Source organism: Acidovorax sp. NN32, assembly GCF_057597245.1.
The window spans coordinates 4680834-4792058 of sequence record NZ_CP199679.1; the positions used below are offsets into that span (position 1 = coordinate 4680834).

Here is a 111225-nt window from a genome sequence, read left to right on the forward strand (position 1 = left end):
CGGCGCTCGACGGGCGCACCGTGCAAGTGCGCGCACCGCTGGACCCCGGCGCCCGCGTGGGCTTCATCGCCGACCTGGAAGAACTGCCCCTGGAGGCGTCCACCCCCTCGGCCAAGGTCGTCATCAATGCACGCACCGGCTCGGTGGTGCTGAACCAGGCCGTGACGCTGGGCCCCTGCGCCATTGCACACGGCAACCTGTCGATCACCATCAGCTCCACGCCCGTCATCAGCCAGCCCGCTCCACTCTCGCAAGGGCAGACCGTGGTGGCGCAGCAAAGCGACATCCGCATCAACCAGGAACCGGGCAACATCATCCAGATGCCGGCTTCACCCCAGCTGGCAGACGTGGTCAAGGCGCTCAACACGCTAGGGGCCACGCCGGGCGACCTGCTGGCCATCCTGCAGGCCATCAAGGCCGCCGGCGCCCTCAACGCCGAGCTGGAAGTGATCTGACCCCGGGGAGCAACCATGGCCCTCACCCTGCCCTCGTCCAGCACCACCAGCAGCACGTCCAATGCGCTGGCGGTGGACATCCGCTCGCTCAATTCGCTCAAGTACGACGCGGGCACGGCCAACAACGCCCAGACCACGCGCGAGGTCGCCAAGCAGTTCGAGTCGCTGTTCATGCGCGAGCTGATCAAGAGCATGCGCGACGCCACGATGAAATCCGGCCTCATGGAAGGCGAGCAGGCCAACCTGGGCCAGGACATGCTGGACCAGCAGCTGTCGATCAGCATGTCGGGCCAGCAGGGTGGGCTGTCTGAAGCGATTGCACGCCAGCTCTCGCGCCAGATGGGCGGGGCCGACGCGAATTTCTCCGTGCCTTCCACACTGAGCCTGCCGCAGGCGCTGCCCCGCGCAGCGTCCTCGGCCACCGGCACACCTGCCGAGGCCACTGGACCCGCGCCCAAGGGCCGCGATGGTTTTGTGCAGCACCTCTCGGGCACCGCCGAGCGCGTGGCCCAGGAGAGCGGCATTCCCGCCAGCTTCATGCTGGGCCAGGCTGGCCACGAAACCGGCTGGGGCAAGAGCGAGATCAAGCACAAGGACGGCTCCAACTCGTTCAACCTGTTCGGCATCAAGGCCGGCAAGGGCTGGACGGGCAAGGTGGCCGAGATCACCACCACCGAATACATCAACGGCAAGGCCCAGAAGGTGACGGCGAAGTTCCGCGCCTACGACTCGTACGAGGATTCGTTCCGGGACTACGCAAAGCTCATCAAGGACAGCCCGCGCTACGAGAAGGCCGAATCCGTCGCCCAGTCCGGCTCGGCCATGGCCTATGCCTCGGCGCTGCAAAAGGCGGGCTACGCCACCGACCCCGAGTACGCCAAAAAGCTCGGCGGTGCCATCAATAGCGTGCTGCGCACGCTGCGCGCGCAGGCTTGACCATGCAAACACCCCCTGAGTCGCTTCGCGCCTTCCCCCTCTCTCGCTTCGCGGGAGGGGGACGCCCCCAGCGCGGCGGGGCGGCCCTTGCGCGGGGGCACTGGCTAGGGCCGCGCCAGTCACACGCGCTGGGGGTGCAGGCAGCGCTGGGGATCACTGAAATGCGAGGTGAGTCATGAGCTTGCTCAACGTCGGCGCCCGCGCCCTGTTGGCCAACCAGGTGGCGCTGCAGACGGCGGGCCACAACATTGCCAACGTCAACACGCCCGGCTATTCGCGCCAGACCGTGGTGCTGCAGACCGTGCAGGGCCAGTTCACGGGCGGCGGCTACATCGGCCAGGGCGTGGATGTACAGACCATCCTGCGCAACCAGAGCGAGCTGCTCACGCGCCAGTCGGCCACGGCGGGCTCGGTGCAGTCGTCCGACATCGTGCGGGCCGAGCGCCTGCGCCAACTGCAGGAGGTCTTCAGCGGCGGCACGGCGGGCCTGGGTGCAGCCATCAATGACATGATGAATGCGTTCTCGGACGTGGTGAGCGCCCCCACGGACATCACTGCGCGCACCGTGGTGCTCACGCGCATGGACGAAACCGCCTCGCGCATGCGTGCGGCCGCCGACCGCATCAACGAAATCCAGTACACCGTGACCGAACAGCTGCAAAGCAGCATCACCGCCGTCAACAGCCTGGCCGGGCAGATGGCCAGCGTGAACGAGCAGATCGCGCGCGCCAAGGGCAATGGCCAGACTCCGAACGACCTGCTGGACCAGCGCGACCAGATCATCCGCGACATCAACCAGTACGTGCAGACCACGCAGATCCCAGCTGACGATGGCACCGTGGGCCTGTTTGTGGCGGGCAGCCAGCCGCTGGTGCTGGGCACCACGGCCACCAGCCTGTCCATCGATGACGCGACGGCCTTCCCCGGCAGCGGCCAGATCAAGCTGTTCTTCAACCGGCCCGGTGCGCCAGCCGTGGAGATGGACGAGAACGTGCTCGGCGGGGGCTCGATGTCGGGCCTGCTGCGCTTTAACAACAACGATCTGGCCGAAGGGCGCAACCTGCTGGGCCGCATGGCCATGGCCATCGGCATGACGATGAACGACCAGCACAACCTGGGCCTGACGCTGGACGGTGCGCTGGGCAAGGACCTGTTCGCGCTGCCCGCCAGCATGCCGGGCCACACCAACGGCGCGGGCGTGGGCACGGTGTCCTTCACCGGCCCCACGGAGTTCGCGGCGTCGGACTACGAAATCCGCTTTACCACCGGCACGGCCGGGCAGGTGGTGCGCTTGTCGGACGGCACGTCCACCCCGTTCACCGACGCGGCCAACCTGGCCACGCTGCAGATCGACGGCCTGAACTTCAACCTGACCACGCCCGGCAACCCCGGCGAGCGCATGTTGTTCAAGCCGTTCAGCACCGCGGCGGCCAACATCCAGTCGCTGGTGTACTCACCGCGTGATCTGGCTGCGGCCAACCCCATCAACGCGGCCATGGGCACCTCCAACGGCGGCACGCTGCAGCTGGCGGGCCTCAAAGCCACGGGCCTGCCCAACCCGCCAGGGCTGGTGCTGCCGCCCAACGCCAACCCGGCGGCGTTGCCCCCCATCCTGGGCGGTATCCAGCTGCAGTTCACGGCCGGCCCGCCCACCACATACGACGTGCTGGACCGGGGCACTGCGCCACCCACCACCATTGCCGCCGCGCAGCCCTACACGCCGGGTGCACCCATCTCGATCAACGGTTGGGAGATCAAGCTGCAGGGCAGCCCCAACACGGGCGACACCGTCGTGATCGGCAATGCATCGGACCCGCAGTACGGCGACATCTTCACGCGCAACGCGGGCAACGCGAGTGCGCTCATGGGCCTGCGGGACGTGAAGATGTTCGACGAGTCCACACTCTCCGACGGCTACGCTGGGGCCATGGCCCAGGTGGGCACCCGCACCCAGAGCGCGCTGTTCGCGGCCGAGCTGTCCACCACCATAGCGGCCAACCTGGAACGGGACCGTACGGCGATTTCGGGCGTGAACCTGGACGAGGAGGCTGCAAGGCTGATCCAATACCAGCAGGCGTACCAGGCATCGTCCAAAATGATCCAGATTGCGCAAAACATCTTTGACTCGCTGCTGCAGGGCCTCGGCCGCTGACCGCGGGACAGGAGTTAGGAGTTCGACATGAGTAACAGCATCTACCGCCTTGGCACGGCAAACATGTATGACAACGCGCTGCGCAACCTGGGCACGCGCCAGACCAACCTGTCGAACCTGCAGGAGAACCTGACCTCGGGCAAACGCGTGGTGCGGGCCAGCGATGACCCCGTGTCGGCCGCGCAGGCCGAACGCGCCATCAACCGGCTGGCGCGCATCCAGACCGAGCAGCGCGCACTGGAAACGCAGCGCAACGCCATCGCGCAGGCCGAGTCCGCCCTGGGCGACGCAGTGGACCTGGTGCAGAACTTCCGCGAACTGGTGGTGAACGCCGGCAGTGCGGCCCTGACCCCCAACGACCGCAACACCATCGCCAACCAGCTGCAAGGCCTGCGCGAGCAGCTGCTGGAAGTAGCCAACCGCAAGGACACAAACGGCGTTCCCCTGCTCAGCGCCCTGGGCAGCGCGCTCGCGCCGTTCCTCGGCCCCCTGAGCACCAGCCCCGACTACAGCTTTGAAGGACTGCCTGGCCAGACAGCCAGCAGTGGCGTGTCGATTCCCAACACCCTGGATGGCGAAGCCGCCTTCATGTTCGACCCGCAGCGCGATGGTGTCTACACCGCAGGTGTCAGCGCCATTCCCTCCAGCCGCTTCCTCAACACCACGGCGGTCACCCCCGTGGACCCGAGCCTGGTAACGGGCGACAACTACACCATCACCTTCAGCGCGGTCGGCCCGGGTGCCACACCCGGCACCACCACCGCCACCTACACGCTCACCAACACCACCACAGGCGCCGTGTCACCGGCCGTTGTGGTGCCCGACTATCCCACCGACAAGCCAGTGACCATCGCCATCACCAGCATCCCGGGCCTGAGCTTCGACATCAAGGGCAACCCTGCCACCGGGGACACCATTACCCTGCAGCCCAGCCCGAGCATGTTCAGCACCCTGGACAACGCGATCCGCGACATCCGCAGCGCCCCCGACAGCAATGCAGCGGCGCAGGCAGTGGGGCAGGCCCTGGGCAACATGGACATTGGCCTGGAACGCCTGCACAACATGCGCGGCTACGCAGGCGAGCTGCTCAACCGAGCGGACCGCATCACAGGTGACCAGGAAAAGCGCTCCATCCAGCTCGAAGGCGACCGCTCGCGGGCCGAGGATCTCGATATGATCCAGGGAATTTCAGACTTCCAGAACCAGCAGGTGGGCTACGAGGCAGCACTCAAGTCTTATGCGCAGGTTCAGAAGCTGTCCCTGTTCAATTTCATCAGTTAAAGCGGGCCTGCCCACGCTGCACAGCCCCGGGCGGGGACAGGCCCCAACGACGAGACAACCGCCTAAGAGCACATGGTCCAATCTGTCCTTGGCAGCCTGATTCTGGGTTACCGCCCTTTGTGGAACCGCGCCCGCAAGCTCGCGGCCATCCAGCTTTATGTGCACAGCGAGGCCTCGGCCCTGGTCGATACCGCCCACCTGCTGCGCACGCTGCAGGAGTTGTGGTCTGCCAGTTCTCCCCCGATTCTGCTGTCCCCCCAAAGCCACCAGCTGTTGTCCAACATGCTGGAGCACGCGCCACGTGGCGCGCCCTGGATCGAGGTGCGCGGCAACTGGCTGTCCGACTCCACCATCTACGCTCTGGTCAAGGCCGCCCACCAGCGGGGCCTGAAGCTCGTGTGGCGCGGTGAGCTGGGTCGGCTGCCCGAGCCCGACATTGCCCAGTGCTTTGACAACAGCCTGCTCACCCTGCGCCCCGAAGACGCCGTGGCGGCCCTGAAGGCGGCCCCCGCCGCACGCCCTGGCGGCACCCCCACGCAGCCCGCGCGCACCACCAGCCCGGTGCTGGCCGGGCAGATGTACGAGAACATTGCCAGCCGCGCGCTCATGGAGCATTGCCTGGATCAGCACAACGCCCTGGCACTGGCCGGCTGGCCCACCGAAGACGTGCTCTACAGCCTGCGCCACCATCCCCAGCAGCCATCGCACGCGGTGATCTTCAAGCTCATGAAGGCCATCGACGCAGAGCAGTCGCTGGAAACCTTTGAAGACATCATGGGTCAGGACCCGATCCTGGCGTACCGCTTTATGGTGTACACCAACTCTGCGGCCCTGGGCCTGCGCACCGGCATCGATTCGCTGCGCCGGGGCCTGGTGATGATGGGCTACGGCTCCATCAAGCGCTGGCTGTCCGACCAGCTGCCCCATGCCAGCACCGACCCCAACATGCAGCCGGTGCGCGAGGCCATGGTGATGCGTGCCCAACTCACCGCACAGCTGCTCGACGCGGGCGTGGAGAACGATCTACGCCGCGAGATCTACCTGTGTGGTCTGCTATCGCAGATCGACGACCTGCTGGGGGAGCCGCTTGGCACCATCCTGCGCCGTCTGCCCTTGTCCGAGCGCATCTATGACGCCACGGTGCTGCGCACCGGCCCCTACACCGGTGGCCTGCAGATGGCATGCGCGCTGGAGACGGACGACGCCAGTGCCATTCGCAACCTCTGCGAGACGTTCGAGCTGGACCTGGAAGAGGTCAACCGCGCGCTGCTGCGGGTGCTGGCCGACCTGGAAGTAGAGCGAAGATAACCCCCCTGAGCTGCTGCGCGTCTTCCCCCAAGGGGGACGCCACCGGTGGCCCGGCAAAGCCGGTTCCACGGTGGCACTGGCTGGGGCCGCGCCAGTATTTGCCGACAGCGCCAGTCTGGGACATGGGCTCAAAGGCAGTGGGTCGGCTCACCGTGCCTGCTCATCGCGCACCCGCGCAAAAGTCTTCCAGAACTCCGCCTCCTGCGTGGTCGCAAAGTTGATGCGCATGAGGGTGCTGGGTTTGCGCTCTGCATGGAACAGCGCGCCGGGCGCCAGCAGGTAGCCCTCGTCGAGCATGCGCTGCGACAGCGCGTCGGTGTCCACCCCCGTCTCCACCCAGCCAAACAGGCCCACGGGCTCGGCTGCAAAGGTGCAGCCCGCGCCCAGCGCCAGCTTCACGCTGCGTGCACGCGCAGCGTCGAGCCGCGTGCGGATGCGCTCGGCGTGGCGGCGCAGTTGGCCCTGTTCGATGCACAGGGCCAGGGCTTTTTCCAGCAGCGCGGGCGTGGTCAGCGTGGCCAGCAGTTTGGTGTCCAGCAATTGCTCCACCAGCGCGGGGGGTGCGGCCATGAAACCGATGCGCCAGTTGGGCGCGAGGATCTTGGCAAAGCCGCTCACGTAGATGGTGCGCTGCAGCCCATCGAGCGCCGTGAGGCGCGTGGCGTGCTCGGGCGCGATGTGGCTGTAGGTATCGTCCTCCACCACATGGAAGTTGTACTGGTTGGCCAGCTGCAGGATGCGATGCGCGCTGCCCGGAGACAGGCAGTAGCCCGTGGGGTTGTGGAACACGCTCACGCTCACGTAAAGCTTGGGCTGGTGCACCTCGCAGTACTTCGCCATCACCTCCAGATCCGGCCCATCGGCACGGCGCGGCACTGGCAGGATGTGCATGCCCAAAGCAGACAAGCGCGCAAACTCCACCGCCCAGCCAGGCTCCTCCACCATCACCGGGTCGCCCGGGCGCAGCAGCGTGCGGCTCACGATGTCGAGCGCGTGGGTGGCACCCACGGTGGTGATGATGTTTTCGGGGGCCGCATGCACATTCAGCGTGGCCAGCTTCTTGGACAGCACCCGGCGCAGCCCCGTGTCGCCCAGAGGCTCGCCGTACTGCAGCGAAAAATCATTCAACGCGCGTGTGCTGGTTACCTTGCGCACAGCGGCGGGCATGAAGGTGGACTCCAGCCAGGCAGGCGGAAACACGCCCATGCCGGGCTGCGGCTTGTCGCTGATCTTGTGGAACATGCCCCGGATCAATGCCGTGGCGTTGACGGGCGGCGCCCCCCGCGCTGCACCGCGCCCGGCGCCCCGCGCGGCAAACCAGTGCGCGGTGCTCCAGTTGCCCATGGCACGCTCGACTTCCTGGGCGCCCGCGTCGTCGTCCTCAGCGCCCCTGTCCAGCAACCCGTTGGCCATCTCGCGCACAAAAAAACCCCGGTTCTTGCGCGCCTCCACCAGCCCCTGCGCCAGCAATTGGTCGTACGCTGCCACCACAGTGGAAGGGCTCACGCCATGCTGCTGCGCGCACTGCCGCACCGAAGGCAGGCGCGCGCCGGGCGCCAGCAGCCGGTTGCGGATGCGCTCGCCAAAACGCGCCGACAGCTGCTCGGTCAGCGACTGGGTGGTGGTTTTCATCAGCATGGCGGTGTCCTTGTGTACTGTTATCGCAGCCAATACAGATCACGAACTGCCCTGCTTAACTGTACTGGTTGTGTACTGACATCGAAGATTACATTGAAGCCCAGGCGCTGACAAGCCGCCCGCCATAAAGCCCGGACCCACCTGCCCATGACCGCCCCCGAACTGACTGCCCTGCTGCTGTTCTGCACCGCGATGAGTTTTTCGCCGGGGCCCAACACCACCTTGTCCACTGCGCTGGCCGCGAACCTGGGCCTCAAGCGCGCTCTGCGCTTTTGCTTTGCGGTGCCCACAGGCTGGACGCTGCTCATGCTGGGCAGCGGCCTGGGCCTGGGCGCCCTGATTACCGGAGTGCCCGCGCTGCGCTGGGCCGTAACGCTGCTGGGCGTGGCCTACATGCTCTGGCTGGCCTGGAAGCTCAGCCGCGCAGGCAAGATGACCGAGATCGACACCACGCGCCTGAACGTGACCTTCTGGCAGGGCGTGGGTCTGCAGTTTGTGAACATCAAGGCCTGGATGCTGGCGCTCACGCTCAGCGCAGGCTGGGTGGTCAACGCCGCAGGCCAGCCCTCGACCAACCCGGGCGAGCGCCTGGCCATCATCTGCGGGGTGATGATGGTGTTTGCGTTCACCAGCAACTTTGCCTACGCGCTCATCGGCTCGCTGCTGCGCCAGTGGCTGGCGCAGGGCCAGCGCCTGCTCTGGTTCAACCGCGCACTGGCCCTGGTGCTCGTTGCCACTGCCCTTTGGATGCTCGCGCTATGAACAACGCACAAGAACGCGAGGCGCTGGTCTGGGGGCTGGTGGGCGTCACCCTGTTTGCGGCCACCCTGCCGATGACCCGCCTCGCCGTGGGGCCCACCGACGCGCCGCAGCTGTCGCCCTGGTTCGTCACATTCGGCCGCGCCGCCGTGGCAGGGCTGCTGTCCATCGCCTACCTGTGGCTGCAGCACGCGCGCGGGCGCCTCAACCTGCCGCAGAAAGCAGAATGGCCGCTGCTGGCCATCACGGCCTTTGGCGTAATCGTGGGGTTTCCGCTGTTTCTGGCTCTGGCGCTGCGCCATGTGCCCAGCACACACGGGGCCGTGGTCACCGCCTTGCTGCCACTGTCCACCGCCTTGCTCGGCGCGCTGTGGTATCGGCAAAGGCCCTCCGCCGGATTCTGGGCCTGTGCGGTGCTGGGCAGCAGCCTGGTGCTGGGCTTCATGGTGTGGCGGGCCGGTGGCATCTACCTGGGTGCAGCCAACATCTATCTGCTCATAGCCATGACCACGGGCGCGTTCGGCTACATCGGCGGCGCCCGCCTCACGCCACGCCTGGGGGCCGAGCAGGTCATCTGCTGGGTACTGGTGTGCTCCCTGCCGCTGACCATTCCCATCGCCTGGTGGTTTGCACCGGCCGTGCCCTCGGCCATTGGCGGCATGAGCTGGCTGGGCTTTATCTACGTGGCGCTGTTCTCGATGTGGATCGGCTTCTTCGCCTGGTACCGGGCGCTGGCACTGGGCGCCGTGCGCGTGAGCCAGATCCAGCTGATCCAGCCGTTCCTGAGCCTGCTCTTCGCCGTGCCGCTGCTGGGAGAGCGGCTGGATACCGTCACGGTGGTGTTTGCGCTGGCCGTGATTGCCACCGTGTTTGTGGGCAAGAAGATGCCCGTTCACCAAGGAGCCGCCACATGACCTCCATCGACCCGGAAAAACGCCTGCAGCAGCTGGGCCTAGTGTTGCCCACCGTGACCGCACCCCGTGGCAACTTCGACGCCTATGTGCTCGACGGCAACACGCTGTACCTGTCGGGCAAGGGCGCTCCCGCCCGCGAAGACATGGCCACCGTGCCCAAGGTAGGGCGCGAAATCAGCGCCGCAGAAGCCAGGGACCATGCCCGCGAGGTGGGACTGCATCTGATCGCGACGATGAAGGCTGCACTGGGCGACCTTTCGCGCGTGCGCCGGGTCGTGAGGGTCCTGGGCATGGTCAACGCCACCCCCGACTTCATGCAGCACACCGAGGTCATCAACGGCTGCTCGGACCTGCTGGTCGAGGTGTTCGGCGACGCGGGGCGGCATGCGCGCTCTGCCGTGGGCGTAGGCTCCCTGCCGCGTGGCTTCGCGGTGGAGATTGAAGCGGTGGTTTCCGTGAAAGACTGACAGCCATGCAGATACACAACATCCCGTTTGCCACCACCGACTGGTCCAACATTCCCCGCGAAGAAAAAAGCGCACAGGCAGGCCAGGCCTTCTGGCGCACGCAGCAGTTCGGCGACATGCGCGTGCGCATGGTGGAGTACACCGCCGGATACGTTTCGGACCACTGGTGTGTCAAGGGCCATGTGCTGCTGTGCCTCAGCGGAGAATTGCACACCGAACTGGCCGACGGCCGCCGCTTCACGCTGACGCCGGGCATGAGCTACCAGGTGGCGGACAACGCCGAGCCCCACCGTTCCAGCTCACCCCAAGGGGCAACCTTGTTCATCGTGGACTGACCAGGAAGATGGGAACGCCTGTGAAATACTCCGTGGAACACGCATTGCAGCAGCTACCTGGCCCGGCCGGTGAGCGGTTCGTGGAGCTCTTGCGCCACGGCAGCATGCGCACGGAGCTGTATGCGCCACGCGGCCACGACCCGCAGCAGCCGCACGCGCAGGACGAGTTGTATTTCGTCCAGCGTGGGAGCGGAGAATTCGTGCAAGGTGAAGCCCGCCACCACTTTGCAGCCGGAGACGCCTTTTTTGTACCTGCGGGACAGCACCACCGCTTTGAGAATTTTTCTGACGACTTTGCAACATGGGTAGTCTTTTGGGGACCGCCCGGAGGAGAACGAGAGTGAAACTGAACGACCTTCCACAGACCAGCACCTGGACCCTGGCGCGCCGCGCCGAGCGCATGAACCCTTCGGTCATCCGCGAAATCCTCAAGGTCACTGAAAAGCCCGGCATCATCAGCCTGGCGGGCGGCCTGCCCTCGCCCAAGACTTTCCCGGTGTCGGCCTTTGCCGAAGCCTCGGCCGCCGTGCTGGCCAATGACGGCCCCGCCGCCCTGCAATACGCCGCCAGCGAAGGGTACGCCCCGCTGCGCCAGGCCATCGCGGACTTCCTGCCCTGGGATGTGGATGCCGACCAGGTGCTCATCACCACCGGCTCGCAGCAGGCGCTGGACCTGATCGCCAAGGTGCTGATCGACACCGACAGCCGCGTGCTGGTCGAAACCCCCACCTACCTGGGCGCGCTGCAGGCCTTCACGCCCATGGAGCCTGCCGTGGTGTCCGTGGCCAGCGATGACGAAGGTGTGCTCATCGACGACCTGAAGGCCAAGGTGGGCACGGGTGCCAACAAGGCGCGCTTTTTGTACGTGCTGCCCAACTTCCAGAACCCCACGGGCCGCACCATGAGCGAAGCACGTCGCGCCGCCCTGGTGCAGGCTGCCGCTGAACTGAACCTGCCGCTGGTAGAAGACAACCCCTACGGCGACCTGTGGTTTGACAACCCGCCACCCGCGCCGCTGACGGCCCGCAACCCTGAAGGCTGCATCTACATGGGCTCGTTCTCCAAGGTGCTGGCACCCGGCCTGCGCCTGGGTTTTGTGGTGGCGCCCAAGGCGGTTTACCCCAAGCTGCTGCAGGCCAAGCAGGCTGCCGACCTGCACACGCCCGGCTACAACCAGCGCCTGGTGGCCGAGGTGATGAAGGGCAATTTCCTGGACCGCCATGTGCCCACCATCCGCGCGCTGTACAAGCAGCAGTGCGAGGCCATGCTGGCCGCGCTCGACAAGGAAATGCAGGGCCTCGGTGTGCAGTGGAACCGCCCCGATGGCGGCATGTTCCTGTGGGTGCGCCTGCCCGAAGGCATGAGTGCCGTCGAACTGCTGCCCAAGGCGGTGGAGCGCAACGTGGCCTTCGTGCCCGGCGCGGCGTTTTATGCCGACAACGCCGACCCGCGCACACTGCGCCTGTCGTTCGTCACATCGACGGTAGAGCAGATTGCCACCGGCATTGCTGCGCTGGCAGCGGCCATCCGCGATAACAAGTGAACAACCCCCTGTGGCGCTGCGCGCCTTCCCCCTTCTCTGACATCGCTGCGCGATGCGGAAGGGGGACGCCGCCAGCGCGGCGGGGCTGCCCTTGCGCGGCGGCCGCTGGCCGGGCCACGCCCGCTTCATACATCACAGTTCGTTCAACGCACATGAAAGTTGATTCAACATGCTGAGGCTCTGGGGGCGCCTGTCGTCCATCAACGTGCGCAAGGTGGTGTGGGCTGCGCAAGAACTCGGCATCACGGTGCAGCGCACCGACGCGGGCGGCCAGTTCGGGCTGGTGCGCGAGGCCGACTATCTGCAGCGCAATCCCAATGGCCTGGTGCCGCTGATGGAAGACGACGAGACCAGCACCGTGTTGTGGGAATCCAACCCCATCGTGCGCTACTTGTGCGCGCGGCACTCGCCGGGCGAGCTGTACCCTGAAACCTTGCGTGAGCGCTTTGTGGCCGAGCAGTGGATGGACTGGCAGCAGACCACACTGAACCCGGCCGGGCGCGATGCCTTTGTGCAGTGGATACGCACCCCAGCGGCCCAGCGGGACGACGGGCTGATTGCAGCATCCGTGGCGGCCACGGAGCCTCTGATGGGACTGCTGGATGCGCATCTGGCGCGCCAGCCCTTCATGGCGGGCGACCGGTTCACCATGGCGGACATCCCTGTGGCCTGCGAGATCCACCGATGGTGGGGCCTGCCACAAGAACGTGTGGCGCGCCCTCACCTGGAGCGGTGGTACAACACGGTCAGCACCCGGCCCGGCGCACGCGGGGTGCTGGACCAGCCCCTGTCGTGATCCCGGAGCCCCCCATGCACCAGCGTCCCTTCAAGCAAATCGATGTGTTCAGCGATCGCCCGGGTTTTGGCAACCCGGTCGCCGTGGTGCTGGATGCCGAGGGCCTGAGCGACAGCGACATGCGCCGCTTTGCGGCGTGGACCAACCTGTCGGAAACCACCTTTCTGCTGCCCGCCACCGAGGCCGCGCGCGCCGCGGGTGCCGACTACCGCCTGCGCATCTTCAGCCCCAATGGCGAACTTCCCTTTGCGGGGCACCCCACGCTGGGCACCTGCCATGCGTGGCTGCAGGCGGGCAACACGCCACGCCAGCAGGGCATGGTGATCCAGGAGTGCGCGCTGGGTTTGGTGCGTATCGCGCAGGCCGATGGCACCCTGGCCTTTGCCGCCCCGCCCCTGAAGCGCAGCGCGCCCAGCCCGGCCCTGGTGCCGCTGATTGCGAGCGCGTTGGGCCTGCGCCCCCCGCAGATCCTGGGGGCACAACTGCTGGACAATGGCCCGGTGTGGCTGGGCCTGCTGCTCGACAGCGCGGACACCGTGCTGGGCCTGCGGCCGGACCACGCGCGCCTGAAAGACCTGGGCCAGGACGTGGGCGTGATCCATGTCGGCCCCACCGCCCGCGACACCGCCCAGCCCGGCGTGGTGGTGCGCGCCTTTGCCGCCCCCATGGGCAACCCCGAAGACCCGGTCACCGGCACCTTGAACGCCAGCTTGGCCGAGTGGCTGATTGCCGATGGCCTGGCGCCACGCAGCTATCTGGTCGCCCAGGGTGAATGCCTGGGCCGCGCCGGCCGCGTGCACATCCGCCAGGACGACGATCACCAGATCTGGGTGGGCGGGCGTGCAGTCACCTGCATCGAGGGCACGGTGCTGCTATGAATTTGATGGTTTCCGTGCCGCGCCCCAGCGGCTGAATTTCACGCCTGCGGGCTCCTGACGGGGCCTACCGAATCCACACCAAAAACACCGGGCAACACACCCGGTAAGCCCCCGGCGTGCCTCCACCGTCACCTCACTGGCCGCATCACCGATTTTTCTACCAAGGACCACCATGCAACAGCGCCCCTTCCAACAAGTCGATGTTTTCACCGCCCAGGCCTACCGGGGCAACCCGCTGGCCGTGGTGCTGGATGGCACGGGCCTGTCCACCGAGACCATGCAGGAGTTCACGAACTGGACCAACCTGTCCGAAGCCACCTTCTTGTTGCCACCCACTCCAGAAGGCCGCGCCGCCGGTGCCGACTACCGCGTGCGCATCTTCTGCCCGGGGCGCGAGCTACCGTTTGCTGGCCACCCCACGCTGGGCAGCTGCCACGCTTGGCTGAGAGCTGGCGGCAAGCCCCAGGTAGCAGGCAAGGTGGTGCAGGAATGTGGCGTGGGCCTGGTCACGCTGCGCCAGGATGGCGACCGCCTGGCTTTTGCCGCGCCTGCGTTGATCAAAAGCGGACCGCTGGCGGAAGACGACGTGGCCTTGATTGCCAGGGGCTTGGGGGTGGACCGCAGCGACATCCTGCACCACGCCTGGTGCGACAACGGCCCCAACTGGCGCGGGGTGATGCTGCGCTCGGCTGAGCAGGTGCTGGCGCTCAAGCCCGACGCCAGCATCCTCGGCCAGCTCGATGTGGGCGTGGTGGGACCACGCGGAAAAGTGGGTGTCATCGGCAGCACGGACGCAGAAGGCATCGCCTTCGAGGTGCGCGCTTTTTTCCCCGGCAACAACGGCCTGGCCGAAGACCCCGTCACCGGCAGCCTGAATGCCGCGCTGGCGCAGTGGCTCATCGGCGCCGGGCTGGCCCCCACGCAGTATGTGGCCGCCCAAGGCACCTGCCTGGGCCGCGCGGGGCGCGTATTGGTGGAGCAGGACGGCGACACCATCTGGGTGGGCGGCAGCTCGGTCACCTGCGTGTCGGGCGAGGTGCTGCTGTGACCACGGCCATCCCCCAGCACCCACCCTGCGTGGACCACCTGGTTGTGTTGGCTACGGACCTTGCCAGCGGCGTGGCGTGGTGCGAGCGCACGCTGGGCATCACCCCCACGGCGGGCGGTGAACACCCGCTGATGGGCACACACAACCGCATCATCAACGTCTCCAGCCCGGCGCATTCGCGCGTCTATCTGGAGATCATTGCTATCAGCACAGGAGCAACTCCCGCAATACCAGCGGGCGCAAGGCGCTGGTTTGACATGGACGATGCAGCTCTGCAGCAGCAGGTGGCAGCGCACGGCCCGCAGCTCATCCACTGGGTGGCCTCCGTGCCCGACGTGGCCGAGCGGTGTGCCGCGCTGGGGGCGCTCGACATCGAGCGCGGCGCCATCGTCACCGCCAGCCGGCCCACGCCAAACGGCCTGCTGCAATGGCAGATCACCGTGCGCGACGACGGCCTGCGCCTCATGGACGGCTGCCTGCCCACCCTCATCCAGTGGGGCGCGGTGCACCCGTGCGACAACCTGCCCGGCAGCGGCGTGCAACTGCAGCGGCTAACGCTGCAGCATCCGCAGGCCGCCACACTGCAGGCCGCGTGCGAAGCGGTGGGGGTAGCAAACTGCGTCGCCATCACACCCGGCGACACGCCCCGGCTCACCGCTCAGCTCAGCACGCCACGGGGTCCGGTCACCCTCTCGTCGTTCACCCCTCAGGAGTAACCGCCATGCTTTTCTCTGTACAGGAACTGCTGCTCTTCACACTCGCCGCGCTGGTACTGGTGCTCACGCCGGGCCCCAACATGGTGTATTGCGTTTCGCGCAGCCTCACCCAGGGGCCGCGCGCCGGGCTTGTCTCGCTGACCGGGGTGGTGCTGGGTTTTGTCGTGCACCTGCTGGCAGCGGCGCTGGGCCTCACCGCGCTGCTCGCCGCCGTGCCACTGGCGTTTGACGCCATCCGCTACGCCGGTGCCGCCTACCTGCTGTGGATGGCCTGGCAGGCCGTCAAACCCGGCGGCGCTGCTCCTTTCGAGGCGCGCAACCTGCCGCACGACAGCCCGCGCACGCTGTTCCTCATGGGCTTCATGACCAACCTCCTGAACCCCAAGGTGGCCATGTTCTACCTGTCGTTCTTCCCGCAGTTCCTGCACCCCGAGCGCGGCCAGCTGCTGCAACAAAGCCTGACGCTGGGCGCGGTGCAGATCAGCACCAGTGCCGCCGTGAACGCACTGCTGGTGCTGGGTGCAGCCCGCGTGGCGCTGCTCCTCAACCGCAATGCTGCATGGATGCGCGCCCAGCGCTATTTCATGGGCACCGTCCTGGGTCTGCTGGCCCTCAAACTGTTGACTGAAAAGAAAGCCGCCGCATGAACACCCGCCTCGACCCCACCGCCCTGCTGCCCACCCTGGCCGACATCGAAGCCGCTGCCGAGGTGGTGTACCGCGACTTCGCCGCCACGCCCCAGTACCGCTGGGGCCTGCTCAGCCAGCGCCTGGGCACCGACTGCTGGCTCAAGCACGAGAACCACACGCCGGTGGGCGCGTTCAAGATTCGCGGTGGCTTGACTTACTTCGACCAGCTCGCCCAGCGCGGCGCGCTGCCCTCTGAGGTCATCAGCGCCACACGCGGCAACCACGGCCAGAGCATGGGCTGGGCCGCGCGCCGCCACGGCGTGGCCTGCACCATCGTCGTGCCACGCGGCAATTCGGTCGAGAAAAACGCTGCCATGCGCGCACTGGGCGTCACGCTCATCGAACACGGCGACGACTTTCAGGAAGCGCGCGAACACGCCATCCAGCTCGCGGCCCAGCGCGGCGCCCACATGGTGCCCAGCTTCCACCCCGACCTGCTGCGCGGCGTGAGCACGTATTGGTGGGAGTTCTTGCGGGCCGTGCCGCAGCTCGACGTGGTGTATGTGCCCATCGGCCAAGGCTCGGGTGCGTGCTCGGCCATCGCGGCCAAGCTGGCCCTGCAGCACTCGGTGCGCGTGGTCGGAGTGGTCAGCAGCCACGCCACCACCTATGCCGATTCGCTGGCCGCCGGCCGCGTGATCGAGGCGCCCGTCAGCACCCATCTGGCCGACGGCATGGCCTGCCGCGTGGCCGACCCCGAAGCCTTGGCCGTGATGGCCCCGCACATCGACCATATCGTGCAGGTGAGCGATACCGAAGTGGCCGCCGCCATGCGCGCCTTGTTCACCGACACGCACAACGTGGCCGAGGGTGCAGGCGCTGCGGCGCTGGCGGCAGCGCTGCAGGAACGCGACCAGCTCCAGGGCTTGCATGTGGGCCTGGCGTTGACAGGCGGCAACGTGGACGCGCCGATGTTCAGCAGCGTTCTGGCGGGCTGATCCCGTTGCACACACAAGCTACCACGCTATTCATTCAGTAGCATTGGTCGCTTGTGTGACAAGCGCCAGGGCCCTGTTCTGGCCACAATCCGCCGCATGGGAACCCTCTACCTCGTGCGCCACGGCCAGGCCTCGTTTGGCGCAGATGACTATGACGTGCTCAGCGCGCGCGGGCGCGAACAGGCCGTGCGCCTGGGCGAATACTGGCGAGCGCGGGGGATGGCGTTCGACGCCGTCATCACCGGCACGCTGCGCCGCCACACGCAAACGCTGGAAGGCATTGCCGAAGGCTTGCAGGCCATGCCCCAAGTGCTTCAATTGCCGGGCCTCAACGAATACGACAGCCATGCACTCATCGCGGCCATCCACCCGCAGCCGCTGGGCAAAGCCGATACGCCCGAGTTGTACCGCGCGCACTTTCGCATCCTGTGCGACGCGCTGGCGCAGTGGATGGCGGGCGTCATCAGCCCGCAGGGCATGCCGACGTGGAACGAATTTTCTGCTGGCGTGCGCGCTGCGCTCGACCATGTGCGCCACCACCACGCGGGCCACAACGTGCTGCTGGTAAGCAGTGGCGGCCCCATTTCCACGGCCGTGGGCGAGGTGCTGGGCACCGCACCCGAGGTGACCATTGCGCTGAACATGCGCATCCGCAACAGCGCGGTGACGGAGTTCTCGATCTCGCCAAAGCGGTTGATGCTGCAGACGTTCAACACGCTGCCGCACCTGAACGAGCTGGAGCATGCGGGATGGGTAACGCATGCTTGACGCCTGCGGTCGGAATTTTGGGTATTTTTGGCTTCTAGCGCCTACTGGACAAGCGCTAAAAGCTATGCAATTTATAGCAAACTGACATTCCTGGCCCCCACTGCGCCCGGCAGCAGCACCGCGACTCCAGGCCGCTCCCACACCGGAATCCGTGTTGGGGGACCTTACCGCCCCTCTACAAATCCAGCGCCAGAAACCGGGTTCCCGGCACCGGGTTGAAGCTCACGGGCTCAGCCGTGACAAAGCCCAAGGATTCATAGAGCCTTTGGGCCGCGACAAATTCGGGAAGCACGTCCAGGCACATGCGCCGGTAGCCGACCTCCCTCGCGACGCGCAGCATCTCCTCGACCAGCTTCCGCCCCAGATCCATCCCCCGGGCCACAGGCCGCACATACACGCGCTTCAACTCGCAGGTGCCGTCCTCCACACGGCGCAGGGCCGCACAGCCCACCACACGGCCCTCGACGACGGCCAGCAGAACACCGCCATCGGGCTCCGCGTACTTGCCGGGCAGCTCCGCGAACTCCTGCTCATAGTCCTGAAAATCGAGATTGGCGGTCGGACTCTGGACGTACTCGCGAAAGATCGCGGTGACTGCGGGGAGATCGTCGGGGAAGATGGCGCGCCGGATCGTGGTCATGCGGGGACGGACGGGAGGGGTTGCGCAAATGCGCTCATTCGGTCTCGGGGCGCACAGTCTGCAACGGCAGGTGCACCAGCTCCTCCAGCAGCGCCACCAATTGCCCTGCCGCAGCGTCCACCACCGCCTGCCCTTTGTCGGCCGTGGCTCCAGCCGCATTGCCCACCGCACCGGCCGGGTGGTAGTCCTGCATCTGCCAGCCCAGCTTGGCGCTTTTGCCGTTGCCCAGAATGGCGTAGCGCTCCGACCGGTCTTGCGACGTGGATCGGAAATCCCGCGCATGCTCCATGTGCACCGTGCCGGGTGCCAAGTGCAGCATCATCGAGGTCTCGATCTCGCCCGCGTGGATGCCAAAGCGGTGCTCCTGGGCGCTGAACTGGCCCGCCACCGCCTCGGGCAGCGGCAGGCTGAACCAGCTGGCGCTGTAGACGATCAGGTCGCAGCGCGTGCGCAGCTCGCGCGCCACGATGTCCATCACGCTCACCTGGCCACCGTGCCCGTTGAACAGCAGCAGCTTCTTGACGCCTGCACGGGCCACACATTCCCCGATCTCGGTCCACAGCGCAATCACCGTGGCTGGAGACAGCGTGAGCGTGCCCGGAAAGCGAATGTGCTCCGGGCTCAGGCCCACGTTCTGTGACGGTAAAAACAGCACGGGCAGGTCGGCAGGCAGTTGCGGCAATGCAGCGTCGATCACGCCCTGCAGTAGCGTGGCGTCCACCGACAGCGGCAGGTGCGGGCCATGCTGCTCGACGGCGGCCACGGGCAACACCGCCACGACCTGATCGGCCTGGCCGCTGTGCTGCAGCGCGGCAAAGTCGCGGGTGGACAGGTCGGCCCAAAAGTGCGAGGGCAAGGAGAGTGGTGCAGATTGGGGCGCGGCGGCAGCGGTCATGCCGCGATGTTAGGGCCTGTTCCGGGGCGCGTCACTTCAGCGCCATCTTGCCCAGCCACACCAGCAGGTGTGCCACGCCCATCACCAGCAGAGCGGTGGATGCCAGCCCACTGGCCCAGCAGCCCAGGCCACGGCGGCGCTGCCAGGCGCGTACCACCAGAGCCACCACCCAGCCCACCGCTGCCAGCCCGGCCCACAGCATCCACAACAGCCCCACGCCCAGGCAGCCAAAGCTCTCGCAGTACAGCGTGAAGGTGTAGTAGGACAGCCCTCCCAATGCCACGCACAGCCCCAGCAACAGCACGTCCAGCGTGCGCGAGACCCACACTGCCATACGCGAAATCGGGGCCGAAGAAGACGACTGTGGCGATGAGGGCAAGGGCGTGTTCATGAAAAACCGAAGGTGGAGCGGCGCGGAATGATGCGTGGCAGAAACCCCTGCAGCCCAGCATAGCGCCTGCCCCACCGCCGCGCGCCGCCGCCCATCCCGCTACCATCACCGCATGACCCAAGACCTCTTCCGCCAAGACGCCTACCTGCGCGAATGCAGCGCCCACATCACCGCCGTCACCGATACCGGCATCGTGCTGGACCAGACCGTGTTCTACCCCCTGGGCGGCGGCCAGGCCGGTGACAGCGGCGTGCTGGTGCTGGCCGACGGCACCGAGATCGCCATCGCCGACACCCGCAAGGGCAAGGACGCCGAAGGCAACCCCACCAGCGACATCGTGCACATCCCCGCCCCCGGGCAGGAAGACCGCGTGGCGCAGCTCGCGCCCGGCACCGCTGTCACGGCCCGCATCGACTGGGAGCGCCGCCACCGCATGATGCGGCTGCACACCACCAGCCACCTGCTGTGCCATGTGGTGCCGCAGCTGGTCAACGGCTGCTCCATCACGCCCGACTACGCTCGGCTGGACTTTGCGATGACCGACCCGCTGGACAAGGAGCAGCTGACCGCCGCCATCGCCACCCTGGTGGCCGCTGCGCACCCGCTCACCGTGGCCTCGATCAGCGACGAAGAACTGGACGCCAACCCCGCGCTGGTCAAAAGCATGAGCGTGCAGCCCCCGCGCGGCACCGGGCGCATCCGCACCATCCGCATCGGTGGCGAAGACAACGCGCCGCTGATCGACCTGCAGCCCTGTGGCGGCACGCATGTGGCCAACACGTCGGAGATCGGCGCCATCGTGGTGACCAAGATTGAAAAGAAAAGCGCCGCCACCCGCAGGGTGGTGCTGGGCTTTGCCCAGTGAGCGAAGCGAAGAGCGCTTTTCTTTGGGACGGAATCATTTGCACGCAGTGCAAGTGAGGCCGCGCCAAAAGTCCCAGCCATAAACCCACCACCCGCAGGGTGGTGCTGGGTTTTGCCCAGTGAGCGCAGCGACGAGCACGCTCCTCAAATGTCAACAATCTTGAGCCGCCGCAGCCCCCGGTTGCAATGGCTTACCCCGCCAGACCCACAACGGGGACAATAGCGGCCCGCGCGCGCGGCCTTTTTTGGACTTCTTGCACCCGGCTTCCTGGGGCTGCGGCGCTCACTTTTGCCTGCCGCCATGCCGATCTCCCTGCGCTCCGTCTCGTTTGCCTCACTGCGCCAGCACCGCTGGTTCCGCCCTGCCGTCCGCGCGCTGGCGGGTTTGATCGTCCTGTGGCTGGTCACCTGGCTGGCCATTCCGCCGCTGGTCAAGGGGCCGCTGGAGCGCATTGCGTCCGAACAACTGGGCCGCACCGTCACCGTGGGGGGCATCGACTTTGAGCCCTGGAGCCTGGAATTCGCGCTGCGTGACGTGGCCGTGGCGGGAGCCAACGGCGCGCCCCCACAGCTGACCATTGGCCGCGTCTATGCCGATGGCGAGTTGCAGTCGCTGCTGCGCCTGGCGCCCGTGGTGGACGCCTTCACCATCGAAAACCCGGTGCTGCGCATCACCCACCTGGGCGACGGCCGCTATGACGTGGACGACATCATCGCCAAGGTCACCGCGCCCACCAGCGAACCCGAGCCCGACAAAGGCCCCGCACGGGTGGCGCTGTACAACCTGGCACTGACGGGTGGCAGCATCGACTTCTCGGACACCGCCGTGGATAAAACCCACGAGGTGCGCGACCTGGCCCTCAAGGTGCCTTTCATCAGCACCTTGCCGTCGCAACGCGAGGTGAAGGTCGAGCCCCACCTGGCGTTCACGCTCAATGGCAGCCGGTTTGACTCGTCCGCCCAGGGCACGCCGTTTGCGCAGACCGGCCAGGCTGACGCGCAGATTCGGCTGGACGGGCTGGACCTCGCACCCTACCTGGGCTATTTGCCAGCCAACCTGCCCGTCAAGGTGTTGGGCGCCACGCTGGATGCGGATGTGAAGGTGGCCTTTGAGCAGCACCCGCGCATGGCCGTGAAGCTGACCGGCACCGTGCAAGCCAGCGGCGTACGCATCGCAGACCGCCAGGGCGCCGACCTGCTGAGCTATGAGCGCCTGAAAGTCGACATGGCCGATGTGCGCCCTCTGGACCAGGTGGTGCGACTGCAGCATGTGGAGCTGACCGCGCCCGTGGTCACCGCCACGCGCGATGCAGCAGGCCAGATCAACCTGGCGCAACTGGCACCGCCTGCACCGCCGCCATCGGCGGTCAAGGGCAAGACCCCCGCACCTGCGGCACCTGCATCTGCTGAACCGGCGTCTTCGCCACTGGCCAGCGCCAGCGCAGCATCGGCCTCTGCCTCGCCCGCTTCCTCCAGCAAAGCCAAGGCCAAGGCCGCACCCGCCTGGGTCGTGGAAGTCGCCACCGCCGCAGTGCGCGGCGGCACCCTGCGCTGGGCCGACCAGACCACGCGCCCCGCAGCGGCCCTGCAGGCCACAGAGGTCACGCTGGATGCGGCCGACGTCGCCGTCCCCTTCGCCAAACCCTTTACCTTCAAGGGCGGGCTCAACCTGCAGGGCAGCACACTCAGCTTCACCGGCGAAGCCACGGACCAGAAGGCCCAGGTCAACGCCACCCTGAACGCCCTGGCCCTGCAACTGGCCGCGCCCTACCTGGCCCAGACGCTGGAGCCCACGGTGACCGGCCAGCTCAGCGGCGATGTGGGCGTGCTGTGGCAAGCGCCCACGCCACAGGCCGCGCAGGCAGGCGCCACCGGCGTCACCCTCAAGGCAGGCCCCTTGGCGCTGGAGCAACTGGCCGTCAAGCAGGGCAAGACCACCTTGGCCAGCCTGGGCAAGCTCGACATTGCCGGGGCCGAAGTGCCCCTGGACGCACGCGCCGCCACGCTGGAGCGCCTGGCCATCAGCCAGCCGCAACTGGCGGTGGAACGGGGCGCGGACGGGCGCTGGATGTTCGAGCGCTGGCTCAAGGCAGCGCCCTCCGTGCAAGGCAGCGCAACGACCGACCCAGCCCCCGCCAGCAACGCCGCGCCCTGGAAGCTGCGCGTGGCCGATTTCTCGGTGCAGGGCGGCACCGTCTCGCTGGCCGACAACGCCCAGCCGCGCCCCGTGGCGCTGGACGTGACGGCCCTGGGCATCACCGCCCGCAACCTGGCCAGCGACGGCAGCAAGCCCGAAGCCTTCACGCTCACCGCCCGCGCCGCCGCACCGGGCAAGAGCAGCAAGGCCGCGCCGGGCAAGCTCGACTACCAGGGCACGCTGGCCCTGCAGCCGCTGACCACCCAGGGCAAGCTCGACGCCACCCGCCTGCCGCTGCACGCACTCGACGGCTACCTGGCCAGCCAGCTGTCGGTAGAACTGCTGCGCGCCGATGTGGGCTACCGGGGCCAGGTGGCCCTGGCGCAGACCGACAAAGGAGTCAGCCTGCGTCTGAGCGGTGATGCCGTGGTGGAAGACCTGCAGGCCAACAGCACCGCCGCCTTCACCCCCAAGACCGAGGCCCAGGTGGGTGAGGAACTGCTGGCCTGGAAGAGCCTGAACCTGCGCGGCCTGGCCGTGGCCACCGCCCCCGGCACCGCGCCGCGCGTGGAGGTCAAAGAAACCAGCCTGGTGGACTTTTTTGCCCGGGTCACCATCAACGAGGCCGGCCGCATCAACCTGAGCGACATTGCCAAGACCCCGGCCGAGGCACGTGCGGCCAATGCGGCCAGCGCTGCGGCCAGCACGGCCGCCCCCACGGCATCGGCCCCCGCCTCAGCCGCATCGGCAGTGCCCACAGCCCCTGCCCCTGCTGCGGTGGCCCAGGCCGACCCGCTGGCCCCTGTGGTGGTCTTTGGCCCCGTGAGCCTGGTCAACGGCAAGGTGCTGTTCTCGGACTTTTTCATCAAGCCCAACTACTCGGCCGACCTGTCGGAGCTGACTGGCAAGCTCAGCGCGTTCTCGTCCGAAGCCTCGGGTGGCGAGCCCGTGCTGGCCGAACTGGAGCTGCGCGGCCGCGCCGAGGGCTCGGCATCGCTCGAAGTCACCGGCAAACTCAACCCGCTGGCCAAACCGCTAGCCCTCGACATCGTGGGCAAGGTGCGCGACCTGGAGCTGCCCCCGCTCACGCCCTATTCCGTCAAATACGCGGGCCATGGCATCGAGCGCGGCAAGCTCAGCGTGGACGTGAACTACAAGGTGCTGCCCAATGGCCAGCTCACCGCCAGCAACCGGCTGGTGCTCAACCAGCTGACCTTTGGCGAGCCCGTGGAGGGCGCGCCCAACAGCCTGCCCGTGAAGCTGGCCGTGGCCCTGCTGGCTGACCGCCAGGGCGTGATCGACCTGGACCTGCCCATCAGCGGCTCGCTCAACGACCCGCAGTTCCGCATTGGCCCGGTGATCTTCAAGATCATCGTCAACCTCATCGGCAAGGCGCTGACCTCGCCGTTCAGCCTGCTGGCCAGCGCCTTCGGCGGTGGCGACGAGATGAGCCACGTGCCCTTTGCCCCTGGCAGCGCCACCCTCACACCCGAGGCGCAGCAGAACCTGGACAAGGTGGCCAAGGCCCTGGCCGACCGCCCCGCGCTCAAGATCACTGTGACCGGCACGGCCAGCCTGCAGGACGAGCGCGAAGGCCTGCGGCGCGAGAGCCTGCAACAACGGGTGCTGGCCGAAAAACGCCGCGCCAATCCGGGCGATACCGCCCCCGTATCGGCCGCCGAATACCCCGCCCTGCTCAAGGAGGTGTACCGCCGCGCCGACATCCCCAAGCCGCGCAACCTGGTCGGCCTGACCAAGGAGCTCACGGTGCCCGAGATGGAAGCCCTGCTGCTGGCCAACCAGCCCGCCACCGAGGCCATGGCCGCCGAACTGGCCACGCAGCGCGGCCAGGCGATCCGCGCCTATCTGGTGGCGCAGAAGCTGCCAGTAGAGCGGTTGTTCGTAGCGGCCCCCAAGGCTGGCAAACAGCCCGAAAAGTGGACCCCGCGTGCGGATTTGAGCCTGGCGACACAATAGGCGCCTGGCTGGCGGAAGGTTCCGGGGAATCCCCCTCCGCCAGTCTGATCGCCCCGCAGGCAGAGCACAGGGGCGCCGGAACCAAACCCGCCCTGCCAGCTCCCACACTGCACCATGCCTTCACGCCCGCTTTACCGCCTCGCAGTTACTCTGTTTTTGATAGCTGCAAGCGCTTTATGGACGGGCGCAAACGCCCAATTTAGCCCCAAAACCAGCGGACAGGGCACCAGCGTGGTCACCACGCCCTATGTGCGGGCCGAGTTGCTGGCCCATGCGCCCCAGGGCGTGGCGCCCGGCCAGCCGCTGTGGCTGGGCCTCTCGATCACCCACCAGCCCGAGTGGCACACCTACTGGAAGAACCCTGGCGATTCTGGCCTGCCCACCGACCTGGCCTGGACGCTGCCAGCCGGTCTGGACGCGGGCGAGATCGCCTGGCCCCTGCCCAAGAAGATCCCCATCGGCACGCTGGCCAACTATGGCTACGAAGGCACGGTGCTGCTGCCCGTACCCGTCACCGTGGCCAGCAGTTTTGCCCCCAGCCCGTTGGCCAAGGACGCAACGATCAAGCTGCGCGCCTCCTGGCTGGTGTGCCGCAAGGAGTGCATTCCCGAAGAAGGCGAATTCACGCTGCAGTTGCCCATCCAGAGCACCACGGCGCTCAACGGCGCCGCCTTTGAGGCGGCCGCCAAGGCCCTGCCCCAACCCGTGCTGGCAGGCACCAACGGCATCGTGCCGGACAGCCAGGCGCAGATTGCCGACGGCAACCTGCTGAACGTCAGCGTGCAGGGCCTGCCCGTGGCGCTGCGTGGCAAGACACTGGACCTGTTCCCCGAAACCGCCGAAGTCATCGACAACGCCGCGCAGTGGAAGCAGGCCTGGAACGGCAGCGTGTGGACCGCGCAGATTCCCCTGTCTGCCCAGCGCAGCGCCAGCCCCAGCCTGATGCCCGTGGTGCTGGCCGAGCAGTCGCCCGCACATGCCACTGGCCCCGACACGCGCACCGGCTACCGCGCAGAGCTGAAGGTGCTGGGCACCTGGCCGCAGGTGGCGTCGGTTGCCAGCGTGTCGCCCGCGCTGGAGGCCGCGCTCAAGGCCAATGCTGCGCAGGCAAGCGGCGCTGCCGCGCCAGCCATGGGCTCCGGAGCCTCGTCCCTCACCCTCACGGCCGCGCTGCTGGGCGCCTTGCTTGGCGGGCTCATCCTCAACCTCATGCCCTGCGTGTTCCCGGTGCTGGCGATCAAGGTGGTGGGCTTTACCCAGCATGCGCAAGACCGGCGCGCGCACCGCGTGAGCGGCATCGCCTACACAGCGGGTGTGGTGCTGTCGTTCATCGCCCTGGGCGCCCTCATGCTGGGCCTGCGCGCAGCAGGCGAGGCGGTGGGCTGGGGCTTTCAGCTGCAGTCGCCCGCCGTGGTGGCATCGCTGGCGGCGCTGTTCACGCTGATCGCGCTGAACCTGGCGGGCGTGTTCGAGTTCGGGCATTTTCTGCCGTCCTCGGTGGCCAGCCTGCAGGCCCGCCACCCTGTGGCCGACAGCTTCCTCACCGGTGTGCTCGCCGTGGCCGTGGCATCGCCCTGCACTGCGCCGTTCATGGGCGCATCCCTGGGCCTGACCGCCACGCTGCCCGCGCCCCAGGCGCTGGCCGTGTTTGCGGCGCTGGGGCTGGGGCTGGCGCTGCCGTACCTGGCAGCCAGCTTTGTGCCCTCCGTGGCGCGCGCCCTGCCACGCCCCGGCGCGTGGATGGACACCTTCCGCAAGCTCATGGCCTTCCCCATGCTGGCCACTGTCGTCTGGCTGGTGTGGGTGCTGGGCCAGCAAAGCGGCATCGATGGCGCCGGTGCGCTGCTGATCCTGCTGGTGGGCCTGTCGCTGGTGGTGTGGGCCCTGTCGCTGGCCGGGCGTGCGCGCGTGTGGATGGCCACGGTGTCCATCGCGGCCATGGCCTTGCTGGTCTGGGCCTTTGCGCCCCACATCACGCACATTCCTACCGCGCAGGCCGCCACACCGTCCACGCAGGCTTCGGCCACCGGCTGGCAGCCCTGGGCACCCGGCGCGGCCGAGCAGATCGTGGCCACTGGTCGCCCCGTGTTTGTGGACTTCACCGCCGCCTGGTGCGTGACCTGCCAATACAACAAGAAGACCACGCTGGCCAACGCCGATGTGCTGGCCGACCTGCAGACCAAGAACGTGGCCCTGCTGCGTGCTGACTGGACGCGCCGCGACCCCGCCATTACTGCGGCGCTGACCCAGCTTGGACGCAGCGGCGTGCCGGTGTACGTGTTCTACCGCCCCGGCAAGCCGCCGGTGGTACTGACCGAGGTGCTCAGCGTGGACGAGGTGCGTGCCACCATCGCCCAGCTATAGCCCTCCCTGCTTTCGACCACCCGCCAACCCTTCAGGAGACCCCGCCATGAAGCTGCTTCGCCGTACGTTGATCGCCACTGCTGCCCTGGTCGCACTGGGCGCCCAGGCCACTGCCACCGTGGGCCAGCCCGCGCCCGACTTCACGCTCAAGGACACGTCGGGCAAAACCGTGCGCCTGTCGGACTTCAAAGGCAAACACGTGGTGCTGGAGTGGACCAACCCCGGCTGCCCCTTCGTGCGCAAGCACTACGACAGCGGCAACATGCCCGCCACGCAGAAAGACGCCACCGGCCAAGGCGTGGTGTGGCTGTCCATCAACTCCACCGAAAGAGCCAGCAGCGACTACCTGGAGCCCGCCAAGCTGATGGCCTGGAAGCAGGAGCGCAAGGCCACCCCCACCGCCGTGCTGATGGACGAGGAAGGCACCGTGGGCAAGAGCTACGGCGCCCGCACCACGCCACACCTGTACATCGTCAACCCGCAGGGCGTGCTGGTGTATGCAGGCGGTATCGACAGCATCCCTTCGGCGCGCCCGGCTGACATCGAGAAGGCCACCAACTATGTGAAGGTGGGGCTGGCAGAAACGCTGGCTGGCAAGCCGATTTCGGCGGCCACGACGCAGCCTTACGGCTGCAGCATCAAGTACAAATCGGCCAGCTGAAAAAGAACTTCAGCGCGCCACGCAGTTCACCCGCAGAGCACGCGGAGTGTGGAAGTACATGGTGTTGCCCTTGCCACGGATGTAGGTGCCGCCATCACCGTATCCAAAACCCGATGCCACGCGCTCAGGCTGCAGCGGCACGGTGCGACCATTCATTTCCAGCAGCGCAGGGCCATCGGGCTGGGCGGGCCAGTGCACCACCATCATGGGGCCACGGTCACAGGCGTAGGTCGTGACGCGCTGGACCTTGGGCACATCGGGGGCACGGGGCGGGGTGCAGGCGCTCAGGGCAAAGGTGGACAAGACAACAGCCGTGGCGACAAGGCCAGTGGTGCGGCGGGCGCGTGGTGGGTTCTGCACGGGATCTCCTCGGATTCTGGGTCGGTGCCACCGTGTTGATGGCAGTGTGGGTGGACAACGCGGGGGTCTGGCGCCGCAGCGGTTCGCCCCCATACACTGCCATGTATGAAACGCACGCCCGACACCATCAGCACCCTGCGCGATATTCTGACGCACTGCCGCACCCTTGCGGTGGTGGGACTGTCGCCCCAATGGCACAGACCCAGCTATTTCGCGGCCAAGTACATGCAGGCACATGGCTACCGCATCGTGCCGGTGAATCCGCTCGTCGCGCGCGAGGGCGGGCAGATCCTGGGCGAAACCGCCTACGCCAGCGTGACCGAAGCCGCTGCCGCGCTGGCGGCGCAGGGGCAGAAGATCGACATGGTGGACTGCTTTCGCAAAAGTGAGGACATCCCGCCGCTGGCCGATGAAGCCATCGCCATCGGCGCAAAGTACCTGTGGCTGCAACTGGGGGTGTTCAACGAAGCGGCCAGGCAACGCGCCGAGGCCGCCGGGCTGCAGGTGATCGAAAACCGCTGCGTGAAGATCGAACACGCGCGGCTGTTTGGCGGCCTGGGCTGGATGGGCGTGAACACACGGGTCATCAGCGCCAAGCGCCTGCGGCAGCTGCCTTACTAGTCAATTCGCAGCCAAGCTCAAAGCTATCAAATTCATAGCTATTAGCGCTTATCCATAAAGCGCTAGCAGCCAATTTCCTCAAAATCCCATGTCCTCAGCCCCCTCCAATGGCGCCGACCGCGAGTTCGGCTTTGGCACCCGCGCCATCCACGCCGGCGCCCAGCCCGACCCCGTGACTGGCGCACGCGCCACGCCCATCCACCAGACGACGAGCTTTGTGTTCGACAACGCCGAGCACGCCAGCAGCCTGTTCAACCTGCAGACCTTTGGCAACGTCTACAGCCGCATCAGCAACCCCACGGTGGCGGTGTTCGAGGAGCGCATTGCGAGCCTCGAAAGCGGCCGTGCCGCACTGGCCTGTGCCAGCGGCATGGCCGCGCAGATGGCGGCGCTGCTGGCCATCCTGAAGACCGGGGACCACATCGTGGCGGCCAGCACGCTGTATGGCGGCACGGTGGGGCAGCTGGGCGTGGGCTTCGCGCGCTTAGGGATAGAGACCACCTTTGTGGACCCGGCTGACCCCGAGAACTTTGCCCGTGCCATGCGCCCCAACACCCGCGCCGTGTATGGCGAAACCATCGGCAACCCGCTGGTCAACGTGCTTGACATCGCCGCCGTGGCCGAGGTGGCGCATGCCCACGGCGTGCCGCTCATCATCGACAACACGGTGGCCAGCCCCTACCTGTGCAACCCGCTGGCGCTGGGCGCCGACATCGTGGTGCACAGCGCCACCAAGTACATCGGCGGCCACGGCACCACCATGGGCGGCGTGGTGGTGGAGGGGGGCAAGTTCCCGTGGGACAACGGTAACTTCCCCGAGATGGTGGAGCCCAGCCGGGCCTACCACGGCGTGAAGTTCTACGAGACCTTTGGCGACTTCGGCTACACCATGAAGGCGCGCATGGAGGTCAACCGCACCTTTGGCGGCGTGCTTTCGCCCATGAACGCGTGGCAACTGTTGCAGGGCGCCGAGACGCTGCACCTGCGCATGCGCGAGCACTGCCGCAATGCGTTGGCGGTGGCGAAGTTTCTGCAAAGCCATCCGCAGGTGGCGTGGGTCAACTACCCGGGTCTGGCGGATTCGCCGTACTACGATCTGGCGCAAAAGCAGTTTCGTGCTGTGGACGGGGCGCCAGGCGCCTCGGGCATCCTCACGTTCGGCGTGAAGGGGGGCGCTGCGGCGGGCGAGAAGTTCATCGACGCCTGCGAGTTCCTGAGCCACCTCGCCAACATCGGCGACGCCAAGACGCTGGTGATCCACCCCGCATCGACCACCCACCGCCAACTGAGCGAAGAAGAGCTGGCCCGCGCTGGCGTGAGCGCGGACATGGTTCGGCTGTCGGTGGGGATTGAAGACCTGGACGACATCCTGTGGGACGTGGACCAGGCGCTGGGGCGCGCAGCGGGCTGATCACCCAACAACCTACACGGGGCCGACCGGCGCGCCCAACCGCTGCGACAAGCTCCGCGCCGCCTCGCGCAGGTGCTGCGCCGCCGGGCTGGCCGGCCCGGTCTGCAGCGTGGCGCTGGGGCCGATCACGGCGATGCACAGCACCAGCTGCCCAAACCCATCAAACACCGGCGTGGCCAGCGCGCTGATGCCGGGCAGGAGCTGGTCGGTCACCTCGCTGATCTGGTGCTGGCGCACAGCCTCCAGCTCGGCCGCAAACGCAGGCTCGTCCAGTGCTCCCGCAAACCCTTCGGCCGCCAGCGCAGCCGCTGCCCGCTCTCGCGGGCCGAAGGCCGCAAACACCTTGCCCGTGGCCGTGTGCCGCACCGAGGCCGTGGTGCCGTGGCGCATGGCTACATACACGGCGGTGGGGCCTTCTTCCACACGGATGATGGTCGGGCCGTTGTCGCCCCAGACCGAGGCCGACACGGTGTAGCCGATGCGCTGGGCCAGCGCGGGCAGCTCGGCAATGGCCAGGCGCACCGGGTCCACCTGCTGCAGGCTGATCAGGCCCAGCTGCATGGCCAAGGGGCCCAGGCCGTAGTGGCCGCTCACGGCGTCCTGCTCGATCAGGCCCAGCTTGCCGAAGCTCACCAGGTAGGGGTGGGCCTTGGCGGCCGTCATGTCCGCCGCGCGGGCCAGGTCCTTGAGCGCCATGCGCCGGCCGGTGCGCGCCAGCACCTTCAGCAGCTGGCCGCCCACCTCCACGCTCTGAATGCCGCGCGGGCTGCGAGGCGTGTCTTCGTCGTCGGCGGGGGGCAGGTCGGGGGTCGTGGTGGGCATGGGGCGATTGTCCACGCAGCGCAGCATCCACCACCCGTTCGGGTTTACACCTAAACAAATGCGTTAGACATGAACGAATTTCTTGCCTAACATCAACACATTCCGTTTAGATAAACGCATTCACCATTAACAAATCACCACCATGAGCACCGTCAAAACCTTTGCCTCCGCCGCCGACCTCGAAGTGAAGAAGGTGAGCTTCGACAAGCTCTCCGACCACGCCTATGCCTACACGGCCGAGGGCGACCCCAACACCGGCATCATCATTGGCGACGACGCAGTGATGGTCATCGACACCCAGGCCACGCCTGTGATGGCGCAGGACGTGATCCGCCGCATCCGCGAGGTGACGGACAAGCCCATCCAATACGTGCTGCTCTCCCACTACCACGCGGTGCGCGTGCTGGGCGCAAGCGCTTACGGCGCCGAGCACATCATTGCCAGCGAAGACACGCGCGACCTGATCGTGGAGCGCGGCCAGTTCGACAAGGACAGCGAGATCGGCCGCTTCCCGCGCCTGTTCCAGAACGTGGAGAGCGTGCCGGACGGCCTGACGTGGCCGACCATGACCTTCAACAAAAAGATGACCCTGTGGCTGGGCAAGCTGGAGGTGCAGATCCTGCAACTGGGCCGGGGCCACACCAAGGGCGACACGGTCGCCTGGCTGCCGCAGGAAAAGATCCTGTTCAGCGGCGACCTGGTGGAGTTCGACGCCACGCCGTATGCGGGCGACGCGTACTTCCAGGACTGGCCGCAGACCCTGGACAACATCGCTGCGCTGAAGCCCGAAAAGCTGGTGCCCGGCCGGGGCGCCGCGCTGCAGACGCCCGAGCAGGTGCAGGCGGGCCTGGCCGGCACACGCGCCTTCATCAGCGACCTGTACGAGAGCGTGAAGGCCAGTGCCGCCAAGGGCGAAGACCTGCGCAAGGTGTACGAGGCCACGTTTGCCAAGCTGCAGCCCAAGTACGGCCACTGGGTCATCTTCAACCACTGCATGCCGTTTGACGTGACCCGTGCGTACGACGAGGCCACGCAATACCCCGACCCACGCATCTGGACCGCTGAACGCGACATTCAGATGTGGAAATCGCTGGAAGGCTAGGCAGAGAACAACCCCCTGAGGCGCTGCGCGCCTTCCCCCTTCTCTCGAACCGCTGCGCGATTCGGGAAGGGGGACGACGCCCTCGCTGCGGGGCGGCCCTTGCTCGGCGTCCCTCGCTCAGGGCGCGCCAGTTGCAAAGGTCAGCTCTCTACATCAGGCAATCGATCAAACACGAAGGTCGTAGAACATGAATCCCAGAGACATTCCCCGCGAGGCTTTTCACGCCAGTGGCGCCGAGGTGCAGGCCATCGACTTCGGCTACGTGCGCTCGCCCGACCAGGACCGCACCACGCCCGCACAGCAACCCATCGTGGTCATCGGCGCGGGCCCCGTGGGCCTGTCGCTCGCCATTGACCTGGCCCAGCGCGGGCAGCGTGTAGTGGTGCTGGACAACGACCACAAGCTCTCCATCGGCTCGCGCGCCATCTGCTTTGCCAAGCGCACGCTCGAAATCTGGGACCGCCTGGGCGTGGGCCAGCGCATGGTGGACAAGGGCGTGTCGTGGAACCTGGGCAAGGTGTTTTTGAAGGACGAGCAGCTGTACGAATTCAATCTGCTGCCCGAAGAAGGCCACGAGCGTCCCGCCTTCATCAACCTGCAGCAGTACTACGCCGAGGCCTACTTGGTGGAGCGTGCGCTGCAGTTGCCAGGCATCGACATCCGCTGGCACAACAAGGTCACGGCGGTGCAAAGCCGCGCCGACGGCGCGCTGCTGAGCATCGACACGCCCGAGGGCCCCTACCAGATTGATGCGCAATGGCTGGTGGCCTGCGACGGTGCGCGCTCGCCCACGCGGCAGATGCTGGGGCTGGAGAGCAAGGGGCGCATTTTTCAGGACCGCTTCCTGATCGCAGACGTTAAGCTGGCGGATAAGGCGAACTTCCCCACCGAGCGCTGGTTCTGGTTCGACCCACCCTTTCATCCCAACCAAAGCGTGCTGCTGCACCGCCAGCCCGACAACGTCTGGCGCATCGACTTCCAGCTGGGCTGGGACGCCGACCCCGAAGAAGAGAAAAAGCCCGAGAACATCATCCCGCGCGTGAAGGCGCTGCTGGGTGCGGATGCACAGTTTGAGCTGGACTGGGCCAGCGTCTACACCTTTGCCTGCCTGCGCATGGACCAGTTCGTGCACGGCCGCGTCATCTTCGCGGGCGACAGCGCCCACGGCGTCTCGCCCTTTGGCGCACGCGGCGCCAACAGCGGTGTGCAGGACGCGGAGAACCTGGCCTGGAAGCTGGACTGGGTGCTCCAGGGTCGCGCCAGCACCGCACTGGTGGGCACGTATGGCCCCGAGCGCGAATACGCGGCCGACGAAAACCTGTGCAACTCCACGCGCGCCACCGACTTCATCACGCCCAAGAGCGAGGTGAGCCGCCTGTTCCGCGACGCGGCACTGCACCTGGCGCGTGAACACGCCTTTGCAAGGCGCATCGTCAACAGCGGCCGCCTGTCGGTGCCCGCCACGCTGCACCAGTCGCCCCTGAACACGCCGGATACCGATCACTTCGCAGGCACCCAGGTGCCCGGTGCCGTGCTGCTGGACGCGCCCTTGACGAAGCAGGGCCAGCCCACTTGGCTGCTGCGCGAGCTGGGGCCGGACTTCACGCTGCTGGTGTTTGGCCCGGCCCCGGCATGGGCCCATGACCTGCCCGGCGTGAAGGTGCTGCAGATCGGCATTGACGTGATCGACCACCAGGCGCTGGCCGCCCAGCGGCTGGATGCGCTGCCGCGCACCGTGTACCTGGTGCGGCCCGACCAGCATGTGTGCGCACGCTGGCGCACGCCCACCGAAGCGCCTGTGCACAGCGCACTGGCCCGTGCCACGGCCGCAGCCGTCTGACCAGGAAGACGACAAGGAACATGCCCATGCTGAACACACAACCGAACCTGCAGGCCTGCGACGACTTCTATGAAGCGCTGATTTCCGCGCACCAGGGCCTGTCCACGCCCGAGAGCCACGCCATGAACGCACGCCTGGTGCTGCTGCTGGCCAACCACATCGGCGAGCAGGCCACGCTGCAGCACGCGCTGCAACTGGCGCGCGGCAGTGCCGTGCCCACGGCCGACCGGCGCACCACCCCGGCCATCACACCTGTGGTGCCCACCCACGCGGTGGTGGCCTAGCCTCACCTTTTTTACCCCACAGCTCCAGCACCGCGCAGACGGTGCGGGGCCCAGGCTTTGCCTTCATTTTTTGACAACACCACGGAGACAACACATGCAGCGCAAACACTTCCTCGCCACCCTTGCCGGGTTGGCCCTGGCCACCACCCTCCCCCTGGCCCACGCCCAGGACACCAAACCGCTCGAATGGGTGGTGGGCTACGCGGCGGGCGGCGGCTCGGACATCGTCGCGCGCACGATTGCCGAATCGATGTCGGCCACGCTGGGCCGCCCCATCGTCATTAACAACAAGCCCGGCGCGGGCACCAACATTGCCGCCGAATACAGCGCGCGCAACAGGGACTACGGCAACCTGATGTTCTCGGCCGACTTCGCCACGCTGGCGGCCAACCCGTTCTTGTTCAGCAAGCTCGCCTACAACGCCGAAAAGGACTTCCAACCCGTGGGCCTGCTGGTGCGCTTCCCGATGTTCCTGGTGGTGTCCAACAACGTGCCCGCCAAGAACCTCAAGGAATTCATGGCCTGGGCCAAGGGGCAGGCCGATGGCGTGAACTGGGCATCCGCCGGACCGGGCAGCCCGCACCACCTGGTAGGCGAGCTGTTCCGCGAGCAGAGCGGACTCAAGCTCACGCATGTGCCGTATCGCGGCGCAGCACCGGCCATCCAGGATGTGATCGGCGGCCAGGTGCCCGCGATGTGGATCGACAGCGCCACGGTGTACCCGTTTCTCAACGGCGGCAAGGTCAAGGCCATTGGTGTGGCCAGCCCGCAGCGCGTGACGACCATGCCCGATGTGCCCACGATGTCCGAACAGGGCCTTCAAGGGTTTGAAGGTTTTGCATGGCAGGGCCTGGTGGTACCCACGGGCGCATCGGCCGATGTGGTGGCCAACTTCAGCAAGGCATTGCAGACAGCCCTGGCCGACACGCGCACCAAGGCCCGCCTGCAGGCCCTGGGTGTGGAGCCCATGCCCGGCACGGCCGCCCAGATGGGCAGCTTTGCGCGCACCGAGCGCGAAAAGTGGGGCCGAGTCATTACGAAGGTGGGCGTGAAACTCGATTAACTCCCTGAACGGCTGCGCCGGTTTCCCCCGGAGGGGACGCCATCCGTGGCCTGGCAGCGCCAGTTCCACGGTGGCGCAGGCAAATGCCACGCTCCTGTCGCAGGGCACTCAGCGGCTGCGTGCCAGCCGCCGCTTGCGCTGCAGGGCGGGCGCCAGCCACAGCAATTGCACGGTGGCATAACCCAGCGCCGCCATCACCAGGCCCAGCGTGGGCAGGCCCACCAGCAGCGGTGTGCCCAGGGCCTGCATCCAGGCGCCCAGCGCCTGCACCGAGAAGTCTCCGCCCGGCACCACGCTGCTCCACGCAGGCAAAGTCTGGGTGCCCGGCATCACCAACGCGCCCAGATAGAAGGCCAGCGCATACAGCGGCACGGTGGTGAGCGGATTGGTATAGAACGTGGCCACCCCGCCCGCCACGATGTTGCCGCGCAGCCAGGCGCAGACCAGCAGCGTGCCCGGAATCTGCAGCGGCCCGGGGATCAGCCCACAGAACAGGCCCGCCGCCACCCCGCGCGCCAGGGGCTGGCGCTGAAAGCGAAACAGCTCGCGCCGCTCCAGCCAGGGGCGCAGACGGATGAGCCAGTCCCGGTCCAGGTGTGCGCGGGCGCGTGGCTCCAGGGCGCGCAGCCAGCGGCGCAATGAACAAAGCATCTGGCTTACCACTGCACTCAGTCCTTGCGCGGCAGGGCCGGAGCGCCATGGGCGCTTTCGCCCGAGCTGCGCAGCGACAGGAAGATCGAGCCAGTAATCAGCGACGCCGTCACCAGCAGCGCATAGCCGATCGGGATCTTCACAAAGTCGATGAGCAGCATCTTGCCGCCAATGAACACCAGCACCAGCGCCAGGCCATAGGCCAGCAGGTGGAAGCGGTTGGCCAGGTCAGCCAGCAGGAAGTACAGCGCACGCAGGCCCAGGATGGCGAAGATGTTGGCCGTGAGCACAATGAACGGATCGCTGGTGATTGCGAAGATCGCAGGAATGCTGTCCACCGCGAAGATGATGTCGGTGGTGCCGATGAGCACCAGCACCACAAACAGTGGCGTGAAGTGCTTGACGCCGTTGATCATGGTCGAGAGCTTTTCGCCATCGAACTGGTCGGTGATGCGGATGCGCTTCTTCAGGAACTTGAGCACCGGGTTGGTGGCGATGTCGGGCTCCTGGCCCGCAGCAAACCACATCTTCACGCCCGTGATGACCAGGAACGCGCCGAACACATACAGCAGCCAGTGGAAGGTGGCCAGCAGCCAGGCACCAGCCAGGATCAGCAGCGTGCGCAGCACGATGGCGCCGATGATGCCGATGATGAGCGCGCGCTTCTGGTATTGCGGCGGCACGGCAAAGTAGCTGAACAGCATCAGGAAGACGAAGATGTTGTCCACCGACAGGCTCTTTTCGACCAGGTAGCCGGTGATGAACTGCATCGACACCGTGTTGGCTACCTCGCGGCCCTGGCTGCCGTCCAGGTACCACCACAGGATGGCGACGAACACAAAAGCCAGCGAGAACCACAGCACGCTCCAGCGCAGCGCCTCCTTCATCGTGACCTTGTGCGCGCCCTGGCGCTCCATCACCAACAGGTCGATGGCAATGGCCACCACCACAAAGACGGCAAAACCCGTCCACATCCACCAGGTGCCTATTGTTTCCATGATCTTTCTCCAAATGGGGAATGCTTGGCCGGGCGCCCACCCGGCAACAGACCCGCACTGTAGGGATGCATTGGATTCTTAAAAACCTGTCATATTGGTAGCATTGGTTCGGTTTTTACGAACCAAACCCCACACCCTTCGGAAGAACCCATGAGCCAGAGCTTCAACTACCGCCATCTTTTCTACTTCTGGGTGGTGGCCAAGGAGGGCGGCATCGCCCGCGCCGCCGAGCGGCTGGACATGGCCGTGCAGACCATCAGCGCCCAGGTGCGCGAGCTGGAAAAGTCGCTGGGCGTGAGCCTGCTGCGCACCGAGGGCCGCAACCTGGTGCTGACCGACGCGGGCGTGGCCGCGCTGCACGAGGCCGACCACATCTTTGCGCTGGGCGAGCTGCTGCCCGTGCGCGTGCGCGAGGCCGCCACGGGCCAGACGCTGCGGCTGAACCTGGGCATCTCCGACGGCATTGCCAAACTGGCCGTGCACCGGCTGCTGACGCCCGTGCTGGACGAGCCCCATCTGCGCCTGCTGTGCCACGAGGGCGAGTTCCAGCCTCTCTTGGGCGAGCTGGCCCTGCACAAACTCGACGCCGTGCTGGCCGACCGCGCCGCGCCGCCCAACCCGGCCCTGCGCACCACCAGCCAGTTGCTGGGCACAAGCGCGATTGCCTGGTACGCCCCCCCGCTGTGGGCCGAGGCGGCGGCCAACAACTTTCCGCACAGCCTGGCCGTGGTGCCCGTGCTGCTGCCCACCGACCACGCCGCCATGCGCGCGCGCATCGACCACTGGCTGGAGCGCGAACGCATCCGCCCGCGCATCGCGGGCGAGTTTGAAGACAGTGCGCTGCTGAGCACCTTTGCCGCCACCGGCATGGGCGTGATGCCCGCGCCGGTCTCGCTGGGCGAGCACCTGGCCACCACACACGGCCTGGTGCAGGTGGGCACCACGCCCGACGTGCAGGAGCAGTTCCACCTGATCTACAGCGCCCGCAAGGTGATGCACCCGCTGCTCACCCGGCTGCTGGAGGCAGGGAGCAGCGGATCACTCCTGAATTGATAGCTATCAGCGCTTATCCATCAGGCGCAAGAGGCCAAAAAAATCTAAAACTCAGCGCACACAGAACCCTGCGGCCCGTCAGTCGCGCCCGGCCCGCTCGATGTGCAGCGCCGCCGCTGCCGGGTCGGAAAAGCACAGCTCGTGGCTGCCCGGGCACTCCACCAGGCGGAACAGGCCGAGCCGCTCCGACAGGCGCGGGTGCCAGGGCAGGCTGTGGGGCAGCGCGGTGTCCTGCTGTGCGTTCAGGTAGCTCTTGCCTACCTCCAGCGCGGCCAGCGGCACGGGCAGTTGTGCGGGCTCGGTGAAAGTGCGGTAGGGGTGGGGGCTGAGCAGCGCGTAGGTGCTTTGCGCCAGGGCCTCGTCGGCGTCGTTGATGAAGGCCTCGCGCCAGATGGGGTACGGCAGCATCACGGCATTGCCATTGCTGGCCGCCACCTGATCGAACAGCGCGCGGTAGTGCGGCGGCACCAGGTCGTTCAGGCACTCGCCCGGCTGCGGCACAAAGGCGTTCCAGTAAACCAGACGGCGGATGCGCCCGGGCAAGCGCGCAGGCATGTGGCTGATGACCATGCCGCCGTAGCTGTGGCCCACCAGGCGCACGTCGGTCAGGCCTTGGCCTTCGATGAAGGCCGCCAGCGAATCCACCGCGTCGGCGAGACCCGTGGCCGCGCGGTCGTCGCCGGGGTTGTTGCCCGCGAGCGTGGGGCAGTGCACCGTGTGGCCCCGCGCGCGCAGGTGAGTGGCGGTGGCTTCCATCTCGGCACCGGTGTGCCAGGCGCCATGGACCAGGACGTAGGTATCTGGCATGCGTGTGTCTCCTTGGGGTTGTGTTGCAGGACCGGGCTATCCGCCCTGCCGCTACCTTAGAAACACTGGGTGGTGCTGAATGGACTGTGCGTGCCAGTCGGCTGTGCTGGATGTGCCAGAGCGCTCACCCACAGGCCAGCGCGGCCGTCTCAACGCTTGGCCTCATTCCGTTTCCAAATCATTCGTGTCTAGGCGCGAAGCCGCAGACAGTGCTGTAGCACGGCAAGGCGAAGCAACAACGACACGGATGATGTGGAAACGGAATCAGCCGCCGCGCCGCCACTGCGCGGGGGACACGCCCATGGCGCGCTGAAAGGCGCGTGCGAAGTGCGAAGGGTCCGCAAAGCCGCAGCGCCGCCCAATTTCGCCCACGGCCACATGGGCCAGCTGGGGGCGGCGCAGCAGATCGCCCGCCCGCGCCAGGCGCAGTTCGCGCAAAGTGCCCGCAAAGGTGTGGCCCTGGGCCGCAAACGCCCGGTGCAGGGTGCGCAGCGACACGCCCGCCTCCTGCGCCAGCGCCGGGGCCGAGAGGCTGGGCTGGTCGATGCGCGCCCGCAGCAGCGCGCACAGGTGGGCGTGCAGGCTGCCTGCCGCCGTGGGGGCGGGTGGCTGGGGCGGCTCCAGCGCCGCGCACAGCAGCGCGCCCAGGTGGTCGGACAGCAACGCGGGTGGCAGGGCCTGCGCCGAGGCCGGGTCACGCGCCAACTGCACGGCCAGCGCTCCCAGGCTCTGGCCCCAGCCCTGGTCGCGCCAGGCCACGCGCGGCCCGGGCGCCTCGGCCTGCTGCAGCCACTGCCCCACCCAGGCGCGCGGCAGCTGCAGCGACACACAGTGCACACCTTCTGGGAAATGCAGTTCGTACGGCCGGGCCGAATCCAGCAGCACCACATCGCCCGGGCGCAGGTGGGCCACATGCCCATCCTGGCGCACATGCCACGCGGTCTCGGCCTGGCCGATCAGGTAGAAGGGCAGTTGGCGGCTGCGGGCAATGCCAGCAGGCGTGCGAAACACGTCCTGGGTGGAGGCCCGCACGCGGTTGATGGACAACGTCTCCACCGGCAGGCTTTGCAGCTCGCCGCCAAACAGCGGTGCCTCGCGGGAGCTGCAGTCCATCTCCAGAAACGCCTCGCAGATCGCGCCCACCCAGTAGTCCAGGCGCGCGGGCGGCGCCACCACGTCGGTGGTCCACTGGCGCAGAGCAGCGGGGGACGAGGGCGCGGGAGCGACGGCGGGCATGGCGCCCAATCTACCGGCAAGGGTGCCGGGCGGGCAACAGGGCAAGCCCTGTCGTTCGCCCGCTAATTTGCATGCCCGCCGGGTTCAGCGCTGCGGCATGTCCTTGACCGAATACCCCAGGCTCACGGTCGCATCGTCGGGGATGGCGGGCATGGACGCATTCCACGCCTCCCACGCGGCGCGCATGGCCTGCAGGCGGTCGGGCTCCACGGGCGCACGGTTGGCGCGCTCGCGTTCGTCGTCGGCCAGGTTGAACAGGTAATCGTTGCCATCCACCCGCAGGTACTTCCACACGCCCTGGCGCATGGCGCGCTGGCCCCGGTGGTTCATGCGCCAGAACAGTGGGGGCTCGTCGCGCAGGCTGGCATCGCGCAGCAGCGGCATCAGCGAGCGGCCGTCCAACGGGTAGTCCGCATGTGCAGCGGCCCCGGCAGCATCGAGCATGGTGGCGGACCAGTCCATGGTCATGCAGGTCTGCGCGCTCACGCCGCCCGGCGCAATCACCGCAGGCCAGTGGGCGATCCAGGGCACGCGGATGCCGCCTTCGGTCAGGTCCATCTTGCCGCCCACCAGGGGCCAGTTGTCCGAGAAGCGCTCGCCACCGTTGTCGCTGGTGAACACCACCAAGGTGTCGCGCGCCAGGCCCTTTGCCTCCAGCAGCGCCATGATGCGGCCAATGCCCTCGTCCATGTGGTGGATCATGCGGCGGTAGGTCTCGATGTTGCCGCCGTGCAGGTGGAACAGGTTCGTCTTCACCTCCTGCGCCAGCGCCTCGTCGTCGCGGGTCTCCCACGGCCAGTGGGGCGCGGTGTAGTGCAGGCTCAGGAAGAACGGCGTGCCGGCCTGTGCGCCCGGCGCCATGCGCTCCACAAAGTCGAGCGCGTGGTCGGTGATGAGGTCGGTGAGATAGCCGTCCTGCTGCTTTTCTTCCTCGCCCAGGTACAGGTCGTGCGTGCCGTTGGAACTGCAGTGCGTGAAGTAGTCCACCCCGCCCGACATGGGCCCGAAGAACTCTTCGTAGCCCGAGCGCAGCGGCCCGAACGCGGGCGGGTAGCCCAGATGCCACTTGCCCATCAGCGCCGTGCGGTAGCCCGCTGCGCGCAGCAGCGAGGGCAGCGTGGGGTGATCGGGCGGCAGGCCGAGGGTGGTGCTGCCCCGGCTTTTGCTGTTGATGGGCTCCTCGGCCGCGCCGCGCAGGCGGTACTGGTAGCGCGCCGTCATCAGCGCAAAGCGCGTGGGCGAGCAGACGGGCGAATTGGAATAGCCCTGCGTGAGCTTGAGACCGTTGGCCGCCAGCTGGTCGAGCACCGGCGACACAGGGCCAAAGGCTGCATCGCGGCCGCCATAGCAGCCCAGGTCGGCATAGCCGAGGTCGTCGGCAACGATGAAGATGATGTTGGGGCGGGTGGTCATGGCTTGAAGCCCGAACGCTGTACGACTGGCGCCCATTGCGCGCGGTAGGCCTTGAGCATGGCTTCGGTCTGCGCCATGGTCGCCACCACGGGCTCCATCTTGGCGGTTGCGAACTTGCGCTGGGTGTCGGGGTCCTTCATCACTTCATGGATCAGCCCAGCCAGGCGCTCGGCCTGCGCCTTGGGCATGCCCATGGGCGCAAAGAACGTGTTCCAGCCGGTGGCGGCCAGGTCCAGGCCGCTTTCCTTGAAGGTGGGGATCTTTCCATCCAGCGCGCTGCGCTTGGCACCCGACACCGCCAGGATGCGGATCTTGCCCGCCTCGTGCTGGGGCAGCAGGGTGTCAAACGTGTCGAACGCCACGGGCACCTGGCCGCCGAGCAGGTCGTTGAGCAGCGGCGCGGAGCCCCGGTAGCCCACCACCTCGGCGCGCACCTTGGCCGCGTCGCCCACCATCAGGCCAAAAAAGTGCGGCAGGCTCCCGGTGGCGGGCACGCCGAAGTTGGCCTTGTCGGGGTTGGCGCGCAGCCAGGCCATGAGGTGTGGCAGTTCTTTCACCGGCACGGCGCTGCCCACGGCCACGCCGAATTCGTAGCTGTTGACATGGCTCACGGGGCGGAAGTCGCGCTCGGGGTCGTAGCCTGCATCGGGGAACACCAGCGGTGCCACCAGCATCACGGCGGGGTTGGCCAACAGCAGCGTGGGCTGGTTGGCAGGGGCGGCTTTGACGGCCTGGGCCGACAGGCGGCCACCCGCGCCGGTCTTGTTCTCCACAATCACAGGCGTGCCGAGCTTGCTACCCAGCTTGTCAGCCACGATGCGGGCCACGCGGTCGGTAGAGCCACCGGGGGCGTAGCCCACCACGATGCGCAACGGGGCTTCCTGCGCTTGCGTGATGGAGGCGGCCAGGGCCAGCGCTATGGCCAGTACCGATGAAAGGGGTTTGCGCATCGTCGAAAAGTCTCCAGGGACAATTGCAGGGCCCTGCACCATCGCGCAGGTTGATGGGCGCACTGTATTGGCCACACAATCGATTGATCTAATCAACTATTGCACGGAAATACCCTGATGTCCGCGCCCACCCCGGCACCCCCAGGCCCCGCCGAGCCGGGCCACCGCCTGACCCATCCGGAAGCGGCCAACGACCTGTTGATGTACCGCCTGAACCGACTGCTGGCCGTCGCGGGCAGCCTGGTGGTGCGGCTGTGCGAAGGGGGCTACGGCATCACGCGGCGCGAGTGGGGGCTGCTGATGATGCTGGCGCAGCACCCGGGCATGCCCCCGGCCGAGCTGGCCCAGAGACTGGGGCTGGACCGGTCGCGCACGTCACGCGCCATCACGTCGCTACTGGCCAAAAAGCTGCTCACCCGCGATGCAATGCCGGGCGACCGGCGCCAGGCGGTGCTATCGCTCACCCCGGCAGGGCAGGCGCTGCACGATCAGCTGTTCCCCCAAGTGAAGGCGCTTAACCAGGAACTGCTGGCGGGCCTGAACACGGGCACGGTTCAGGCCCTGGACCTCGCGCTGGCCGATATGCAAAAACGGGCGGAAGCTCTGGTGGCAAGCCGCACCGATGTGCCGCGCACTTACCGGTTGCGCGGAGGCCGGAAAACCTCGCGAACAGACCAAGACTGGTGACGGCAGCGCCACCAGCGGTACTTCCCAAACCCCCTGGAGTCGCTGATTCCTATTTTTCAGTATTTGCCTGAATGTCCATGAGCTGGTTCAAGTCAGCTCGCAGCATTCCATTTGGATCCACAGCGGCATCGTTTGCTGAAGATCGGATTCCTGCCGCCGTAATGGCCGCCGTGACGTCGGTAAAAGAAATTTGAACCTGATAAAGGTTTCCATCATTTGCATACTCCTTGGTGAAAGCACAAACAGCCTCCCCGGGGTCTGCAAAATAAATGACTGCCGCGTCAGTAGCCCGATTAGGAATCCGCATAAAGCTGGAATACAAGGATGCCGGCACAGGGGTTCGTGCTGAACCGTTGACGTAGTACTCCTCCTCCCAGTCGTCGTTTTGCATCACATAGTTGTATTTCAGCGAGCTGACTCTGAGCATCGGATCACGCCCATTACCCGTCGATTCGGCAAATATATACAGCACTTTGGTCCCACGGTACGACGGCCCATCGTATCCAGCTATAGTGCAAGCGATGGCTTCCAGATTGGTTGCAGAATGAACTCCGGTCGCGCTGATATTTTTAAGATCTGCGTGTGCAAATCCAGCCGCACAAATAAACCCCAAAGAAATAATGCTTTTTTTCAACATACCCTCTCCTCCGTCGGTGAATTGACCTAGGCTTGCCACTGTTTTATACAAATAGCTACAACACGCACAAATACTAACAAACGCCCACCTCAGCGTCATCCCCCGTTTTGGGGATTGACTGCACAGGGCCGCACCCAACGGCGGGACGCGTTGGCAAAGGTCGCATCGGTGGGCGTGGCTGCTCCAGTGCATTCCTTCTGGTCCGCCTTTTTTTTTGCCCACCCGCCATGTCATCACCCCCGACCTCTTTGTGGAGCCCCCTGCGCCAACCCGCTTTCCGAGGCCTGTGGATCTGCGGTGGCATCTTTTTTGTGGGCAGCGGCATGCAGACCATGGCCGCTGCGTGGCTCATGGTGGAACTTACGGGCTCGTCGTTCCTGGCGGCGCTGGTACAGACGGCCGTGTTTTTGCCCATGTTTTTGCTGGCCCTGCCTGCCGGTGTACTTGCCGACACCACCGACCGGCGCAGGCTGATATCGGGCGCGCTGATGGCACAGGTGGGCGCCTGTGCACTGCTCACGCTGCTGGTGCTGGGCGGCTGGGGCGGTCCTGCGTCGGTGCTGTTTCTGGTGTTTGTGTGTGGCTGCTGCACGGCGGTGCTGACGCCTGCGTGGAACTCATCCGTCATCGACCCGGTTCCGCGCGACGAGTGGCCCCAGGCCATCACCGCCGTGAGCATCGCCTACAACGCCGCACGCGCCGTGGGGCCTACGCTGGCCGGGCTGGTGTTTGCGCAGCTGGGTGCGGGCTGGGTGTTTGCCGTCACGGTGACCACAACGCTGGTGATGTGGGAGTCCATCCGCCGCTGGCCGCCCAAGGCACACCCGCCGTCCAAGCTGCCCGCCGAGCGCCTGTGGGGCGGCACGCTCAGTGGCCTGCGTTTTGCTTGGCACTCGCGCATCATCCTGGCGCAGCTGGTGCGCGTGATGGCGTTCAGCGCGGCAGGCTCGGCCCTGTGGGCGCTGCTGCCGGTGATCGCGCAGCGCCAGCTGGGCACCGGTGCGCAGGGCTTCGGGCTGCTGATGGGTTGTCTGGGTACGGGTGCCGTGGCCGTGGGCCTGGTGCTGGGGCGGCTGCGCGCGCGCTTTGGCATGGAGGTCATCGTAGGCGTGGGCGGCGTGGTGTTCGCTGCCGCCATGCTGGTGGCAGCGCTGACCAAGGTGGCGTGGGTGGTTTACGTCGCCATGCTGTTTGCGGGCGCGGCGTGGATGTCGGCGATGTCCACCTTCAACACCGCCACGCAGGCCAGTGCCCCACAGTGGGTGCGATCCCGCGCCGTGGCCATGCACATGGTGGCCGCGCTGGGCGCGTTTGCCATGGGCTCGGCATTCTGGGGCGCCGCATCCGACATCGTGGGCCTGGCTCCCACGCTGTACGTGGCCGCTTCGCTCATGGGTGTGGGGCTGCTGCTGGCACGCCCCATGCCGCTGCGCATGGGTGGGCTGCACGAAGTGACACAGGCCACACCGTGGGATGAACTCTTCATCGAGGCCGAGCCCCTGCCCGAGGCCGGCCCCGTGGCCGTGGAGGTGGGCTACCGCATTGCGCCCGGCACCGATGCAGCGTTCCTCGACACCGTCAGCCGCATGAAGGCCCCGCGCAGGCGCGACGGCGCCACCTTCTGGCGCGTGTACAAGGACCTGGGTGAACCCTCGCGGTACGTGGAGCGCTTCATCGTTGAATCCTGGGCCGACTACCTGCACCAGCGCGCCCGTGCCACGATGGCCGACCAGGCGCTGGAAACCGAAGTGCGGGCGTTTTTGGCGCCCGGCGAAACCGTCCGCATGTCGCATTACATCGCAGAACGGTGAAGCCCCCCTGAGCGGCTGCGCCGGTTCCCCCGGGAGGGGGACGCCACCCCTGGACCGGCGAAGCCGGTTCCGCGTGCGCCCTGGCTTGATGCGCATCAATTTCTGCCGCCAGGCCGGGTGCCGAGGCTGGCGGTCGGCCTGCGACAATCGCAGGATGACCTTCGCCCCCCTTGCCAACGACACCTTCCTGCGTGCCTGCCGCCGCCAGGCCACCGACTACACGCCCCTGTGGCTCATGCGCCAGGCGGGGCGCTATCTGCCGGAGTACAAGGCCACGCGCGCCCAGGCCGGCAGCTTCATGGGCCTGGCCACCAATGTGGACTACGCCACTGAAGTGACCCTGCAGCCGCTGGAGCGCTTTCCGCTCGATGCGGCCATCCTGTTCAGCGACATCCTCACCGTGCCTGACGCCATGGGTCTGGGCCTGTCGTTTGCCGAGGGCGAAGGCCCGCGCTTTGCCAAAGTGGTGCGCGACGAAGCAGCCGTGGCCGAGCTGGCGGTGCCCGACATGGACAAGCTGCGCTACGTGTTCGACGCGGTCACCAGCATCCGCAAGGCCCTGAACGGCCGCGTGCCGTTGATCGGTTTTTCGGGCAGCCCCTGGACACTGGCCTGTTACATGGTCGAAGGCAAGGGCAGCGATGACTACCGCCTCGTCAAGAGCCTGATGTACAGCCGCTCCGACCTGATGCACCGCATCCTGGCCATCAACGCCGACAGCGTGGCCGAGTACCTGAACGCCCAGATCGACGCCGGAGCCCAGGCCGTGATGATTTTTGACAGCTGGGGCGGCGTGCTGGCCGACGGCGCGTTCCAGGAGTTCAGCCTGGCCTACACCACGCGCGTGCTGGCGCAATTGAAGCGCACCGGCGTGGACGGCACCGACGTGCCGCGCATCGTCTTCACCAAGGGCGGCGGCATCTGGCTGGAAGACATGAAGGACATCGACTGCGAGGTGCTGGGCCTGGACTGGACGGCCAACCTGGGCAAGGCCCGCGCCATCGTGGGCGGCCAGCCAGGAGGCCCGGGCAAGGCGCTGCAGGGCAACATCGACCCCAACGTGCTGTTTGCGCCGCCCGCGCAGATCGTGCAACAGGTGCACAAAGTGCTCGACAGCTTCGGCAAACCCCACACCAACCGCAACACCACCGGCCCCACCCACATCTTCAACCTGGGCCACGGCATCAGCCAGTTCACCCCACCCGAGCATGTGGCGGCGCTGGTAGAGGCGGTGCACAGCCACTCGCGCGCGCAGCGCCAAGGCTGATCCTCCGGGCGAGGGCTCCAGACCGCGCGGCGCACCCGGCAGGGACCAGGTGATGGCAATGGAACAGCCCGTACCGCCGCCAGCGGAGCCACCCACCGGCCCACAGGCGCTGCCCGCCTCGGCCCTGCAAGCCCCACCCGGCGCGCTCGCGGACTGCGTGCGCGCCTTTTTCTGGCGCGACCTGGGCCGCCAGCCGCCCCACACCCTGGCGGACACGCGCGTGCCGCCCAGCCCCTACCCGGGCATCATCTGGCTAACGCGGGGCACGGCCCAGCTCGTGGAATGTGCGGGTACGGCCACGGCAGCGGCCATGCCCACCATCACGCTGTCGGGCGCCCACCGCCATCCTTACCACTCGGTCTCTTCCCGCGATGGCGATTCGTTCTGCCTGGCGTTCCAGCCCGGCGCGCTGGGGCTGCTGACCGGGCAGGACCTGGCGCCGCTGACCGACCGCATCACGGACGCGGTGACCTGGTTGCCCGAGGAGTGGCACCAGTTCCTGACAGCCGTCCACGCGGCACCCGACCATGGTGCGCGCAAGGCGCTGTGTGTGGCCTTCCTCACCCCGCGCTGGGGCGCCGTGGCAGACCGGCACGCCGCCTGGCTGCAGGTGTTGCAGCAGGACTGGCAGCGCGGCGCACGCCAGGCCCTGGCCACCACGCTCGGCTGGACGCCCCGGCACCTGCAGCGCCGCACACGGCAACTGGTGGGCCTGCGGCCTGGCGAGATCGAGCGCATGCTGCGGGCCGAACATGCCCTGCTGACCATGCGCGACGGCGATGCGGGTGCGCTGGATGCCGCGCTGCTCCACGGCTACGCCGACCAGGCACACTTCAGCCGCGAGGCGCGCAGCCTTTTCGAACGCCCTCCTGCTGCACTCAAGGCCCACACCCAGCAGCCGGGTGACGATGCCGACTGGCTGCTGCGGCGCAGTTGAAGGGGCAGCCGCGCTTTGCGACCGCTTTACCGCTGGATCACACGGGGGCGCTTGATCTTGGCCTGCAGCTGCAGGATGCCGTAGAGCAGCGCCTCGGCCGTGGGCGGGCAACCGGGCACATAGACATCCACCGGCACGATGCGGTCGCAGCCGCGCACCACCGAATAGCTGTAGTGGTAGTACCCGCCGCCGTTGGCGCACGACCCCATCGAGACCACATAGCGCGGCTCGGGCATCTGGTCATACACCTTGCGGATGGCGGGCGCCATCTTGTTCGTCAGCGTGCCGGCCACGATCATCAGGTCGCTATGGCGTGGGCTGGAGCGCGGAATGATGCCGAACTGGTCCAGGTCGTAGCGCGCCATGGCGGCGTGCATCATCTCGACGGCACAGCAGGCCAGGCCAAAGGTCATGAACCACAGGCTGTTGGCGCGTGCGGCCTGCACCACATCGTCCAGCCGGGCAAGCACAAAACCATCGCGCTCCATGGAGGGAGCTATTGCAAGGGAAGGAGAAGAGTTGTTAGCCATGGCCGCATCGTCGCCACGCGGACCCACGCCGTATTGAAGCAAAGCGACATCGGCCGCCATCACCGCGGACCTGCGACGACGCCAGCCCCACCGTACAGCGCCCCGGCAGGCCCTGCGACAATCCTTAGAACCTGTTCAAAATCTTTTCGGGGATCGCATTGGAGTGCAATCGGGAGCAATGGATGCTTCGGATGCACCGCATGGGCTCATGCCCATGCAAGCAGCCGGGGCGCCAAACACTTCCAAGTTCGTCGGCCCGATTTCACTCCAACCCATCGGGCAAGCGCCTTGCCGGGCGGTCTGCGACGTTGCAGCGCTTGTGGATAGCCGGGCTATCCACTGCGCACCGCACCTTGCATCCCATCCCGGCAAGGTACTTGTGCGACCCCGAAAAGAGCTTGAACAGGTTCTAAGACCTTCAGGTGCGGGCGAGCCCGCTTCCAAGGCGCACTTATGCACAAAATTGGAGCATTCACCGGCCCCGCGTCACCGCAGGTGGTAACTTGTAAAAAAACTTTGCGCAACCGCTAAGTCGTTGATTTATATGGATTTAAATCCCCTGCTTTTTTGACAGGCAATCCAGCCAAAGCACGGATTTTCAAGGGCTTGCAGGCCAAACCCAAGGGATATCAACAAAGTTATCCACAGAAATTTGGGATTTCTTACAAATACCCTGTGAAATCAAGCACTTGCAGGCTATATCGAAGAAATGCGTGAACATGACACCACACTGCTAGCACAAAAAGGGGGCCATCTGTCCTCTTGACGAAGCCCTCGTGTCCGACTTATGCACACCAACCGTGATGCGGCGCAACATACGTCCGTCACAACGGCTTAGCACAAAAATTCGTGGGGAATTTCTTCAGATGCTTGATTCATAACGATTTTTTTGGTGTGCCGCATTTCCGGGCAATCTGTTCGCAGCCAGCATTCATGCGGGCTGGCAGGGTGTCCGGACAGGATGTCAACAAAGTTATCCACAGAAAGTCGGGATTACTTGGGCCCCCTCATCAAATCAAGCACTTAGCACCCAAACCTCCACGCGACCTCCACAAGCTGCTGTAACCCGCCCTCTGCCGTGCCTACCCCCTCCACCATCGTCCAGGTTGCCCTGCACACCCCGTCGCACAGCGGCGTGGGCGATCTGCTGAGCTACGCCAGTGAGCACCCGCTCGCGCCCGGCACGCTGGTGCGCGTGCCGCTGGGCACCCGCGAGGTGCTGGGCGTGGTGTGGGATACCGACGAGGCCACCGGCGAGTTGCCTGACGGCGCCACGCTGCGGCCGATTGCCGGTGTGCTCGACGGTGTGGCGCCGCTGGACCTGCCTTGGCGCCGCCTGGTGGCATTCGCCGCGCGCTACTACCAGCGCGCCCTGGGCGAAGTCGCTACGGGCGCCTTGCCCCCCCAGCTGCGCGACCTGCGCCCCGAACAACTCGCCCGCCGCCTGCGCCGCCCGGCCAAGGCAGGGGGCGACACTTCAAATGCTATTGAAAACATAGCACTTACCCCAGAACAGGAGAGCGCTAAGGCCCGAATTTCTGCTGAAAAAGGCCCTTTCCTGCTGTTTGGCAGCACGGGCAGCGGCAAGACCGAGGTGTATTTGCGCTGTGTGCAGGAGATGCTGGAGGCCGACCCCACCGCGCAAGCCCTGGTGATGGTGCCCGAGATCAACCTGACCCCCCAGCTCGAAGAGCGCTTTGTGGGCCGCTTTGCCCCGCGCTTCGGCCCCGGTGCCGTGGTGTCGCTGCACAGCGGTATGACGAACCCACAGCGCCTCAAGAGCTGGCTGGCCGCCCATAGCGGCAGCGCACGCATCGTGCTGGGCACGCGCATGGCGGTGTTTGCCAGCCTGCCGGGACTGAAACTCATCGTGGTCGATGAAGAGCACGACCCCAGCTACAAGCAACAAGAGGGCGCGCGCTACTCGGCCCGTGATCTGGCCATCTGGCGTGGACGCGAGCAGGGCGCCAAGGTCATTCTGGGCTCGGCCACACCGTCGCTGGAGAGCTGGTACGCCAGCCGCCCCCCCACGGCCGACGACCCCGAAGGCGGCCGCTATGTGCGGCTGCACATGCCCAGCCGCATTGGTGCCGGCGCCCTGGCGCGTGTGCGCCGGGTGGACATGAACCAGCAGCCTCGGCGCACGGTGTTCAGCGCGCCGCTGCTGCAGGCCATCACCGAACGCGTGGCGCGCGGCGAACAAAGCATGGTGCTGCTGAACCGCCGGGGCTACGCCCCCGTGCTGCACTGCGTGGACTGCGGCTGGAAAAGCGACTGCCCGCACTGCAGCGCGCACCAGGTCTTCCACAAGACCGACCGCACCCTGCGCTGCCACCACTGCGGCTACACCGTGCGCGTGCCCTACCACTGCCCCACCTGTGGCAGCCCCGACATCCACCCCATGGGCCGGGGCACCGAGCAGCTCGAAGAGCAACTGGGCGCCCTGCTGTCCGAAGTGCTGCGGCCCGACCGCACGCCGGCCCGCATCGCCCGCATCGACGCCGACACCACCAAGGCCAAGGGTGCGCTGGAGGCGCAGCTGGCGCAGGTGCATTCTGGTGAGGTGGATGTGCTGGTGGGCACGCAGATGATCGCCAAGGGGCACGACTTTCGGCGCATCACGCTGGTGGCCGCGGTGCAGCCCGATGGCGCGCTGTTCAGCAGCGACTTCCGCGCGGCCGAGCGGCTGTTTGCACTGCTCATGCAGGCCGCAGGCCGGGCTGGGCGCGATGCGGCCTACATGGCCGCGCAAGCGGTGCATGGCACGCAGCCCGAGATGTGGGTGCAGAGCTTTCACCCCAAACACGCCGTGTTCGAAGCGCTGCGCACGCACGACTACGAGGCTTTTGCCGCCCAGCAGCTCAAGGAGCGCGAGGAGGCCGCCATGCCGCCGTTCTCGTACCAGGCGCTGGTGCGGGCCGATGCCCGCACGCAGGAGGTGGCGCAGGGTTTTCTGTCAGCCGCCACCGCCGCCGCCCACGCCGCGCAGCTGCCAGGGCTGCCCGATGGCACGGTCATCCTGTTCCCGCCCGTGCCGCTGACCATCCAGCGTGTGGCCAATGTGGAACGCGCCCAGATGCTCATGGAAAGCAGCAGCCGCGCCACCCTGCAGCGCTTTCTGGCCGCGTGGCAGCCAGTGCTGCAAACCACCCGCAGTCAGCCCGAGCACAAGGGGCTGATACGGTGGCTGGTGGATGTGGACCCGCTCGCGATATGACGCCGGTCAACCGGGCAGATTGTCGTTGTAGACCTTGATGTAACAGACTTCGTTGGGCTGCAGCACCAAGCCCACAGTACATTCTGGCGTGAAGCCCGTGGGAGGAAGCACAACCAGTCCGGATATGACGCTGACGCCGGTCACCCGCTGCGCGCGGTCCGTCAGGTTCTGGGCGGTATAGATATGAAAGAAATCCCCGAAGAAGAGTTCGGTGCTGTGGGGAATGTTGGCCACGCCGCCTGTGGCCTGGTCAAAGGCGATCTCGACCGGTGGGGGAGTTGCGATGGCGGGGTGATTCCAGAGGCTCGCTGAGAGCACTCCGCAAACCAGCAGACCCGTTGTCCAGGCCTTCAGCGCACGGCCGCCCTGGGCACGCATCGCGTGATAGGCCGCCAGGGCCACCAAAACCGCCATTCCGATCAGCCCCCATTCAGACACCGTGGGCACGTTCGAGGCCGCCAGGGGCGCGTAGGACACGCTACCCATGGATTGCGCGGCTGCGCCCTGCGCCACGAGCAATCCCACCATCGCGACGACACTAGCCCGCGCACCCAACATCACTTGCTTCATTCTGGAATCCCTTTTTTGCGTAAAACAGAAAGTGTTACAAGGGATTACTGAATCGGCAAGCAAGTTATTGCCATGCGCAGACCATCAGCGCTTGCGCAATACTTTCGGCCTCTGGAAACGATCATGACCCCCGACCACTTCACCCACGTTCTTGCCCAGGAAGGCTTTGCCGAGCCAGTACGCGTTGAGCGTGAACCTCATGGCCTTTGGGACAACCATACCCACCCGTTCGAAGCCAAGGCACTGGTGCTGGCGGGCGATATCCGCATCGTCACCGCAACCTCTGAGCGGGTGTATCGGCAAGGTGAGGTGTTTCACCTGCAGGCGAACGAGCCGCATTCGGAGTTTTATGGGCCGATGGGTGTGAGCTACCTGGTGGGGCGCAAGCCGGCGCCCTGAGTGCTGCGGGTGCGCCAATGGAGTGCCGCACACCGTCCGGTGCGCACTGCGATATCGCACTGCGCTACTGCGGGTAGCCGCACGCGGGCCGAGCGCTGAAATCCCGCGCCATCGACGGCACTGCTGGACACATTCCATGGCACGGCCACGGTTCATACTCCACACACTCGCAATCCCAACCCCGATGCGTTCCTACTACAACCTGCTGCCCCCGCTGTGGCAGACCATTGCTGTCACCGTGGCCACCCTCGCGACCAACTGGATCTGGGGTTCGTGGTTCATCAAAACCAAGGGCACGGGCCTCGCCGCACTGATGATCTACAGCATCTTCGGGTGGCCGCTGATGTTGGCCGTCACTTACCTCATCCTGGGTTATGCCCTCAAGTTCTGCGGCGGCCTAACCTTGCGCATGGCCATCGTGCTGGGCGTGGTCGGGTTGGGCTTCGCTGTATATGGGGTGCCGGGCCCGTGGAACCTGCTTCTCTGCGCCGCCGTCGCCATCCCCGTTGCGTTTCAGGCCTGGCGCACGGCACAGGACGATGCCGACCTGGAGAAGCTGTAAATGGCCGTCAAAGAGAAGCCGCCCAGCGGGCTGCTCGACAGTTTTTCGGCACCGCTGTGGGTGCGGCTGGGCCTGACAGCCCCTCGGCCCGTGTGGATCGTCAAGAGCCAGCACCGGGGCTATGACTGGATGGCCATCGAGCTCGATCACGGCGGTACGGGCTTCCAGCAAACGCGTGCCACCACCACTGTCTTTGTCGTGTGGCTACCGCACAAGTCCCAGGACTGGTACCTGCCAGGCCACCGCATCACGCCCGAGCAGCAGGTGTGCGTGGACGACACCTGCGTTTACGCTGCGGCACTAGGCCAGCAACCCCGCGTGCGCACCTGGACCCACTGGCTGGACCTGGCCGTGGACGCGGTCGAGGAGGTGATCAGCACCGAAGGCATGCGCCGCGATGAAAGCCCGCAGCAGAAAGCGGAGCGGGCAGACGAAGCCAGCTGGAACCCTACCGACGTCAACCTGGTTTTGCTCTGCCTGGTGTCGATGGCAGTATTCAGCTTTCTGAACGTCATGATGCTGGTCGAGGCGTACGGCGAATGGCAACGGCACGGTGCCATCCTCGTGTGCCATCCGAAGACCTCCATCGGGACCTATCTGCAAGGCTGGAAGGCGGTGGCCTATGCCGTTTCGTTATCGGCACCCCTGCTGATAGCACTCAAGGCGCTGCACACCATGGTCACGCGCGTTCACAGGCCAAATTTTTTCTTTCGACTCTGTTTCGAAGGGCTGATCTGGGTGGGCGCCATGTATGGGCTTCACCACGCCCGGCAGGCTCTGATTGAATCGATGCAGCGGGCTTGCTAGTCCGCCTTCAGCGCTTTTTTGACTGATTGGGTCCCAGGGCTGTCACACGCCATGGTGAACGGTGCGGATCAATGCACACGCACCCATGCGCCGCCCCACACCATGGAGCGTTCCACCGCCCTGCATCATCCCTCCAGCGCGCGGCGCCCCGGTGCCTGATAAAACTTGCATGCCGCGGACTGACCCCAGATACTGCGGCATCGCACGGCGTCACCTCGGGCCAACTGTGCTGCACGGGCTCGATAGCCCTGGGGTCAGTGCGTGCCCGATGCCCCGTGCTCCCGCTTTGTCCCTCCATAGTCAGAAAGCCCTTCCAATGACAGCCATTGTTCGTGCCCTGATCTTGCTGCTCCTCCTGGCGGGGGGAACCGCCGTGCGTGCCCAGAACCTGCTCACCAACGGCAACTTCGATGCCGGCCTGGCTGGCTGGAGTACCTGGACGGCGCCGCCGGGCTTCTGGGACGGCACCTGGATACACAGCAACGACTGCGATATCTGGGTGCCCACCCAGTGCCCGTTCGGAGGCGCCGGAACGTCCCACGCGCAGAAAAAAGGCAGTGGCGCGGGCAATGCACACGGGGGCCTGTTCCAGACCGTGGCGGTCACGCCCGGGCGGGTGTACCGGCTGCGCGGCGCATGGTCGGGGGGCGTCACGGGCAATGCCGGCGGCAACGCCACCTGGTGGGAAGTGGTGGCCTACGACGGCGCCGTGGGCGCAGCCACCATCGACGCGGCGCCCGGCCCGCTGGATACGCTGATTGCCCGGCGCGACGTGTCGAACCTCGCGCTCAACGGCGTCTTCCAGTTCCAGTGGGAGCCCTTTGACGGCACCTTTACGGCGACCTCCAGCCAGGTGACCATCGCACTCAAAACCGGCAGCTTCTTCACCTTCGACGCGGCGGGCTACCACGACGACCTGGTGCTCGAAGAAGTGGCCTCCAGCAACATCCCCGTCAACTCGCCCTGGGCGCTGGTGGTGCTTTGCCTGGGGCTGCTGGCGACCGGCGCCTGGATGCGGCGCGGCCCGGGAATGCGGCGCGGGTAGAAGGCAGCGCCAAAAATTCAAGCATTTTGGGCCGCCAGCGCTTTATGGAAAAGCGCCAATAGCTATCATAAATATAGCAATCAGGTCAGCAGCGCCACTGCTGCTGAAAAGCTCAGAAACGCCAGTGCCGTGGACACCAGAATGATCCGCGCCACACGCCCATTGTTGGCGCCGAACTTTTCGGCCAGCAGCGACACGTTGCTGGCGCTGGGCAGCGCGGCCAGCAGCACCAGCACCGTCAGCGCAAAGGGCGTGAGCGGCACCCCCATCGCCATGCCCGCCGTGCCCACGCCCCACACCAGCAGCGGGTGCACTAGGAGCTTGGCCAGCGCCACCGGCACATAGTCGCGCGCGGGCACCTGCTCGTGCTGGTTCATCTGCGAACGCGCCAGCACGGCGCCAATGGTGAACAGCGCCACAGGCGAGGCCGCGTCGGCCAGCATGGCGATGGTCTTGTCGACCGGGCCGGGCAGCTTGAACTGCAGGGCCGAGGCCAGCGCCCCCAGGGCAATCGACCAGGGCATGGGATTGGTCGCCATGCCCTTGAAGGCGTTCTTCAGCGCCACCCCCACGCCGTGGGTGCCCGCACCATCCAGGCGCGAGAGCGCAATACACAGCGAGCTGGTGATGACCATGTCCACCACGATGGTGACGATGGCAGGGCCCGCGCTTTGCGCCCCCAGCAGCGCGACCAGCAGCGGCACGCCCATGAAGCCGGTGTTGGGAAAAGCGGCCACCAGCGCGCCAAAGGCTGCGTCGTTCCAGCCGATGTGCGCCTTGCGCGTGAGCGCCACCGTGGCGCCCACCATCACCAGCGCACAGAGCACATACACGCCCGCCACGGCCGGGTCCAGCAGCTGGGCGATGGGTGTGCTCGCGCCAAAGCGGTACAGCATGCAGGGCAGTGCAAAGTACAGCACGAAGGCGTTGAGCCCCGGGATGGCCGGCTGGGGAAGCACTCCGCGCCGGGCGGCGAGATAGCCGCAGAGCACCAGCGCGAAGAAGGGGAAGGTGATGAGAAGGACGGAGAGCACGGGGGGTATTGTCGGACGGCCTGCGCGGTGCCGGGCCGTACCGTCAGCGCAGAGTCAGGCGGGAGCTATCACGCACGATGCATGCAGCAGAAGTAACACGCACCTGTGCATCTCCACGGATTTGCATTCAATCGGATAACTAGGCGGGGAGCCGCAGACAGTGCTGTAGCACGGCAAGGCTCCCCAACGACGTTAGCCGGTTGAAGGCAAATACGTCTCACTGCTTGCGCTGGATGATCAGGTTGCGCTTGGCGTCTTCGGGGTAGGCAAAGGTGATGGCACCGTTCTTGACCATGCCCATGACCAGCATATTGCGCGTGATCGCGTCCTTGTCCTGCACGCTGAAGGGCTTGTCGTAGGTGGTGACCACGCCGTAGTAGGTCTTCATCTTGCCCTCCAGCGACTCCTTGATGGCTTTGCCGGTGAGGTTGCCGTCGCGGATGCCGAGGAAGGAATACATCAGCAGGTAGGTGGCGTCGTAGGCGTTGGCCGCTGCCATGGGCACGGCCACCTTGCCGTGGTACTTGCGGGTGTAGCTCGACAGGAACGATGCACGGCGCTCGTTGCTGGGCTCGGCGATGAAGGTCTGCACCATGAGCGCGCCCTCGGCCGCGTCCTTGGCGCCTTCGAGGAAGAAGGGGAAGGACAGTGGCCACGGCCCCACCTGCGGCACCTTCCAGCCCAGGGCCTTCTTGCCGTTGGCGATGGTGGCGTTTTCCGGCCCCACGGTGTAGCTGTAGACCACGTTGGCGCCCGCGTTGCGCGCGGCGGTCAGCTCGGCCGTGAGGTCCTTCACCCCCAGGTCAAAACGCGCCACATGCACGGGCTTGAGGTTTTTGGCCGCCAGCGCGGCCACCACGTCGTTGTAGCCGCCTTCGCCATAGCCGGTCTTGTCGGCAAAGATGGCGACCTTGTCCCAGCCGCGCTTGACGATGTCGTCCACCAGGAAGGGCGCCTGGATCGCGTCGCGCGCCTGCACGCGGAAGATGTAGCTGTCGGGCGCGGGGTATTTGGCCGTCACGGCAGTGCCCGTGGCGCAGGGCACGATGAGGGGGCTAGAGGCGCCCTGGAACAGGTCGATGGCCTTGAGCGCCACGCCGGTGTTGCAAAAGCCGATGGTGGCGACCACTTTTTCATTGAGAAGCTCTTGCGACACCTTACGCCCCTGGTCGGGGTCGGCCGTGTCGTCCTTGACGACCAGTTCCAGCGGGCGGCCCAGATAGCCGCCCACGGCATTGATTTCGTCCACCGCCAGCTTGATGCCGTTGAGCATGGGCACGCCAAAATCGGCCGATGGCCCGGTGAACGGCCCCACGACCCCCACGCGCACAGGCACGGTGCTGCCGATCTGGGCCTGTGCCGGCAGCAGGGCCGTGCAGGCCAATACACCGGATGCCACCACAGCGCTCCATGCGCGAAGGTGCACACAGCGGCGGCGTGCGTCCGGGATGCCCGATGCGGCGGTCTGAGCGGTGGAGGGCTGGTCAGTGGGGTTCATGGCGGGGCTCGGTTCTCTACACCAGCATCCCGGCAAGAGATGCACTGGCCTGCGAGTATCAAATTGTGAAAACAAAGCCCCTAGCGGGGTTTCCCGGAGCGTCCGGCCCGCCAGGTGCTAGTGGCGCCCACCCGTCAGGGGCCTGTCAGCCGCCCGCCCGGCACACGCGGTCCACCCCGACTGGGCACGGGCTAGACAGGCTGCCGGACCGCGCCGGTATCATTGCGCCCTTGCGCGGCCTGACCCGGCCGCGCCACCATCAGCCCCTGGGCATGCGCCGCCCACACCCGCCCTCCCTGTCCCGCTCCCCGCTGCTCTGCTGCCCTCCCTCCCATGTCTGCCGGTCTCAATCTCGCCCAGCTCCAGGCTGTCCACTACACCGACGGGGCTTGCCTCGTGCTGGCCGGGGCGGGCTCGGGCAAGACGCGGGTGATCACCATGAAGATCGCCCACATGATCGAAAAGGGCATGGACCCCAAGCGCATTGCGGCCATCACCTTCACGAACAAGGCTGCCGCCGAAATGCGCGAGCGCGCCAAGGGCCTGATCGGCCGGCGCGCCAAGGATGTGCTGGTGTGCACCTTCCATGCCCTGGGCGTGCGCATGGTGCGCGAGGACGGCCATGTGCTGGGCCTCAAACCCCAGTTCAGCATCCTCGACGCCGATGACGTGACGGGCATCCTGAAGGAAGCCTCGGGTGGCACCACCGACATGGCCACCGCGCGCCAATGGCAGTGGGTCATCAGCAAGTGGAAGAACATGGGCCTGACTTCCGAGCAGGCGCTGGCCCAGGCGGCGGACGACAACGAACGCATCATCGCCACGCTGATGGCCCGCTACGAAGAGCGCCTGGCGGCCTACCAGAGCGTGGACTTTGACGACCTCATCGGCATGCCGCTGCGGCTGCTGCGCGACTTCCCGGAAGTGCGTGCCAAGTGGCAGGCGGCCCTGGGCCATGTGCTGGTGGACGAGTACCAGGATACCAACGCCACGCAGTACGAGCTGCTCAAGCTGCTGGTGGGCGAAAAGGGACATTTCACCGCCGTGGGCGACGACGACCAGTCCATCTACGGCTGGCGCGGCGCGACGCTGGACAACCTCAAGAAGTTGCCGGTGGACTACCCCCACCTCAAGGTCATCAAGCTGGAGCAGAACTACCGCTCCACCAGCGCCATCCTGCGTGCGGCCAACAACGTGATCGGGCCCAACCCGAAGCTGTTCCCCAAGACCCTGTTCAGCGAACTGGGCGAGGGCGAACCGGTGCGGGTGGTGGACGCCGACAGCGAAGAACACGAAGCCGAGCGCGCCGTGGCCCGCATCCAGAGCCTGCGTGCGGCCAGCAACCCGCCGCCGGACTGGAAGAGTTTTGCCATCCTGTACCGCGCCAACCACCAGGCCAAGCCGTTCGAGAAGGCGCTGCGCAAGGCCAATATTCCCTACAAGGTCTCGGGCGGAACGAGCTTTTTTGACCGGGCGGAAATCAAGGACCTGTGCGCCTGGTTTCGCCTCTGGATCAACAACGACGATGACCCGGCGTTCTTGCGCGCCATCACCACGCCCAAGCGCGGCATTGGTCACACCACGCTCGCAGCCCTGGGCGCGTTTGCCACGCAGCACAAGCAGAGCATGTTCGGCGCGCTGTTCAACGGCATGCTGCCAGCGGCAGTGCCCAAGCGTGCCATGGACGGCCTGCACGAATTTGGCCGCTACATCAACTACCTGGAGTACAGCGCCCGCCGCACCCATGGCGCCGAAGAGGCCCGCGCCTTTCTGAACGAATGGCTCAAGGAAATTGGCTACGAGCAGCACCTGTACGACAACGAAGACAGCGAGAAGGTGGCGGCCGCCCGCTGGAGCAACGTGATGGAGTTCTGCGACTGGATGGCCCAGCGCGCGGGCGGGCAGATCGACGATACGGCCGGTGCCGTGGTGGCCAAGGAGACCAAGAGCCTGCTGGAGGTGTCGCAGACCATTGCGCTGCTGTCCACCATCAGCGAGCGCGAGCAGGAGCAGGACATGGTCACGCTCTCCACCCTGCACGCCAGCAAGGGGCTGGAGTGGCCGCATGTGGTGCTGGTGGGCGTGACCGAGGGCATGCTGCCCTTCAAGTTGGACGACGACGAAGGCCGACAGCAGAAGGTGAGCGACGACACGCTGCAGCGCCTGCAGGAAGAGCGCCGCCTGATGTACGTGGGCATCACCCGCGCCCAGCGCACCCTGGCCGTGAGCTGGACCAAGCGGCGCAAGAAGGGCCGCGAGATGGTGGCCGCACAACCGAGCCGCTTCATAGCCGAAATGGGCCTGGACAAGACCACCGCCCGCGAAGATCCGCGCGAGAAGCTCAAGGCATTGCGCGCCGAATTTGCGGCCAAGGCCCAGGCCACCACCGCAGCCACTGCAGCCGCAGCCGCCACCCCGGAATGAGCGCCCCACCGCAGCCACGGCACCCACCACAACGCACTCCACCCATGGCGCCCGACACCCACCGACACACGCCGCTGTTGGCAGTTGCTTTTGTTTTGATAGCTATCAGCGCTTATCCTACAAGCGCCAGTAGCCAGAATGATCCAAAATCCACGGCAGCATGCCCGTCGGCGGCAGACATGGACCACCAGCACCTGCAAGGGCGCTGGCTGGCCCAACTGCAGGGCGCATCCCCGGATGCACCTGGCGCCACCGCCACACTGCAACTGGGCCCGCATCCCGAGCTGGCACAGAGCGTGCGTGGCACCGTGCAAAGAAATGGCGCCACGGCGCAGGTCAGTGGAGACGTCGATGGCGGCGACCTGACGCTGGAAGAATCGATCAATGGCACGAACATCAGCGCCACCTGGACAGGCCAGGTGGTCGATGGAAGTTGCGGCAAGGAAATACGCGGAACATGGAACAACGCCAACCCCACCCCTTCGGCCCCCTCGGCTCCTTTTGTGCTGCGCAAGCAGGTGGGCTGGCAATGACGGCCGCGCCAGCCTCACCTCGCCGCAGCAGCGGCCACCGGCGTGGCACGCTGGCCCTGCTGGTGGCCGCTGCGCTGGCGCCTGCCGGCGCCGCGCTGGCGCAGACCCCGCCTGCTGGCGGCTCGGCCACCCCGAGCGGCGACGCTGCCTGGCGCCGCTGCGCCGCCCTGTCCAGTGACAATCAGGCGCGCCTGGCCTGCTTTGACCAGTGGGCCACCGACCAGCAAGGCTGGAACGCGCCTGGCGCCACGGCGTCGGCCTCGACAGACGTGCCGCCCCCGGTGGACACCACGCTACCCGCCACCCGTGTGATTGACGTGGCCCGCACCGAGGGCTGCCGCGATCCGCAGTACAGCGACCTCTCGCGCTTCTGGGAACTGGAGTCGGGCAGCGACTGCGGCACCTTCAGCTTCCGGGGCTACCGGCCCATCACCGTGTCGGTGGTGGCGTCAAGCAATGTGAACCGCCAGCCCACGTCGGATGCAGCCGACCATTCGGCCACCGAGTCCACGCCCTACCGCCGCACCGAGAACCGCATCCAGCTGTCGGTGCGTACCAAGGTTGCGCAAGGGCTGCTGACCCAGGGACATCCCACGCTCAAGGACTCGGTGTGGTTCGGCTACTCCCAGCAGTCGTACTGGCAGCTGTTCACCCCCGAGATCTCACGCCCCTTCCGCGCCACCGACCACGAGCCCGAGGTCATGTATGTCTACCCCACCACGGCACAACTGCCGTTTGGCTGGAAGTGGCGCTACAGCGGCATCGGACTGGTGCACCAGTCCAACGGCCAGAGCAAGCCCCTGTCGCGCAGCTGGAACCGCGCCTACCTGATGACGGGCATGGAGCTGGGCAACAGCGTCAGCGTGAACGCGCGCATCTGGAAGCGCATCCCCGAAAGCTCGGGCAGCGACGACAACCCCGGCATCAGTGACTACATCGGGCGGGGTGAGCTGTCGGCATTCTGGAACGTCAACAAGGAGAACACGGTGGGCGCCACGCTGCGCCACTCGTTGTCGAGCAGCGACCGGGGCTCGGTCCGCCTGGAATGGCTGCAGACCGTGGGCACGGGCCTGTTTGGCAACAAGAGCAACCTGCGCCTGCACACGCAGCTGTTCAGCGGCTACGGCGACAGCATGATCGACTACAACCGCAAGCGGACCGTATTCAGCGTGGGGTTGAGTCTGGTGGACTTCTAGAGTCCATCCCCCTGAGGCGCTGCGCACCGTCCCCCTTCTCTCGAATGGCTGCGCCGTTCGGGAAGGGGGACGCACCCCTCGCTGCAGGGCGGCCCTGGCTCGGCTGCCCGCGCCTGGGGCTGCGCCAGTCTCACAGGCTGCGCACAAGGCAAAGCGCAGCGAACTCCGCGCTGGATTGCTCACAACTCGTTACGAAATCGTCCTCAAGTTTTGTGTGACGGCGCCGACAGGCCGCCACAATGGCACGCGCACAGAAACCGGCGTGGCCATCTGTGAGAGGCGTTCAAAAAGAGCCCCTTTCCCACCGTTTTACCTGCCATTGCCCGCACCGTGCGCCCTCGACAATGCCGACAAAGAGGAACACACCCATGGACATGCAATACCAGCTCAAGGCAGGCAGCTACTACCTCTACGACATGCGCGAGGCGCCCAGTGCGGTCACGGGTGAGCGCAGGTTCAAGCTCAAGACCGACACGGTGGCCATTGCGTTCGATGCGCACACGGGCGAGGTACACCAGCATGGCAGCCCCACGCGCATCCAGTCTTGGGCCAACAACACGCGCCGCCGCCTGCGCGCTGCTGGGGCGCAGGACATGGCCAACGACATCGTGGTGGTGTCCGGCCCACTGCCGGTGGACGAACTCAACAAATGCCTGTGGGTGCGCGGCTATGTGCGCCGCATGTTCTCGCGCCTGGCCACCTTGCCCCACGGCAAGCTGCAGCGCCCTGCGGAGCCGTTTCGCAAGGCAGCCTGAAACCAGGCGAGCTTCCTCAAAGATCCCGATCAGGGCCGCACACAGCGGCCCTTTTCTTTTCTGGGAGCGCTCAGGCCTCCGTGTCCTCGGCCACGTCGCTGTCTGTGTTCTCCAGCACCTCGGCGTGTTTGACGATGGTCACCGGCACCGGGCTGGCATGTGCCACCTCCTGCGACACCGAACCCAGCAGCGCACTGGTGATGGCGCCCTGGCCCTTGGCGCCGATGATGACCATGTCGCAGCCCGAGCGCTCGATCATGTCCACCAGCGTGTGCGCCACATCGCCCACACCCACATCGGTTTCATAAGCCACCCCGGCCGCGTCGAGCAGCGCGCGCGCCGACGCCATGAGATGGTCACCCGCCTCCAGGCTGGCGGCGGCGATCAGGTCGGGGTCGCGCGTGGTCACCAGTTCGTACAGCGTGGCGGGCTCCTGCACATTGGCCAGCACCATGGTGGCCTGGAGCCCCTGGCGCACCAGCGCCAGTGCGTGGTGCACGCCATCCAGGGAGAGTTCGGAGCCGTCCACGGCGATGAGGATTTTGAGCATGGTGTTCTCCTTGTAGTACCTTGGTCCAGTGTAGCCACGGCCTCGTCGAAAACCCGTCCATAACCTTGAGCGAGGTCAGGGTAGCCTGTCTGGGACAATGCCGCCCATCATGCTGCAGTTCGACCTCCTCAAAACCGACCCCACCAGCCACGCACGCCGTGGCACGCTCACGCTCAACCATGGCGTGGTGCAAACCCCTATCTTCATGCCCGTGGGCACCTATGGCACCGTCAAGGGCGTGATGCCGCGCAGCCTGCACGACATGGGCGCGCAGATCATCCTGGGCAACACCTTCCACCTGTGGATGCGCCCGGGCCTGGATGTAATGCAGAGCTTTGGCGGCCTGCACGGCTTTGAAAAGTGGGACAAGCCCATCCTCACCGACTCGGGCGGCTTCCAGGTCTGGAGCCTGGGGGCCATGCGCAAGATCACCGAAGAAGGTGTGACCTTTGCCAGCCCCGTCAACGGCGACAAGCTCTTCATGTCGCCCGAGGTGAGCATGCAGATCCAGACCACGCTCAACTCCGACATCGTCATGCAACTTGACGAGTGCACGCCGTACGAGACCAAGGGCCACAAGACCACCGAGGCCGAGGCGCGCAAGAGCATGGAAATGAGCCTGCGCTGGGCCAAGCGCTCGCGCGATGAGTTCCAGCGGCTTCAGAACCCCAACGCCCTCTTTGGCATCGTGCAGGGCGGCATGTTCAAGAACCTGCGCCAGGAGTCGCTCGAGCGCCTGGTCGAGATGGACTTCCCCGGCTACGCCGTGGGTGGTGTGAGCGTGGGCGAGCCCAAGGACGAGATGCTGGACATCATGGCCCACACGCCCCACCGCCTGCCCGCACACAAGCCCCGTTACCTGATGGGCGTGGGCACGCCCGAAGACCTGGTGCAGGGCGTGGCCGACGGCGTGGACATGTTCGACTGCGTGATGCCCACGCGCAACGCGCGCAACGGCACGATGTTCACGCGCTTTGGCGACCTCAAAATCCGCAACGCACGCCACAAGGCCGACCACCGGCCGATGGACACCAGCTGCACCTGCTACGCCTGCGCGGGCAGTTCGGGCGTGTCGTGGGACGATGGCGGGCGCGAGGGCTTCAGCCGCGCCTACCTGCACCACCTGGACCGCTGCGGCGAGATGCTGGGCCCCATGCTGACCACCGTGCACAACCTGCACTACTACCTGAACCTGATGCGCGAGGTGCGCGAGTCGCTGGAAGCGGGCACGTTCGCCGAATTCCGTGCACGCTTCAAGACCGAGCGCGCACGGGGCGTATAAGCACAGCCAATAGCTATAAAAATAATAGCTATTAGCGCTTTATAGATAAGCGCCAGAGGCCAAAATCATCCAAAAACTCCTGCACCACCTGCTGCGCTGGCCCGCCCGCATGCTGACCGGCCTGGGCAGCGGGCTGCTGGCGCTGCTGATCCTGTTCGAGGAATGGGGTTGGGAGCCGCTGCAGCGCCTGCTGGCGCGCATCGGCCGCTGGCCCGGCCTGCGCTGGATTGAAGGCTGCGTGCGCGCCCTGCCCCCCTGGGCGGCGGTGGCGGTGTTTCTGCTGCCCACGGCACTGCTGCTGCCCGTCAAGCTGCTGGCCCTGTGGGCGGTGGGCCGGGGGCACGTGGTACTGGGCATGCTGGTGATCGTGCTGGCCAAGGTGGTGGGCACCGCCGTGGTGGCGCGGCTGTTCAGCCTGACCCAGCCCGCCCTGATGCAGCTGCACTGGTTTGCCTGGACCTATGCCCACTGGATGCGCCTCAAGCACGCGGTGCTGGAGCGCGCCCGCGCCTCGTGGGCATGGCGCGTGGCGCGGGTGGTGCGGCGGCAATGGCGGCTGCGCTGGCACAGGCTTCGCGCCAGGTAATGTTGGGTAGCGCCAGGGTAGCGCCCGCCGCTGTTTTGCTGCCAAGATATGCGCTCCCGCAAAAGCCCTCCCCAACGTCATCCCCCACCGCCACCGCATTGCGACATGGGTATGCAGCTTGACCTCCCGACCATCCTCCTGCTCTACAAGACCGCGCTGGTGGCGGGGGCGCTGAGCATCTTTCATGTCAGCCGCCATTCGTGCCGCCCGCAAGGGCTCAAGCCCCTGGCAGCCGCCTACCTGCTTCTGGCCGTTGGTGCCGAACTGGCAGGCCAGGGTGAATATTCCATGCTGCCGCTCTGGTTCTGGACCCACACCAGCCTGCTGCTCGGGGCACTGGGGTACACCCTCTTCTGGGCAGGTGCACGGGCACTGAGCGGCCGCAGGCGCGTCCTGCCTGCGGTGCTGATACTGGTTCCCGGAGGCTGGCTGGTGCTGGGCCTGGTCACGCAGTTTCCGCTGGACAACCTGCTGCGCGCAGGCGCCTTCCACCTGACCGCCGCAGTGTCACTGACCGCGGCAGCCTGGGAGGTGTGGCACGACCGCCGCACCGAATCCCTGCCATCGCGTCCCCTGCTGGCCGGGCTGCTCCTGGCCAGCGCGGGCACCTTTGCCCTGCAGCTGTTGTACATCGCCACGCACACCGCCAGCCCACAGGGTTTTGCGCTGGCATTCTCCGTGCAGATGTTCTGCCACTTTGGCGTTGCGCTCATGGTCTCGTCCCTCTCCAACGAGCGCGCCGAAGTGCGCCTGGAAAAAGTGGCGCAGACCGACACGCTCACGGGCGTGGGCAACCGCCGCTGGGCCATGTCCATGCTGCCCGCGCGGCTGCCCGTGGGCAGCGCCATCGCGCAGCTCGACCTGGACCACTTCAAGCACATCAATGACCGCTTCGGCCATGCGGCGGGCGACCGCGTGCTGGTCGCCACGGCCGACGCACTTCGCCACCAGCTGCGCGATTCGGACCTGCTGGCCCGCATGGGCGGTGAAGAGTTCCTGGTCTACCTGCCGGACGCCAGCGCCAGCGCTGCAAGCGCCATCGCCCAGCGCCTGTGCGGGGCCGTGCAGCAGATCCGGCTGTCCGAGCTGGGCGAGGACATCCCCATCACCGTGAGCATTGGACTGGCCTGCGTGACCTCCGCCGGCGGAACCTGGGCCGACTGGCTGGCTGCGGCCGACCGGGCGCTCTACGACGCCAAGCGCGCGGGCCGCAACCGCGTGGTGACAACGCACGAGCGCACTGCCTGAAACCGGTCCTTCTCACCCGAGCCGCGCCGCTGACCTGCGGCAGAATCCCACCCCATGCCCGCACCGCCCTATGCCGCCCTGAACGAAGCGCTGGAGCTGGCCTTTAACCTGGCCCCGGTGGGCATGTGCGTGACGCGCGAGCGCAGCATCGAGATCTGCAACGACGCCTTTGCCCACATGTTCGGCCACGAGCAGGCCGAGCTGCTGGGCCAGCCGCTGGCGCCGCTGTACCCCTCGTTCGAAGAGTTCACCCACACGGGCCACCTGGGCCTGCAGGCGATGAAGGCGTCGGGAAGTTATGCGGATGAGCGCATCATGCGACGGCGCGATGGTTCGCTGTTCTGGTGCCACGTGGTGGGCCGGGCACTGGACCGGTCGGACCCGTTTGCACGGGCGGTGTGGATGTTCGAGGACATCTCGCACCGCCGCCCCGTGAGCACGCCGCTGACCCTGCGCGAGCGCGAAATCGCCCAGCACATCGTCACCGGCGCCACCAGCAAGCAGATCGGGCGCTACCTGGACATCAGCCACCGCACGGTGGACGCCCACCGCGCGCGGCTCATGCGCAAGCTGGGGGCCAGCAGCACGGGGGAGCTGGTGGCGCTGCTGCTGGGCAACACCTGAGAGCTGGCAACGATCTCACAGGCAATCATCAACAATTGTTTCCCCAGCCAACGCTGCGGCGTCTCCCGCGCACCCGGCCCGGGGACAATCGGCACTGACGCGCGCGCCGCTCCCCGCCCATCAACTGCTGCCCCCATGTACCGCCCTTTTTTGCTCCACCGCCCGCTTTCGCCGCCCCTGGCCTGGCTGGGTTTGTCCGTGCTGATCTTCGCCGCCTGCCTGGTGGGCATCTTTGCGCGGCCCATCGGTTTTCTGTCGGTCTTCTGGCCCGCCAATGCGCTGCTGCTGGGCCTGCTGGTGCGTTATCCCAGGCTGGCGCGCCCGCCAGCCTGGGTAGCTGCGGCCGTGGGCTATGTGGCGGCAGACCTGGTGACGGGCAGCACCTGGTCCATGGCCCTGTGGCTCAACGGCGCCAACCTGCTGGGCGCCACGGCGGGCTGGCTGGTGCTGCGTCGGCTGGACGAACGCATCCGGCGCCTGCAACGCACCATCTCTGCCCTCTACCTGCTGCTGGCTGCGCTGGCAGCCAGTGCCGTGGGGGCACTGGCAGGCTGCGGCGCCGCGCCGGTCTACTTCAACAGCCCGTGGACCGACCTGCTGTCCCTGTGGTTCAGCACCGAACTCATGAACTACATGCTCATCGTGCCGGTGGTGCTGGCCGCGCCGCGCGCCGACGACCCGCCGCCCGCAACGCAGGAGGTCCCCCTGATCTGGCGTGTGGCACCCGTCAGCTCGCTGCTGCTGGCCGAAGGCGTGCGCACCGTGATCGGGGGGCCCGGCATGCTGGCCTTTGTGGTGCCAGGGCTGCTGTGGTGCGCGCTCAGCTACAGCCCGTTTGTCTCCAGCCTGCTGTCGCTGGTGGTGTGCCTGTGGACCATGGCCGGCGTGGCCACCGGCGTGCTCAACTTCACGCCAGCCCATGCCAGCGACGTGTTCTCGCTGCGTGTGGGCGTCACGCTGCTGGCACTGGGGCCGCTGGCCGTGGCCTGCGCCAGCGCGGCGCGCGCCGAAGCCCTGCGCCGCCTGGACCACGCCGTGCGCCACGACGACCTGACCGGTGTCCTGGCACGCCGCGCGCTGCTCAAACAAGGCGACCGCCTGCTGGTACGCTACCAGCGCGAGTCCACCGGGCTGGCGGTGATGATGGTGGACGTGGACCATTTCAAGCAGGTCAACGACCAACACGGGCATGGCGCGGGCGACCGGCTGCTGGTCAGCATTGCCCAGACCATGGCGCGCGCGCTGCGCCCCCACGACGCCCTGGGCCGCATGGGTGGCGAGGAGTTTGCTGCCGTGCTGCCCGGAGTGTCCCCCACCGAGGCCCAGGCCATTGCCGAGCGCGTGCGCAGCGCCGTGGAGCAGCAGGCGCTTGACCCGGTAGAGGGTGGCCCCCAACGCGCCACCGTCAGCATTGGCCTGGTGCACAGCGCCACCATGGGCTCGGACGCCGACATGGACACCCTGCTGCTGGCGGCCGACGCAGCGTTGTACCGCGCGAAGGCAGAGGGCCGCAACCGGGTGATGGTGGGATGAAAACAAACGCAGCGTCGATGCCAAGGCATCGGTGCTGCCAACGCCCACTGCGACCAAGACAAGAGTGCTGTGTCTACTTTATGGATGCAGCCTGGTCGCGCTCCGCGTCACGGGACATCGCACGCACCAAGTCACCGGGCGTGTAGCCGAATGTGCGCCGGAACCAGCGCGTGAAGTGCGCCTGGTCAGAGAACCCACATTCCGCCGCCACAGAGGCCACCGGCTCTCCGTTCATGACCATTTGTTTTGCGCGGAGCAGGCGGACGGCACGCAAGTACTCCCGGGGCGCCATGCCCAGCCACTGCCTGAGCACCCGATGCACACGCTCCCGGCTGACAGCGCAGTGCCTCGCCAACCCAGAGACCGTCTGTTCGCCCCCCAGGACGGCAGACCGCACCCCCTCGATGAGCATGCGTACCGCCTTGGTGGGGATGGGATCAGCAGCGCTTCGGTCCAGCGGTAGCGCATCGGCAAGAAGGGGCACTGCGCTGTCCAGCCAGGCTCGCACATCGTTTGCGCAGGCCATCCGCGCGGCTGCACCAGCAAGCCCAGGGGCGCGTATTGCCCCGCTGCGCTCAGGCCCTGCGAGACCCCACTGTGCCAAATAGGGGGGCGGAACATACAACATGACCAGGTGCACGGCACCTGTGTGCGCAGGATCGGTCAGCGCCCCCACGTGAACGACACCTGGCCGTATCACAATCAAATCACCGGCACGCGCGACAAACGGACGTCCGGCAACGCTGCAGCAGCATTGACCCTCCAGCACAGCGCCGAAAGACCACTCTTCATGCCAGTGTGGCACCCACTCCTGTTCAGGCTGCTGATGGTGCACCTGCGCAAGATCGGACAGGTGCAGACGTCGCACTTCAGATCGATTCAACGCCATAGCGGCAGGCTCCCAGTCATGCTGCTCACCCAACGCTTTGCGCCGACCAAACCGACACCGAGCATCGGCTCTTCAGCGTGCGACACCAGACCATGACGGTGCCAGTATTCGCTGCTTTCGTGGATGGCATGCGCATAGGCTGGAAATAGTGAAATACGGCCATTTTCCTGCGCTGTCCCTTCGGTCAGGCGCCTGAGCAGCGCATTCATCGCAGTGACTGGCGCCTTCAGGATGGTGATGGGCACATGCGAGGACGACACAGATCTCCATCCAGATGCATCGACCAGTGCCCGGCCAGCCCAGTCCGGGCGAGAGGCTGCCAAGCCTGCGGCAATGCACGCGGCAATGTTGGCAGCAGGCCCGGGCGCCAGATCCGCCGCCAGCACTATGGCCACCTTGGCCGGATCGGCAGGGGCAGACAACGCGTCAGGCATCGCGCGCTCCCGCCACGGTGAGCCCCAACCAGCCCGCACTGGCGTCCTCAACCACCAAGTCGCCCAGCAGGCCAATGTCCTCTCCCGGATGCGAAGCCATGCGAAGGCAGGCAGAGACTTCATGCCAGCAGCCCCCCGTACGCGCCACGATGTCTGGCTTGACAAGCGCCAACTCGGGAAACTGTTCAGGCCGCCGCAGATCGGCCCAGCCCACGGCACCAATGGTCGCCAGCGTCAAAAATCCCAGCGGTCGCCCTGGCTGGCCGGTGAACTCCGCATGCGCCTCAAACAGGCGGCGGTCTTTCACCGCAAGGCTGGCGCCCAGTTTGCTCCCCCTGCGCAAAGGTGCCGCTGCGGAGTGGTCCAGCGGCAGGCTGCGCGTCAGCCAGGTGCTGCCCATCTTCTTGGGCCACCCCTGCAGCAGACCCCGCACCATGGAGATATCCTGGTCAACCCAGATGGCAGGACAGTACATGCAGCGGCTCCCGTCAGGCCGTTCAATCTCCAGCACCACAATGGTTTCTCGGTACTGCGACAGCACGGGATCCAGCAATTCATGACCGTCTGTACAGGCCTGCCAGTCGGCAAAGTGCACACACCCTGTGCCCACCGGCCTGCCAACAGCATCAGGAACCAGCGGCACAGCCGCTAGTGCGTCGAACCGAAAGGCCACGTTGAGCAGCCAACCCGCGTAGTGCCAGGGTGGCGGACGCACCAGCGCGGAGCGCCCGGTGGTCGTGAAGGGAGCAGTGAAACTTTCGTGGGGCCAATGGTGGGAATGCATGCCGACGATTCTGGCCAGTCAGTCGCGCTTCCGATAGAACGGATGTGAACATCGCAGGCGCGCAGGGGGCCCAACGCGCCGCACAGGGCGGCAGGGCCCAGGGGCACGACCGATTCACCTGCGTCAGTCTTCGCTCGCCAACTTCACCCCCGCCCCCGTGCCGCAGGCATGGCAAAAGCGTGCAAAAGCGCTCTTGCGGGTGCTGCAGTGGCCGCAATGGTCGAACAGCCCAATGCCGCAATGCGGGCAAAAGTCGATCTTCTCGTTTTTCAGATCCACCGGCCGCTCGCAGCCAGGGCACACGCTTTTGGCCAGGCGGGCCAGGGCCACGTCGTAGCTCAGCTCCTTGCGGCGCTCCTGGTCGGGCAGGGTTTCGGCCAGCTTCTGGCGCTCCAGGTAGCGGTTGAGCGCCAGGATGGCGTAGCGCCCCACCACGGCCGTCAAGGCAATGCCCACCACGTAGCGCACATAACCGCCGTAGCTGGGCAGGTAAGGCACCAGCTCCACAAAGAAGGCAAACAGCGCAAAGAAGATGAAGCCCCACACAAACGGCCAGTAGGTGCTTTTGCGCTTCTTGACGAACAGCCAGCCCGCAACCGCCAGCAGCGGCAGCGTGAGGGCCAGGCGATAGAGGAACACCCGCAGCTCGACCTTGCGGCGCTCGGCATTGAGCTTCACGTAGCCGTCGGACTCCATGCGGTTCAACTGCTCCTGCCGGGCGGCTGCGGTCTGACGGGCATCCAGCGCAGCCTGCTGCTGCGCCTCCACCGCCTGCTGGGTCTTGCGTTCAGCGAGCTTGAGCACGTCCAGCGCCTGGGTGCGCGCCAGCACCTCGGGGTCCTGATCGGCGCGCTGCGTGGCGCTGCGGGTGGACAGCCAGTTGTTGAAGCTGTCCCTCTCGGCCTGCACCTCGCTGCGCACCTTGCTGCGCTGCAGCTGGGCCTGCTCCAGCGCGGTCTGCGCGTCCTGCTCGGTCTGGCGCGCGGCTTTGACCTCGGCGCGCAGCTTGTCGGCTGCGGCTTTGTCCAGAAAGTCGTCCACCCGCAGCGGGGTCTCAACCTTGGGCAGATCACCCACGATGGTGCCACCCAGGCCGATGAGGAAGCTGGCAAACACCAGCGCCACCAGCCACAGGCCACGGCGAAACCATTTTTCGGACAGCCGCAGTGATTTGCTCATGATCGTTCCCCTTTGGAAGGGCTATCCATTTGATAGCATCAAGCGCCTACCAAGCATGCGCTAGAGGGCATTTTTATTCAATTTTTTACCGCCAGCACCGCCGGCGGTGCCGCGAGTTGCGCGCGCTGCAGCCAGGCCAGCACCGAATCGACGGTGACGGTTTCGATGCGGTCCGAAAACCGCTTCTCGTTAGGGTGGTCGTCAAACGCGATATTGGCCGAGCCGACCCGCCCGCCCATGCGCGTGAGCGGCCCGAGCTTGAGCGCGGTGGGCTCGTAGCCCTTGAACTGCAGCCAGGCCTGCGCCTGGTCGCGCGAGCGCACGGTGGCTGGCTCCATGGCCATCGCCAGGGTCTCCAGCGCCCACTGGTTGGACTGCTGGTATTTGCGGCCCCACGCGTAGCTGACCATGCTGTAGGGTGGGTGCTGCAGCGTCTTGGTGCGGGCTTTGTCCTGCAGCACGGCCAGCAGGCGCTGCTGCACCTCGGGCGTGGGCACAGCGTAGACGGCTTCGTAGCGCCACAGGTCGTCCAGGAAGAATTCCCCCAGGCCCTGGCGGTACAGGTGCCCCACGGCCGTGCCACATTCGTTGAGCTTGTGCGCCACGCGCCAGGGGCCTTCGGCCGTCTTGTAGGCCCAGCCCATGTGCGAGTAGCGCAGGCCGTATTTGCTCAGGTCCTGCCCTGCACGGGCCAGCGCCACCACCTGTGCACCCGACCTGGCGTGCTCGGCATCGAGCGCGGCCGAGGTCTGCTCGGCCAGCTTCATGCCCCGCTCGATCACCAGCGGCGGCACGGGCTTGCGCGATTCGCACGAGCGGCCCGCCTGGGCCGGGGTGGTTGCCGCAATCGCGACAACAGCTGTCAGTACCGCGATTCCATGGCCTATGAAACTGGCGCGACCTAAGCGAGGGATGCCAAGCAAGGGCCGCCCCGCAGCGAGGGCATCGTCCCCCTTCCTGGAGCGCGCAGCGTGAAGAGAGAAGGGGGAAGCCGCGTCGCGGCTCAGGGGGTTGTACTTCATATTCACAGACGCTCGTTGTGCAGAAGCGCACGGCCGATGGCGTTGGGCACAAAGGCAATCGCCTCGCCCGCTGCCGACAGGATCACGCCCGTGCCGATCACGCTGCAGGTGACCACCGTGCCCACCGCGTAGGCTGAGCCCGCAACGCCGCGCCCCACCACCTCCACACTCACCTGGGCGCCGTCCGAGGCACGCTCCAGCAGGTACACCGTGCCCACGGCCGAGGCCTCCACCGCCTTCACGGACAGCACCGCGCCGCCCACCGACAACGCTGCAGGCACTGCCACCACGGCGCCCGCAGCAGTGGAAGCCACAGACGCCGTGCCCACCACCGAGGCCACCGGCAACAGCGACAGCGCGGCAGAGGCCTCGCTCTGGGCGCGTGCGAGGGGGGTGGCCATCACGGCACACACCACACCGGCCGCGAGCAGAGCGCGAGACAGACGGGCAGAGTCCCACAAAGAAAAAACAGCATTCATCATCATTCACTCCTCAAAATGCGGCCCCACCGCGCACCTGGGGTGCCGGAGAAACCGGGTCGAAAGACCAGAAAGAAAAATCACCCGAACAGGCGGCGGATTGCCGCCTGCGCACATTCGATGCGATCAGTTCGCGCTGCTGCCGTTGGCTGCCGCCTGGGCGGCTTCGCGGCGGCCTTGCAGGCGGGCGTCCATCAGATCAGCCTCGTGGCGATCGCGCAGCATCTTGGCCAGCGTGAAGGCGGTGGTGATGAGGTAAAGCCAGCTCACGCCCAGAAACGCCTTGTAGGTCACGTTGATGTCCATGCTCATCAGGCCCCAACCCGTGAGGCCCATGGCCACCGCAAAGCCGCCCCACACCACCAGCTTCCACATGGGGGTGTCGCCACCGCCACGGCGCGAAGCGCTTTCGTTGTCCCGCACAAACTTGGCCAACACAAACGCGGCCGAGAGGCAGAACACGTAGCCCATCACCATGAAGGCCTGCTCCAGTTGCTCGCCAGGCAGCCATGCCAGGCCCACGGCACACAGAAAAACCGCGATGCCGAACGAGACCCACACCTGCAACTGCCAGGCTTTGGTGTCACGCTGAACAACGATGGGAGAAGAAGACATTGCAGTGGTGCCCCGGGGGGACGTTGGTTGAACACGGAGCGAATGGTGCCCAGACGTAACTTGCGTGTCTGCATTGAACCGTAACAGTGGCTACCCGCAGGCTACCCGGTATCGTTTGGCGGTACTTTTTCTCGAAAAAATAGCCGAAGTCCGTTGTTCTCGCCCTACGCAGCCCCTGCAACGCACCTGCGCGACAGAGCCTGCAGGCCCCGCCAAAGACAATGGCAGACACCCCGGCGTGGCAGCCCCTGACCGCTGCGCGTGCTTGCTTTTTTGATGGACGGAGACCCACACCATGACCAAACCCTTTGACCTCGTCGTGCACGGCGCCACCGGCTTCACCGGCCGCCTGGTGATCGAATACCTGCTGCAACGCTACCCCGCAGGCAGTGGCCTGCGCTGGGCCATGGGGGGCCGCAACGCCGACAAACTCGCCGCCGTGCGCGACGAAGTGGGCGCACCGGCCGACACTCCGCTGGTCGTGACCGACACCAGCAACCCCGCCAGCCTGCAAGCGCTGATGGATTCCACGCGCCTGGTGCTGACCACGGTAGGCCCCTACCAGCTCTATGGCAACGAACTGGTGGCCGCCTGCGCGAAGGCTGGTGTGGACTATGTGGACCTGTGCGGCGAGCCCGCCTGGATGCGCCAGATGATCGACGCGCACGAAGCTGCGGCCAAGGCCAGCGGCGCGCGCATCGTGTTCTCGTGTGGGTTCGACTCGATCCCGTTTGACCTGGGCGTGTTCCTGCTGCAAAAGGAATTTGCCCAGCGCTTCGGCCACCCCGCCCCGCGCGTGCGCGGCCGGGTGCGCAAGATGAAGGGCACCTTCTCTGGGGGCACGGCCGCCAGCCTCAAGGCCACCATGGCCGCGGCTGCCACCAACCCTGCGGTGCTGGATTTGCTGAAGAACCCGTTCTCTCTCACGCCCGGTTTTGAAGGGCCGCGCCAGCCAACCGGCCACAAACCCATGGTGGACGAGGCGCTGGGCGATGGAATCTGGGTGGCGCCGTTCGTGATGGCCGCCATCAACACGCGCAACGTGCACCGCACCAACTTCCTGTTGCAGCACGCCTATGGCACCGACTTTGTGTACGACGAAATGCTCATCACCGGCCCTGGCGAAAAGGGCGAGGCCATCGCCAACGCGGTGGCGGGCGACAAGTCGCTGGGCTCGGACAAAGGCCCCAAGCCCGGCGAAGGCCCTTCGCGCGAAGAACGTGAGAACGGGTTCTACGACGTGCTGTTCCTGGGTACTGACGATGCAGGCAACACCTTGCGCGTGGGCGTGAAGGGCGACCGTGATCCGGGCTATGGCTCCACATCCAAGATGATCTCCGAGGCGGCTGTATGCCTGCTGCAGGATGCCACCACCCCCCCCGGCGGCATCTGGACCACGGCGCCCGCGCTGGGTGACAAGCTGATAGCGCGGTTGCAGGCGAATGCAGGCCTGAGCTTTGGGGTGGAAACGGTGTGAGCACATAGGCCCCGGGGGGCGGTGCAGCGCCTTCGCGGGTAGGCACGTACAAAGCCGCAGGAAAGGCCGCGGGAAGGGCCCTGCACACACCTGCACGCCAGATGCGCCGAGGCTATGGGCGCGTCATACGGCGTGCAGGGAGGAGCTGGCACCGCCCACCAGTCCGGCGCCCGCTCCACAGCACACCCCATGACGCGCCTTCTTCTGTCTCCCCTACGCCACCATCCCAGGGCTGTGCAGCCCCCCCAGCACCCGCGTAACCAGAGACTCCAGCGAGCCGTCATGCCGGAAACCGGCAGCCTCTGACTGAGGCGTCCGCAAGGCTGGTAAACACCCGAACAGTGCTTCGGTGCGCGCGTCGGGTGCGTACCGGATCCAGTCCTTGGGATCGAGACCCTGGGCGTGCGCGATGGCTTGCACCACATCACCCACCGATGACTGCAATACCGGCGGCTGCCAGCACCGCGCGGTCGGCATGCCCCGCGTGGGCAAGCGCGCGGCATGCACCAGGTTGTCCAGACAGCACTGCAGCGACATCCACCAGGCGGTGGCCTGTGCCGACACGGGGCAGGTGTACATCTGCCGCGCCCGCAGGGCATGGAAGATCTGGCTCATGAACGCGGAGCCATGGCCCGTTTCTGCGGGTGGCCGCGCCACGATGCCAGGCAGCCGGAGGCTGCAGCCATCAATGTCGCCGCGCCGTCCATAGTCGGCCACCAGCAGTTCCGTCATCCACTTGTGCACCCCATAACTGAGGGTGGGCTGCGGCCCCTGGCGCTCATCCACCGCTTGGGTGCCCAGCGCACCGTACACCGCCACCGAACTGGCAAACACCAGCCGGGGGGCACGCGCCCTGCCTTCGCGCACCGGGCGCGCAAGCCCCTCGCACAAGGCCACGGTGTCCAGCAGATTGGCCTGCACACCCAGCCCAGGTTCACGCTCGGCCAGCGATCCCGGCACACTGGCCAGGTGGAATACGCAGTCGGGCGGATGGTCCTCCAAGGCTTCAAACAGTGCGCGGTCTGCAAAGCCGCCGATATGCCAGTGCACGGCCGGTGCGCAAGGGGCAGCGGGCCCGGCTCGGTCCACCAGCGTCAAGCGCAGGGGCAGACCGGGCACCAACGGCACGGACTGCAACCGCTCGGCCAGGGCGGCGCCAATGAACCCGCCGGCACCGGTGACAAGCACATGCATCAGCGCACCTCCGAGCCCACAGCCACCACGCGCTGATGCACCACGCCAAAAGGCCCATCACGGCCATCGGGCCAGCGTGCCTGCATGCGCACGCGGTCACCGTAGCGCATGAACGGCGTTTTGGCCGCACCTTCGTCCAGTATCTCGATCACGCGCCGCTCGGCCAGGCAGGCAGAGCCTGCATCGCGCGCCTGGTTGGACACCGTGCCCGAACCGATGATGGTGCCCGCCGTGAGCCGCCGTGTGCGGGCCGCGTGGGCAATGAGCTGGCCGAAACTGAAATTCATTTCTCCGCCATGGGGGTGGCCAAACCACTTGCCGTTGGAGTCCACATGCAATCGCAGATGCACCCGACCACCCAGCCAAACGTCGCCCAATTCATCCGGCGTCACGGCCAAAGGGGCAAAGCTGGTAGACGGCTTGGCTTGCAGGAAGCCAAAGCCCGTCTTCATTTCGTGCGGGCCCAGCGCGCGCAGGCTCCAGTCGTTGATCTGGACGACCAAGCGCACGCAGTTCAATGCCGCTTCGGCCGTCACGCCCATGGGCACGGGGCCACAGACGACGCCGAACTCGCCTTCGAAATCGATGCCGTCGGCCTCACTGGGCAAGGGCACATCGTCGCAAGGGCCCAGAAAATCGTCGCTAGCGCCCTGGTACATCACGGGGATGGTGTCAAAGTGCGGGATGGGCGGCGTGTTGAACGCCCGCTCCATCAAGCGGCCATGGTTGAGGAACGCCGATGCATCGAGCCACTGCGGGCTGCGCGGCAAGGGAGCGCTGCATGCGGCGGGATCGAACGCAAAGATGCCGGTGGCAGTGCCAGCCTCCAGCGCAGCAGCGCGCTCGCGCAGGGCGGGCTCCACAGCATCCCAGTTCTGCACAGCGGCCAGCAAGCTGGCCGCTATCGGAGCGGCATCGACGGCCCGCAGGCCGTTGGAAGAAACCAGTACCAGGCGGCCGTCCAGGCTGCCGTCTTTCAAAGTTGCAAATCGCATCGCCAGTCCCATCAGGAAGAATCAGGAAGAAGGTGTTTCAAGACGCAGCCCCGCCGCCCGGATGACGCGGGCATAGCGGTCTGTCTCTGCTGCCAGAAATGCGCCAAATTCGCGCGCGCTTTGGGTGGGTGTATCAGCACTGCCCAGCAAGGCCAGTTTTTCGCGCAGCTCGGGCAGGGCCAGGATGCGAACGCATTCCGCGTTGAGCCGGCCCACAACGTCGGCCGGCATGGCAGCAGGCGCCAACAAGCCAAACCAGCCTGTCACCTGAAAGCCCGTCAGGCCCAGCGTCTCGGCCACCGTGGGCAGATCGGCGGGCAAGGCAGGCGAGCGCTGTGCGCCGGTCTGCGCCAGCAGGCGGACGCGCCCGTCCTTGACCATCGGGGCCACGGCCAGGGCGCTGTTGAACATCAGATTGACTTGCCCTGCCGCCAGGTCGTTGAGGGCGGGCGCAGCCCCTTTGTAAGGTACATGCATCAGTTGCACTCCCGCCTGCTGCGCCAGCATCTCGCCCGCCAGGTGCAGCACATTGCCGATACCAGCCGATGCGTAGCTGATATGGCCCGGCTGACGCCGGGCCAGGGCGATCAGGTCCGGGAGGCTGCGCACCGGCAGGGCCGCAGGCACCGCAACGACCATCGGTCCAGGGCTTGCCACGAGGGCCACAGGGGCAAAGTCACGCTGGCTGTCGTACGGCAGCCGAGGGTAGAGGCTGGCGTTGATCGCATGGGCCGCGCTGACCCACAGCAGGGAATGTCCATCGGTGCTGCGCGCCACGGCTTCCGAGGCGATGATGCCGTTGGCCCCTGCGCGCGACTCCACCACCACTGGGCTGCCCAGGGCCTGGCCCAGCTTGTCGGCCAGCAGGCGTGCCACCAGGTCAGAGCTACCTCCCGCCGCGAACGGCAGGACGATGCGCAACGGCCGTGTGGGCCAGGTGGCAGCCCACGTGCTCAGCGGGAACGCCAAGGCACTCACCACCAGGGTTCTTCGGTTCAACATGCGGTGCATGGTTTCAACTCCCATCGCTGATGGTGGTGCCGCCATCGACCACCAGGTTGTGTCCGGTCACAAAGGCCCCGGCGGGGCTGGCCAGCATGGCGACCACGCCGGCCACTTCCTCGGGTTCTCCTGCGCGCCGCAGCGGGGTGGCCTGGATGCGCCTGGCCATGAAGGCTTCATCGGCCATGAGCTGCTCGGCCAACGGCGTGCGGATGAGGCCGGGTGACACGGCGTTGACCCGCACACCCGCAGGGCCCCACTCCACAGCCAGGTTGCGCGCAAGCTGGGCCAGGGCCGCCTTGGTCAGACCGTACAGGCCAATCGAACGGTTGCCGCGCAGGCCTGCAATGCTGGAGATGAGCACGGCACTGCCACCGCCCCGCGCCGCCATGCCGGGCAGCGCCAGCGCACACAGCCGCGCTGCGGACCGCAGGTTGATGTCAAACACCTGATGCCAGTCGGCATCGCTGGCATCGGCCAGAGGGCCAGCCGGCCCCTGAATGCCGGCGTTGCATACGAGGATGTCCAAGGGCCCGGCGCGCTCCACCAGCGCAGCGATGTCAGCTGGCACGGCCATGTCGGCAGCGGTACCGATGGCGTTCGGCAACGATGCAGCCACCTGTTCGCAGGCGAGTGCATCGCGGTCGGAGACCACCACGCTGGCGCCCTGGGCAGACAGGGTGCGCGCAATCGCAAGGCCCAGGCCCTGGGTGGCCCCCGTGACCAGGGCGGTGCGGCCCTGCAGGTCAAAGAGGCTCATTCGACCTTGATCCCGGCCTGGCGAATGGCCAAACCCCACCGCTGCGATTCGCTCTGGATGAATTCGCCGAATGCGGGTGGCGTGAGTGGCGCAGGCTCCAGGCCCAGCGGCCGGTAGCGGCCCAGCACTTCGGGAGACTCCAGCGCGGTCACCACCGCCTTGTGAAGCACATCGACCACGGACGCCGGGGTACCAGCCCGCACCATGACACCATTCCAGCCCGGAATATCGAGGTCTGCATGCCCGGCCTCGGTCAGCGTGGGCACATGGGGCAGCACCTGCAGGTGCTGTTCGCTGCCTACGCTGACCAGCGCCCGCAGCTTGCCTTCGCGCACCAGCGGCAGGCTCGAAGCCACCACATCGCACATGAAGTCCAGGCGCCCGGCCATCAGGTCCTGCAGCGCGGGCGCTGCGCCCTGGTAGGGCACATGGGTCATGCGCGAGCGCGTCTTGATGCGCAGTTGTTCGGTCCACACATGGGGCTGGCTGCCCTGCCCGTAAGAGCCGTAGTTGAGCCCGTCACCTGCAGCGGCCGCGCGCAGCAAGTCGACCAGGGACTGGAACGGGCTGCCCGACGGCACGACCACCACCAACGGCGACTTGAACAATCGCGTCAGGGGCGCAAAGTCATTGAGGGGGCTAAAGCTCAGTTTGGCGTACAGCGCCGGGTACATGGCCAGCGGGCCGATGTCCGCGTACAGCAAGGTGTGGCCATCGGCAGGCTGCTGCTTGACGTACTGCGCCGCCAGTTGCGCCGCACCGCCGGGTTTGTTCTCCACGACCACGGCTTGCTGTATGCGCTCGCCCAGTTTCTGCACCAGCAGGCGCGACATCGCGTCGCCAAAGCCCCCGGCCGGGTAAGGCACCACCCAGCTCAAGGGCCGCGTGGGGAACGGGGCATGCGCCCACGCCCAAGGCGTCATCGCTGTGGACGCTGCAGCGCCCAGCCATTGACGGCGCGTGCTCATGGCTGTTGCTCCTTCACCAGCGCGGCCAGAGAGGACTCAAAACGTCCATCGACCAGCACAAACAACATGCGGCACGGCACGCCCGAACGGTTGGCCCACGCGTGGTTGGTGCCACGCTGCACCACCACGCTGCCGGGGCGCAGCTGCACTTCGCCTTCGTCCAGCACCAGCGTCAGCTCACCTTCGATCACCACGCCATAGTCCACCGATTCGGTGCGGTGCATCAGCGGGTGGGGGGAGTCGATCTTCACGGTGGAGGCGGCCGCATCGCCAATCTGGCTGAAGGCGTCATGCATGCGCTCGGCACCCCGTGCGAGGAACTCGGGCGTATCGGGCGGAATGTCCACGAACCGGATGCGCGTGCCACCCTGCGGGGGCGGCAGCACCAGCGGGCCGAGCGTCGGGTCCGGGCCGTTGTCCACGACAGCGGGCGACTGCGCGGTGCTCCAGACCTCATGGAACACCGTACCAGGAATGGCTGCAATCTCGACCACCGTGGGCAGCGGCCCCGCGCTGGCGACCACGGCGCGGCCTTGGGCGTTATGGCCGGTGACCACGCGGTGAATGGATGGAAAACCCATGAGCGGACTCCTCAGTCTTCAAAAATGGCGACCGCGCGCGTCCAGCCAGCCGAGGCACCGCGGATCTTGTGGGGGAAGCAGCTGATCGTGAACCCCGTGGCCGGCAGCGCCTCCAGGTTGTGCAACTTCTCAAGATGGCAGTAGCCGATGTCGCGGCCCGCCTTGTGGCCCTCCCAGATCAGGGCCTTGTTGCCCGTCTCGGCCACGCGCTGGGCGGTGTACGAAAACGGTGCATCCCAGCTCCAGGCATCGGTGCCCGTGAGGCGCACACCGCGCTCCAGCAGGTACATCGTCGCTTCGTAGCCCATACCGCAACCGGCGCCCAGGTAGTCCTTGTGCCCGTAGCGCGACCCAGCACGGGTGTTGACCACCACGATGTCGAGCGGCTGCAGCGTGTGGCCGATGCGGGCCAGCTCGGCCTCAACATCGACCGCAGTGGCCACATAGCCATCGGGCAGGTGGCGGAAGTCCAGCTTCACGCCTGGCTGGAAGCACCACTCCAGCGGCACCTCGTCGATGGTGATAGAGGGGCGGGCACCGCCGTTCTTTGCATCCTGCGTGGAATGAAAGTGCCACGGCGCATCCAAGTGGGTGCCGTTGTGCGTGGTCAGCGTCACCCATTCGGCAGCCGCTGCTTCGCCGTTGGGGTAGTCCTCGGGCTGGGTGCCAGGGATCATGGCCATGAATTCGGGCAGCGTGTCGGCGTGCTTCTGGTACGTGATCTTGGGCGCCAAGGGGGGCGGGTCGGAGAGGACATCGTTTTCCAGATAGATGGAAAGGTCCACAAAGCGGCGTTGGGGTTTGGTCATGGCAGGGGGTACAAAGCTCACTCAGGCACCACACCCACGGTGCGGGCAAGGGCCTGGTGGATCTGAATTTCGGATTGGTAAAACTTTTCCAGGGCGTCCAGCGACAGCGGCTCCTGGGGCTCGGTGCCATTGGCGCGCAGAAAGCTCTGGACCTCGGCGTCGCGCAGGGCCACGCCGAAGGCCCGGTGCAGGCGATGCACCGCCGCTTCGGGGGTATTGCGCGCCACCAGCAGCGCGCCCCAGGCGGTGTGTTCAAAGCCTTTGAGCGCTGCAGACAGCTGGCTCAGCGGTGCGACGTGTGGCAGCAGCGAAGGCGCCTTGGCGGCGGTGCTGCCGAAGGCGCGCAGCTTGCCGGTCTCCAGCATGTTCAGCGCAGCGCCCCCCAACGGCACAAAGGACAGATCGATCTGATTGCCCATGAGGTCCTGCACGACCGGTGGCACGCCCCGGTACGGCACATGCACCAGCGGCACGCCACACAGGCGCGCCCACTGGGTTCCCATCAGGTGGATCATCGAGCCTTGCCCGATGTGCCCGAAGGTCAGCGGCTTGCCGACGGCAGCCGCTTGCCGCGCCATGTCCAGCAACTGCGCGTGGGTGCTGGCAGGCATGTCGGCCCGGCCTGCCAGCACATAGCTGGTCCGCCCCAGCGTGCCGACGGCGCGCATCTGCTCGGGCTTGTACCGGGCGCTGGCCAGTGACAAGGGGGTGAGGATGGGCTCGGTCTGCGAGACCACCACCACCGTCGCACCATCGGCAGGCGCGTTCAGCATGCGCTGCACACCAATGGAGCCACCGGCGCCCGGCAGGTTCTCGATGACGATGGTCTGGCCCAGCTCCCGTTGCATCAGTGTCTGGAGCTTGCGTGCGAACACATCGCTGGGGTTGCCAGCGGGCTGGGGCACGATGAAGGTGATGTGCCGGCCCGACTGTGCATAGACCCACGGCGCAGCCATGCCCGCTGCAGCCGCCACCAGGCAGGTGCGCCGGCGGAGCCGGGGCTGCGTCTGCACAAAGGAAACAAGGCGGCTCATGCCATGCCTTTCACTGCAGCGGCAGTACCCGGAGCACGGTGAATGCGTGCAAATGCATAGACCGCCACTGCGTCGATCACCAAGGCCGCCACCCCCAGGCTGCCATAGCCCCAGGTCTTGACCAGGGTGCCACCGAGGATGGGGCCAATGGCCGCACCGAACATGAGCATGGCGGGGGTGGCAGCCAAAGCCCGACCGCTGGGGTCCAGACGCGCCAGCACGCCAAAGGCAAAGGTGTGCGTGAAGATCATCACGGCCGCAAACACGGCGGCGGCTGCGGCATAGGGCGCAAACACGGGCGAGTTCATGATCACCACCACCAGCAAGGCCTGGAGCGCAGGTCCCGACAGCAGAACGCTGCGGGCAGCCCAGCGCTTTTCCAGCACAGCGGCCAACGCTGCGGGAAAGAGGTTGACGACGCCCAGGGCAATCAGCACGCCGGTGACGGCCTGAAGTCCGTAGCCCCGGTCACTGCCCACGCGCTCCAGAAAGCTGAAGGTCATGGACTGCACCAGCCCGAGCGCCGCGATGCCCAGCACGCCCCACCAGACCGCAGCGGGCAGAGGCGCAGCCGGAGCCCGCGAAGTGGCCGCGCCGCCTACGCTGTCGGCCTCGGGAAACGCCAGAGCCGCCACCACCGCGCCCACTGCCATGACGCCGGCAAAGACCTGGAACAACACGGGTCCACCCAGCTTGGCCACCAGCACGGGGGTGCCCCCCAGGAACGCGATGGCAAATACCCCCAGTGCCATGCCCACCAGGGCGAACATGCGGTGGGGGTTGAGGCTGCGGGCAATGGTGCCATGGGTAACGCTCAGGGCCGTGCCGGCCGCGATGCCAGCTCCGGCATGCAACAGCGCCAACAGCGCAAACTGGGTGGTGGTGGAGGCCGCGGCAAACGCCACGGCAGCGCCGGCAAAGCCGCAGGTCGCCACGGCGCGCCCGCGCAACAACTGAAAGAACGGCGCCAACACCAGGCTGGCAGCCACCGCTCCAGCCAAAAACAGCGTCGCCAGCAAGCCGGCCTGCTGGGGGTCGAACCGGTACACCGATATCAGCGTGCCCACCCAGACGGGCAAGGCCACCAGATCCACCATGCCTGCGCAATGGCCCACCATCAGGGCCACCCGGCCCCGCAGCGATTGGGTTGTGATCATGCTCACCTCGCCTCAGATGGGTTGGGACAACGCCATGAGGGACTCGCGCATGATGCGCGAGTGCTCCTCCTTGTCGCCGCCTTCGATCTCGATCTCACCCAGCCGGGCGGAGTTTTCGACCACCATGCGGCAGCGCTCCCAGCGCCGGGCTTCAAAGGCCGACAACGCGGTCGGTACATCGCCCGCCTGCGCCAGTTCATCGGCCAGCACCAAGGCGTCCTCGATACCGATACAGGCCCCTGACGCCAGATGCGGCGTGGTGGCGTGCACCGTGTCACCAATCAGCACCACCCGGCCGCGCGACCACGGGCGTGGCATGAGCAGGCCTTCGAGCGGGCGAAACACAATCTGTGAATCCGGTCCGATCTGGCTGCGGATGGACTGCAGCGTGGGTGCGGAAAACCCGTCGAGCAATGCGCGCAAACGGTCCGCAAAGGTGGCCGGATCAACATGGTCGTTGGTCGGGCGCGGCTCGGTGACGAAGAGGTACATCTCAGTCTTGGAGACAGGGTTCACGCCGGGTTTGATCTTCGGGCCCATCCACATCGTGGCGGTCTCGATCTCTGGCGGCTTGGGAAGCACGGCACGCCACACGGCCTGGCCGCTGTAGCGCGGCTGGGGTGCGTTTTCAAACACCGTCTCACGCACCTTGGAGTACAGGCCATCGGCACCGATCACCAGGTCATAGCGCTGGCGCTGTCCATCGGTGAAGGTGACCTGTACGCCATCGGCCTCTTGCTCAATGGCAGAGAAGGTGCAGCCCAGGCGGACGTTGGCGCCCGCCGCGCGGGTGGCCTCGGCCAGGATGCGGGCCAGCACCGGGCGCATGATGGCGCCGCCGCCTGGAACATCGGCCCCCGCAATACGGGGCGTGGGCAAGGTGGCCACCAGAGGGCCGTGGGGCAGGTGCAGGTTCACGCCGTCCGAGGCGTTACCCTGCGCCAGAAACGCTTCGAGAATTCCCAGGCGCCGAAACGCCCGCAGCGTGGCGCCCCCCAGGCTGATGCCCGCACCGTAGCTGCGCCAGCCAGGGTCGATCTCTACCAGGTCCACCTGCGCACCCAGCTTGCGCAGTTCGATGGCGGCTGCCATGCCGGAAAAGCCCCCGCCGATGATCAAAATCCGTTGGTGAGAAAGGCTCATGGGTTTGTCTCCTTGTGATTGGTAGGGGCGATGTGGATCTCGCCGTTCGCTTGTACTGTCAATGGCACGGGCACCAAGGCGTCGCCCAGGCACGGGCCCAAGGTACACAACCCGGTGGTGATGTCAAACAGCGCACCGTGGGCCGCGCAGACGATGCGATCACCTGCTGCATTCAGGTACTGGTCCTTGCGCCATGCCATGGGGGTGTCCAGGTGGGGGCACAGATCGGCATAGGCGTACAGCCGCTCGCCCTGGCGCACGATGAGCACCGTGTCCTGCCCACGGCCTGCGGGGTCAAAGCCCCGCGACTCACCATCGGGCAGATCGTTCCAGTGGCAGAGCTTCATGGTCGGCTCTCAGTGCGGTGCACCCGCAGGTGGCGGGCCCGAAGGCGCCCACTTCTCGCGGTGTTGAAAGAGGAAGAGCTGCGAAGCATCGGCACTCATCGGCACCTCGCGCGCGGCCCAGGTGTCGTCATGCTGGTCCATGTCGGCGTCGTACTCCACGTGGCAGCCCAGGGGCGAGTTGAAGTACCAGAACCAGTTGCTACCAAACTTGTGGCGACCCGGCCCCCAGAAGCTCTGGTAGCCCTTTTCAACAAACCGCGTCCCCGCCAGCAACACATCGGTGGGGCCGCCCATATGGAAGGTGAAGTGCTCGCAGCCCTTCATGAACGGCGGCGTCTGAATCATGAACAAGGTGTGATGGTCTTGCGTGCCCGCAGGGCGCAAGAACGGCCCCACACCCGTGAAGCGATCGGTGCACACAAAGCCCAGTCGGGCGTAGAACGCCTCGGCCTTGGCCGCGTCGGGCACGAAATACACCACATGCGACAGCGAACGGGGCCGCGCCGCCATGTCGGGCGACAGGCCCAGGGCGTTGGGCCCACGCTGCGGGACGGCACCGGGCGCGTTCACGGCCTCGGCAGGCAATGCCAGCGGCTTGCGCACCGTGACCTGGAAAGCGAGGGCAAAGCCCAAGTCATCGGTGGTGCGCAGCACATCGCCCTGGCGCACCACGGCCCGGTCGCGCGCCAGCTCGGCTTCGATGGCGTCGAGCGTGGCCGCATCTGCGACCCCGTAGACCGTTTCGCGCAACATGCTGGCAGTGCCCAGCGCGGGTGGCAGAGAAGGGTCGCCCTGGGAGCGGATCTCCACGCACGTGCCGTCCAGCGCTTCAAAGCGCCCACCCGCAGCGGTGACGCCCACGGGAGTGAGCCCGTAGTCGGTGAGGTACTGGGCGCAGGCAGCGACGTCGTCCACGCCAAAAACGAGCGCGTCGGGTCCAATGATGTTCATCTGTTGATCCTTGGTTGTAGAGGTTGTCAGGGCAGGTGCGGGGCTCTCAGGCGGTATGACCACCCAGGGTCTGGGCCACCCAGTCAGCGATGTAGTGGCCGGCGTTGATGCTGTTGTCAAAGCTGGCGTGCTGCGATCCACCCTCGCGGTCGGTGAACACCTTGAGTTCGCGCTGGGGGCTGTTGACCAGCTGCTCGTAGGTGCGGTGCGCCCACTTGAGCGGGATCTGCGAGTCGCGCTCGCCGTGCGTCACCAGGAAAGGCACCTTGATCTTCTCGACCACACCATCGAGGTGCACGTTTTCCGCGATGTGCATGAATTCGTCCACGTCCTTGGCGCCCCAGACCCAGCACACGTGAGCCCAGTAGTGCGGCACGGGGAAGTCGCCCTCTTTCTCCAACCGGCGCTTTTGCACATCACGCCAGTCGTGGTTGGCGCCCCAGGCCACGCCACAGGCAAAACGCGGCTCCATGGCCACGGCGCGTGGGCAGTAGTAGCCGCCCAGCGATACGCCCTCGCAGCCGATGCGCTTCGGGTCCACGTCGGGGTGCTGCTCCAGCCAGTCCACCACGCGGCTGGCCCAGTGTTCGGTGTCGTACCGCGCCGTCAACCCCTGCAGCCGCAGCGCCTCGCCGGTGCCTGGCTGGTCCACCACCAGAGAGGACACGCCGCGTTGGGCCAGCCATGCGGGCAACCCGACCAGATACTTCATTTCCTTGGTGGAATCGAGGCCATTGAGTTGCACCAACAAAGGCGCGCGCTTGCCCGGCTGCAGGCCGTGGGCCGGGTAGTACAACGCGGACAGGTGGGTGCCCTCGTAGGGAATCTCCACCCGTTGCACCCGGTCGCCCAGCAACTGCGAACCCTTGAGAAACAACTCAAGCTCGCGCTGATAGACGGCAAGCCGCCCGGGCGCGTTGTGCGCCTGCAAGCGCTCGGCGGTGATCAGATAGCTGGAGGCGCGGCGGTATTTCTCGCCAGCTGAATACAGCCAGCCGCGCGCTTCATCTTCTTCGGCCAAGCCGCAGAGCTTGTCCGCCATGCGCACCCAGGTTTCACGGAAGGCCTGCGTGCCAGCGGCATCGGGCGCCTTGGCGGCCTCTTGCAGCGGAGCGCACATCTCCTCGATTTCACCGATGCGTGCGCCCATCTCGATGGCCAGATCGACCGAGAGGTTCCAGACGTAGTTGGTAGGAAAGTACTTGAACATAGGATCACTTTGCGGGGGCTTGGGAGGCACGCGGGCCAATGCCCAGCGTGCCAAAAAAGACGGCCGTGGGCGCGTCGGAAAAGTCGGGGACAAAGCGGAAGGACTGGATCCGCCCATCGGTCACACGGAGCACATCGCGGCCCACGATGCGTTCCACACCGGCACGGCGATACAGCTCGCTGCGCACCTCCAGCAGCGCAGACACCCGGTCCCCATCCACCTCGGTGCTCAGCACAGACAAGCGGGCCTGCGGCCGAACCACCGTGGCGTCGATGTAGTGCGCCAGGCAGCTGGGGTTGTCCATGGCAGGAGTGCAGCCGGGAAAGTCCGATCGCTCCACCTCCGGCGCGATGAGCGCGCGCACGGCGGCCATGTCACCCGCGTGGACTGCGGCGATGTAGCGATCCAGCACTTCGGTCGGTTGGGGGCTGGGCTCGGCCTGTGCGCAGACGCATGCCAGCAACAGACCGGCAGCAACGCACATCGTGTGGGTCGTGGTCATGGTTCGTCCTCGTTGTCAATCAATGAGCGCCTTGCGGTACCCCGTGCACGTCGCGCGCGGTTGCACGGGCGTTGGCGACGGGCGCCGCAGGCTTGAGTAAAAAGTGGGCCAGTGCGGGCAACAACACCAGCGCCCCCAGCATGTTCCAGAGGAACATGAACGCCAGCAGCAAGCCCATGTCGGCCTGGAACTTGATCGGGCTCGCCACCCAGGTGATCACGCCCACGGCCAGCGTCACACCCGTCAGCATCACCACCTTGCCGGTGAACAGCAGGGCGCGGTAGTACGCCTCCGACAGGCTCTTGCCTTCGCGCAGTTGCGACAGCGTGATGGACAGGATGTAGAGCGCGTAGTCCACGCCGATGCCCACGCCCAGCGCAATCACCGGCAGCGTGGCGACCTTCACGCCCATGCCCAGCGCCACCATCAACGCTTCGGCCAGGAAAGACGTGACCACCAGCGGCAGCACGGCCACCACCACCGCCTTCCACGAGCGGAAGGTCACAAAACACAGCACGACCACCGCCCCGTACACCATGAGCAGCATGGTTCGCCACGCGTCCTTGACCACGATGTTGGTGGCTGCCTCAATACCCGCAGACCCGGCGGCCAGCAGAAACTGGGTGTCTGCCGTGTTGTTGCGCTGGGCAAAGGCCTCGATGTGGGCCACAACCCGCGCCAGGGTGTCGGCCTTGTGGTCGCGCAGATAGACGTACACCGTCAACAACCCACAGGCATCGTTGTAGAGCCCACGGGGTGCGCTGGCCGTCACGGTGTTGAGCATGTCCTGGTTGGGCAAGAACTCGTACCACCGTGGGTTGCCTTCGTTAAGGCCCGACAGCACCCGGCGGTTGAGCAGAGAGAGCGAGTTGGTGCTCTCGACGCCGTCGATCTGGCGCAGCTCCCATTCGAGCGCATCGACCTTGTTCAGCGCATCGAAGTGGGAGCACTGCCCCTCAGGCGTCTTGACCATCACCGCCAGCACGTCACTGCCCGCGCCATAGGCTGCGTTCATGAATCCCACATCGCGGTTGTAGCGGCTGTCTGCGCGCAACTCGGGCGCCCCCGGGTCCAGGTCGCCAATCTTGAGCTGCGTGCTGACCAGAAGACCCCCCACCCCCATTACCAGCCCGGCGGCCACGGCCACCGTGGCCCAGGGCCGTTGGGTGAAGCGGTCGAGCAGGGTCCACAGCGGGTGTTTGGCAGCTCCCGCCGCATCGGCCTGTTCGGCGCGCAGACTGCGCTCGGCAGCCACCGCACTGACGCCGGTGTAGCTCAACAATATGGGCAACAGGATCAGGTTGGTGAAGATCAGCACGGCCACGCCAATCGACGCGGCAATCGCCAGTTCGCGGATGACCTGGATGTCGATGACCAGCAGCACGGCAAACCCAACTGCGTCTGCCAGCAGGGCCGTCAAGCCCGCCAGGAACAGGCGCCGGAAGGTGAAGCGCGCCGCCACCAGCTTGTCCACGCCCCGTCCCACGTCCTGCATGATGCCGTTCATCTTTTGCGCACCATGGCTCATGCCGATGGCAAACACCAGAAACGGCACCAGGATGGAATACGGGTCGAGTGCATACCCCAGCAAAGGCAGCAGGCCCAGCTGCCACACCACGGCCACCAGCGACGCCAGCACCACCAGCAGCGAGGAACGGATGCAGCGCGTGTACCAGAACACCATGGCCGTGGCGATGGCTACCGCCATGGCAAAGAACACCAGCACGGCCCGTACGCCATCAATCAGGTCGCCCACGATCTTGGCAAAGCCGGTGATGTGGATAGCCACGCCTTCAGCCTCGTACTTTCCGCGCAGCGTCTCCAACTGCCGCGACAGCAGGGCGTAGTCGAGCGACTGGCCCTGGGCATCCTTGGCCAGCAGGGGCACAAAGATCACGGTCGATGCGGCATCGCGCGCTACCGTCTGGCCGATCTCTCCGGAGCGCGCCACGTTCGCCGCGAGTTGCTGCAGCTTGGCTGACGATCCATCAAAACCATCGGGAATGACCGGCCCGCCTTCCAGGCCCTCTTCGGTGACACCCACCCAGCGTGTGGTGGGGGTCCACAGCGACTTCATCCGAGCACGGTCCACACCCGGCAGCAGGAAGACTTCGTCAGACAGGCGGCGCAGGGTGTCCAGGTACTGCGCGTCATAGATGTTGCCCTGGGGGCGGGCAACGGCCACGCGCACCGCATTGCCCAGGCCACTGAGTTCCGACTGGTAGGCCAGAAAATTCTGGATGTAGGGGTGACTCGTGGGAATGGTCTTTTCAAAGCTGGCATTGAGCTGAAGCCGCGTGGCCTGCCAACCCAGCAGGGCAGTGACCAGGGCGCAAAGCAACACGACTACGGCTCGGTGGTTGAACAGCGCGCGCTCGATCAACGAGCCCGAGCGGGTATCGAAGGAGGGCACGCTCATGGCCGTGCCTTCTGTGCCACCACAGGCACTACACCGGCTACGCCCAGTGCGAGCAAGGGGCCCTCACGCTGCGGCAGCAGCGCCGACGGCACGGGTACGGGCGCCGCGTTCAGGGGCACCAGTGCCTCGCCCTGCTGGCGTAGCACTGCGCCCGCCTGTGTGGCAAACCACAGTCCGCCATTGCCGTCGTCGGCCACGGCGGTGATCGCGCTCTGCGTGGGCGATGCCAGCTGCGACCAGGTGTTGCCCACGTCGTCCGAGCGCCAGGCGTTGCCCCGCAGGCCCGCTAGGACCACACGCCCGTTGGCGTTCAGATCGCCCGCAAACCAGCTGCCCTTGTAAGGCGATGGCAAAGCCTCAAACGTAATGCCGCCATCGCTGGAGCGGGCGAGCAGCCCCTGCTCTCCCGCCAGCAGCAGGGTATTGCCCTGGCGCCGCGCCACATACCAGTGCAGGGACTTGGGATTGGGCAACCTGCCCATCCAGGACGCCCAGGTCTGTCCACCATCGGCGGTGTAGAAGGCCAAGCCATAGGCGCCCACCGCCAGCATGCGCTGGGCGTCCCACACCACCACATCCATGAAGGGCTTGTCCGGGCCATCGGCCATCAGGCGCTCTGCGTCCTGCAGCGCCTGGGGCGTGGTAGCGGCCGCCTTGGCCAGCGCGGCCAGGCGCCGGCCGTCCAGCCGCAGCGCCCAGCTGGCGCCGGCATCGGACGTGGTCAGCACCGTGCCGCCATGGCCCACGGCTACACCGTGGCGCTCGTCCGCAAAACGTACCATCGTCAGGCTCACACTGACCGGGCAGGCCGCCTGTCGCCAGGTCACGCCCCGGTCGTCGGACAGCGCGACCACTCCGCGCTCGCCCACCGCCACCAGCCGCTGCCCTGCTGCGGCAGCTGCCAGCAGCACGGCGCGCTGAGGAGCCTTCACGCTCAGTGCAGGGCGCTGGAGTGCATCCCCCACCTGTGCGAAGGCGCAGCCCGCCCCCGCCGCAGCGATGGCTGCAGCTACATAGATCGCAATACGCATGGTTCAGTCCCGCTCAGCGGACACCCTCGCCCGCCATGGCATCGGGCGAGAAGAAGCTGTCCGGGCGACGCGGCACGATCTTGTAGTGCTGGTTGCGCTCGTTGACCACGCCGCTGGCATACCAGGCACCAGAGATCAGGTCGTTGAAGCCCCACTGCTGCTGCGGCGTGGTGGCAGGAAGGTCAGGCATCACCACCGGGTGGGACCAGATGGTCTTCCACAGCTGGCCTTTGGCATCCCAGCGGTCGCCCAGCACGGCCACCCAGGTGTCTTCGTCCACGTAGTAGCGGCTCTTGGGTGCCTGGTGGCGCTGGCCGGGCTTGAGGGTGGCCTCCACCACCCACACGCGGTGCAGCTCCCAGCGCACGTGGTCGGGGTTCAGGTGATTGGCCAATAGCACATCGCTGTCCTTGGTGGGCGTATGCAGGCGGTTGCTGTTGTAGGGGATCAGCATCTCCTGCTTGCCCACGACCTTCCAGTCAAAGCGGTCGTTGCGCCCGGCAAAGACGTCGATTTCGTCGAAACTTGCCACACCTGCGGTGGCAGGCGTGGGCGTGTCGCAGCAGGCATTGGGCAGCTTGCGCACGCGGCGCTGCCCCGTCAGGTACACCCACGATGCGCTCTTGTCCTGGTCCAGGTGCGACCGGCCCGTGATGGCCTCGCCCGCACGCACCGGTGGGCCGCTGTTGACCAGGCGGATGGTCCAGTACTCGCCTGTGAACTTGTCGTGCTGGCCTTGGGCGTAGTAGGGCATCTGGAAGTCACCACGCCCCTCCACCGACAGCACGCGCTGGCCATTGGCCGTGCCCAGGTAGCCCCGGAAGTCGGCCTGCCAAGCCTCTCCACGCCAGTGAAGTTCATGGTTGGCCATGATCTCCTCGCCGGTCTTGGGGATGGGGAACGGAATGCCACTGTAGGCACCTGTGACCTTCTCACCATCGAGCTTGGCCTGCACGGCATTCTTGGCTGTGTAGTCATACACCCACTGCGGCGCAGCGGCGGTGCGGTGCGTTTTGTACACATCGACCCGGAAGGTCTGCGGGTATTTTTTAAGCAGTGCCTGGGTGCCTTCGGTCAGCTTGCTCGCATGTTCGGCCATGTTGGCGGCGGTGACGCTGTACAGCGGCTTTTCGCCCGCGAACGGGTCGCCCCGGCGCCCGCCATTCTGGAACCCCGCGATGGGGGTGGTGTAGCCACCACTCCACGCGGGGATGGTGCCCTCCTTGTTGCCCGCGCGCTCGGCCCCCAGGGGGGTCAGCTCGGTTTTGAGTTTGGCGGCTTCCTCGGCGCTCACGGCGGCGTGTGCAGCGCCCAGGGCCACAGACGACAGCAGGCAGACGCCCGCGATGTGCAGGTAGTGCTTCATGACAGAGTTCCAGATCAGAAAGTGGTGCGGACCGAGAGCGTCAGCGAGTTGCGGTCTTTAAGCGCTTGCTTGTATTGCGCGTTGTTGGCGGCATCGAGCGTGGGCGCGGCCTTGCCCAGGTAATGCACATAGTTCAGCGATACGTTCCACGTGCCCAGGTACACCCCGGCCAGACCGAGGTTGATGTCGCCGCCCTTGTCCACCCCAAACCCCGGGCCGACGGCTGACGAGGCGCCGAACGTGTAGCCCATGCCGATGGAGGGGGTGAGATCCAGACCCGGCAGCACCTGCCGGTAGCTGGGCGAATACACCATGCGCACGCCAGTGGCCGATTTGTCGGCATTGGGGTTGAGCATCTGCGCATTGCGTGTGACCTTGGTGCGCTGGTTCCAGGCCACCTCGCCCACAAAGGACGCTTCGCGCGATATCCACGAAGGGCCCAGCGATGCGATCCAGGACACTTGCGCGTGCGCGGTCTCGCCCACCGCGTAGCCCGGGTTGCTGTTGTTGTTGAGGCCCGCATTCACGCCAATGGTGGCCAGGGTGGACTGCCCAGAGCTGGCCAGGGGCGCGTTGTGGCGCACCGAGACTTCCCCAGCCAGGCCCCAGTTATCAATCGTTTTGGAGAAGCTGGCGCCATAGGCGCGCACGCCCTCGTGGTACATCCAGCGGTAGCTGCTGGCTCTCAGCGCGGGGGGCAGGCCTACCAGCACGTTGTTGATGTTGCTGGGGGTGGTGGCGTGGTAGCGGATGGCATAGAAACCCAGATCGGTGTCGATGGACTCGACCCGCCAGCGCAGCTGCAAGCCGCCCTGGCCCGAGTTCTTGGCATCCAGGTCCGCCTGCCGGATGAACGTGCCCGTTGGCCCCGCATTGATGCGCTCTGCACCCGGGCCCAGCGAATCACTGGTCGAGAGGTAGGCCCCCACGGGCATCAGCCGGGTCTTCTCCCACTCGTAGTTCACGTACGCGCCCACCGTCACGTCGGACGACAGTTGCACCTGCCCCGAGACCTTGCCGGTCGGCCGGGCCACTTCCTTGAAGGTGGAGTTGGGCACCGACAGCAGCTTGATCAGGTCCAGCGGGGCCTGGCCGCCCGCGATGCCATTGGCGCCAAAGAACAGGCTCTCTCCCCACAACAGGGTGTGGCGGCCCAGGCGCACCGTGGCGGGCTTGTCGGCCACATCAAAGCGCCCGTACACAAAGGCGTCCAGCAGCTCGGCCTTGCGCCCCATGAGCTTGCGGGTCTCCGCCGGAAACTCGCTCGCAGGGCTGTGGTTGGACGTGGCGCTGGTGTTGTCCGTATGGCTGTTGTAGGCCTGGTCGTACCAGGCCGCCGCACTCAGGCGCGCACCGTAGCTGGGGCCGGTCAGATCCAGCTCGCTGAGCAGGTCCACGCGGTTGGACACCACACCACGCTTGAAATTGTTGTTGCCGTCGTTTTGGTTGGCCGCCAGGGGCAACGCGGACGACAACTCAGGCAGTGCCGTATTGAGGCGGCCGGTGAGGCTGTATTTGACGGTGTTGTCCCAGCGCAGCTTCCAGTCGGGGTTGCCGGTGTCCAGCTCGATGGCAGAAACACAGGGGGTGACAGCCAGAGTGGCAAGGGCCAGTGCGAGGCGGCTTCTGCGGCTTTGGGCAGCACCCCGCCGCACTGCGCCTGATGGGCAGTGTTTCATCATTTGTCTCCGTTCTGTTTTTTTGAGAATCTGATGACCAAAGGGGCTGGACATCGGTTCGGTGGCTACTGTAGGGAGTAAGCTCGCATTCGAAAAATGGATTTTTCAGATTCCATCAATTGATATCGCGGATATCAACGTTTACCCGTAGCCCATGCGATTCAACAAACTCGACCTGAACCTGCTGGTGGCGCTGGACGCGCTGCTGACCGAACGCAATATCAGCCGCGCGGGTGAGCGCATCCACCTGAGCCAGCCCGCCACCAGCAATGCGCTGGCGCGGCTGCGTGCGTATTTCGACGATGAATTGCTGGTGCCGCAGGGCCGTCAGATGGTGTTGACGCCCCGCGCTGAGGCGCTGCTGGACCCGGTGCGTGAAGTGCTGATGCGCATCGACAGCACCATCGCCGAGAAGCCCCGCTTTGACCCCTCTACCGACACCCGGAGCTTCACGCTGCTGGTGTCAGACTTCACCACCACCGTGTTCATGCAGCCGCTGATCGAGAGGCTGTTTCACGAAGCGCCCGGGGTCCAGGTGCATCTGCGGGCGCAAAACGCCCGCCCCGTGGAGCAGCTGGAGGAGTACGGGGCCGACATGCTCATCATCCCCGAGCAATATGTGTCGGCCAAACACCCGAGCATGACGCTGTTCGAGGAGACATACATGTGCGTCACCTGGACGGGCAACCCGCACATCCAAGGCCAGCTCAGCTTTGACGACTATCTGGCGGCGGGACATGTGGTGGCCGACTACTCCGGCGCGCGGCAGATCCCCGCGTTCGATGGCTGGTTTCTGGAGCGCTTTGGCGTCAAGCGCCGCATCGAAGTCACCGCGCCCACCCTCGCATCCCTGCCTAGCCTGGTGATCGGCACAGCACGCATTGCCACCGTGCACAAGCGCCTTGCTCAACGCGCGCTGCAGTACGGGCTGCCCATCCACGTATGGGAGCCCCCCCTGGAAATCCCGGTGATGCGCCAGACCCTTCAATGGCACCGCCATCGGGACAAGGACCTGGCTCTGCAGTGGTTGCGCGAGCGCGCGATCGAGGTGGCTGCGCTTATTTAGAACGTGTTCAAGATTTTTTCAGGGTCGCACAAGGCCCTTGCCGGGATGGGATGCAAGGCGCAAGGCGCGCGAGGAATGTCTTGTTTTGATCGATATCCGGCCCATCGGTACCGGCCACCCCCAGCATGCCCACGCACAATCTCCCCATCCAGCCAGACCCTTCTACGGCCTCACCATGAATTTGCCCCTGCGCCCCCGTGACCTCGCCCTCGCCCTGCTCGTCATCGTCGTCTGGGGGCTGAACTTTGCCGTGATCAAGGTGGGCGTGGCCGACATCCCTCCCATGCTGCTGGGCGCGCTGCGCTACCTTCTGGCGGCGTTTCCGGCGCTGCTGTTCGTCAAGCCACCCAAGGTACCGCTGCGGCTGTACCTGCTGTACGGCATGACCATGGCCGTGGGCCAGTTTGCCCTGCTGTTCACCGCCATCCACATGGGCATGCCTTCGGGCCTGGCCTCGCTGGTGCTGCAGGCGCAGTCGTTCTTCACGCTGCTGCTGGCAGCCTGGTGGCTGCGTGAGAAATGGCTGGGCAACCAGGTGGCGGGCCTGGCGCTGGCAGGCGTGGGGCTGGTGCTGATTGGCAGTGCACATGGGGCCTCCATGCCGCTGGCGGGCTTCGCGCTGACCGTGGCGGCGGCAGCGCTGTGGGGCTGCGGCAATATCGTGACCCGCGCCGTGGGGCGTCATGGGCCGATGAACCAGTTTGCCTTCATCGTCTGGTCCAGCCTGGTGGCGCCCCTGCCGTTTGTGGCCCTGGCGCTGGTGATGGACGGCCCCAGTGCTGTGCTGGCAGCGGTGCAAAACCTGTCGCTGAAATCCATGGCCGCCGTGGCCTACATCGCGTGGATCTCCACGCTGCTGGGCTTCGGGCTGTGGACCTACCTCATGTCGCGCTACCCCGTGAACCGTGTGGCGCCGTTCACGCTGCTGGTGCCCGTGGTGGGCCTGACCACGGGCTGGGTGGTATTTGGCGAGCAGTTGCTGCCTGTGCACTTTGCGGGCGCCGGGCTGCTGATGGCGGGGCTGGTGGTCAACCTGTTTGGCGGCACCGCCTGGACGGCGGTGATGGGGCGGCTGCGCGGGGCGCAATAAAGAAATGGGGCTTGCGCTACACCGCCAGCGGCAGCTCTGTGGTCGAAAGCACATTGCGCAGCACCATGAATGAGCGCACCTGCCGCACGCCCGGCAGGTAGAGCAGTTGCTCGGCGTGCAGGCGATTGAAGCTGTCGTTGTCGCGCGTGCGCACCAGCATGAAGTAGTCAAACTCGCCAGTGACTACATGGCATTCCATGCAGCCCGACACCTTGGCCGCCGCCTTTTCAAATTCGGCAAACGACTCGGGCGTGGAGCGGTCCAGCACCACGCCAATCATCACCAGCATGCCCGCCCCCACGGCCTGGGGGTTGAGCAGCGCGACCACCTTGTCGATGAGCCCCAGGCGCTTGAGACGCTCCACCCGGCGCAGGCAGGCGGGTGGGCTCAGGTGCACCTTTTCGGCCAAAGCCACGTTCGACAGCGACGCGTCGCGCTGCAGCTGGCGCAAGATGGCTTTGTCGGTGCGGTCCAGTTCGGCCGAGACATCGGCCTGCGGCACATTCTTGACACGAACTTTTGTTGCGCACATAGATTATTCAGAGAAATATTTTCCACTCATATTCTCTTCCATAAACCTTAAACGCCGTAATTCGAACAAATTTTGCAACCACGTGATGCGCGCATTTTTCTACGATGAAGGCACTGCAAGCCCCCCGCTTGCGCCTTCTCTTCATCGACCGGAAACCGCCATGAACCTGCAGAAATTTGCCCGCCACCCGCTCACCTTCGGCCCCTCGCCCATCACACCGCTGCCGCGCCTTTCGGCCCACCTGGGCGGCAAGGTGCACCTGTACGCCAAGCGCGAAGACTGCAACTCGGGCCTGGCTTTCGGCGGCAACAAAACCCGTAAGCTCGAATACCTCATCCCCGAAGCGATTGCAGGCGGCTACGACACGCTGGTGTCGATTGGCGGCATCCAGTCCAACCAGACGCGCCAGGTGGCTGCCGTGGCGGCGCACCTCGGCATGAAGTGCGTGCTGGTGCAGGAAAACTGGGTCAACTACTCCGACGCGGTGTACGACCGTGTGGGCAACATCGAGATGAGCCGCATCATGGGCGCCGATGTGCGCCTGGATGCTGCGGGCTTCGACATCGGCATCCGCCCCAGCTGGGAGCAGGCCATGGACGATGTGAAAAAGGCCGGTGGCAAGCCCTTCCCCATCCCGGCCGGTTGCTCCGAGCACCCGTATGGCGGCCTGGGCTTTGTGGGCTTTGCCGAAGAGGTTCGCCAGCAAGAGAAGGAGCTGGGCTTCCAGTTCGACTACATCGTCGTGTGCTCGGTCACGGGCAGCACGCAGGCCGGTATGGTGGTGGGCTTTGCAGCCGACGGCCGTGCACGCAAGGTGATCGGCATCGATGCCTCGGCCAAACCAGAGAAGACCCATGCGCAGATCCTGCGCATCGCCCAAAACACCGCCAAGCTCGTGGAGCTGGGCCAGGAGTTGACCGCCGAAGACGTGGTGCTGGACACCCGCTACGGCGGCCCTGAGTACGGCCTGCCCAACGAGGGCACGCTCGAAGCCATCCGCCTGTGCGCGCGCCAGGAAGGCATGCTCACGGACCCGGTGTACGAAGGCAAGTCCATGCACGGCATGATCGACATGGTGCGCAAGGGCGAGTTCCCCGAAGGCTCCCGCGTGTTGTACGCGCACCTGGGAGGCGTGCCAGCGCTCAACGCCTACAGCTTTCTTTTTCGCAACGGCTGATGCGTCCAGCGAGCAGCACCAGCTGGCACCGCTGGCCGGGCTGTCGTTGATCTGAGTGGCCCTGGCCTCGATGCTGGAGGCCTACGCTTTTCCCCTCCAAGGAGTGCCCCATGAAGTGCTTGCAGATCGACAGACGGCGTAGCGTGATCCACTTGGCAGCAGCCCTCGCGGGGCTGGGACTCGGAACGCCGTGGCTGGCGCTTGCCGAAGGCTATCCGACCAAGCCGATACAGCTCATCGTTCCCTTCCCGCCAGGGGGCGCCGTGGACATCGTGGGTCGAACGATCAGCAAGAAGCTGGGCGACCGCCTTGGCCAGCCCATCGTGATTGAGAACAAGGCGGGTGCAGGCACTATGGTCGGAGCGGCCTTCGTGGCCAACGCACCCGCTGATGGCTACACGCTGTTGATCAGTTCGGGCTCCACGTTCACCGTGAATCCGGCGCTCAATGCCAAGCTGCCCTACGACCCCGTCAAGAGCTATGAGCCCATCGGCATGGTGGCCCGCGTGCCGCTGATCCTGCTGGCAAACCGCGAGGTGCCCGTGGGCAATCTCAAGCAGCTGATCGGGGCGGTGCAGCGCGCTCCCGACAAGTTTTCCTACGGCTCCTTTGGCAACGGCACCACCGGCCACTTCGCGGCAGAGCTGACGTGGTCTGCCGCCGGCATCAAGGTGATGCACGTGCCCTACCGAGGCAGCGCGCCCGCCATGAGCGACCTGATGGGCGGGCAGATCCCGTTCACCATCGACACCGTGGCCGCAGCGCTGCCACAGCTCAAGGCGGGCAAGATCAAGGCCATTGCCGTCACGGGTGCAACGCGGGCCACGCAACTGCCCGACGTGCCTACGGTGGCGGAAAGTGGCTTCCCCGGGTTCTCGGCCGACTCCTGGCTGGCCGTGGTTGCGCCACGCGGCTTACCCGCCGAGGCCAAGGCCAAACTGCACAAGGCCCTGGCCGACACCCTGGCGGACGCGGAGGTCCGCAGCAAGCTCATCGCCGCCGGGCTGGAGCCGTCGTACGCCACGGGCGATGCCGTGCTCACGCAGATCGAAGACGAGTTGCCACGCATGCGTGCAATTGCACAGCGCGCGCAGATCCGCGCGGATTGAACGCCGCGCGAGGCCCCTTGCCTTTGGCCCTTTTGGACTCTCAGCCCCGCAGCCAGGCCAGCATGTGCGGATAGGCCGGGGTTCCGCCCGGCAGGACCTGCGCGGGCAGCAGAGTGAGCCCAGCAGCGGCCAAGCCCGAGGCGCCCAGGTACACCCCCAGCTCAAAGGTGGTGCGCAACCCGACGGAGCGCCCGTGGTAACCGCCGTCATGGAACAGCACGGCGGAATCCAGCCCCAGGTGCCGAGTGGCCGCCCAGGCCCAGGCCGTGGCTTCGATCTCACCACCGTGGGCCACCTCGGGCAGGTCCTGCAGCGCATCATCCAGGGTGGATCGCAGCGCCGTGGGTACCACCGCTAGGTGGCCAGCTTCATGCAGCAGGTCTCCAGGCCAGCGCAGCCGCGCCCGGTCCACACGCAGGCCACCCCGCTCGATGCGGACGCCGGGTAGAAAACTGCCTTCGGGGACCTCGGCCTCGCAGACCGCAAGGCCGATGCTGCGCAGGAATTCCAGGATGCGGTCCGTCAATGCGCCGTGGTCCGCCGCTGCCGCTGCAGCGTTGGAGGATTCATCGCGGCTCATGCTTGCAGCAGGTCCGCCACCTGGGTGCGCAGCAGCGCGGGCTGCACCTGCGTCGATGCCACCGGGCGGCCCACATTGAGCCCCACACGGCTGAAAAATCCCCGCCGGAACGGTCGCACCATGGCGCCGCCCTGCTCGATACGGCTGAAGTACGAGCCCCACAAATTGGTCAGCGCCATAGGGATCACCGGGGCTTCAACACCCTCTGCGCGCGCGCGCTCGATGATCTTCATGATGCCGCCCTTGAACTCCTGCAGCTGCCCGTCCTTGGTGATTCCACCTTCAGGGAAGATGGCCAGCAGATCGCCCTCGCGCAGCACCTGCGCGGCGCGGTCGAAAGCGGCTTCGTAAGTCTTGGGGTCTTCCTTGTAGGGTGCAATCGGAATCGCCTTGGCGAGGCGAAACAGCCAGCCCAGCACCGGCACGCGGAAGATGCGGTGGTCCATCACGAAGTAGATGGGGCGCGGGCTGGCCGCCATGAGCAACACGGCATCGACAAAGCTCACATGATTGCAGGCCAGGATGGCCGCGCCCGTCGAAGGCAGGTTCTCGTCGCCCTGCACCTTGAAGCGGTACACGAAGCGCGACGACACCCAGGCCACAAACCGCAGCAGGTACTCGGGCACCAGCATGAAGATATAGAACGCCACCACCGCGTTGGCAATGCCGGTGAACAGGAAGATCTGCGGCACCGTGAAGCCCGCGCCCAACAAGGCACCGGCGATGAGCGAGCTGGCGATCATGAACAGTGCGTTCAGGATGTTATTGGCCGCGATGATGCGTGCGCGGTGCGTGGGCTGGCTGCGCATCTGGATCAGTGCGTACATGGGCACACTGTACAGGCCCGCAAACAGGCTGAGCAGCAGCAGATCCAGCATCACACGCCAGTGCGCGCCCTGGGCCATGAAGGCGGCCAAGCCCATGATCTCGGCAGGGGGCAGGTTGCGCGAGGCGAAGTACAGGTCGATGGAGAACACGCTCATGCCGATGGCGCCCAGCGGCACCAAGCCGATCTCGACATGGCGGCGCGAGAGCACCTCGCACAGCAGCGAGCCGATGCCGATGCCGATGGAGAACACCACAAGGAGCAGCGACGCCACCTGTTCGTTGCCGTGCAACACCTCCTTGGCCAGGCTCGGAAACTGGCTCAGAAACACGGCGCCAAAGAACCACATCCAGCTGATGCCGAGCAGCGAGCGGAACACTGCGACGTTCTCGTGCGCCAGTTTCAGGTTGCGCCAGGTTTCCGTGAAGGGATTCCAGTTGATGGTCAGGCCGGGGTCGGTGGCGGGCAGCGAGGGAATGAACTGCGCGACCGCGCGCCCGGCCAGGGCCGCCACCACGCAGGCCACGGCCACCGTGGTGTGGCCAATGCCCGGGATGGCCACCAGCAGGCCACCGGCCACGTTGCCCAGCAGGATGGCCACAAAGGTGCCCATCTCCACCATGCCATTGCCGCCGGTCAGCTCACGTTCGTTGAGCACCTGGGGCATGTAGGCGAACTTCACGGGGCCGAACAGCGTGGAGTGCACGCCCATCAGAAAGGTACACAGCAGCAGGATGGGCACGTTGTCCGTCATGAACCCGAAGGCCGCCACCAGCATGATGGCGATCTCCATGTTCTTCACGAACCGGATCATCTTGGTCTTGTCGTACTTGTCGGTCAGCTGCCCGGAGGTGGCCGAGAACAGCAAAAACGGCAGGATGAACAGCGCACCGATCACCAGCCCTGCCATGGCGGGTGGCAGCCAGTCCACGCTGAGCTGGTAGGTCACCATCACGGTGAACGCAAACTTGAAGAGGTTGTCGTTGGCCGCGCCGGAGAATTGTGTCCAGAAGAACGGGGCGAACCGCCGCTGGCGCAGCAGGGCAAACTGGTTCGGGTCCTCATGGGTCTGCGTTGGCGTTGGCACGGATGCTGGCGCTGCGCTGGCTGAGGGGGTCTCGGGATGCATGCGTTTCTCCTCGTTTCCGATGGGTTGGCTTGTTGGAATTTTCCGCGCCCGCACTTCACACCCGTGAACTGCGGGCGACACCCACGGCGTGGGCGCCATTCTGCACAAACAACGTGACCTGCGGCCCGCCCGGTGCCCGGCGCGGGCGCCACGCCGCGAGGGCCGTCAGCACGGGCCAAGCCGCGCCTGCGGCAAACAGGTGCTTGAGGCTGTGCCCCGACACCGCCTGGTAGGTAGCGTCAAACACCGCGTGGTCTGCCGCCTCGAACAGCTTGGCCACGGCATACAGGCCGATGACCGCGCCCAGGTGCACCGCCAGCGCTCCATCGCGCCGGGGCCTACACGCCAGAGCCAGCACCACCAGCATGCCGCCCAGCTGCACCACAGCCCAGGGCAGCAGGTTGCCGGTGTGCGCCCACCAGGCCACGGCCAGCGGCCCGGCCAGCAGCACCACACCGGCAGCGGCCCACCCGGCGCGCGCACTCACGCGGCCGGTGGCCGCCAGCCCCAGCAGTCCCGCAAACGGCAGCACCATGCCCAGCCGGTCCCACAGCAGGCCCGCGTCGTGCGGCTGCCCGTGGTACAGCATGGAGCCCGCTGCCGTGCACAGCAGTCCCGCAAAAAACAGCCCGGCCAGCCACCGCGACGCCACATCCAGGCCCACCGCCCGGCGCAGCATCACCAGCCCCCACACACCCGCCAGGGCAAAGGGCAGATTGCTCAGCACATCAAGCGCGCAAGGGATGCCCAGCCACGCACGCTGGTCGGCAAACGCGTGCTGGTGTTCGCTGGCGGGCAGCACCGGCCCCCAGACGGCCAGCGCGAACAAGGCGGCGGCGCCCAGCAGCAGGCCAGTCTCGGCCCGGTTGAGAGGAGTTGCGGAAGAAAACAACGGCATGGCGGAATTCCTGCGGAGTTGGAATGCCGCGCAGTGTGGGCAGGCCATCGCGTCCGGGCCCCACAAAAGTCGCACAAAGGGCTACCCACGCCACCTTGGGTATTGATAATTGATACCCAACACCCACCCATACCCGCCAACCGCCCACCAGCCATGAGCACCACCGCCGACCTCGTCACCGCCCTGAAAAAAGAACTCAAGACCGCGCAGATGACTTACGCCGACCTGGCCCAGGCGCTGGGCATGGCCGAGTCCAGCGTCAAGCGCATGCTGGCCAAGGGCGACATGCCGCTGTCGCGCATCGACGCCATCTGCCGTGCACTGGCGCTGGACTTTGCCGATCTGGCGCGGCGTGTGGCCGACGAACAGCCGCTGTTGAAAGAGCTGACACAAGAGCAGGAAAAAGCCGTGGTGGGCGACAAGAAACTGCTGCTGATGGCGATTTGCGTGCTCAGCCAATGGACGCTGGAGCAGGTGACCACCGCCTACCGCCTCACCGAGGCCGAGGGCATCAAGTACCTCGCACAGCTCGACCGCATCGGCATCATCGAGCTGCGGCCACTGAACCGCTACCGCCTCAAGCTGGCCAAGACCTTTCGCTGGCGCCCGCATGGCCCGGTGATGAACTACTTTCGCGACCACGCGTTGCTGGACTACTTCGCGGGCGGCTTTGACGGCGCGGGCGAAGGCGTGCTGCTGGTGCACGGCAACATCAGCCGCAGCCTGGCCCCTGCGTTCATGGAGCGCATGCAGCGCGTGGCCCAGGACTTTGCCCAGCAGCACCTGGCCGACCAGAAGCTGTCCGACCGCGAGCGCGAGGGCTACACCTTGCTGCTGGCGATGCGCAGCTGGGAGTTTGAGGCGTTTGCGTCCATGCGGCGCTGATTTACTCTTATTTTGATAGCTATCAGCGCTTTACCTAAAAGCGCTAGAGGCCAAAAACACCCTGAATTCATCAGTTGAGCACAGCGCCAGCAGCTGTGCTGTGCCACGCCCGCTTGACGCAACAAACAGAAAATACTATTCTTTAAATAACAAATTTTGTTTATTTAAAGATAGTCAAATGAAAACCACCCGCCAGCAACAAGACGCCACGCGCCGCCAGATCGTGGCCAGCGCGGTGGACCTCATGACCCGCCAGGGCTTTGACGGCACGACGATGAAAGACATCGCGCGTGCAGCAGGCATTGGCGACGCCACGATCTACAAATACTTCCCCACCAAGGACCGCATCGTGCTCGGCTACCTGGACGATGTGGTCCACCAGGCGCTGGCCGAAACCCTGCAGACGCCAGGCTTCGCGGGCTATCAGCTGCAGGAAAAGCTGCAGCGCCTGACCGACGCCGTGCTGGAGCGCCTGCTGGCCGACCGCGAATTTGTGGCCCAGGTGCGCAGTCTGGCGCGGCGCTCGCCGCTGTCGATGCTGGCCGAGCCCCTGGCGGCGCGCCAGAGCCTGCGCGAGGCCGTCGCCAGCTTTCTCGAAGCGGCAGAGGCCAGTGGCGAAATCGAGCCCTGCGACTTCAAAGGCATGGCGGGTGGGCTCTACACCGACTACCTGGCCGGTGTGGTGACCTACTGGCTGGCCGACACCTCCGACGAATTTGCCGACACCACGCAGCTGGTGGACCTTTCGCTGGGTGTGCTGGTGCAGGCACTGCGTGGCGGGCTCGTCAATCGCGTGCTGCAACTGGGCGGCTTTGTGCTGCGCAGCCAGATGGCCCGCATGGTGCAGCACAGCAGCGGCCTGATGGGGATGCTGCAGCTGGCCAAGCAGGCCATGGCCAGCGCGCCCTACAGCACTCCCCAGGCACACCAGGCCCACACGGCAAACGCCGGTTCACCCGCAGCGCCAGAGCCTTCCAAGCCGCCCCGTACGCCGCGCAAACCACGCGCAGCCAGCCCAGTCCCGCCCCCCAGCACCACCGCCAAGCCCGCCGCCGCACCACGCAAGAGGAAGTCCGCATGAACACCGCCCCCACCGTGCGCGAAACGCAGGTGCCCGCAGGCACCGCCATCCATGCAAGCTTGCCCGGCGCCCATTTTTTTGATGCCTACGAGGCGGCTGACGGCCAGCCATCCCACACCGCCCTGCAGGCCTGGCTGGACGTGGTGGCCCGCACGCCGCGCTGGACACAAATGCTCATGACCGTGCGCAACAAGCTGGTGCGGCTGGTGGGCCTGAAGGACCTGGGGCAACTGCACGATGGGTACCCGCCCGCCAGCGGCAGATCGCTGCGCGAGGCCAGCAGCTACCGTGTGGGCGACCGCGTGGGCATCTTCCGCATCCGCCACCTGAGCGACACCGAAGTCGTGATGGGCCAGGACGACAGGCACCTCGACGTGCAGGTTGCACTGACCAAGCACAGCGGACGGACCGAGACCTCTGGGCCGCCGACCATGGTGCTCAGCACCGTGGTGCACATCCACAACACGCTCGGGCATGCCTACATGGCGGTGGTGACACCCTTTCACCGCCGCATCGCACGGGCCATGGTGCAACGCCTGGCAGACCATGGCACGCACTGAACCGCCGCGCACCGGCCGCCTGGCGCGCGGCACCATCACTGGCATCGCTGCCGCGCGCATCGGGATGGCCCAGCTGGGGCACCGCGTGCGCACGCCATCTGCCCAAGCGCAGGCCGACCACGAAGCCGCCCTCGGCCGCATCCTCTTTGGCGCGCTGGGCCAGTTGCGGGGCTCGGCGCTCAAGGTGTCGCAGTTGCTCAGCATGCACCCCGGCCTGCTGCCCGACGGTGTGCGGCAAGAGCTGGCGCGCGCCCACCACCAGGCCCCACCACTCAACCGCGCGCTGGTGGGCCGCGTGTTCCGCCAAGCTTTCGGGCAGGAGCCCGAGGCACTGTTTGAACACTTCGAACCCACCGCCTTCGCCGCCGCCAGCCTGGGCCAGGTGCACCGCGCGCGGCTGGCAGGCCACGGCACGGTGGCCGTGAAGGTGCAGTACCCCGGCATCGCCGCCACCATCACCAGCGACATGCAGCTCATGCGCGCCGCGCTGCGCGCCCTGGCCCATACCGACATGCCGCTGCCCGCCAACACCGTTGTGGACAGCGTGATGACCGAGATCGAGGCCACGCTGCTGCGCGAGGTGGATTACCTGCAGGAGGCCGAACAACTGCAGTGGTTTGCACAGCACGCGGCGCTGCCGGGCGTGGTGCTGGCCCAGCCCATCCTGTCGCACACCCGGGCCCAGGTGCTCACACAGCAGTTTCTGCCGGGCCAGCATCTGCAGGACTGGCTGGCCTCGCAGCCCACGCAGGCGCAGCGCGACCGGGCCGGACAGCACCTGTGGGACTGGTTCATGCACTGCCTCTTTGTGCTGGGCCGAGTGCACGCCGATCCGCACCCGGGCAATTTCTTGTTCGCACCCGATGGCACCGTGGGGGTGCTGGACTTTGGCTGCACGCGCAGCCTGTCGGAGCACTTTCGCACCCAGGTGACAAAAGCATGGTCCGCACTGCTGAGGCCTGCCACCGACCCACAGCGAGGCGCGCTGGTGCTGCAAGCCTACCAGGCACTCGGACTCGTCAACGCCCGCCTCACCGTGCCGGCCTACACCGCCGAACTCGCGCCCGCACTGGCTGACATGCAGGCCTGGCAGATGGAGCCCTTCACGCAACCGGTTTTCGATTTTGGCGTCAAGACGCCGCCACCCATCACCGCCGGACGGCACCAGCGCATGCTGGGCGAGCACCTGGTGCAGGTGCCCGGCGAGATGCCCGCGTTTGAGCGCATGTGGATGGGCCTCATGCACCTGCTTACGGGGCTGGGCGCGCGCGTCCACACGCATTGCCCCGCCCTTCTTCCCTCATAGGACCCCACCCACATGACCTCCCTGACCTCCCCCTCCCATCGCTCTACGGCCATACCGTTTCGCAACCGCTGGAAGGGCCAGTGGATGCTGGCCGTGGCGGTGCTGCACACGCTGTATGCCGCCGTCGTGTTTCCGACCCAGCTGCAAGAGATCGTGCGGCGCGGCGTTTTCAACAGCGTACAAAAAGACCCGGCCGTGGGCGCCGTGGTCTGGTTTGTACTGTTCGGCGTGTTGTTCGCGTTGCTGGGCTGGGCCATCCTGCTGGCCGAACGCAACGCTGCCCTGGCGCCCGTTCCTTTGCGCGGGCTGGGTGCCGGGTTGCTGGCACTCACGGTGCTGGGCATTGTGCTCATGCCTTCCTCCGGTTTCTGGCTGGCGCTGCCGCCCGCGCTGGCCCTGTGCTGGCCCCAAAGCGCTGAAGGCGAAAAAGGCGGTTGATGCGCTGCGTCTGCACCTTCCACGGCCATCCTGATTGAACTAGAAACTGTCCATGAATACTGCGCTGGTACTGGCAGCCGGGGGCCTCGCCCTGGTGGGTGTTGCGCACTCGGTGCTGGGTGAATTGCTAGTATTTCGCGCCCTGCGCACAGAGGGCATCGTGCCCACCGGCGGACGGCCCGTGCTGCGGGAGTGGCAGGTGCGCATTCTGTGGGGCACCTGGCATCTGGCCACCGTGCTGGGCTGGGCCCTGAGCGCCTTGATGTGGCGCCTGGGGACCTCGCCCGTGGACGCGGACCTGGGAGCCTGGGTGGCCGATGTGGCCGGGGTCGCCACGCTGGCCAGCGGCGTGCTGGTGTTCTATGCCACTGAGGGCCGACACCCTGCCTGGTTTGCCCTGCTCGTGGTGGCGGCGCTGGTGTGGTGGCGCTGAAGGGCCGCACTACGTTCACGGGGTGGGCAGCTTGCCGGAAGTGTGAGAAAAATCACGGAAACCGCTGCTGCTCCTGCTGCAGGAAACACAACTTCACAAGACTTCGCAATTCGCCTACACCGGCTTGACGCAGCATCTGCACCATGAAGTCTCCGGTTCCGCAAGGAATCATTCTGAGGAGATCACCATGGCCCGCAATGCACTCGCCGCTGTTTCCATCGCCTTGCTGTCTCTGGGCGCCGCAACGGTGGCGCAGGCACAGACCAGCGCCACCGTTGTCATCCAGTCGGGGCAGCCCCACCACTACCAGGCGCCAGCACCCATGGTGGTGCAATACGGCCCACCACCGCCCCCCCGCCATGAAGTGGCGCCCCGCCCTCGGCACAACATGGTGTGGGTGCCCGGCTATTGGGATTGGCGCGGCCACCGCCATGTCTGGGTCCAGGGCCACTGGGTGAAGGCGCGCCCTGGTTACTACTACCGCGAGCCGCGCTGGGTGGAACACGGCGGCCGGTGGGACCTGCGCCCCGGCCGCTGGGACCGTGATGGCGACGGCATCCCCAACCGCTATGACCGTGACCGCGATGGTGATGGTGTTCCCAACCGCTACGACCGCGATCACCACGACCGAGACCGCGATGGCGTGTCCAACCGCTACGACCGCGACCGTGACGGAGACGGCGTTCCCAATCGGCACGACCGCCGCCCGGACAACCCCTACCGCAATTGAACGATTGAACGATTGAACAGCTGAAGGAGCGCGGAGGCTCGCAAGCCCCGCGCCCACTCCCTCCTTTGGCCTACGCCCGCCCCCGCTGAGCACCTACGTGGCGCCGCGCACCAGGCCGCCACCATGCAAAGACCGATTCCGCCAGGAATCACCCCGGAGACCACCATGACCCGCCAAACACTGACCGCAGCCGCCATCGCCCTGATGGCACTGCTGCCCCTCGTACCGACACACGCGGCCATTCAAGGCACCGTCGTCATTCAGTCCGACCAACCACAGCGTGGGTACCAGCCCACGCAGACCTACCAGGTGATTCCCGCGCCCCCACCACCACGGTACGAAGCCGTGCCGCGCCCACGCCGTGGCCAGGTGTGGGAACAAGGCCATTGGGAATGGCGCGGCAACCGCCACCGCTGGGTGAAGGGCCACTGGGTACAAGCGCGCAGCGGCTACCAGTACCGGCAGCCCCAATGGGTGGAGCGCGATGGCCGCTGGGAAATGCAGCGGGGCCGCTGGGACAGCGACGGTGACGGCATTGCCGACCGCAACGACCGGGACCGCGATGGCGATGGCATCTCCAACCGCAATGACCGTGATCGCGACGGTGACGGCGTGTCCAACCGCCGCGACAGCCAGCCGGACAACCCGCGCCGCAACTGATCTGCCGCGTTCCACGATCCTCGTAACGGTTCAGTCGAATTTCACCTCGGCGCGACCGACACCAGGAAAATCGGCCACCACCACCGTGCCCGGCGCCACCAGCACGGTGCCGGTGCAGGACCCGGTGGTCACCCACTGCCCTGCGCGCAGCCCTCCCAGGCTGCGCGCGCCTTCGTTGGCCAGCCACACCAGCAGCCGCAGCGGATCACCTGCCGGGTTACCCCAGGTGGCGTGCTGCACGGCCACCGATCCGTTCACCGACAGGCTGACCCCTTGCACCAGGGGCTGCACCGAAGCCACATCGGTCAAACCCGAACCCACGATCAGCGCCCCATGGCAGGCCTGGTCGGCCAGGCGACTCCACTCCCCTTGTTGTGCCCAGGCGGCAAAACGCGTGTCGCACACCTCAATGGCGGCACGCACCGACACCATGGCGGCCAGCACCTCGGCCGCGCTGTAGGGCGTGGCGCGTGCGGGCAGGTCTGCGCCCAGTTCGTACACCAGCTCCGCCTCCACCCCCATCACGGCAAAGCCTGTGGCCGACAAGTTGACCTCCTGGCCAGGCTGCTCCACCCACACCGAGTCGCGGGTCAGCGCCGCACGCGCGGGTTGGGCCTGGGGCGACGCGGCGCCCACTTTCCATCCCGCGACCTCGCCGCGCTCACGCACTACGGCGTCCTGCACGGCGTAGGCCTCGGCCGCATCGCGAGGGCGCAATGCAACGGGCAGATCCAGCGGCCGGGGCGTGCGTCCCTGGCGCGCTATGGTGATCACGGCGGCGCTGGCGAAGGGGTCAAAGGCGGTATCGGGCATGGGAAAAGCGTCCTGGGGGTGGGTCAAATCGCCGGATTATGGCGACTCCATGTCGCCGCCAGCATCAGCAACGATTGCCGCCCATTAGCCGCCCCAAACACCCCACCGCCGCCCGCACCCTCCTAGAATGGCCCCCGCAGGAGAGCACGGCAGGCCACAAGGCCCACCGCTGCACCGAAGGCGCAAACTCCCATACACGCTCAGGTCCCGTACTGCACCATTTATCAAAGCCGTCTGGAGAGCCGCCCCAACCTGTCAGCAGCGTTGTGGCGCACCGAAGGAGCAAACCGCGCGCCATGTGGGCTGGGTGGTGAATCTCTCAGGTACCAAGGACAGGGGGAGCGGCAGCTTGGCGGACGCGCGCTGGCTGCTTGCTATTTAATTAATAGCTGCCAACGCACATCCATCAAGCGCTGAACCCTTAAAAGGCTTCAAAAATGCGCGTAATCGTTTTGGGCGCCGGCTTGCTCGGCGTGACTTCGGCTTATTTCCTGCAACAACTTGGCCATGAGGTCACGGTCATCGACCGCCAGGGTGCGCCCGGTGCCGAGACCAGCTTTGCCAACGGCGGCCAGATCTCGGTGAGCCACGCCGAGCCCTGGGCCAACCCCAGCGCGCCGCTCAAGGTGCTGCAGTGGCTGGGCAAGGAAGATGCGCCCCTGCTGTTCCGCCTGCGCGCCGACATGCGGCAGTGGCTGTGGGGCCTGTCCTTCCTGCGCAACTGCACACCCGCGCGCACTCGCCACAACATCGAGCAGATCGTGCGCCTGGGCACCTACAGCCGCGACACACTGCAGCAGCTGCGCACGGCCACCGGCATCCAGTACGACCAGCGCACGCAGGGCATCCTGCACTTCTATACCAACCAAAAGGAATTCGACGGCGCGCTGGCCCCGGCCGAGCAGATGCGCGCGTTGGGCTGTGAGCGCCAGGTGATCAGCGCCGACGAGGCCGTGCGCATCGAGCCCGCGCTGGCCCACATCCGCCCGCAGCTCGCAGGCGCCACCTACACGGCCGAAGATGAATCCGGCGACGCCAACCAGTTCACGCGCGAGCTGGCCAAGCTGTGCGAGGCGGCGGGCGTGCAGTTCCGCATGGGCCACCACATCACCGCACTGCGCGAGGTGGGCGGCCGCATCGACCATGTGGAAGTGACCAATGCCGAAGGCCGCTTCGAACGCGTGCGCGGCGACGCGTTTGTGCTGGCCATGGGCTCGTTCAGCCCGCTGCTGGCGCAGCCGCTGGGTATCCAGCTGCCGATTTATCCGGCCAAGGGTTACTCGGTGACGATGCCGGTGAAGGATGCAGCCAAGGCGCACCAGGTGAGCCTGACAGACGATGAGTTCAAGCTCGTGTTCTCGCGCTACACCAGCGAGCGGGGTGACCGTCTGCGCATTGCGGGCACCGCCGAGCTGAACGGCTACGACCGCCACCTGAACCAGGTGCGCTGCGAGGCCATCGTGCGGCGCGTGGAGCAGCTCTTCCCCGGCGCGGGCGACGCGAGCCAGGCCCAGTTCTGGAGCGGCCTGCGCCCGGCCACGCCCAGCAACGTGCCGCTGATCGGCAAGACCAAAGTAGGCAACCTGTTCCTCAACACCGGCCACGGCACGCTGGGCTGGACACATGCCTGCGGCTCGGGCAAGGCCCTGGCCGACATCGTGAGCGGCCGTGTACCCGAGGTGGACTTTGCGTTCCAGGGGCTGCAGGGGCGCGCCGCAGGAGCGGCACTGGTGCCATCGCGCACGGCGGCCTGAAGCAGCGCGCGGTTGCAGCGAGGCAAGGCTGCTGCAACCGCTGCGAAAGGCTGCGCCTACTTGGCGGCGCCTGTGGCGTGCGCCACAAACTGCGCCACCGCCAGCATGTCCTTCTCGCTCATGCGCTCGGCATACGAAGGCATCACGCCGATACCCGCCTTGAGCGCGCGCAACACGCGGCCAGCGTCAGGTTTCAGCTCATCCAGCACCGGGCCCACCTGCCCTTCAGCACCGGTGG

Annotated in this window: 110 protein-coding genes and 1 riboswitch (2 of these 111 running past the window's edge); of the genes, 61 read left to right on the forward strand and 49 right to left on the reverse strand. The window is 66.4% G+C overall.

Annotated elements, in window-relative coordinates; all coding sequences use genetic code 11:
• The 5 genes from ACT89O_RS21545 to ACT89O_RS21565 form a co-directional block, all read left to right on the forward strand.
• Positions 1–455 carry the 3' portion of a flagellar basal body P-ring protein FlgI gene (locus ACT89O_RS21545; protein WP_121421304.1) on the forward strand. Its footprint begins 697 nt before the window's first position, so only the last 455 of its 1152 coding nucleotides appear in the window; its start codon lies beyond the left edge, outside the window; its stop codon occupies positions 453–455.
• Positions 456–470: 15 nt separating this feature from the next.
• The gene (gene flgJ, locus ACT89O_RS21550; RefSeq protein ID WP_487261131.1) at positions 471–1391 is read left to right on the forward strand and encodes a flagellar assembly peptidoglycan hydrolase FlgJ; all 921 of its coding nucleotides are present in this window, start codon (positions 471–473) and stop codon (positions 1389–1391) included.
• Between the two features lie 175 nt (positions 1392–1566).
• The gene (flgK, locus tag ACT89O_RS21555; RefSeq protein ID WP_055398315.1) at positions 1567–3543 is read left to right on the forward strand and encodes a flagellar hook-associated protein FlgK; all 1977 of its coding nucleotides are present in this window, start codon (positions 1567–1569) and stop codon (positions 3541–3543) included.
• Between the two features lie 27 nt (positions 3544–3570).
• The gene (gene flgL, locus ACT89O_RS21560) at positions 3571–4824 is read left to right on the forward strand and encodes a flagellar hook-associated protein FlgL (RefSeq protein ID WP_055398316.1); all 1254 of its coding nucleotides are present in this window, start codon (positions 3571–3573) and stop codon (positions 4822–4824) included.
• 72 nt (positions 4825–4896) lie between these two features.
• Positions 4897–6132, forward strand: coding sequence for an HDOD domain-containing protein (locus ACT89O_RS21565; RefSeq protein WP_121508438.1), 1236 nt, complete (start codon positions 4897–4899; stop codon positions 6130–6132).
• Positions 6133–6279: 147 nt separating this feature from the next.
• Here ACT89O_RS21565 and ACT89O_RS21570 read toward each other — a convergent pair whose 3' ends face one another.
• Entirely contained in the window at positions 6280–7770 is a 1491-nt protein-coding gene (locus ACT89O_RS21570) for an aminotransferase-like domain-containing protein (RefSeq protein WP_487261132.1), read from the reverse strand.
• 147 nt (positions 7771–7917) lie between these two features.
• Here ACT89O_RS21570 and ACT89O_RS21575 point away from each other — a divergent pair, with 147 nt between their 5' ends.
• The 13 genes from ACT89O_RS21575 (at position 7918) to ACT89O_RS21635 (ending at position 17621) form a co-directional block, all read left to right on the forward strand.
• Positions 7918–8532: a LysE family translocator gene (locus ACT89O_RS21575; RefSeq protein WP_121421310.1), complete on the forward strand. Its 615-nt coding sequence runs from the start codon at positions 7918–7920 to the stop codon at positions 8530–8532.
• On the forward strand, positions 8529–9443 hold the full coding sequence (locus tag ACT89O_RS21580) for a DMT family transporter (protein ID WP_487261133.1): 915 nt from the start codon (positions 8529–8531) through the stop codon (positions 9441–9443). Before ACT89O_RS21575 ends, ACT89O_RS21580 begins: the two co-directional genes overlap by 4 nt.
• Positions 9440–9910 (forward strand): RidA family protein, encoded by a 471-nt coding sequence (locus ACT89O_RS21585; RefSeq protein WP_487261134.1) that lies wholly within the window; start codon positions 9440–9442, stop codon positions 9908–9910. Before ACT89O_RS21580 ends, ACT89O_RS21585 begins: the two co-directional genes overlap by 4 nt.
• A 5-nt stretch (positions 9911–9915) precedes the next feature.
• The gene (locus ACT89O_RS21590; protein ID WP_487261135.1) at positions 9916–10245 is read left to right on the forward strand and encodes a DHCW motif cupin fold protein; all 330 of its coding nucleotides are present in this window, start codon (positions 9916–9918) and stop codon (positions 10243–10245) included.
• Between the two features lie 8 nt (positions 10246–10253).
• The gene (locus ACT89O_RS21595) at positions 10254–10589 is read left to right on the forward strand and encodes a cupin domain-containing protein (RefSeq protein ID WP_255577898.1); all 336 of its coding nucleotides are present in this window, start codon (positions 10254–10256) and stop codon (positions 10587–10589) included.
• Positions 10586–11788: an aminotransferase-like domain-containing protein gene (locus ACT89O_RS21600; RefSeq protein ID WP_176887189.1), complete on the forward strand. Its 1203-nt coding sequence runs from the start codon at positions 10586–10588 to the stop codon at positions 11786–11788. The genes ACT89O_RS21595 and ACT89O_RS21600 overlap by 4 nt, the downstream gene beginning before the upstream one ends.
• Positions 11789–11957: 169 nt before the next feature.
• Positions 11958–12584 carry a glutathione S-transferase gene (locus ACT89O_RS21605; protein WP_055398324.1) on the forward strand — a complete coding sequence of 209 codons (627 nt, stop codon included), beginning with the start codon at positions 11958–11960 and terminating at the stop codon, positions 12582–12584.
• 14 nt (positions 12585–12598) lie between these two features.
• Entirely contained in the window at positions 12599–13462 is an 864-nt protein-coding gene (locus tag ACT89O_RS21610) for a PhzF family phenazine biosynthesis protein (protein ID WP_487261136.1), read from the forward strand.
• A gap of 172 nt (positions 13463–13634) precedes the next feature.
• Positions 13635–14510: a PhzF family phenazine biosynthesis protein gene (locus tag ACT89O_RS21615; protein WP_487261137.1), complete on the forward strand. Its 876-nt coding sequence runs from the start codon at positions 13635–13637 to the stop codon at positions 14508–14510.
• A complete protein-coding gene (locus tag ACT89O_RS21620; protein ID WP_487261138.1) occupies positions 14507–15226 on the forward strand; it encodes a VOC family protein in 720 nt (239 codons plus the stop codon). Before ACT89O_RS21615 ends, ACT89O_RS21620 begins: the two co-directional genes overlap by 4 nt.
• A 5-nt stretch (positions 15227–15231) precedes the next feature.
• Positions 15232–15873, forward strand: coding sequence for a LysE family translocator (locus tag ACT89O_RS21625; RefSeq protein WP_228898986.1), 642 nt, complete (start codon positions 15232–15234; stop codon positions 15871–15873).
• Complete coding sequence (locus ACT89O_RS21630) at positions 15870–16853, forward strand: threonine dehydratase (RefSeq protein WP_487261139.1); 984 nt, start codon at positions 15870–15872, stop codon at positions 16851–16853. The genes ACT89O_RS21625 and ACT89O_RS21630 overlap by 4 nt, the downstream gene beginning before the upstream one ends.
• A 96-nt stretch (positions 16854–16949) precedes the next feature.
• Positions 16950–17621 carry a histidine phosphatase family protein gene (locus tag ACT89O_RS21635; RefSeq protein ID WP_055398330.1) on the forward strand — a complete coding sequence of 224 codons (672 nt, stop codon included), beginning with the start codon at positions 16950–16952 and terminating at the stop codon, positions 17619–17621.
• A gap of 175 nt (positions 17622–17796) precedes the next feature.
• Here ACT89O_RS21635 and ACT89O_RS21640 read toward each other — a convergent pair whose 3' ends face one another.
• From ACT89O_RS21640 to ACT89O_RS21650, 3 genes are read right to left on the reverse strand one after another with little or no spacing between them, the layout of a single operon-like run.
• Positions 17797–18261 carry a GNAT family N-acetyltransferase gene (locus ACT89O_RS21640; RefSeq protein WP_431150880.1) on the reverse strand — a complete coding sequence of 155 codons (465 nt, stop codon included), beginning with the start codon at positions 18259–18261 and terminating at the stop codon, positions 17797–17799.
• Positions 18262–18295: 34 nt separating this feature from the next.
• Complete coding sequence (locus tag ACT89O_RS21645) at positions 18296–19156, reverse strand: creatininase family protein (protein ID WP_487261140.1); 861 nt, start codon at positions 19154–19156, stop codon at positions 18296–18298.
• A gap of 31 nt (positions 19157–19187) precedes the next feature.
• Positions 19188–19547, reverse strand: coding sequence for a hypothetical protein (locus ACT89O_RS21650; protein ID WP_487261141.1), 360 nt, complete (start codon positions 19545–19547; stop codon positions 19188–19190).
• A 112-nt stretch (positions 19548–19659) separates the two neighbouring features.
• Between ACT89O_RS21650 and ACT89O_RS21655 the strand changes: the two genes are divergently transcribed.
• From ACT89O_RS21655 to ACT89O_RS21670, 4 genes are all read left to right on the forward strand, one after another.
• On the forward strand, positions 19660–20412 hold the full coding sequence (locus ACT89O_RS21655) for an alanyl-tRNA editing protein (RefSeq protein ID WP_487261142.1): 753 nt from the start codon (positions 19660–19662) through the stop codon (positions 20410–20412).
• A 300-nt stretch (positions 20413–20712) separates the two neighbouring features.
• Positions 20713–24525, forward strand: a complete 3813-nt coding sequence (locus tag ACT89O_RS21660; RefSeq protein ID WP_487261143.1) for a DUF748 domain-containing protein — start codon at positions 20713–20715, stop codon at positions 24523–24525.
• A 114-nt stretch (positions 24526–24639) separates the two neighbouring features.
• The gene (locus tag ACT89O_RS21665) at positions 24640–26889 is read left to right on the forward strand and encodes a protein-disulfide reductase DsbD family protein (RefSeq protein ID WP_487261144.1); all 2250 of its coding nucleotides are present in this window, start codon (positions 24640–24642) and stop codon (positions 26887–26889) included.
• Between the two features lie 46 nt (positions 26890–26935).
• The gene (locus ACT89O_RS21670) at positions 26936–27550 is read left to right on the forward strand and encodes a thioredoxin family protein (protein ID WP_487261145.1); all 615 of its coding nucleotides are present in this window, start codon (positions 26936–26938) and stop codon (positions 27548–27550) included.
• A 9-nt stretch (positions 27551–27559) separates the two neighbouring features.
• Here the strand turns inward: ACT89O_RS21670 and ACT89O_RS21675 are convergent, their stop codons facing one another.
• Positions 27560–27910 carry an MliC family protein gene (locus ACT89O_RS21675; protein ID WP_487261146.1) on the reverse strand — a complete coding sequence of 117 codons (351 nt, stop codon included), beginning with the start codon at positions 27908–27910 and terminating at the stop codon, positions 27560–27562.
• A 105-nt stretch (positions 27911–28015) separates the two neighbouring features.
• Here ACT89O_RS21675 and ACT89O_RS21680 point away from each other — a divergent pair, with 105 nt between their 5' ends.
• Both ACT89O_RS21680 and ACT89O_RS21685 read left to right on the forward strand, forming a co-directional pair.
• Positions 28016–28531 carry a CoA-binding protein gene (locus ACT89O_RS21680; protein ID WP_218301554.1) on the forward strand — a complete coding sequence of 172 codons (516 nt, stop codon included), beginning with the start codon at positions 28016–28018 and terminating at the stop codon, positions 28529–28531.
• 88 nt (positions 28532–28619) lie between these two features.
• On the forward strand, positions 28620–29942 hold the full coding sequence (locus ACT89O_RS21685; protein ID WP_487261147.1) for an O-acetylhomoserine aminocarboxypropyltransferase/cysteine synthase family protein: 1323 nt from the start codon (positions 28620–28622) through the stop codon (positions 29940–29942).
• Between the two features lie 12 nt (positions 29943–29954).
• Here ACT89O_RS21685 and ACT89O_RS21690 read toward each other — a convergent pair whose 3' ends face one another.
• Complete coding sequence (locus ACT89O_RS21690) at positions 29955–30764, reverse strand: IclR family transcriptional regulator (protein ID WP_043565733.1); 810 nt, start codon at positions 30762–30764, stop codon at positions 29955–29957.
• Positions 30765–30906: 142 nt separating this feature from the next.
• Between ACT89O_RS21690 and ACT89O_RS21695 the strand changes: the two genes are divergently transcribed.
• The 4 genes from ACT89O_RS21695 (at position 30907) to ACT89O_RS21710 (ending at position 35053) form a co-directional block, all read left to right on the forward strand.
• The gene (locus ACT89O_RS21695) at positions 30907–31866 is read left to right on the forward strand and encodes an MBL fold metallo-hydrolase (RefSeq protein WP_055398344.1); all 960 of its coding nucleotides are present in this window, start codon (positions 30907–30909) and stop codon (positions 31864–31866) included.
• A 187-nt stretch (positions 31867–32053) separates the two neighbouring features.
• Positions 32054–33706, forward strand: a complete 1653-nt coding sequence (locus tag ACT89O_RS21700) for an FAD-dependent oxidoreductase (protein WP_487261148.1) — start codon at positions 32054–32056, stop codon at positions 33704–33706.
• 26 nt (positions 33707–33732) lie between these two features.
• On the forward strand, positions 33733–33990 hold the full coding sequence (locus ACT89O_RS21705) for a DUF2783 domain-containing protein (protein WP_487261149.1): 258 nt from the start codon (positions 33733–33735) through the stop codon (positions 33988–33990).
• Between the two features lie 94 nt (positions 33991–34084).
• Positions 34085–35053 carry a Bug family tripartite tricarboxylate transporter substrate binding protein gene (locus tag ACT89O_RS21710; protein ID WP_487261150.1) on the forward strand — a complete coding sequence of 323 codons (969 nt, stop codon included), beginning with the start codon at positions 34085–34087 and terminating at the stop codon, positions 35051–35053.
• Positions 35054–35161: 108 nt separating this feature from the next.
• On the opposite strand, the gene ACT89O_RS21715 is transcribed toward ACT89O_RS21710, so the two are convergent.
• Positions 35162–35704, reverse strand: coding sequence for a DUF2062 domain-containing protein (locus ACT89O_RS21715; RefSeq protein WP_121421334.1), 543 nt, complete (start codon positions 35702–35704; stop codon positions 35162–35164).
• A gap of 17 nt (positions 35705–35721) precedes the next feature.
• Positions 35722–36702, reverse strand: a complete 981-nt coding sequence (locus ACT89O_RS21720; RefSeq protein ID WP_487261151.1) for a TerC family protein — start codon at positions 36700–36702, stop codon at positions 35722–35724.
• A 150-nt stretch (positions 36703–36852) separates the two neighbouring features.
• On the opposite strand from ACT89O_RS21720, the gene ACT89O_RS21725 reads away from it, so the two are divergent.
• Positions 36853–37755, forward strand: a complete 903-nt coding sequence (locus ACT89O_RS21725) for a LysR family transcriptional regulator (RefSeq protein ID WP_487261152.1) — start codon at positions 36853–36855, stop codon at positions 37753–37755.
• 78 nt (positions 37756–37833) lie between these two features.
• Here ACT89O_RS21725 and ACT89O_RS21730 read toward each other — a convergent pair whose 3' ends face one another.
• From ACT89O_RS21730 to ACT89O_RS21745, 4 genes are all read right to left on the reverse strand, one after another.
• Entirely contained in the window at positions 37834–38562 is a 729-nt protein-coding gene (locus ACT89O_RS21730) for an alpha/beta hydrolase (protein WP_487261153.1), read from the reverse strand.
• Between the two features lie 264 nt (positions 38563–38826).
• A complete protein-coding gene (locus ACT89O_RS21735) occupies positions 38827–39798 on the reverse strand; it encodes a helix-turn-helix domain-containing protein (RefSeq protein WP_487261154.1) in 972 nt (323 codons plus the stop codon).
• An 84-nt stretch (positions 39799–39882) separates the two neighbouring features.
• On the reverse strand, positions 39883–41211 hold the full coding sequence (locus ACT89O_RS21740) for a sulfatase family protein (protein ID WP_487261155.1): 1329 nt from the start codon (positions 41209–41211) through the stop codon (positions 39883–39885).
• Positions 41208–42161, reverse strand: a complete 954-nt coding sequence (locus tag ACT89O_RS21745) for a Bug family tripartite tricarboxylate transporter substrate binding protein (RefSeq protein ID WP_487261156.1) — start codon at positions 42159–42161, stop codon at positions 41208–41210. Before ACT89O_RS21745 ends, ACT89O_RS21740 begins: the two co-directional genes overlap by 4 nt.
• A gap of 117 nt (positions 42162–42278) precedes the next feature.
• On the opposite strand from ACT89O_RS21745, the gene ACT89O_RS21750 reads away from it, so the two are divergent.
• Positions 42279–42848, forward strand: coding sequence for a MarR family winged helix-turn-helix transcriptional regulator (locus ACT89O_RS21750; protein ID WP_487261157.1), 570 nt, complete (start codon positions 42279–42281; stop codon positions 42846–42848).
• A gap of 49 nt (positions 42849–42897) precedes the next feature.
• On the opposite strand, the gene ACT89O_RS21755 is transcribed toward ACT89O_RS21750, so the two are convergent.
• Positions 42898–43485 carry a hypothetical protein gene (locus tag ACT89O_RS21755; RefSeq protein WP_487261158.1) on the reverse strand — a complete coding sequence of 196 codons (588 nt, stop codon included), beginning with the start codon at positions 43483–43485 and terminating at the stop codon, positions 42898–42900.
• A 227-nt stretch (positions 43486–43712) separates the two neighbouring features.
• Here ACT89O_RS21755 and ACT89O_RS21760 point away from each other — a divergent pair, with 227 nt between their 5' ends.
• From ACT89O_RS21760 to ACT89O_RS21770, 3 genes are all read left to right on the forward strand, one after another.
• Positions 43713–45296 (forward strand): MFS transporter, encoded by a 1584-nt coding sequence (locus tag ACT89O_RS21760; protein ID WP_487261159.1) that lies wholly within the window; start codon positions 43713–43715, stop codon positions 45294–45296.
• Positions 45297–45450: 154 nt separating this feature from the next.
• On the forward strand, positions 45451–46563 hold the full coding sequence (gene hemE / locus ACT89O_RS21765) for a uroporphyrinogen decarboxylase (RefSeq protein ID WP_487261160.1): 1113 nt from the start codon (positions 45451–45453) through the stop codon (positions 46561–46563).
• A 58-nt stretch (positions 46564–46621) separates the two neighbouring features.
• Positions 46622–47500: a helix-turn-helix domain-containing protein gene (locus ACT89O_RS21770; protein ID WP_487261161.1), complete on the forward strand. Its 879-nt coding sequence runs from the start codon at positions 46622–46624 to the stop codon at positions 47498–47500.
• 26 nt (positions 47501–47526) lie between these two features.
• On the opposite strand, the gene ACT89O_RS21775 is transcribed toward ACT89O_RS21770, so the two are convergent.
• Positions 47527–47988: a NuoB/complex I 20 kDa subunit family protein gene (locus ACT89O_RS21775; RefSeq protein WP_369801366.1), complete on the reverse strand. Its 462-nt coding sequence runs from the start codon at positions 47986–47988 to the stop codon at positions 47527–47529.
• A gap of 1120 nt (positions 47989–49108) precedes the next feature.
• On the opposite strand from ACT89O_RS21775, the gene priA reads away from it, so the two are divergent.
• Positions 49109–51247 (forward strand): replication restart helicase PriA, encoded by a 2139-nt coding sequence (gene priA, locus ACT89O_RS21780; protein ID WP_487261162.1) that lies wholly within the window; start codon positions 49109–49111, stop codon positions 51245–51247.
• Between the two features lie 6 nt (positions 51248–51253).
• On the opposite strand, the gene ACT89O_RS21785 is transcribed toward priA, so the two are convergent.
• Positions 51254–51817, reverse strand: a complete 564-nt coding sequence (locus tag ACT89O_RS21785; RefSeq protein WP_218301533.1) for a midcut-by-XrtH protein — start codon at positions 51815–51817, stop codon at positions 51254–51256.
• A gap of 123 nt (positions 51818–51940) precedes the next feature.
• Here ACT89O_RS21785 and ACT89O_RS21790 point away from each other — a divergent pair, with 123 nt between their 5' ends.
• From ACT89O_RS21790 to ACT89O_RS21805, 4 genes are all read left to right on the forward strand, one after another.
• A complete protein-coding gene (locus ACT89O_RS21790; protein ID WP_487261163.1) occupies positions 51941–52216 on the forward strand; it encodes a cupin domain-containing protein in 276 nt (91 codons plus the stop codon).
• Positions 52217–52400: 184 nt separating this feature from the next.
• On the forward strand, positions 52401–52778 hold the full coding sequence (locus ACT89O_RS21795; protein WP_487261164.1) for a hypothetical protein: 378 nt from the start codon (positions 52401–52403) through the stop codon (positions 52776–52778).
• Entirely contained in the window at positions 52779–53585 is an 807-nt protein-coding gene (locus tag ACT89O_RS21800; protein ID WP_487261165.1) for a hypothetical protein, read from the forward strand.
• 316 nt (positions 53586–53901) lie between these two features.
• Positions 53902–54630, forward strand: coding sequence for a hypothetical protein (locus ACT89O_RS21805; RefSeq protein ID WP_487261166.1), 729 nt, complete (start codon positions 53902–53904; stop codon positions 54628–54630).
• 80 nt (positions 54631–54710) lie between these two features.
• Here the strand turns inward: ACT89O_RS21805 and ACT89O_RS21810 are convergent, their stop codons facing one another.
• Both ACT89O_RS21810 and ACT89O_RS21815 read right to left on the reverse strand, forming a co-directional pair.
• The gene (locus ACT89O_RS21810; protein ID WP_121508398.1) at positions 54711–55664 is read right to left on the reverse strand and encodes an AEC family transporter; all 954 of its coding nucleotides are present in this window, start codon (positions 55662–55664) and stop codon (positions 54711–54713) included.
• Positions 55665–55881: 217 nt separating this feature from the next.
• Positions 55882–57162, reverse strand: coding sequence for an ABC transporter substrate-binding protein (locus tag ACT89O_RS21815; protein WP_436130779.1), 1281 nt, complete (start codon positions 57160–57162; stop codon positions 55882–55884).
• A gap of 333 nt (positions 57163–57495) precedes the next feature.
• Between ACT89O_RS21815 and ACT89O_RS21820 the strand changes: the two genes are divergently transcribed.
• From ACT89O_RS21820 to ACT89O_RS21835, 4 genes are all read left to right on the forward strand, one after another.
• Positions 57496–59586: an ATP-dependent helicase gene (locus ACT89O_RS21820; RefSeq protein WP_121508396.1), complete on the forward strand. Its 2091-nt coding sequence runs from the start codon at positions 57496–57498 to the stop codon at positions 59584–59586.
• Between the two features lie 179 nt (positions 59587–59765).
• Positions 59766–60119, forward strand: coding sequence for a hypothetical protein (locus ACT89O_RS21825; protein WP_487261167.1), 354 nt, complete (start codon positions 59766–59768; stop codon positions 60117–60119).
• Positions 60116–61315 (forward strand): phospholipase A, encoded by a 1200-nt coding sequence (locus ACT89O_RS21830; RefSeq protein WP_487261168.1) that lies wholly within the window; start codon positions 60116–60118, stop codon positions 61313–61315. The genes ACT89O_RS21825 and ACT89O_RS21830 overlap by 4 nt, the downstream gene beginning before the upstream one ends.
• Before the next feature lie 368 nt (positions 61316–61683).
• Complete coding sequence (locus ACT89O_RS21835) at positions 61684–62070, forward strand: hypothetical protein (RefSeq protein ID WP_055392926.1); 387 nt, start codon at positions 61684–61686, stop codon at positions 62068–62070.
• A gap of 70 nt (positions 62071–62140) precedes the next feature.
• Here the strand turns inward: ACT89O_RS21835 and ACT89O_RS21840 are convergent, their stop codons facing one another.
• On the reverse strand, positions 62141–62620 hold the full coding sequence (locus ACT89O_RS21840; RefSeq protein WP_487261169.1) for a universal stress protein: 480 nt from the start codon (positions 62618–62620) through the stop codon (positions 62141–62143).
• A gap of 109 nt (positions 62621–62729) precedes the next feature.
• Here ACT89O_RS21840 and tgt point away from each other — a divergent pair, with 109 nt between their 5' ends.
• From tgt to ACT89O_RS21865, 5 genes are all read left to right on the forward strand, one after another.
• Positions 62730–63902 (forward strand): tRNA guanosine(34) transglycosylase Tgt, encoded by a 1173-nt coding sequence (gene tgt, locus ACT89O_RS21845; protein ID WP_487261170.1) that lies wholly within the window; start codon positions 62730–62732, stop codon positions 63900–63902.
• 109 nt (positions 63903–64011) lie between these two features.
• Complete coding sequence (locus ACT89O_RS21850; protein ID WP_228899054.1) at positions 64012–64488, forward strand: hypothetical protein; 477 nt, start codon at positions 64012–64014, stop codon at positions 64486–64488.
• Between the two features lie 111 nt (positions 64489–64599).
• On the forward strand, positions 64600–65736 hold the full coding sequence (locus ACT89O_RS21855) for a GGDEF domain-containing protein (protein ID WP_436130775.1): 1137 nt from the start codon (positions 64600–64602) through the stop codon (positions 65734–65736).
• Between the two features lie 54 nt (positions 65737–65790).
• Positions 65791–66360 carry a LuxR C-terminal-related transcriptional regulator gene (locus ACT89O_RS21860; protein WP_055392918.1) on the forward strand — a complete coding sequence of 190 codons (570 nt, stop codon included), beginning with the start codon at positions 65791–65793 and terminating at the stop codon, positions 66358–66360.
• A gap of 135 nt (positions 66361–66495) precedes the next feature.
• Positions 66496–67893: a sensor domain-containing diguanylate cyclase gene (locus ACT89O_RS21865; protein ID WP_487261171.1), complete on the forward strand. Its 1398-nt coding sequence runs from the start codon at positions 66496–66498 to the stop codon at positions 67891–67893.
• A 73-nt stretch (positions 67894–67966) separates the two neighbouring features.
• On the opposite strand, the gene ACT89O_RS21870 is transcribed toward ACT89O_RS21865, so the two are convergent.
• The 7 genes from ACT89O_RS21870 to ACT89O_RS21900 all read right to left on the reverse strand — a co-directional run bounded on the left by ACT89O_RS21870 (position 67967) and on the right by ACT89O_RS21900 (position 73295).
• Entirely contained in the window at positions 67967–68782 is an 816-nt protein-coding gene (locus ACT89O_RS21870; RefSeq protein ID WP_487261172.1) for a helix-turn-helix transcriptional regulator, read from the reverse strand.
• Positions 68773–69216 carry a DUF2000 family protein gene (locus ACT89O_RS21875; protein ID WP_487261173.1) on the reverse strand — a complete coding sequence of 148 codons (444 nt, stop codon included), beginning with the start codon at positions 69214–69216 and terminating at the stop codon, positions 68773–68775. Before ACT89O_RS21875 ends, ACT89O_RS21870 begins: the two co-directional genes overlap by 10 nt.
• Positions 69209–70000 (reverse strand): acetoacetate decarboxylase family protein, encoded by a 792-nt coding sequence (locus ACT89O_RS21880; RefSeq protein WP_487261174.1) that lies wholly within the window; start codon positions 69998–70000, stop codon positions 69209–69211. The genes ACT89O_RS21875 and ACT89O_RS21880 overlap by 8 nt, the downstream gene beginning before the upstream one ends.
• 123 nt (positions 70001–70123) lie before the next feature.
• A complete protein-coding gene (locus ACT89O_RS21885; RefSeq protein WP_487261175.1) occupies positions 70124–71179 on the reverse strand; it encodes a serine endopeptidase in 1056 nt (351 codons plus the stop codon).
• Positions 71180–71256: 77 nt separating this feature from the next.
• Positions 71257–72201: a DUF2145 domain-containing protein gene (locus tag ACT89O_RS21890; RefSeq protein WP_228899067.1), complete on the reverse strand. Its 945-nt coding sequence runs from the start codon at positions 72199–72201 to the stop codon at positions 71257–71259.
• Between the two features lie 2 nt (positions 72202–72203).
• The gene (locus ACT89O_RS21895; protein WP_487261176.1) at positions 72204–72686 is read right to left on the reverse strand and encodes a hypothetical protein; all 483 of its coding nucleotides are present in this window, start codon (positions 72684–72686) and stop codon (positions 72204–72206) included.
• Positions 72687–72806: 120 nt separating this feature from the next.
• The gene (locus ACT89O_RS21900) at positions 72807–73295 is read right to left on the reverse strand and encodes a YiaA/YiaB family inner membrane protein (RefSeq protein WP_055401956.1); all 489 of its coding nucleotides are present in this window, start codon (positions 73293–73295) and stop codon (positions 72807–72809) included.
• A 295-nt stretch (positions 73296–73590) separates the two neighbouring features.
• Here ACT89O_RS21900 and ACT89O_RS21905 point away from each other — a divergent pair, with 295 nt between their 5' ends.
• Positions 73591–74772, forward strand: coding sequence for a saccharopine dehydrogenase family protein (locus ACT89O_RS21905; protein ID WP_487261177.1), 1182 nt, complete (start codon positions 73591–73593; stop codon positions 74770–74772).
• Positions 74773–74985: 213 nt separating this feature from the next.
• Here the strand turns inward: ACT89O_RS21905 and ACT89O_RS21910 are convergent, their stop codons facing one another.
• Genes ACT89O_RS21910 through ACT89O_RS21995 form a run of 18 tightly spaced genes read right to left on the reverse strand, consistent with a single transcriptional unit; the run spans position 74986 to position 93920 of the window.
• The gene (locus tag ACT89O_RS21910; protein WP_487261178.1) at positions 74986–75966 is read right to left on the reverse strand and encodes an NAD-dependent epimerase/dehydratase family protein; all 981 of its coding nucleotides are present in this window, start codon (positions 75964–75966) and stop codon (positions 74986–74988) included.
• On the reverse strand, positions 75966–76961 hold the full coding sequence (locus ACT89O_RS21915) for a fumarylacetoacetate hydrolase family protein (protein ID WP_487261179.1): 996 nt from the start codon (positions 76959–76961) through the stop codon (positions 75966–75968). The genes ACT89O_RS21910 and ACT89O_RS21915 overlap by 1 nt, the downstream gene beginning before the upstream one ends.
• A gap of 21 nt (positions 76962–76982) precedes the next feature.
• On the reverse strand, positions 76983–77972 hold the full coding sequence (locus ACT89O_RS21920) for a tripartite tricarboxylate transporter substrate binding protein (RefSeq protein ID WP_487261180.1): 990 nt from the start codon (positions 77970–77972) through the stop codon (positions 76983–76985).
• 4 nt (positions 77973–77976) lie between these two features.
• The gene (locus tag ACT89O_RS21925; RefSeq protein WP_487261181.1) at positions 77977–78723 is read right to left on the reverse strand and encodes an SDR family NAD(P)-dependent oxidoreductase; all 747 of its coding nucleotides are present in this window, start codon (positions 78721–78723) and stop codon (positions 77977–77979) included.
• Positions 78720–79691, reverse strand: coding sequence for a Bug family tripartite tricarboxylate transporter substrate binding protein (locus ACT89O_RS21930; protein WP_487261182.1), 972 nt, complete (start codon positions 79689–79691; stop codon positions 78720–78722). Before ACT89O_RS21930 ends, ACT89O_RS21925 begins: the two co-directional genes overlap by 4 nt.
• Positions 79688–80272 (reverse strand): cupin domain-containing protein, encoded by a 585-nt coding sequence (locus tag ACT89O_RS21935; protein WP_121421363.1) that lies wholly within the window; start codon positions 80270–80272, stop codon positions 79688–79690. The genes ACT89O_RS21930 and ACT89O_RS21935 overlap by 4 nt, the downstream gene beginning before the upstream one ends.
• Before the next feature lie 11 nt (positions 80273–80283).
• The gene (locus ACT89O_RS21940) at positions 80284–81081 is read right to left on the reverse strand and encodes a cyclase family protein (RefSeq protein ID WP_121421364.1); all 798 of its coding nucleotides are present in this window, start codon (positions 81079–81081) and stop codon (positions 80284–80286) included.
• Between the two features lie 17 nt (positions 81082–81098).
• On the reverse strand, positions 81099–82115 hold the full coding sequence (locus ACT89O_RS21945; RefSeq protein ID WP_487261183.1) for a tripartite tricarboxylate transporter substrate binding protein: 1017 nt from the start codon (positions 82113–82115) through the stop codon (positions 81099–81101).
• Entirely contained in the window at positions 82112–83272 is a 1161-nt protein-coding gene (locus ACT89O_RS21950; protein WP_487261184.1) for an MFS transporter, read from the reverse strand. Before ACT89O_RS21950 ends, ACT89O_RS21945 begins: the two co-directional genes overlap by 4 nt.
• Positions 83273–83284: 12 nt before the next feature.
• Positions 83285–84478 carry an FAD-dependent oxidoreductase gene (locus tag ACT89O_RS21955; RefSeq protein ID WP_487262893.1) on the reverse strand — a complete coding sequence of 398 codons (1194 nt, stop codon included), beginning with the start codon at positions 84476–84478 and terminating at the stop codon, positions 83285–83287.
• Complete coding sequence (locus ACT89O_RS21960) at positions 84412–84762, reverse strand: Rieske (2Fe-2S) protein (RefSeq protein ID WP_487261185.1); 351 nt, start codon at positions 84760–84762, stop codon at positions 84412–84414. The genes ACT89O_RS21955 and ACT89O_RS21960 overlap by 67 nt, the downstream gene beginning before the upstream one ends.
• A 9-nt stretch (positions 84763–84771) precedes the next feature.
• Positions 84772–85713, reverse strand: a complete 942-nt coding sequence (locus ACT89O_RS21965; protein ID WP_487261186.1) for a VOC family protein — start codon at positions 85711–85713, stop codon at positions 84772–84774.
• Between the two features lie 46 nt (positions 85714–85759).
• Complete coding sequence (locus ACT89O_RS21970; protein WP_487261187.1) at positions 85760–86923, reverse strand: alpha/beta hydrolase family protein; 1164 nt, start codon at positions 86921–86923, stop codon at positions 85760–85762.
• A 4-nt stretch (positions 86924–86927) separates the two neighbouring features.
• Positions 86928–87425 carry a nuclear transport factor 2 family protein gene (locus ACT89O_RS21975; protein ID WP_487261188.1) on the reverse strand — a complete coding sequence of 166 codons (498 nt, stop codon included), beginning with the start codon at positions 87423–87425 and terminating at the stop codon, positions 86928–86930.
• Positions 87426–87444: 19 nt separating this feature from the next.
• Positions 87445–89844 carry an efflux RND transporter permease subunit gene (locus tag ACT89O_RS21980; RefSeq protein ID WP_487261189.1) on the reverse strand — a complete coding sequence of 800 codons (2400 nt, stop codon included), beginning with the start codon at positions 89842–89844 and terminating at the stop codon, positions 87445–87447.
• A complete protein-coding gene (locus tag ACT89O_RS21985) occupies positions 89841–90875 on the reverse strand; it encodes a WD40/YVTN/BNR-like repeat-containing protein (protein ID WP_487261190.1) in 1035 nt (344 codons plus the stop codon). The genes ACT89O_RS21980 and ACT89O_RS21985 overlap by 4 nt, the downstream gene beginning before the upstream one ends.
• 13 nt (positions 90876–90888) lie before the next feature.
• A complete protein-coding gene (locus ACT89O_RS21990) occupies positions 90889–92241 on the reverse strand; it encodes a DUF1329 domain-containing protein (RefSeq protein ID WP_487261191.1) in 1353 nt (450 codons plus the stop codon).
• A gap of 14 nt (positions 92242–92255) precedes the next feature.
• Positions 92256–93920 carry a DUF1302 domain-containing protein gene (locus ACT89O_RS21995; RefSeq protein ID WP_487261192.1) on the reverse strand — a complete coding sequence of 555 codons (1665 nt, stop codon included), beginning with the start codon at positions 93918–93920 and terminating at the stop codon, positions 92256–92258.
• A 154-nt stretch (positions 93921–94074) separates the two neighbouring features.
• Here ACT89O_RS21995 and ACT89O_RS22000 point away from each other — a divergent pair, with 154 nt between their 5' ends.
• Together ACT89O_RS22000 and ACT89O_RS22005 are read left to right on the forward strand one after the other, a co-directional pair.
• The gene (locus ACT89O_RS22000) at positions 94075–94986 is read left to right on the forward strand and encodes a LysR family transcriptional regulator (RefSeq protein WP_487261193.1); all 912 of its coding nucleotides are present in this window, start codon (positions 94075–94077) and stop codon (positions 94984–94986) included.
• 187 nt (positions 94987–95173) lie between these two features.
• A complete protein-coding gene (locus tag ACT89O_RS22005; protein ID WP_487262894.1) occupies positions 95174–96076 on the forward strand; it encodes an EamA family transporter in 903 nt (300 codons plus the stop codon).
• A 16-nt stretch (positions 96077–96092) separates the two neighbouring features.
• On the opposite strand, the gene ACT89O_RS22010 is transcribed toward ACT89O_RS22005, so the two are convergent.
• Positions 96093–96608 carry an Lrp/AsnC family transcriptional regulator gene (locus tag ACT89O_RS22010; protein ID WP_055401991.1) on the reverse strand — a complete coding sequence of 172 codons (516 nt, stop codon included), beginning with the start codon at positions 96606–96608 and terminating at the stop codon, positions 96093–96095.
• A 160-nt stretch (positions 96609–96768) separates the two neighbouring features.
• On the opposite strand from ACT89O_RS22010, the gene ACT89O_RS22015 reads away from it, so the two are divergent.
• Together ACT89O_RS22015 and ACT89O_RS22020 are read left to right on the forward strand one after the other, a co-directional pair.
• On the forward strand, positions 96769–97785 hold the full coding sequence (locus ACT89O_RS22015; RefSeq protein ID WP_055401993.1) for a 1-aminocyclopropane-1-carboxylate deaminase: 1017 nt from the start codon (positions 96769–96771) through the stop codon (positions 97783–97785).
• A 110-nt stretch (positions 97786–97895) separates the two neighbouring features.
• Positions 97896–98894, forward strand: a complete 999-nt coding sequence (locus ACT89O_RS22020; protein ID WP_487261194.1) for a Bug family tripartite tricarboxylate transporter substrate binding protein — start codon at positions 97896–97898, stop codon at positions 98892–98894.
• A gap of 40 nt (positions 98895–98934) precedes the next feature.
• Here ACT89O_RS22020 and ACT89O_RS22025 read toward each other — a convergent pair whose 3' ends face one another.
• From ACT89O_RS22025 to ACT89O_RS22035, 3 genes are read right to left on the reverse strand one after another with little or no spacing between them, the layout of a single operon-like run.
• On the reverse strand, positions 98935–99474 hold the full coding sequence (locus tag ACT89O_RS22025) for a hypothetical protein (RefSeq protein WP_218301495.1): 540 nt from the start codon (positions 99472–99474) through the stop codon (positions 98935–98937).
• The gene (locus ACT89O_RS22030) at positions 99471–101429 is read right to left on the reverse strand and encodes an MFS transporter (RefSeq protein ID WP_487261195.1); all 1959 of its coding nucleotides are present in this window, start codon (positions 101427–101429) and stop codon (positions 99471–99473) included. The genes ACT89O_RS22025 and ACT89O_RS22030 overlap by 4 nt, the downstream gene beginning before the upstream one ends.
• Positions 101430–101484: 55 nt before the next feature.
• Complete coding sequence (locus tag ACT89O_RS22035; protein ID WP_487261196.1) at positions 101485–102327, reverse strand: hypothetical protein; 843 nt, start codon at positions 102325–102327, stop codon at positions 101485–101487.
• A gap of 153 nt (positions 102328–102480) precedes the next feature.
• Between ACT89O_RS22035 and ACT89O_RS22040 the strand changes: the two genes are divergently transcribed.
• From ACT89O_RS22040 to ACT89O_RS22075, 8 genes are all read left to right on the forward strand, one after another.
• The gene (locus tag ACT89O_RS22040; RefSeq protein WP_487261197.1) at positions 102481–103212 is read left to right on the forward strand and encodes a helix-turn-helix domain-containing protein; all 732 of its coding nucleotides are present in this window, start codon (positions 102481–102483) and stop codon (positions 103210–103212) included.
• Positions 103213–103390: 178 nt separating this feature from the next.
• On the forward strand, positions 103391–104293 hold the full coding sequence (locus ACT89O_RS22045) for a TetR/AcrR family transcriptional regulator (protein WP_218301493.1): 903 nt from the start codon (positions 103391–103393) through the stop codon (positions 104291–104293).
• A complete protein-coding gene (locus tag ACT89O_RS22050) occupies positions 104290–104853 on the forward strand; it encodes a DUF2867 domain-containing protein (protein ID WP_487261198.1) in 564 nt (187 codons plus the stop codon). Before ACT89O_RS22045 ends, ACT89O_RS22050 begins: the two co-directional genes overlap by 4 nt.
• Positions 104840–106159: an ABC1 kinase family protein gene (locus tag ACT89O_RS22055; RefSeq protein WP_487261199.1), complete on the forward strand. Its 1320-nt coding sequence runs from the start codon at positions 104840–104842 to the stop codon at positions 106157–106159. Before ACT89O_RS22050 ends, ACT89O_RS22055 begins: the two co-directional genes overlap by 14 nt.
• Positions 106160–106171: 12 nt before the next feature.
• Entirely contained in the window at positions 106172–106597 is a 426-nt protein-coding gene (locus ACT89O_RS22060) for a DUF6463 family protein (protein WP_487261200.1), read from the forward strand.
• Positions 106598–106649: 52 nt separating this feature from the next.
• Entirely contained in the window at positions 106650–107030 is a 381-nt protein-coding gene (locus ACT89O_RS22065) for a hypothetical protein (protein WP_218301490.1), read from the forward strand.
• A gap of 187 nt (positions 107031–107217) precedes the next feature.
• Positions 107218–107760, forward strand: coding sequence for a YXWGXW repeat-containing protein (locus ACT89O_RS22070; RefSeq protein WP_121508377.1), 543 nt, complete (start codon positions 107218–107220; stop codon positions 107758–107760).
• 165 nt (positions 107761–107925) lie between these two features.
• Positions 107926–108420, forward strand: coding sequence for a YXWGXW repeat-containing protein (locus ACT89O_RS22075; protein WP_121421379.1), 495 nt, complete (start codon positions 107926–107928; stop codon positions 108418–108420).
• A gap of 30 nt (positions 108421–108450) precedes the next feature.
• Here ACT89O_RS22075 and ACT89O_RS22080 read toward each other — a convergent pair whose 3' ends face one another.
• A complete protein-coding gene (locus ACT89O_RS22080; protein ID WP_487261201.1) occupies positions 108451–109233 on the reverse strand; it encodes a 2-keto-4-pentenoate hydratase in 783 nt (260 codons plus the stop codon).
• Between the two features lie 224 nt (positions 109234–109457).
• A riboswitch (glycine riboswitch) is annotated at positions 109458–109579 on the forward strand.
• A 91-nt stretch (positions 109580–109670) separates the two neighbouring features.
• On the opposite strand from ACT89O_RS22080, the gene ACT89O_RS22085 reads away from it, so the two are divergent.
• Entirely contained in the window at positions 109671–110987 is a 1317-nt protein-coding gene (locus ACT89O_RS22085; RefSeq protein ID WP_487261202.1) for a D-amino acid dehydrogenase, read from the forward strand.
• A 56-nt stretch (positions 110988–111043) separates the two neighbouring features.
• On the opposite strand, the gene sorU is transcribed toward ACT89O_RS22085, so the two are convergent.
• On the reverse strand, positions 111044–111225 hold the 3' portion of the coding sequence (gene sorU, locus ACT89O_RS22090; RefSeq protein ID WP_487262895.1) for a SorU family sulfite dehydrogenase c-type cytochrome subunit. 127 nt of this gene lie beyond the right edge of the window; 182 of the gene's 309 nt are visible here — the last part of the coding sequence; its start codon lies off the right edge, out of view; its stop codon occupies positions 111044–111046.

What these genes read in the sequence shown, in the direction of transcription:
- flgJ (WP_487261131.1), top strand. Translation starts at nt 471, where the DNA reads ATGGCCCTCACCCTGCCCTCGTCCAGCACCACCAGCAGCACGTCCAAT.
- flgK (WP_055398315.1), top strand. Translation starts at nt 1,567, where the DNA reads ATGAGCTTGCTCAACGTCGGCGCCCGCGCCCTGTTGGCCAACCAGGTG.
- flgL (WP_055398316.1), top strand. Translation starts at nt 3,571, where the DNA reads ATGAGTAACAGCATCTACCGCCTTGGCACGGCAAACATGTATGACAAC.
- ACT89O_RS21565 (WP_121508438.1), top strand. Translation starts at nt 4,897, where the DNA reads ATGGTCCAATCTGTCCTTGGCAGCCTGATTCTGGGTTACCGCCCTTTG.
- ACT89O_RS21570 (WP_487261132.1), bottom strand. Translation starts at nt 7,770, where the DNA reads ATGCTGATGAAAACCACCACCCAGTCGCTGACCGAGCAGCTGTCGGCG.
- ACT89O_RS21575 (WP_121421310.1), top strand. Translation starts at nt 7,918, where the DNA reads ATGACCGCCCCCGAACTGACTGCCCTGCTGCTGTTCTGCACCGCGATG.
- ACT89O_RS21580 (WP_487261133.1), top strand. Translation starts at nt 8,529, where the DNA reads ATGAACAACGCACAAGAACGCGAGGCGCTGGTCTGGGGGCTGGTGGGC.
- ACT89O_RS21585 (WP_487261134.1), top strand. Translation starts at nt 9,440, where the DNA reads ATGACCTCCATCGACCCGGAAAAACGCCTGCAGCAGCTGGGCCTAGTG.
- ACT89O_RS21590 (WP_487261135.1), top strand. Translation starts at nt 9,916, where the DNA reads ATGCAGATACACAACATCCCGTTTGCCACCACCGACTGGTCCAACATT.
- ACT89O_RS21595 (WP_255577898.1), top strand. Translation starts at nt 10,254, where the DNA reads ATGGGAACGCCTGTGAAATACTCCGTGGAACACGCATTGCAGCAGCTA.
- ACT89O_RS21605 (WP_055398324.1), top strand. Translation starts at nt 11,958, where the DNA reads ATGCTGAGGCTCTGGGGGCGCCTGTCGTCCATCAACGTGCGCAAGGTG.
- ACT89O_RS21610 (WP_487261136.1), top strand. Translation starts at nt 12,599, where the DNA reads ATGCACCAGCGTCCCTTCAAGCAAATCGATGTGTTCAGCGATCGCCCG.
- ACT89O_RS21615 (WP_487261137.1), top strand. Translation starts at nt 13,635, where the DNA reads ATGCAACAGCGCCCCTTCCAACAAGTCGATGTTTTCACCGCCCAGGCC.
- ACT89O_RS21625 (WP_228898986.1), top strand. Translation starts at nt 15,232, where the DNA reads ATGCTTTTCTCTGTACAGGAACTGCTGCTCTTCACACTCGCCGCGCTG.
- ACT89O_RS21630 (WP_487261139.1), top strand. Translation starts at nt 15,870, where the DNA reads ATGAACACCCGCCTCGACCCCACCGCCCTGCTGCCCACCCTGGCCGAC.
- ACT89O_RS21635 (WP_055398330.1), top strand. Translation starts at nt 16,950, where the DNA reads ATGGGAACCCTCTACCTCGTGCGCCACGGCCAGGCCTCGTTTGGCGCA.
- ACT89O_RS21640 (WP_431150880.1), bottom strand. Translation starts at nt 18,261, where the DNA reads ATGACCACGATCCGGCGCGCCATCTTCCCCGACGATCTCCCCGCAGTC.
- ACT89O_RS21645 (WP_487261140.1), bottom strand. Translation starts at nt 19,156, where the DNA reads ATGACCGCTGCCGCCGCGCCCCAATCTGCACCACTCTCCTTGCCCTCG.
- ACT89O_RS21650 (WP_487261141.1), bottom strand. Translation starts at nt 19,547, where the DNA reads ATGAACACGCCCTTGCCCTCATCGCCACAGTCGTCTTCTTCGGCCCCG.
- ACT89O_RS21655 (WP_487261142.1), top strand. Translation starts at nt 19,660, where the DNA reads ATGACCCAAGACCTCTTCCGCCAAGACGCCTACCTGCGCGAATGCAGC.
- ACT89O_RS21660 (WP_487261143.1), top strand. Translation starts at nt 20,713, where the DNA reads ATGCCGATCTCCCTGCGCTCCGTCTCGTTTGCCTCACTGCGCCAGCAC.
- ACT89O_RS21665 (WP_487261144.1), top strand. Translation starts at nt 24,640, where the DNA reads ATGCCTTCACGCCCGCTTTACCGCCTCGCAGTTACTCTGTTTTTGATA.
- ACT89O_RS21670 (WP_487261145.1), top strand. Translation starts at nt 26,936, where the DNA reads ATGAAGCTGCTTCGCCGTACGTTGATCGCCACTGCTGCCCTGGTCGCA.
- ACT89O_RS21680 (WP_218301554.1), top strand. Translation starts at nt 28,016, where the DNA reads ATGAAACGCACGCCCGACACCATCAGCACCCTGCGCGATATTCTGACG.
- ACT89O_RS21685 (WP_487261147.1), top strand. Translation starts at nt 28,620, where the DNA reads ATGTCCTCAGCCCCCTCCAATGGCGCCGACCGCGAGTTCGGCTTTGGC.
- ACT89O_RS21690 (WP_043565733.1), bottom strand. Translation starts at nt 30,764, where the DNA reads ATGCCCACCACGACCCCCGACCTGCCCCCCGCCGACGACGAAGACACG.
- ACT89O_RS21695 (WP_055398344.1), top strand. Translation starts at nt 30,907, where the DNA reads ATGAGCACCGTCAAAACCTTTGCCTCCGCCGCCGACCTCGAAGTGAAG.
- ACT89O_RS21700 (WP_487261148.1), top strand. Translation starts at nt 32,054, where the DNA reads ATGAATCCCAGAGACATTCCCCGCGAGGCTTTTCACGCCAGTGGCGCC.
- ACT89O_RS21705 (WP_487261149.1), top strand. Translation starts at nt 33,733, where the DNA reads ATGCTGAACACACAACCGAACCTGCAGGCCTGCGACGACTTCTATGAA.
- ACT89O_RS21710 (WP_487261150.1), top strand. Translation starts at nt 34,085, where the DNA reads ATGCAGCGCAAACACTTCCTCGCCACCCTTGCCGGGTTGGCCCTGGCC.
- ACT89O_RS21715 (WP_121421334.1), bottom strand. Translation starts at nt 35,704, where the DNA reads ATGCTTTGTTCATTGCGCCGCTGGCTGCGCGCCCTGGAGCCACGCGCC.
- ACT89O_RS21720 (WP_487261151.1), bottom strand. Translation starts at nt 36,702, where the DNA reads ATGGAAACAATAGGCACCTGGTGGATGTGGACGGGTTTTGCCGTCTTT.
- ACT89O_RS21725 (WP_487261152.1), top strand. Translation starts at nt 36,853, where the DNA reads ATGAGCCAGAGCTTCAACTACCGCCATCTTTTCTACTTCTGGGTGGTG.
- ACT89O_RS21730 (WP_487261153.1), bottom strand. Translation starts at nt 38,562, where the DNA reads ATGCCAGATACCTACGTCCTGGTCCATGGCGCCTGGCACACCGGTGCC.
- ACT89O_RS21735 (WP_487261154.1), bottom strand. Translation starts at nt 39,798, where the DNA reads ATGCCCGCCGTCGCTCCCGCGCCCTCGTCCCCCGCTGCTCTGCGCCAG.
- ACT89O_RS21740 (WP_487261155.1), bottom strand. Translation starts at nt 41,211, where the DNA reads ATGACCACCCGCCCCAACATCATCTTCATCGTTGCCGACGACCTCGGC.
- ACT89O_RS21745 (WP_487261156.1), bottom strand. Translation starts at nt 42,161, where the DNA reads ATGCGCAAACCCCTTTCATCGGTACTGGCCATAGCGCTGGCCCTGGCC.
- ACT89O_RS21750 (WP_487261157.1), top strand. Translation starts at nt 42,279, where the DNA reads ATGTCCGCGCCCACCCCGGCACCCCCAGGCCCCGCCGAGCCGGGCCAC.
- ACT89O_RS21755 (WP_487261158.1), bottom strand. Translation starts at nt 43,485, where the DNA reads ATGTTGAAAAAAAGCATTATTTCTTTGGGGTTTATTTGTGCGGCTGGA.
- ACT89O_RS21760 (WP_487261159.1), top strand. Translation starts at nt 43,713, where the DNA reads ATGTCATCACCCCCGACCTCTTTGTGGAGCCCCCTGCGCCAACCCGCT.
- hemE (WP_487261160.1), top strand. Translation starts at nt 45,451, where the DNA reads ATGACCTTCGCCCCCCTTGCCAACGACACCTTCCTGCGTGCCTGCCGC.
- ACT89O_RS21770 (WP_487261161.1), top strand. Translation starts at nt 46,622, where the DNA reads ATGGAACAGCCCGTACCGCCGCCAGCGGAGCCACCCACCGGCCCACAG.
- ACT89O_RS21775 (WP_369801366.1), bottom strand. Translation starts at nt 47,988, where the DNA reads ATGGAGCGCGATGGTTTTGTGCTTGCCCGGCTGGACGATGTGGTGCAG.
- ACT89O_RS21785 (WP_218301533.1), bottom strand. Translation starts at nt 51,817, where the DNA reads ATGAAGCAAGTGATGTTGGGTGCGCGGGCTAGTGTCGTCGCGATGGTG.
- ACT89O_RS21790 (WP_487261163.1), top strand. Translation starts at nt 51,941, where the DNA reads ATGACCCCCGACCACTTCACCCACGTTCTTGCCCAGGAAGGCTTTGCC.
- ACT89O_RS21795 (WP_487261164.1), top strand. Translation starts at nt 52,401, where the DNA reads ATGCGTTCCTACTACAACCTGCTGCCCCCGCTGTGGCAGACCATTGCT.
- ACT89O_RS21800 (WP_487261165.1), top strand. Translation starts at nt 52,779, where the DNA reads ATGGCCGTCAAAGAGAAGCCGCCCAGCGGGCTGCTCGACAGTTTTTCG.
- ACT89O_RS21805 (WP_487261166.1), top strand. Translation starts at nt 53,902, where the DNA reads ATGACAGCCATTGTTCGTGCCCTGATCTTGCTGCTCCTCCTGGCGGGG.
- ACT89O_RS21815 (WP_436130779.1), bottom strand. Translation starts at nt 57,162, where the DNA reads ATGAACCCCACTGACCAGCCCTCCACCGCTCAGACCGCCGCATCGGGC.
- ACT89O_RS21820 (WP_121508396.1), top strand. Translation starts at nt 57,496, where the DNA reads ATGTCTGCCGGTCTCAATCTCGCCCAGCTCCAGGCTGTCCACTACACC.
- ACT89O_RS21825 (WP_487261167.1), top strand. Translation starts at nt 59,766, where the DNA reads ATGGACCACCAGCACCTGCAAGGGCGCTGGCTGGCCCAACTGCAGGGC.
- ACT89O_RS21830 (WP_487261168.1), top strand. Translation starts at nt 60,116, where the DNA reads ATGACGGCCGCGCCAGCCTCACCTCGCCGCAGCAGCGGCCACCGGCGT.
- ACT89O_RS21835 (WP_055392926.1), top strand. Translation starts at nt 61,684, where the DNA reads ATGGACATGCAATACCAGCTCAAGGCAGGCAGCTACTACCTCTACGAC.
- ACT89O_RS21840 (WP_487261169.1), bottom strand. Translation starts at nt 62,620, where the DNA reads ATGCTCAAAATCCTCATCGCCGTGGACGGCTCCGAACTCTCCCTGGAT.
- tgt (WP_487261170.1), top strand. Translation starts at nt 62,730, where the DNA reads ATGCTGCAGTTCGACCTCCTCAAAACCGACCCCACCAGCCACGCACGC.
- ACT89O_RS21850 (WP_228899054.1), top strand. Translation starts at nt 64,012, where the DNA reads ATGCTGACCGGCCTGGGCAGCGGGCTGCTGGCGCTGCTGATCCTGTTC.
- ACT89O_RS21855 (WP_436130775.1), top strand. Translation starts at nt 64,600, where the DNA reads ATGCAGCTTGACCTCCCGACCATCCTCCTGCTCTACAAGACCGCGCTG.
- ACT89O_RS21860 (WP_055392918.1), top strand. Translation starts at nt 65,791, where the DNA reads ATGCCCGCACCGCCCTATGCCGCCCTGAACGAAGCGCTGGAGCTGGCC.
- ACT89O_RS21865 (WP_487261171.1), top strand. Translation starts at nt 66,496, where the DNA reads ATGTACCGCCCTTTTTTGCTCCACCGCCCGCTTTCGCCGCCCCTGGCC.
- ACT89O_RS21870 (WP_487261172.1), bottom strand. Translation starts at nt 68,782, where the DNA reads ATGGCGTTGAATCGATCTGAAGTGCGACGTCTGCACCTGTCCGATCTT.
- ACT89O_RS21875 (WP_487261173.1), bottom strand. Translation starts at nt 69,216, where the DNA reads ATGCCTGACGCGTTGTCTGCCCCTGCCGATCCGGCCAAGGTGGCCATA.
- ACT89O_RS21880 (WP_487261174.1), bottom strand. Translation starts at nt 70,000, where the DNA reads ATGCATTCCCACCATTGGCCCCACGAAAGTTTCACTGCTCCCTTCACG.
- ACT89O_RS21885 (WP_487261175.1), bottom strand. Translation starts at nt 71,179, where the DNA reads ATGAGCAAATCACTGCGGCTGTCCGAAAAATGGTTTCGCCGTGGCCTG.
- ACT89O_RS21890 (WP_228899067.1), bottom strand. Translation starts at nt 72,201, where the DNA reads ATGAAGTACAACCCCCTGAGCCGCGACGCGGCTTCCCCCTTCTCTCTT.
- ACT89O_RS21895 (WP_487261176.1), bottom strand. Translation starts at nt 72,686, where the DNA reads ATGATGATGAATGCTGTTTTTTCTTTGTGGGACTCTGCCCGTCTGTCT.
- ACT89O_RS21900 (WP_055401956.1), bottom strand. Translation starts at nt 73,295, where the DNA reads ATGTCTTCTTCTCCCATCGTTGTTCAGCGTGACACCAAAGCCTGGCAG.
- ACT89O_RS21905 (WP_487261177.1), top strand. Translation starts at nt 73,591, where the DNA reads ATGACCAAACCCTTTGACCTCGTCGTGCACGGCGCCACCGGCTTCACC.
- ACT89O_RS21910 (WP_487261178.1), bottom strand. Translation starts at nt 75,966, where the DNA reads ATGCATGTGCTTGTCACCGGTGCCGGCGGGTTCATTGGCGCCGCCCTG.
- ACT89O_RS21915 (WP_487261179.1), bottom strand. Translation starts at nt 76,961, where the DNA reads ATGCGATTTGCAACTTTGAAAGACGGCAGCCTGGACGGCCGCCTGGTA.
- ACT89O_RS21920 (WP_487261180.1), bottom strand. Translation starts at nt 77,972, where the DNA reads ATGCACCGCATGTTGAACCGAAGAACCCTGGTGGTGAGTGCCTTGGCG.
- ACT89O_RS21925 (WP_487261181.1), bottom strand. Translation starts at nt 78,723, where the DNA reads ATGAGCCTCTTTGACCTGCAGGGCCGCACCGCCCTGGTCACGGGGGCC.
- ACT89O_RS21930 (WP_487261182.1), bottom strand. Translation starts at nt 79,691, where the DNA reads ATGAGCACGCGCCGTCAATGGCTGGGCGCTGCAGCGTCCACAGCGATG.
- ACT89O_RS21935 (WP_121421363.1), bottom strand. Translation starts at nt 80,272, where the DNA reads ATGGGTTTTCCATCCATTCACCGCGTGGTCACCGGCCATAACGCCCAA.
- ACT89O_RS21940 (WP_121421364.1), bottom strand. Translation starts at nt 81,081, where the DNA reads ATGACCAAACCCCAACGCCGCTTTGTGGACCTTTCCATCTATCTGGAA.
- ACT89O_RS21945 (WP_487261183.1), bottom strand. Translation starts at nt 82,115, where the DNA reads ATGAGCCGCCTTGTTTCCTTTGTGCAGACGCAGCCCCGGCTCCGCCGG.
- ACT89O_RS21950 (WP_487261184.1), bottom strand. Translation starts at nt 83,272, where the DNA reads ATGATCACAACCCAATCGCTGCGGGGCCGGGTGGCCCTGATGGTGGGC.
- ACT89O_RS21960 (WP_487261185.1), bottom strand. Translation starts at nt 84,762, where the DNA reads ATGAAGCTCTGCCACTGGAACGATCTGCCCGATGGTGAGTCGCGGGGC.
- ACT89O_RS21965 (WP_487261186.1), bottom strand. Translation starts at nt 85,713, where the DNA reads ATGAACATCATTGGACCCGACGCGCTCGTTTTTGGCGTGGACGACGTC.
- ACT89O_RS21970 (WP_487261187.1), bottom strand. Translation starts at nt 86,923, where the DNA reads ATGTTCAAGTACTTTCCTACCAACTACGTCTGGAACCTCTCGGTCGAT.
- ACT89O_RS21975 (WP_487261188.1), bottom strand. Translation starts at nt 87,425, where the DNA reads ATGACCACGACCCACACGATGTGCGTTGCTGCCGGTCTGTTGCTGGCA.
- ACT89O_RS21980 (WP_487261189.1), bottom strand. Translation starts at nt 89,844, where the DNA reads ATGAGCGTGCCCTCCTTCGATACCCGCTCGGGCTCGTTGATCGAGCGC.
- ACT89O_RS21985 (WP_487261190.1), bottom strand. Translation starts at nt 90,875, where the DNA reads ATGCGTATTGCGATCTATGTAGCTGCAGCCATCGCTGCGGCGGGGGCG.
- ACT89O_RS21990 (WP_487261191.1), bottom strand. Translation starts at nt 92,241, where the DNA reads ATGAAGCACTACCTGCACATCGCGGGCGTCTGCCTGCTGTCGTCTGTG.
- ACT89O_RS21995 (WP_487261192.1), bottom strand. Translation starts at nt 93,920, where the DNA reads ATGAAACACTGCCCATCAGGCGCAGTGCGGCGGGGTGCTGCCCAAAGC.
- ACT89O_RS22000 (WP_487261193.1), top strand. Translation starts at nt 94,075, where the DNA reads ATGCGATTCAACAAACTCGACCTGAACCTGCTGGTGGCGCTGGACGCG.
- ACT89O_RS22010 (WP_055401991.1), bottom strand. Translation starts at nt 96,608, where the DNA reads ATGTGCGCAACAAAAGTTCGTGTCAAGAATGTGCCGCAGGCCGATGTC.
- ACT89O_RS22015 (WP_055401993.1), top strand. Translation starts at nt 96,769, where the DNA reads ATGAACCTGCAGAAATTTGCCCGCCACCCGCTCACCTTCGGCCCCTCG.
- ACT89O_RS22020 (WP_487261194.1), top strand. Translation starts at nt 97,896, where the DNA reads ATGAAGTGCTTGCAGATCGACAGACGGCGTAGCGTGATCCACTTGGCA.
- ACT89O_RS22025 (WP_218301495.1), bottom strand. Translation starts at nt 99,474, where the DNA reads ATGAGCCGCGATGAATCCTCCAACGCTGCAGCGGCAGCGGCGGACCAC.
- ACT89O_RS22030 (WP_487261195.1), bottom strand. Translation starts at nt 101,429, where the DNA reads ATGCATCCCGAGACCCCCTCAGCCAGCGCAGCGCCAGCATCCGTGCCA.
- ACT89O_RS22035 (WP_487261196.1), bottom strand. Translation starts at nt 102,327, where the DNA reads ATGCCGTTGTTTTCTTCCGCAACTCCTCTCAACCGGGCCGAGACTGGC.
- ACT89O_RS22040 (WP_487261197.1), top strand. Translation starts at nt 102,481, where the DNA reads ATGAGCACCACCGCCGACCTCGTCACCGCCCTGAAAAAAGAACTCAAG.
- ACT89O_RS22045 (WP_218301493.1), top strand. Translation starts at nt 103,391, where the DNA reads ATGAAAACCACCCGCCAGCAACAAGACGCCACGCGCCGCCAGATCGTG.
- ACT89O_RS22050 (WP_487261198.1), top strand. Translation starts at nt 104,290, where the DNA reads ATGAACACCGCCCCCACCGTGCGCGAAACGCAGGTGCCCGCAGGCACC.
- ACT89O_RS22055 (WP_487261199.1), top strand. Translation starts at nt 104,840, where the DNA reads ATGGCACGCACTGAACCGCCGCGCACCGGCCGCCTGGCGCGCGGCACC.
- ACT89O_RS22060 (WP_487261200.1), top strand. Translation starts at nt 106,172, where the DNA reads ATGACCTCCCTGACCTCCCCCTCCCATCGCTCTACGGCCATACCGTTT.
- ACT89O_RS22065 (WP_218301490.1), top strand. Translation starts at nt 106,650, where the DNA reads ATGAATACTGCGCTGGTACTGGCAGCCGGGGGCCTCGCCCTGGTGGGT.
- ACT89O_RS22070 (WP_121508377.1), top strand. Translation starts at nt 107,218, where the DNA reads ATGGCCCGCAATGCACTCGCCGCTGTTTCCATCGCCTTGCTGTCTCTG.
- ACT89O_RS22075 (WP_121421379.1), top strand. Translation starts at nt 107,926, where the DNA reads ATGACCCGCCAAACACTGACCGCAGCCGCCATCGCCCTGATGGCACTG.
- ACT89O_RS22080 (WP_487261201.1), bottom strand. Translation starts at nt 109,233, where the DNA reads ATGCCCGATACCGCCTTTGACCCCTTCGCCAGCGCCGCCGTGATCACC.
- ACT89O_RS22085 (WP_487261202.1), top strand. Translation starts at nt 109,671, where the DNA reads ATGCGCGTAATCGTTTTGGGCGCCGGCTTGCTCGGCGTGACTTCGGCT.